Genomic DNA, 81604 nt, shown 5'->3' with positions numbered 1-81604 from the left:
TGCGTTTCCGACTCTATCAGACCGTTTCCGGTTCCGATTTCCTCGGTGCTTTCCAGGTTTTCGCTTTCGCGTTTCCCTTTCCGGCGATTCCGACTCTACCAGACCCTTTCAGGCCCGATTCCCAGTCGAAGTGGGGGTTGTCTTCCCGGCTGTTGGGCCGTTCCGACGAGTGAGACTTTAGCGGAATCCCGGCCCCCGAGCTAATCGGGGTTGCGCTCTCTCGAACGCGGATTCCTCATTTCGCAAACACGCATGAAAACGAGCCGACGACGGATCGTCGATCACTGTGTGCTTGTTGCGGAATGGCTGTCCGGGGACCAACCGAGGTCGGCGCTCACGTCGGACAACTCGGAGAACACTACGGAGCGGGCAGGGGCGTGTCAACTCGGGTACGGGGACCACCCCTGAGGCGTACCCTCGGTCCCATGACTACGCACGCGTGCACCCAGCTGTGGTGGGCCGCCTGACGGCGGCCGTACATACGCGTGTACTCAACGGCCGCCTCCTCGGCGGCCGTTTTTGTGTCTCCTTCCTGGAGCGCCGGCCGGCGGTGGTGGCGGCCTCCACCAGGAGGTAGCGGGATGAAGCGGGTCTTCAGCGGGATCAAGCCGACCGGGCATCTGACGTTGGGCAACTACCTGGGTGCGATGCGGCGCTGGAGCGAGGTCGACCAGCACGAGGCCGACGCGTTGTTCTGTGTCGTCGACCTGCACGCGCTGACCGTGGACCACGATCCGGGGCGGGTGCGCAGGCTGAGTCGGCAGGCGGCCACCCTGCTGCTGGCCGCGGGGCTCGATCCCCGGCTGTGCACCGTCTTCGTACAGAGTCATGTGGATGAGCACGCGCGGCTGTCGTATCTGCTGGAGTGCGTGGCCACGGACGGCGAGATGCGCCGGATGATCCAGTACAAGGAGAAGGCGGCGGCCGAGCGGGCGCGGGGCGGGAGTGTGCGGCTGTCGCTGCTCACGTATCCCGTGCTGATGGCGGCGGACATCCTGGCGTACGGGACCGACGAGGTGCCGGTGGGGGACGACCAGACCCAGCACGTGGAGCTGACGCGGGATGTCGCGGTGCGGTTCAACCAGCGGTACGGGCGGACGTTCGTCGTACCGCGGACCACGCATCCGGAGGTGGCGGCCCGGGTCATGAACCTGCAGGACCCCACGTCGAAGATGGGGAAGTCCGACGACGTGGGGCCGGGGGTCGTCTATCTGCTCGACGAGCCCGAGGCCGTGCGGAAGAAGATCATGCGGGCCGTGACGGACAGCGGGAGCGAGGTCGTCCACGACCGGGAGGCCCGGCCCGGCGTCTCGAATCTGCTGGAGATCCTCGCGGCCTGTGAAGGTGGGAACCCGAAGGACCTGGCCGGTGTATATGAGACGTACGGATCTTTGAAGAAGGACACCGCCGAGGCAGTGGTCGAACTCCTCAGGCCCGTACAGCAGAAGCACAAGGAGTTGTGCGCCGATCCTGCGTACGTGGAAGGGGTGTTGCGTGAGGGTGCGGAGAAGGCCAGGGAGATGGCGCAGCCGAGGGTGGACGCGGCGTACCGGGCGATCGGGCTGCTGCCTGCCGGGTGACTCGTAGCGGTAGAGGAGCCGAGGGGCCGGTGGTGGGACCGGCCCCGGGGTTCCTGCGGGGTGCGGCTAGGACCTGTCCGGTCGATCACGGCGAAGGAAAGCTGCGGTGCCTTGTGGGCGCCGGTGAGCGGGGTGTGGTGCGTGCAACTGCAAGGCGGAGGAGGGCGTCGACGCGGAGCGTCGGCAACCGACGACAACGCCGCAGATGTGCGTGCCACACCCCGCGTCTTCGCCGTGATCGACCGGACAGGTCCTAGCTGTTGCCGGAGGCCAGTGCGCGGCTGCGGTCGCGGGCTGCTTCGAGGGCCGCGATGAGGGCGGCCCGTACACCGTGGTTCTCCAGCTCGCGGATGGCGTTGATCGTGGTGCCCGCGGGGGACGTGACGTTCTCACGGAGCTTCACGGGGTGCTCGCCGCTGTCGCGGAGCATCACGGCGGCGCCGATCGCGGACTGGACGATGAGGTCGTGCGCCTTGTCGCGGGGCAGACCGAGCAGGATGCCGGCGTCCGTCATGGCCTCGACCAGGTAGAAGAAGTACGCCGGGCCCGAGCCGGAGAGGGCGGTGCAGGCGTCCTGCTGGGACTCGGGGACGCGGAGCGTCTTGCCGACGGCGCCGAAGATCTCCTCGGCGTGCGCGAGGTGAGCGGCGGTGGCGTGGCTGCCGGCGGAGATGACGGACATGGCCTCGTCGACGAGGGCGGGGGTGTTCGTCATGACACGGACGACGGGGGTGCGCTGGGCCAGGCGCTCCTCGAAGAAGGAGGTGGGGATGCCCGCGGCGCCGCTGATGACCAGGCGGTCGGCGGGGACGTGCGGGGCGAGTTCGTCGAGGAGGGTGCCCATGTCCTGGGGCTTGACCGTGAGGATCAGCGTGTCCGCCGTCTTGGCGGCCTCCTGGTTGGTGACCGGGGTGACGCCGTGGCGTTCCTGGAGTTCCTGGGCGCGCTCGGGGCGGCGGGCCGTGACCAGGAGGTCGGCGGGGGCCCAGCCGGCTCGGATCATTCCGCTGAGCAGGGCCTCGCCGATCTTGCCGGTGCCGAGCACTGCGACTTTCTGGGTCATGTTCGGTTGCCCTCCGGGGGTGCGTCGTCCGGGGCCCATCCTCGCACCGGGGGCCCGGGTGCGGGCCGCGCCGTCCGCTGGGCGGGACGCGGTCAGGGGGTGCGGCGGCGGAGGGTCGCCGCGCCGAGTGTCAGTACGAGGAGGGCGCAGGCCGCGACGATCAGCGCGTCACGGACGAAGGCGGCGGTGACGTCGGTGTGCTTCAGGACTTCGTTCATGCCGTCGACCGCGTAGGACATGGGGAGGACGTCGGAGATTCCTTCCAGTACGGGGTGCATGTCGGAGCGCGGGGTGAACAGGCCGCAGAGGAGGAGCTGGGGGAAGATCACGGCCGGCATGAACTGGACGGCCTGGAACTCGGAGGACGCGAACGCCGAGACGAAGAGGCCGAGAGCGGTACCGAGCAGCGCGTCGAGGAGGGCGACCAGGAGAAGCAGCCAGGCCGAGCCGGTGACGTCGAGACCGAGGGCCCACACGGCGAGACCGGTGGCGAGGACGGACTGGACGACGGCGACCGCCCCGAAAGCGAGGGCGTAGCCGGCGATGAGGTCGCCTTTGCCGAGGGGCATCGCGAGGAGGCGTTCGAGGGTGCCGGAGGTGCGTTCGCGGAGGGTGGCGATGGAGGTCACCAGGAACATCGTGATGAGGGGGAAGATGCCGAGCAGTGAGGCGCCGATGGAGTCGAAGGTGCGCGGACTGCCGTCGAAGACATAGCGGAGCAGCAGAAGCATCAGGCACGGGATGAGGATCATCAGCGCGATCGTGCGCGGGTCGTGGCGGAGCTGGCGCAGGACCCGGGTCGCGGTGGCGGTGGTGCGGGCGAGGTTGATCGCGCGCGGCTCGGGGAGCGCGGTCGGGCTCGTGCGCGGGGTGGCGGTCGTGGTCATCGGACGGACTCCTTGCGGGGCTGGCCGGGCTGGCGGGGCTGGTTGCCGGCGGCGGCGATCGCTTCGTCGACCAGGTGGAGGAAGGCCTCCTCGACGGTGTCGGTGCCGGTCTGGGTGCGCAGGGCGTCCGGGGTGTCGTCGGCGAGGATCTCGCCCTCGCGCATCAGGAGCAGGCGGTGGCAGCGCTCCGCCTCGTCCATGACGTGGGAGGAGACGAGGAGGGTGGCGCCCCGGTCGGCGGCGATGGTGTGGAAGAGCTGCCACAGGTCGCGGCGGAGTACGGGGTCGAGTCCGACCGTGGGTTCGTCGAGGACGAGGAGTTCCGGGGTGCCGAGGAGGGCCACGGCGAGGGAGACGCGGCTGCGCTGGCCGCCGGAGAGGTTGCCCGCGAGGGCGTCGGCGTGGGAGGCGAGGTCCACGTCGGCGATGGCGTGCTCGACGTTCTCGCGGCGGCGGTCGGCGGCGGCGCGGCCGGGGTCGAGGATCGCGGCGAAGTAGTCCAGGTTCTGGCGGACCGACAGGTCGTCGTAGACGGAGGGGGCTTGGGTGACATAACCGATACGGGAGCGGAGGGCGGCGTGGCCCGCGGGGAGGCCGAGGACGTCCAGGGTGCCGGTGACCTTGGCCTGGGTGCCGGCGATCGACCTCATCAGGGTGGACTTGCCGCACCCTGACGGGCCGAGCAGACCGGTGATGCGGCCGCGGGGGACGTCGAAGTCGAGTCCGCGCAGGACCTGGCGGGGGCCTCGGACGACGGTGAGGCCGGCGGCGTGGACCGCGGGGTGGTCGGGGGGTGGTGGCGTGGGGGCAGGGGTGTCGGACGCGTTATTCATCATGCGATGAATAATGCGCCTGGGTGGGGACCTCGTCAAGCAGCCGGGGCGACGATCAGGACGACCTCGTAGCTCTCCTCCACCTGGCCGCCGGGGAAGGTCCCAAGGACGTGCGCGCGCTCTTCGGTCAGGAAAGCGGCCTTCTCCTCCTCCCTCAGCACCAGGAAGACCGAATGGCTGCTGATGTTGGCCAGGTGGGTGTCCAGGGGGACGGTTCGGCTCCAGCGGATTTCATGGCGGGTGCAGGCGGGGAGGTACGGGGCGCGGGCGAAGACGTCCTCCGTGCGGGCCCGGCGGCCGGAGCCGCGCTTCTCGGCGACGTCACCGCCGATGAACTCCTCCACGCGCCGGTTCTGCTCCGCCTGCCAGGGGATGTCGAGGGCGGGGTTGTTCCACCAGAGGGCCAGTGCGCCGGACGGGCGCAGGACGCGCATGGCTTCGGGGAGGGAGCGGGCGGGGTTCGTCCAGTGCCAGGACTGGGCGTAGGTGACGAAGTCGACGGAGGCGGTGGCCAGGGGCAGGGCGTCGCCGTCACCCCGGACGACGGGGGTGTCGGGGAGGGAGCGGCGGAACTGGGACGCCATGCCGTCGCCCGGTTCGACCGCGATCACGTCGGCGCCGCGGGCTCGTAGGAGGGCGGTGGCTATGCCCGTGCCTGCGCCCACGTCCGCGATGCGGGCGCCCTTGAGCGGGCGGGCGGCTGTCTGCTCGATCGTGTCGAGGACGGTGGGGGGATAGGAGGGGCGGTTCGCTGCGTACTGGGGTGCGGCGGTGTTGAAGGAGAGGGCGTAGTTGGGGGTCATGGGTACATCGTGGGTGGGGTTGTGCGCCGCCGGGTCGGTTCGGTTGTCGGGTGCGGGTTCGGTGGGGGCCGTTCGCGCAGTTCCCCGCGCCCCTGGCAGGCGGGGCTGCGCCCCAGCCCGTTGCCCGTCTGCGGGTTCGGTGGGGGTTGGCCGCGCAGTTCCTCGCGCCCCTGACAGACGGGGCTGCGCCCCAGCCCGACACTCGTCCGCGGGCCCGGTGGGGGTTGGCCGCGCAGTTCCCCGCGCCCCCAAAGAGCGGGGCTGCGCCCCGGCTCGACACTCGTTCGCGCGCCCCTGACCGGGCAGAAGCTGGGGCGTAGCCCCGTTTTTAGGGGCGCGGGGAACTGCGCGAACGGCCCCGCCGGGGTCGCAGGCGGGCGTGGTGCTAGTTGCGGTTGTTGGGGGGTGTTGTTTCGTACTCCGTGCGGTGGAGGGTTTCGCCCGGGGCTTCCGTCAGGGAGCGGAAGAAGTACGCGGCGAGCGTGCCGACGAAGCCGATCGTCAGCAGGCCCCGCAGCGCGGACTGGCTGTCCGGGGCCGGACGTTCCGTATAGCCCGCCCAGGCGTGGCGGAACGCCAGCGCGCTGCAGACGGCGAACATCACCACGACCAGGCCGGTGACGAAGCCGCCCACGGCCGCGATCTCCAGCCCCTCGTACGCGAACCGCAGGACCAGGCAGCTGACCGCGATCGCGACGAGCGAGCCGACGGTCACGGCCGCGCGGCGGAGCGCGTAACCGCCGTCGTGGTCCACCCAGGTCACCCCGAAGAAGCGGATCGGTTCGGGGCGGGGGCCTGCGCGGCCTGCGGAAGTCGTGCCTGGTTTGTCGCTCACGGGTCGATTATCGCCTCGGCCGGCCTGTCGGTGGGTCGGCGGGCCGAGGCGGTACTCGGCGGCGAAGGCGTCAGGCGCAGCGCGATGCCACGTACCCGTCGCTCCCCGTGTGCACGTACGCGTCGGAGACGTACTCCCCGACCTCGATGTTGTCCCAGATCTTCGTCGTCCCGTAGGGGCCGCTGATCGTCTCCCCCGGGCGCTGGCAGAAGATCGGGACCCTGGAGCCCGGCGCCAGCGTGCGGATCAGGCGGTACTGGGTGCCGGGGCCGCTGCGGACGTTCAGGGTGTAGCCGGGTGCGATGGAGTAGAGGGTCTGTGCGGCGACCGCCGCCGCTGCCTCGGCGCTGGCCGACGCGCTCGCGGTCACCGCGGCCCCGTCAGCCACTTCGGCCACCTCAGCCGTTTCGACCGCTTCGGTTTCTCTGACCTCTTCAACAGCCATGTGTGTCTCCCCGTTGGATGTGGTGCATGCGTTGTCTCGAATGTGGTGTCTCGAAACGCTGTCTTTGTTTTGTGCACGCGGAGGCTAGCAAGCCGCGTGGGACTCGCACGAACCATCGACTAGGCTCCGTGCGTCGCGCGTGCGTACGCAATTCACGGGGGTGGACGATGCCGCCAAGACGCATCGCCGGATCGGATGCCGAAGCGGAACTTCCCGAGTACGCAGGGCAGTACCGCCTTGAGTCACGTCTCGGCTCCGGTGGCATGGGCGTGGTCCATCTGGCCCGCTCGACGTCGGGGCTGCGGCTCGCGGTGAAGGTCATCAACGTCGAGTTCGCCAGGGACCCCGAGTTCAGGGGGCGTTTCAAGCAGGAGGTGGCGGCCGCACGGCGGGTCAGCGGTGCGTTCACCGCGCCGGTGGTGGACGCCGACCCCGAGGCGGACCGGCCCTGGATGGCCACCCTGTTCATCCCGGGGCCGACGCTCGCGGAGCATGTGAAGCGGAACGGTTCGCTGTCGTCCGCGCAGTTGCGTCAGGTGATGGCAGGTCTCGCCGAGGCGTTGCGCGACATCCACCGTGCCGGTGTGGTGCACCGCGACCTCAAGCCCAGCAACGTCCTGCTCGCCGAGGACGGCCCCAAGGTCATCGACTTCGGTATCTCGCGGCCGTCGGACAGCGAACTGCGCACGGAGACGGGCAAATTGATCGGCACGCCGCCCTTCATGGCCCCCGAGCAGTTCCGCCGCCCGCGCGAGGTGGGACCGGCCGCCGACATCTTCGCGCTCGGGTCCGTGCTGGTGCACGCCGCGACCGGGCGTGGCCCCTTCGACTCCGACAGCCCCTACGTCGTGGCCTACCAGGTCGTGCATGACGAACCCGATCTGACGGACGTACCCGACGACCTGGCTCCGCTGATCGCCCGCTGCCTCGCCAAGGAACCCGGCGAACGGCCCACACCCGACGAGCTGATGGCCGAGCTGCGGCATGTCTCGTCCCTCTACGACACGCAGCTGTTCATACCGGCGCAGCGCGCGGCGGAGACGGCGGAGCCGTCGGCGGGAGCACCGACGGGATCGGCGGGAGCCGTGGCCGACTCGCGCGACCGTACGACTCACGTGCGCGGCAAGCGGCGTACGCCCCCGGGGTCCGACGGCTATGCCGGATCCCACGACTCGGCATCAGGCGCAGGTGCAGGTGCAGAGATAGGCGCAGATGCAGATGTAGTTGCGGGTGCTGGTGCGGGTGCGGGTGCGGGTTCTTCCTCCGTGCGTTCGCGGCGCCGGGGGCTGCTCAGCGTCGCGCTCGGTGGCGTGGCCGTGCTCGCGGTCGGCGGTGCGCTGCTGGCCGGGCTGCCGGGTGACGACGGTTCCGGACGGCGGCCGGGCTCAGGATCGGGTGGCGCACGCGGGTCCGCCGGTGAGATGTTCCGGCCGTGGGTCACGAAGGTGGGCACGGGCGGGGAGGGCATGGCCAAGTGCACGTACGGCGGTGGAGCCCTGCTCTGTGCCGGTCCCGGTGTGCTCGCCGGCGCCCTCGGCCCGCGCGACGGAAAGGTGCGGTGGACGCGCTCGGCGAAGAGCGGGGAGGACGGTTCGGTCTCCGCGCCCGTCCTGTCCGGGGGCCTGGTGCACACGGTCACCGCGGCCGGCGGGCAGCTGGTCGCACTCGACCCGGACACGGGCAGGACCCGCTGGAAGCTGGACACCTCGGTGTACGGGGGCGGTGCGCGGTACGCGGGCGACACCGTTCTGCTGACCTCGGGCGACGGCACGGTCACCGGCATCGACGGGAGGACCGGGAAGCGGCTCTGGCAGGGCCGCCCGGCCGGCGGGGCCCAGCCGGCTTTCGCGTACTTCGGCGGCGAACTCGCGTACGCGACGACGCTGACGTCGGACGGTACGGGCACGCAGGTGATCGCGGTGGACCCGCGGACCGGGGACGTGCGCTGGCGGCACCGCCTCGACGGGCTGCTCACTCCGGTCGGCACCCGGAAGGGCACTCTCTGGCTCACCGCCGAGAACGCGTCCCAGGAGACCCGGAGCATCGTCGGCTACACGCCGGGCGGTGCGTCCGGCCGTGCATCGGGCAGCGCATCCGGCAGTGCGTCGGACGGGGGCAAGGAGCAGCGGATCGCGCTCGACCTCCCGCTGCCGTCCGCCACGGCCGCCCTGCACGGCGACGCGGTCTATTTACTGGCCGTGGGAGGTGCGCTGGTGGCCGTCGACATCGAGGCCGGCAAGCAGCGCTGGCATCGTGAGACCTCGGTCAGCAGGGCCTCGGCGCCGACCGCCGACGACCGGTACGTGTACGTCAGCGCACCCGACGGCCGGCTGCTCGCGGCCGACGTCCGCACCGGCGAGCTCGTGGGCCAGACGCCCACGCGGCTCGGCGAGGACGGCGAACGGGTCGTGGCCGAGGTGCTGCCGCCCATGGTCGTGGGCGACCGGGTCTACGCGAGCGCGCCCGACGGCAGTGTCTTCGGCGTGGACGCCCGCGAGCCCGCCGGCTGGTGAGTCCCAGGGACGAGGGCCCAGCCCGGTGAACGGCGAACCCGCCCGGTCATGAGGACCGGGCGGGTTCGGGTGCGTCCGGAGACGGAGAACCGGAGACGGCGTCGGACAGGCCCTAGCCGAGCAGCGTGACGTCCCGGACGGCGCCCCTGTCCGCGCTGGTCGCCATCGCGGCGTACGCGCGCAGGGCGGCCGAGACCTTGCGCTCGCGGGCGACCGGGGCGTACACGCCCTTGAGTGCCTCGCGGCGCTCGGCCAACTCCTCGTCGGGGACCAGGAGTTCGATGCTGCGGTTCGGGATGTCGATGCGGATGCGGTCGCCGTCGCGGACGAGGGCGATCGTGCCGCCGGACGCCGCCTCGGGCGAGGCGTGGCCGATGGACAGGCCCGAGGTGCCGCCGGAGAAGCGGCCGTCGGTGATCAGGGCGCAGGTCTTGCCGAGGCCGCGGCCCTTCAGGAACGACGTCGGGTAGAGCATCTCCTGCATGCCGGGGCCGCCCTTGGGGCCCTCGTAGCGGATGACCACGACGTCGCCGTGCGTGATCTCCTTCTTGAGGATCTTGTCGACGGCCTCCTCCTGCGACTCGCAGACGACCGCCGGGCCCTCGAAGGTCCAGATCGACTCGTCCACGCCGGCCGTCTTCACGACACAGCCGTCGACGGCGAGGTTGCCCTTGAGGACCGCGAGGCCGCCGTCCTTGGAGTACGCGTGCTCAGCGGAGCGGATGCAGCCGCCCTCCGCGTCCTCGTCGAGGGCCGCCCAGCGCTCGGACTGGGAGAAGGCCGTGGACGAGCGGACGCCGCCGGGCGCCGCGAACCACAGTTCCAGTGCCTCCGGGGAGGGGGAGCCGCCGCGGACGTCCCAGGTCTTGAGCCAGTCCGCGAGGGACGGGCTGTGCACCGAGTGGACGTCCTCGTTCAGGAGGCCGGCGCGGTGGAGTTCGCCGAGCAGGGCGGGGATGCCGCCGGCCCGGTGCACGTCCTCCATGTAGTACGTGCGGTCCTTCGCCACGTTCGGGGCGACCTTGGCGAGGCACGGCACGCGGCGCGAGACCGCGTTGATCTCGTCCAGGCCGAACGGGACGCCCGCCTCCTCGGCGGCGGCCAGCAGGTGCAGGATCGTGTTGGTGGAGCCGCCCATGGCGATGTCGAGGGCCATGGCGTTCTCGAAGGCGGCGATCGTGGCGACGTTGCGGGGCAGGACCGACTCGTCGTCCTGCTCGTAGTAGCGCCGGGTGACGTCCATGACCGTGCGCGCCGCGTCCTCGTACAGGCCTTTGCGGGCCGTGTGCGTGGCGAGGACCGAGCCGTTGCCGGGGAGGGAGAGGCCGATGGCCTCGGTCAGGCAGTTCATGGAGTTGGCCGTGAACATGCCGGAACACGAACCGCAGGTCGGACAGGCGTTCTCCTCGATACGGAGGATGTCCTCGTCCGAGATCTTGTCGTTCACGGCGTCGGAGATCGCGTCGACCAGGTCGAGCGTGCGGACCGAGCCGTCGACCAGCGTGGCGCGGCCGGACTCCATGGGGCCGCCGGAGACGAAGACCGTCGGGATGTTGAGGCGCAGGGCCGCCATCAGCATGCCGGGCGTGATCTTGTCGCAGTTCGAGATGCAGATCAGGGCGTCGGCGCAGTGGGCCTCCACCATGTACTCCACGCTGTCCGCGATCAGGTCGCGGGAGGGGAGGCTGTAGAGCATGCCTCCGTGGCCCATCGCGATGCCGTCGTCGACGGCGATCGTGTTGAACTCGCGCGGGATGCCTCCGGCGGCGGTGATGGCCTCGCTCACGATGCGGCCGACCGGCTGGAGGTGGGTGTGGCCGGGCACGAACTCCGTGAAGGAGTTGGCGACCGCGATGATCGGCTTGCGGCCGATGTCCGCGCCCGGTACACCGGAGGCGCGCATAAGGGCGCGGGCGCCCGCCATGTTGCGTCCGTGGGTGACTGTGCGGGACCTCAGCTCGGGCATGGCCGGTCGCTCCTTCGGAGAGTGTTGACTGCTGTCGAGCGTACGCCCGGTATCCAGGGTTTGGACGTGGTGTCCGGTATGCGGGATTGTTGTCTCGGGTTTTGAGGGTGGGGCGGCATGTGTGCGGGACTCTGAGCGGATGGGGTGCTTGGGGTCGGGTGCCGGATGTCGGGTGCCGGATGTCAGGTGCCGGGTGCCGGCCGGGGGGCTGGGCGCGCGGTTCCCCGCGCCCCTCGGAGCGGGGCTGCGCCCCTGCTCAGGGGGCTGTCAGATGGGACTGGATCACTGGGGCGACGCGGTTGATGATCTGTTCCGGGTCCGCCGAGGCCAGCGGCTCGACCTTGATCACGTAACGCAGCATCGCGATGCCCACGAGCTGCGCGGCGGCCAGTTCCGCGCGCAGTTCGGCGTCCGGGAGGTCCAGCTGGAGGGCGACGCGGCGCAGCAGCTGGGTGGAGATCAGGCGGCGGAAGACACCGGCCGCGGTCTCGTTGTTCACGGCCGATCGGACGATGGCGAGGAGGGCCTTGCGGGTGGCCGGGTTCTCCCAGACGCCGAAGAAGAAGCGGGCCAGCCGTTCGCCCACGCCGTCGAGGGGACCCTCGCCGACCGAGCCGGGCGCGCTCAGCAGGGGGCCGATGGCGACCTCGATGGACGCCTCGAAAACCTGCTCCTTCGTACCGAAGTAGTGATGTACGAGTGCCGAGTCCACGTCCGCCGCCTTCGCGATGGCACGCATGGAGGTCTTCTCGAAGCCCCGTTCCGCGAACTCCTCGCGGGCCGCCGACAGGATGCGGTCGCGGGCCGCGGGGGTGTCCTGCGAGTCCGTACGGGAGGGGCGTCCCCGGCGGCGCGGGGTGGCGGCGGTCATGTACGCGGGACCCGGACCGCCGAGGCCAGGTGGAGGCGGGTGAAGGCGAGGGCTTCCGCGAGATCGGCCTCGCGCTCGGCGCTCGACATGGCGCGGCGGGTGTTGACCTCGATGACGACGTGGCCGTCGTAGCCGGACAGGGCGAGCCGTTCGAGCAGTTCGGCGCAGGGCTGGGTGCCGCGGCCGGGGACCAGGTGCTCGTCCTTGATGGAGCCGCTGCCGTCGGCGAGGTGGACGTGACCGAGGCGGTCGCTCATGCGGTCGATCATCTGGAGCGCGTCCGTGCGGGCCGTCGCGGTGTGGCTCAGATCGATCGTGAAGTGCCGGTAGTCGTCCTTCGTCACGTCCCAGTCGGGTGCGTACGCGAGCATCTCGCGATCGCGGTAGCGCCAGGGGTACATGTTTTCGACGGCGAATCGTACGTCCGTCTCGTTGGCCATCTGCCAGATTCCGGTGACGAAGTCACGGGAGTACTGGCGCTGCCAGCGGAACGGGGGGTGTACGACCACCGTGCTCGCGCCGAGTTTCTCGGCCGCCGCCCGGGCGCGCTGGAGTTTGATCCACGGGTCGGTGGACCAGACGCGCTGGGTGATGAGCAGGCAGGGGGCGTGTACGGCGAGGATCGGCATCCGGTGGTAGTCGCTGAGGCGGCGCAGGGCTTCGATGTCCTGGCTGACCGGGTCGGTCCACACCATGACCTCTACGCCGTCGTAGCCGAGGCGTGCGGCGATCTCGAAGGCCGTCGCTGTCGACTCCGGATAGACGGAGGCCGTGGACAGGGCGACCTTCGCATCCGGGATGCGCACGACTGGTTCTGCCACGGGGACAGGTTACGGGGTGGGTTCGTCGGGTGTGGCGGGGTGGGGTTGTTTGGCCGGGGGCCGACCCCTCACCGGGGGGGGTGGGCAGGTTCGGTGCGTGGGCTTGGGCTTGGTGGGTGGGTGCGGGTCCGGTGGGGGCTTGTCGCGCCGTTCCCCGCGCCCCTTAGGGGGTGGGGGCGGGGCTGTGTGTCGGGTGAGCGTCGTCGGTGGTTGCTCGCGCCGTTCCTCGCGCCCCTTAGGGGGTGGGGGTGAGGTTGTGTGTTGGCTGGCCGTCGTCGGTGGTTGCTCGCGACGTTCCTCGCGCCCCTTGGGGGGTGGGGGCGGGGTTGTGTGTCGGATGGCCGTCGTCGGTGGTTGGTCGCGACGTTCCTCGTGCCCCTTCGGGGCGGCCTTTTGGGGGCTTGGAGGGTTATTGGGGGGTCATCTGGTCCAGGGTTCGGAGGATTACTCCCTCTCGGAGTGCCCAGGGGCAGATATCTACCGTTTCCACTCCGAAGAGGTCCATCGCGCCCTCCGCCACCACCGCGCCGGCGAGGAGCTGGGCGGCGCGGCCCTCGGAGACTCCGGGGAGTTCCGCGCGTTCGGCGGTCGTCATGGAGGCCAGGCGCGGGACCCAGTCCTCCAGGGAACGGCGCTTGAGCTCGCGCTGGACGTACAGGCCGTCGACCGAGCGGGCGGCACCCGCGAGCCGGGCGAGCTGCTTGAAGGTCTTGGAGGTGGCGACCACGTGGTCCGGGGCACCGAACCGGCTGAACTCCCCGACCGTACGGGCGATCTGGGCCCGCACATGACGGCGCAGGGCCCTTATGTCCGCCGGGTCCGCCGGGTCGGTCGGCAGCCAGCCCGCGGTCAGCCGGCCCGCGCCCAGCGGCAGCGAGGCGGCCGCGTCGGGCTCCTCGTCGATGCCGTACGCGATCTCCAGCGAGCCGCCGCCGATGTCCAGCACGAGCAGTTTCCCGGCCGACCAGCCGAACCAGCGGCGGGCGGCGAGGAAGGTGAGCCGGGCCTCCTCCGCGCCGGTGAGGACCTGGAGCTCCACGCCGGTCTCCTCGCGCACCCGGGCCAGCACCTCGTCGGCGTTGCTGGCCTCACGCACCGCGGAGGTCGCGAACGGCAGCAGATCCTCGACGCCCTTGTCCTCGGCGGCCTCCAGCGCCTCCTGGATGACGGCGATCAGTTTGTCGACGCCCACGGAGTCGATCGCGCCGCTGTCGTCCAGAAGTTGGGCGAGCCGTAGCTCCGCCTTGTGCGAATGCGCGGGCAGCGGGCGCGCGCCGGGGTGTGCATCCACCACCAGCAGGTGCACCGTGTTCGAACCCACGTCCAGGACACCGAGTCTCATGTACGGCACGCTACTGCGCCCGGGCCCCTCGGCCGTCCCCAGAGTGGTCGTGAGCGACTTACTCTGGTCTGGTGCCAAAGACGAAAAAGGCGAAGAGCGACAAATCGGCCAAGGATTCCGCCGCAGGGCCCGCGAAGGACGAGCTTCGGGTGAAGCCGTCCAAGCCCGGAAAGCTTCCGAAAGCTCCGAAGGGCGACGAGAAGGGGCTCGACTTCGCACGTGCGTGGGTGGAGTTCCCGGATCCGGCCGACGACGAGCAGATCTTCCGCTGCGATCTGACATGGCTGACCTCTCGCTGGAACTGCATCTTCGGGAGCGGCTGCCAGGGGATCCAGGCGGGCCGCGCGGACGACGGATGCTGCACGCTGGGTGCCCACTTCTCGGACGAGGACGACGAGAAGCGTGTGGCCGGTCACGTGGCGAGGCTCACGCCGGACATCTGGCAGCACCACGACGTGGGGACCGCGACCGGCTGGGTCTCGCAGGACGAGGACGGGGACCGGCAGACGCGCCCGTACGAGGGGTCCTGCATCTTCCAGAACCGCCCCGGTTTCGCCGGCGGGATGGGCTGTTCGCTGCACATCCTGGCCGTCAAGGAGGGCCGCGAGCCCTTGGAGACCAAGCCGGACGTCTGCTGGCAGCTGCCGGTCCGGCGGACGTACGAGTGGATCGACCGGCCCGACGACACGCGGGTGCTGCAGGTCTCGATCGGCGAGTACGACCGCCGCGGGTGGGGTCCTGGCGGGCACGACCTGCACTGGTGGTGCACGTCGGCGACGTCCGCCCACGGCGCGGGCGACCCGGTCTACGTCTCGTACCGCCCGGAACTGATCGAACTGATGGGCAAGTCGGGCTACGACCAGCTGGTGAACCTCTGCGAGGAACGCCTGGCCTCCCAACTCCCCCTCCTGGCCCCCCACCCGGCGGACCCCGGCGCCCGCTAAGGGCGCGGGGAACTGCGCGACCAGCCACGACGGACCCGCACCCAACTCCCGGACCGGCCCCCCGCCCCCCAGGGGCGCGGGGAACTGCGCGACCGGCCACGACGCTCCCGCGGCCGACCTCCGACCCGCGGGAGCGTGTCAACTCCCCGATGGGCTCGGCTCACCACTGCCACCGGGCCCACCGGACGTCGGCTCACCCCCTCCGGAGGAGCCCGGCGGAGGCTCAGGCTCCGGATCCGACGGCCCCGGCCCACTCGGCGTCGGCTCCGGCCCGGGATCGGACGGCCCCGGATCGGACGGCGAGGGCCCGGACGGCGTCGGCTCGGGTCCGGGCCCGGGATCCGAGGGACCGGGACCAGGTCCAGGATCCGACGGCCCGGGCCCACTCGGCGAAGGCGGATCCGGCCGGGGCCCCGGCCCCGTCGGCCCCGCCGTCCCGTACCCGCCGATCGTGACCACCGCCCCCGCCGGCCCGACCGCCACCCGCGCGCTCCACGCCCCATTGGGCTCCCGCAGATGATCGACGTACACCTTGATCGTCAGGGACTCCCCCGGTTCAAGCGTCCCGGACGACTGGCTCAGGTAGAGCCAGGACGCCCCGGCCTGCGCGGACCAGCGGACCGCCGAATCGCCGGTCGCCGTGAGGGTGATGAGTGTCGTGCCACCGTCGGAACGGGCCGCCACGGAGAGCCCGCTCCGCTGCCCCGGGGCGACGCTGACGACCTCCACGGAGACGTCGGACGAGCCGCTGCGCGGGGTGAAGCGGGCGCCGGGCCGCGTCCTGGCGTTGCCCGCGTTCTCGTAGCCGGACGCCTCGCCGCCGAGTTCCTCGGAGCCCTGCGCCTCGTTCGCGGTGACCGGCCGGCCGTCGGAGCCCTCGCCGATGAGGGGCGCCCCCCGGTAGGCCGCCCACAGGGCGAGCACGGGGGCCGCCACGACGGTGGCGACGACCGTGGTCGTGACGGCACGCGCGCGCAGCCGGTCGCGACGGGCCGCGTGGTCCTTGGGGTCCATCGGAAAACCGCGCCGGTCGAAGCGCGGACCGGCGCCCCGCGCGCGCGGGAGGCGCGTCATCGCCTTGTGGAGGGCCGCGCGCGGGGCTTCGAGCACGGGCAGCGCGGCGGGCGTGACGCTGGTGCCCGGCCAGGAGCCGGGGCCCGCGCGCTCGGCGGTCCGGCGGCAGCGCGGGCAGTCGTCGACGTGCCGGACCAGTTCGCGGCGCAGGGCCGCGCTGAGGACGAGGTGGTTGTCGCCGGTGAGCCGGGTCACGCCCGGACAGGTGCCGGTCTCGACGACGGCCAGGGCCGCGCGCGTGCGCTCGACCTCGCAGGCGCCCGCCGCGAGGAGTTCCCGTGCGGCCACCGGGTCGGTGCCGAGGACGGCGGCGACCTCGTGCGCGGCGAGCTGGTGGCGCACGGCGAGTTCGAGCGCCTCGCGCTGCTCGGGCGTCGTACCGGCGGCCTCCGGCCAGGCCAGCAGGGCGAGTTCGCGACGGCGCCGGTCCTTCTCGGCGTCGGCGAGGAGTTCGGCGGTCCGGTCGCCACCCCGCTCTCCGGCGCGCTCGCCGCCTCGCTCGCCATCCCGTTCACCGACGTGGGCGGCGGCCCGTTCAGCGATGTGGGCGGCGGCTCGGGCGTCGTCGGAGCGGGCCTCCGTATGTGAGCCGCCGGCGCCGCCCTCGGACCGGCCCGACGCATGGGCGCCGGCGCCGTGACGCTTCTGCCTGGCCTCGGCGAGCTTGCGCAGACAGGACCAGCGGGCGAGCGCGTACAGCCAGGCCCTGCGGTCGTCGGGCGTCTCGCGGCCTCGATGGCCGCGGCGCTCGGCGAGGGTGAGGACGTCCCCCAGGGCGGCGGTCGCCGTGTCGTGGTCGCAGAGCACGGACAGGCAGTAGGTGAACAGGCCGTCCAGGTAGGGCTCGTAACGGGTCGGCGGGCACTGCGCCACCGTGCGCGCCGCTGCCCGGTCGCGCGCCTCGCGGTGCGCCCGGTGTGCGCCGGTGGTGCGGGTCGAGGTCTCGGGACTGCTGCTCATCACTCGTGCGACCGTAGGTGCCTTGCGGTGGGCCCTTCTCCCTGCTTGAGCACATTTAATCCATACGGGTGAAACGATCCCTCAAATGAGGGCAGCGGTCCGGTATTCCGTGTCGTGTCCCTGCCGCATCCACACGGAAAAGCGGCCGGTTTGCGCAGGCTGTCCCGTTATCGGTACGGCCCACCGAACAGGCCGTCACGGCTCTGTCAGTGGCGGCGGTTACGGTTCGTGTCATGGCTGCCCGTACGAAGACCGCGAAGGACCGGCCGTCCTACCGCTGCACCGAGTGCGGCTGGCAGACGGCCAAGTGGCTCGGCCGCTGCTCCGAGTGCCAGGCCTGGGGGACGGTCGAGGAGTACGGCGCGCCCGCGGTGCGTACGACGGCTCCCGGCCGCGTCACCACGAACGCGCTGCCCATCGGCCAGGTCGACGGCCGCCAGGCGACCGCCCGCTCGACCGGCGTGCCCGAACTGGACCGCGTGCTCGGCGGCGGACTCGTACCGGGCGCGGTGGTGCTCGTGGCGGGCGAGCCGGGCGTCGGCAAGTCCACCCTGCTGCTGGACGTGGCGGCCAAGGCGGCGAGCGACGAGCACCGCACGCTCTACATCACGGGTGAGGAGTCGGCGAGCCAGGTCCGGCTGCGCGCCGACCGCATCAAGGCGATCGACGACAATCTGTTCCTGGCGGCGGAGACCGACCTGTCGGCGGTCCTCGGCCACCTGGACGCGGTGAAGCCGTCCCTGCTCATCGTCGACTCCGTACAGACGGTGGCCTCTCCGGAGATCGACGGCGCCCCCGGGGGCATGTCCCAGGTCCGCGAGGTGGCCGGGGCCCTGATCCGCGCCTCCAAGGAGCGCGGCATGGCCACCCTCCTCGTCGGCCACGTCACCAAGGACGGCGCCATCGCGGGACCACGTCTTCTGGAACACCTGGTGGACGTCGTCCTGAGCTTCGAGGGCGACCGGCACGCGCGCCTGCGTCTCGTACGAGGCGTCAAGAACCGGTACGGGACCACGGACGAGGTCGGCTGCTTCGAACTGCACGACGAGGGGATCACCGGGCTCACCGACCCCTCCGGTCTCTTCCTCACCCGTCGGGCCGAACCCGTCCCCGGCACCTGCCTGACCGTCACCCTCGAAGGCCGCCGCCCGCTGGTGGCCGAGGTGCAGGCGCTCACCGTCGACACCCAGATCCCCACTCCGCGGCGTACGACATCCGGTCTGGAGACCTCCCGCGTCCAGATGATGCTCGCCGTCCTGGAGCAGCGCGGCCGGATCAGCGCCCTCGGGAAGCGGGACATCTACACCGCGACGGTCGGTGGCGTGAAACTGTCCGAGCCCGCAGCGGACCTCGCGATCGCGCTCGCGCTGGCCAGCGCGGCGAGCGACACCCCGCTCCCGCAGAACCTCGTCGCGATCGGCGAAGTGGGGCTCGCGGGCGAGGTCAGACGGGTCACGGGGGTCCAGCGCAGACTCGCCGAAGCACACCGTCTGGGCTTCACCCACGCCCTTGTTCCGAGCGACCCGGGCAAGATCCCTGCCGGTATGAAGGTCCTGGAAGTCGCCGACATGGGGGACGCGCTCCGGGTCCTCCCGAGGTCGCGTCGGCGAGACGCCCCACGGGACGAGGAAGAGCGCCGGTAGACTTTGCCCAGGTCTCGCCCGTCCGTACGAACCGAGGGCGCCCTCAAAAAGCCTGCGACCGGAGGAGTGCAGTGGCAGCCAACGACCGGGCAGCAGTTCCCGGCAAGTCCGGCGGGAGTTCCGGCACCGATGGCCTGATGCGCACGGCTCTCAGCGCTGTGGCACCCGGCACCGGGCTGCGCGACGGCCTGGAGCGCATCCTCCGCGGCAACACCGGCGGGCTCATCGTGCTCGGCTGGGACAAGACCGTCGAGGCGATGTGCAGCGGCGGATTCGTGCTGGACGTCGAGTTCACCGCGACGCGGCTGCGCGAGCTGTGCAAGCTCGACGGCGGCATCGTGCTGGACAAGGACATCACCAAAATCCTGCGGGCCGGCGTGCAGCTGGTCCCCGACCCGACCATTCCCACCGAGGAGACGGGCACGCGGCACCGCACCGCGGACCGGGTGAGCAAGCAGGTCGGCTTCCCCGTCGTCTCCGTCTCCCAGTCCATGCGCCTGATCGCGCTGTACGTGGACGGGCAGCGGCGGGTCCTGGAGGACTCGGCCGCGATCCTGTCCCGCGCGAACCAGGCGCTGGCCACGCTGGAGCGGTACAAGCTGCGGCTCGACGAGGTCGCGGGCACGCTGTCCGCGCTGGAGATCGAGGACCTGGTCACCGTCCGGGACGTGTCGGCGGTGGCCCAGCGCCTGGAGATGGTGCGCCGGATCGCCACGGAGATCGCCGAGTACGTGGTGGAGCTGGGCACGGACGGGCGGCTGCTCTCCCTCCAGCTGGACGAACTGATCGCCGGGGTCGAACCCGAGCGGGAGCTCGTCGTACGGGACTATGTGCCCGAGCCGACGGCCAAGCGGTCCCGCACCGTGGACGAGGCGCTGTTCGAACTGAACGCGCTGAGCCATGCCGAGCTGCTCGAAATGCCCACCGTGGCGCGGGCGTTGGGGTACACCGGGTCGCCCGAGGCGCTCGACTCCGCGGTGTCGCCCCGCGGGTTCCGGCTGCTGGCGAAGGTGCCGCGGCTGCCCGGCGCGATCATCGACCGGCTGGTCGAGCACTTCGGCGGGCTGCAGAAGCTTCTCGCCGCGAGCGTGGACGATCTGCAGACCGTGGACGGGGTCGGGGAGGCGCGGGCGCGGAGCGTGCGGGAGGGGCTTTCGCGGTTGGCTGAGTCTTCGATCCTCGAACGCTACGTGTAGCCGTCCGGCGGTTTGGCGTAGCCCCCTGGCTGGGCTCGGCTTTCGGGTGCGGCTCGATGGGGGCGTGTCGCGCAGTTCCCCGCGCCCCTGAAAGGCGGGGGCCGGGGTCGGATTTTGGGTGCCGGTTGCGCCGTTCCTCGCGTCCCTGGAGGCGCAAGGCATGGGGGGTGGCGAACTGCGTTGCCGCGCGCCCCGCTGTTTTAGGGGCGCGGGGAACTGCGCGGCACGCCCCCACCGGGCCCGCACTCGAATGTCGAGCCCAGCCGATCCGAGCCGCAGCCGCAGGCGTCCGCGCTAGTCCTTCTTGAGGACGAAAGACGTCTGCGACTTCGGCAGGCCCGCCGGCTTCGCTTCGACCAGGTACGTGCCCGGCGCAGCCGAAAGCGCCGGCGGCGTCGCACACTGCGGCGCACTCGCCTTGCGGTTCCATTCGACCGTGCGGATGACCTGATCGTTCGCCGGGATGCGGAACAGAACACTCGCCGCACCCGTCGGGCAGTCCGCCGAGGACCAGATCTGGTCGTCACCCTTCGCCTGAGTGATCGTCAGCACCGCGCTCTTCGGACCGAGATCGAGCTTGCAGTCGCTGCCCGAGGAATTCTTCGCGATCAGTTCGAAGGTGGGCTTCTCGTCGGGCGTGTACGAGTTGTGGACGCTGCGCAGCGTCAACTTCACCGAACCGGGCGTGCAGTTGGGGATGCTCGACCCGGCCGGAACCGTGTCGCCCGAGCCACCGCCACCCTCACCGTCGTCCGCGCCGCCACCCCCGGAGCCGGAGCCGGAACCCGAACCGGCCCCGCCCGCGCCGGAATCGCCCGACCCGCCGGAGCCCCCGGACCCACCGGAGCCGCCCGAACCCTCGGAACCGCCGTCGCTCGACTCGTCGCGCCCGCCCGGCGCTTGGCTGATCGCGGACTCCGAGTCCGAGGGGCCGGGAGTGATCGACGCGGTGGGGTTCTTGCCGTTGGACCCGTCGGCGTCGTTCTTGCCGCCGCCTCCCCCGTCGGAGGTCACCACCCAGGTGACCAACAGGGCCATCACGGCGAACATGGACGCCAGAATGGCCCTCCGTCGCCAGTAGATGGAGGAGGGAAGCGGCCCGACCGGATTGCGCAGTGATCCCACGGCGCAAACTGTACGAGAGATCGGGGAGTTCACTGGCCTCACCCGCCGTCAACGGCCCCAACTTTTTCCGATCATCAGCCCGGGGGCGGCTTCGAGGCCACTCCGGGGCTGCCCCCGGGGGCAGCTTTCAGGGGCGCGGGGAACGGCGCGACAAGCCCCCACCGACCCGCACCCAACACACGACGCACCCCCGACCAAGCCTCCCCGCACACCCCCGCATGGAAGAATCGCCGTGCCATGACTGCGCCCACGAAACCCACGCCCCCCGCCCAGGCCGACAGCCGCGGGCCCGTCGGCGACGAAACCGCCGGCGACGACCTCCACGCCCCCGTCATCGACTGGTTCGAGGAGCACGCACGCGACCTCCCCTGGCGGCGGCCCGACGCGGGTCCGTGGGGAGTGATGGTCAGCGAGTTCATGCTGCAGCAGACACCGGTGAGCCGCGTGCTCCCGGTGTACGAGCAGTGGATGGCCCGCTGGCCGCGCCCCGCCGATCTCGCCGAGGACGCGCCGGGCGAGGCCGTCCGCGCCTGGGGCCGCCTCGGCTACCCCCGCCGCGCCCTGCGCCTGCACGGCGCCGCGGTCGCCATAACGGAGCGGCACGACGGCGACGTACCCACGGAGCACGCGCAGCTGCTCGCGCTGCCCGGCATCGGCGAGTACACGGCGGCGGCGGTGGCCTCGTTCGCGTACGGGCAGCGGCACGCCGTCCTCGACACGAACGTGCGGCGGGTGTTCGCGCGGGCCGTCACCGGGGTCCAGTACCCGCCGAACGCGACGACCGCCGCCGAGCGCAAGCTCGCCCGCACTCTGCTGCCCGACGACGAGCGCACGGCCGCGCTCTGGGCCGCCGCGTCCATGGAGCTCGGCGCGCTCGTCTGCACGGCGAAGAACGAGACGTGCGTACGCTGCCCGATCGCCGCCCTGTGCGCCTGGCGGCTGGCCGGGAAGCCCGCGCACGACGGACCGCCGCGGCGCGGCCAGACCTACGCGGGTACGGACCGGCAGGTGCGCGGCCGGCTGCTCGCCGTACTGCGCGAGGCGGTCACCCCCGTACCCCAGTCGGCCCTCGACCGTGTCTGGGAGGAGCCGGTGCAGCGGGCCCGCGCCCTGGACGGCCTGGTCTCCGACGGACTGGTCGAACCCCTCGCCGGCGGTCTGTACCGGCTCCCGCAGAGCTGACCCACAGGCTTCACCGAGCTCGGTGACAGAGCCGCGGCGGGCAAAACGCCTCGTACCCGCCCCAGTCGGCATCCCGTCTTACCCAGGCCCTACTTCCGTTACACAACCTATGGACAGCCGAGCGCTCGTCGCATGCTCGCTCGGACAACCCCGTGACAACAGCTCCGTAACTTCAGTGCCGTACCGCGGACCAGCGGTACGGCAGGCAACGGACACCCGGCAGCAACCAGGTCGGAACGGGGACGGAGGCGGTTGAAATGGCGCACGGCGAGGTGCTCGAATTCGAAGAGTACGTACGCACCCGGCAGGACGCGCTGCTGCGCAGCGCACGCCGCCTGGTCCCCGACCCCGTCGACGCCCAGGACCTCCTGCAGACCGCGCTGGTGCGGACCTACGGACGCTGGGACGGCATCGCGGACAAGCGCCTCGCCGACGCCTATCTGCGCCGCGTCATGATCAACACGCGTACGGAGTGGTGGCGGGCCCGCAAGCTGGAGGAGGTCCCCACCGAGCAGCTGCCGGACGCGAGCGTGGACGACTCCACCGAGCAGCACGCGGACCGCGCGCTCCTGATGGACATCATGAAGGTGCTCGCTCCCAAGCAGCGCAGCGTCGTCGTGCTGCGACACTGGGAGCAGATGTCCACGGAGGAGACGGCCGCCGCCCTCGGCATGTCGGCCGGCACGGTCAAGAGCACCCTGCACCGGGCGCTGGCCCGGCTCCGCGAGGAGCTGGAGCGCCGGGCGTCCGACGAGAACAACGAGCTCGGCGTACGCGTGCCGGAGCGTGAGGAGCGGGAGCGTTGCGCGGCCTAGACCCTGAGGCTCCGCGGGCCCGTGAGGTCCGGAAGGCGGTGATCACGGCAGCGGCCGTGCTCGCCGCCCTCGGCCTTTCCGTGTCCGCCTGCGGTACGGGCGGCACCGGCGCCCGGGACGAGGGCCCGGCCCTCTCCGACTCGGCCGCCGGAAGCGCCCGGGACGCGGCCCCCTCCGCCTCGCTCCCGGCCCCGGCCCCGGCCACTCCCGACCGGGTGGACGCGGTCCGTATGGTCAGGGCCGACCCCGGGGTCAGTACGGCCGTCAAGCGCGATCTGAAGCCGTGCGTCGGCGACGAGTACCCGGTCGACGTGTCGTACGGCAACCTCACCGGCGGTTCCGCAGCGGACGTCGTGATCAACGTGATGACCTGCGGGGACGCGGTCGGCGTCGGCTCGTACGTGTACCGCGAGGACGGCGACGGGTACAAGAACGTCTTCCGCGCCGAGGAGCCCCCGGTGTACGCGGAGATCGACCGCGGCGACCTGGTGATCACCCAGCAGGTGTACGAGAAGGACGACTCGGTGACGTATCCGTCCGGCGAGGAAGTGATCACGTACCACTGGACGGCGACCCGGTTCACCGAGCGGGCCAGGACGCACAACGACTACAGCAAGGTGGTGGGCGGCGAGTCCGCGGCCCCCACCGATCAGTAGCCCCGCACCGAGCAATCGCACGACCACGCAACCGTGCCACCGCACAACCGCACAACCGCACAACCGCACAAGCAAGTCGCAATGGACCGACAGACCGAGAAGACGAGAGCACCCGGATGGCAGAGCAGACCCATGTCCTGTTCGTGGAGGACGACGACGTCATCCGCGAGGCCACCCAACTCGCGCTGGAACGCGACGGCTTCGTGGTCACCGCCATGCCCGACGGGCTGTCGGGACTTGAGGCGTTCCGGGCCGACCGGCCCGACATCGCGCTCCTCGACGTGATGGTGCCGGGCCTCGACGGGGTGTCGCTGTGCCGCCGGATCCGCGACGAGTCGACCGTCCCCGTGATCATGCTGTCGGCCCGCGCCGACTCCATCGACGTCGTCCTCGGCCTGGAGGCGGGCGCCGACGACTACGTGACCAAGCCCTTCGACGGGGCCGTGCTGGTCGCGCGCATCCGGGCCGTGCTGCGGCGCTTCGGACACGCGAGCGGGCCGCGCACCGCCGACGGCGGCGACGGTGCGTCGGCCGAGCACGGCGGCGGTGTGCTGACCTTCGGCGCGGGCTCCGGTTCCGGCGAGCTGGAGATCGACACGGAGGGCATGGAGGTACGCAGGGGCGGCGCCCCGGTGTCGCTGACGCCCACCGAGATGCGGCTGCTCCTGGAGTTCTCGTCGTCACCCGGTACGGTCCTGTCGCGCGACAAGCTGCTGGAGCGGGTGTGGGACTACGGCTGGGGCGGGGACACCCGCGTCGTCGACGTCCATGTGCAGCGGCTGCGTACGAAGATCGGCCAGGACCGGATCGAGACGGTCCGCGGCTTCGGCTACAAGTTGAAGGCCTGAGCGGAGCGGACGATGCGGGGGACGAGCGACAACCCGGCCGGCGTGCAGGGCGAGTTCGGCGAGGACGGGTACGGGCACGGGCATGATGGGCGGGGCGTGGACGCGGAAGGGCACAGGCGGGCCGGTGCGGCCGGGCGGCGCGAGAGACTCGGGCGCCTGATGCCGCGTACGGGGATCCGCTGGAAGCTGAGCGCCGCCATCGCGGCGGTCGGAGCACTGGTCGCCGTCGCGCTGAGCCTGGTCGTGCACAACGCCGCCCGGGTCTCCATGCTCGACAACGCGCGCGACCTCGCCGACGAACGCGTCCAGATCGCGCAGCGGAACTACGAGGCCTCCGGGCGGCCGAACTTCCCCGGCGTCCGGATCGACGACCCCGCCCTGCCGAAGGACCTGCTGGCGAAGGCGACGGCCGGGCGGCGGGCGACCTATGTGACGGAGCACTCCGACGGCGTGCCCGACATCTGGGCGGCCGTACCGCTCAAGGACGGCCGCATCCTGTCGCTGCACACGAACTTCACCGACCGCAGCACGACCGTCCTGAAGGACCTCGACGAGGCCCTGCTCATCGGTTCGATCGCGGTCGTCTTCGGCGGCTGCGCGCTCGGCGTCCTCATCGGCGGCCAGCTCTCACGGCGGCTGCGCAAGGCGGCCACGGCGGCCCGGCGGGTCGCGCAGGGCGAACCGGACGTGCGCGTACGGGACTCCATCGGCGGGGTCGTGCGCGACGAGACCGACGACCTCGCGCGGGCCGTGGACGCGATGGCGGACGCGTTGCAGCAGCGCATCGAGGCGGAGCGGCGGGTGACCGCGGACATCGCGCACGAGCTGCGCACCCCGGTGACCGGGCTGCTCACCGCGGCGGAACTCCTGCCGCCGGGACGCCCCACCGAGCTCGTACGGGACCGGGCGCAGGCCATGCGGCAACTGGTCGAGGACGTGCTGGAGGTGGCCCGGCTGGACAGCGCGTCCGAGCGGGCCGAGTTGCAGGACATCCTGCTGGGCGAGTTCGTGACCCGGCGGGTGATCGCGCGGGACCCGGAGATCGTCGTCCGCGTGGTCCACGAGTCGGCGGTGACGACCGACCCGCGCCGCCTGGAACGGGTCCTCATCAACCTGCTGGTCAACGCCGCCAAACACGGCAAGCCGCCCATCGAGGTCACCGTCGAGGGCCGGGTCATCCGGGTCCGCGACCACGGGCCCGGCTTCCCCGACGCGCTCCTGGCCGACGGCCCCAGCCGCTTCCGCACCGGCAGCAGTGACCGGGCGGGGCACGGGCACGGGCTTGGGCTCACGATCGCGGCCGGGCAGGCGCGGGTGCTGGGGGCGCGGCTCACGTTTCGCAACGTGCGGGCGGTGGGGGCGCCTGAGGGGGTGCCGGCGGAGGGGGCGGTGGCGGTGCTCTGGCTCCCGGAACACGCCCCGACGAACACGGGCAGTTACCCCATGCTGCCGGAGTGACCTGCCCGGGGGCTGCCGCCGCCCGTCCCCCTCTTTGTCCTCACACGCCGGACGGGCTGAGAGACGGGGCCGGGTTTCGTCTGCGGCCCGGTGGGGGCCGATCGCGCAGTTCCCCGCGCCCCTTGCGCTGACGCGCTTGTCCTCAAACGCCGGACGGGCTCAGGGTGTCGGCCTTCGGCTGCGGGCCGGTGGGGGCTGGCCGCGCAGTTCCCCGCGCCCCTGAAAATGGGGCTGCGCCCCGATTTTCAGGCCCGCCGCGTGTCTTGGCATCCAGCCTCTGCCCATCCGGCCTTCCCCGCCCATCCAGTCCATCCGGCACCCACCACCCAGCCCCTCCGGCACCCACCCCCCAGCCCCTCCGGCGTTTGAGGAGTGGGGGTTCGGGGGCGGAGCCCCTGAGTACGTGACGGGAACGGGTAGGGGCGGCGGGGGCGAAGGAAAAAGCCCCCAGCCCCGGACACCGTCCGGAACCAGGGGCCGTCAGGCCGGCGTCGAGTCCCCCGGACTCAGACCGTCTCCACAGACTTCTCCCCGCCGGAGGCACCCCCGCCGGCCCCCCGAAGCGGAACCTCCTTCACGAACACGGCCCCCACCAGCGCGACCACCGCAATGACCGCCCCGAGCAGGAACGCGGAATGCGTCCCGGACGCGACAGCGTGCTGGTACGCCTCCCGCGCGGCCACCGGCAGCTTCGCCAGGCTCGCCGCGTCCAGCTGCGCGGACTGCTCGGTCACCTTGGACCCGAGCGCCCCGGCCCGCTCGGCCATCACGTCCTGGACGCGGTGGTTGAAGAGCGCGCCCATGATGGCGACGCCGAAGGACGAGCCGAGCGTGCGGAACAGCGTGGTGCTGGACGACGCGACGCCCATGTCCTTCATCTCGACGCTGTTCTGCGACACGAGCATGGTGATCTGCATCAGACAGCCCATGCCCGCACCGACCACGGCCATGTACACACCGGACGTCAGCCGCGACGTGTCGGTGTCCATGAGCGACAGCAGGTAGAGGCCGACCACCATCAGCGCACTGCCGACGATCGGGAAGGCCTTGTACCGCCCGGTGCTGGTGGTCACCCGTCCGGCGACCATCGAGGTCACGAGCATCGCGCCGAGCATGGGCAGGAGCAGCAGTCCGGAGTTGGTCGCGGACGCGCCCTGCACCGACTGCTGGTACAGCGGCAGGAACAGCACGGCGCCGAACATCACGAACCCGGCGACGAACCCGACGACGGACATCAGCGTGAAGTTGCGGCTGCGGAAGATGTGCAGCGGCATGATCGGCGCGGCGGCCTTGGTCTGCACGAAGAGGAAGCCGATGAGCGCGGCGACCCCGATGCCGATCAGTTCCATGATCCGCGCGGAGCCCCAGGCGTACTCGGTGCCGCCCCAGGTGGTGACGAGCACGATCGAGGTGATGCCCACGGTGAGCAGCGCGGCGCCCAGGTAGTCGATCCGCGCGTCCACCCGCTTCTTGGGCAGATGCAGTACGGCGCTGATGGCGATCAGGGCTATGACGCCGAGCGGCAGGTTGATGTAGAAGGACCAGCGCCAGCCCCAGTTGTCGGTGATGGTGCCGCCGATCAGCGGGCCGCCGATCATGGCGAGGGCCATCACTCCGGCCATCATGCCCTGGTACTTGCCTCGCTCACGCGGCGGAATCAGGTCGCCGATGATCGCCATGACGCCGACCATCAGACCGCCCGCGCCGAGTCCCTGGACCGCGCGGAACCCGATGAGCTGGCCCATGTCCTGGGCCATTCCGCTGAGCGCCGATCCGATCAGGAAGAGCACGATGGACGTCATGAAGACGCCCTTGCGCCCGTACATGTCGCCGAGCTTGCCCCAGATGGGGGTGGAGGCGGCGGTCGCGAGCGTGTAGGCGGTGACGACCCAGGAGAGGTGCTCCAGGCCGCCGAGCTCGCCCACGATGGTCGGCATCGCGGTGCCGATGATCATGTTGTCGAGCATCGCGAGCATCATCGCGATCATCAGCGCCATCAGGACGACGCGTACGCTCCTGGGCTGCTTGCCCTCGTCCGCGCCGCTCACGGCGCCCACGGCGTCCGCCGTCGCTGCCGACGCCTGGGACGCCGCCGCGGACTTCGCCGGCGCGTCCCCCTGTTCGGCCGGCTTCGCCGACCCGGCCGACTTGGCGGGCTTCGCCGCCTTCATCGGTTTGATCGGCCTACGCGGCCTGCGCGGCCTCTCCGACCCGTTCGGAGCCGGAGCGGAAGCCGGAGCCGACCCCGGCACCGCGTCCGCCGGCTCCGCCTCATCCGCTGCTCCGGCCGCTCCGACCGTCCTAGTGTCCGCCACTCTGCCCACTCCCCTGGGTACTGCACTTCATTGCCACTTACTTGCCGACCGGCAAGTTGACTACAATGGGGAAAGTAGACCCGTAACTAGCCGGGCGTCAAGTAAGTTTTTCTTTACCCACGCTGCGGCGTGCGACCAGGACGAGGGGCGGCCACGATGGGCGGCAGCAGGCAGCGGCGGCGCGGAGACACCCGCCAGCGCATCCAGGACGTGGCTGTCGAACTGTTCGCCGAGCAGGGCTACGAGAAGACGTCCCTGCGCGAGATCGCCGAACGGCTGGACGTCACCAAGGCCGCGCTCTACTACCACTTCAAGACCAAGGAAGACATCCTCATCAGCCTCTTCGAGGACCTGACGAGGCCGATGGACGAGATGATCGAGTGGGGCAAGAGCCAGCCCCGCTCCCTGGACACCAAGCAGGAACTCCTGCGCCGGTACAGCCAGGCCCTGACCGACGCGGCCCCCCTCTTCCGCTTCATGCAGGAGAACCAGGCGACGGTCCGCGAGCTGAGCATCGGCGAGTCGTTCAAGGACCGCATGGTCAAGATGCTGGACATCATCAGGGAGCCCGAGGCGCCGCTGACGGACCAGGTCCGCTGCGTGAGCGCGCTGTTCACCATGCACGCCGGGATGTTCGCCCTCAAGGACATGGAAGGCGACCCCGAGGACAAGCGGAAAGCCGTCCTGGAGGTCGCCATCGAACTGGTCACGCGGGCACACTCGGGCCCGCACGACTCCTGAGGTCCGTCAGAGGCTGAGCCCCTTGGAGCGCAGGAAGGCGACCGGGTCGACCGCCGAGCCGTAGTTGGCCGTCGTACGGATCTCGAAGTGCAGGTGCGGCCCGCTGGAGTTGCCGGTGTTGCCGGACAGCGCGATCCGCTGGCCGGTCTTCACGACCTGGCCGGGCTTCACGTCCACACGGGACAGGTGCGCGTACTGCGAGTACGTGCCGTTGCCGTGCTTGATCACGACGGCGTTGCCGTACGCGGGCCCGTCGCCGGCGCCGTTGCCGCCGGTCTTCACGACGGTGCCGCCGTGGGCGGCGACGACCTGGGTGCCGGAGGAGACGGCGAAGTCCTGGCCGGAGTGGGTGGACGACCACAGGTTGCCGGCCTGGGCGAAGCTCGCGGAAAGCTTGTACTTCTTGACGGGGTCGACCCAGGAGGAGGCCGTCTTCGCGGCAGCAGGCTTGGCCGCGGCCTTCTTGGCCTGCGCCTTCTCGGCGGCGGCCTTGCTCTTGGTCTGGGCGGCCTTCGCCTGGGCGGCGGCCTGCTCCTGCACGGAGGCGGCGGCCGCGCTCGACAGGGAGACCGCGCTCGGCTTGGCGTCCGCGACCCCTGCTCCGACGGCGGTCGACACTCCCAGGCCGAGGGCCAGGACGGCCGCCCGGGTACGGAGCTGGGACGTGCCGGGTATGCGGGACGTGATGCGCTGCGACATGGGGACTACCTCCGGGGGGACGGGCAACGACACACCCGGCGCGCTGTCGGTGCGCCGGGCGGGGGTCATCCCTTGGTAACCCGTACTCCCGCGATCCCCCAAAAACCCCTTCTACGACCTCAAGTCGTACTTGACCAGGAAACTTCCGACTCCTTGACAGAAGCACCGCCGAATACGAAAACCTCCCGGTTTTCTGTCGGAAGTCTGATTTACGCCCACTTCAGACCGGCCCTCGCGGCCCCGGCCCCACCCCGCCGCCCGCACCGCCCACCCGTAAGGACCTCGGACCCACCCCCAGGGTCAAAGGTCCTTTTTGTCCACCTCGCACCCGCGACTACCGCCCCTAGTAGGGCGCGAAACGCCTGTGCGTCATGTCACCGGGCGGCCCCGCCCGGCGGCCCCCGGATGTGACGGCGACTACAGCCCCTCCCCCTCAGACCCCCGGTTCGAGCAGCGGCAACGCCCCGAAGGCGTGCTCCCTCCACAGCTCCCGGGAGACCTCCTCCGGGTACGCCGCCACGGTCGGCCGCGTGTCGAAGAGCCGTACCGGCCGCCGATCGACGTCGTACGCCGGCCACCCGGGCCCCTCCCCCGCCGCGAAGCCCGTCCACGCGGCCCGGAACAGCGCCGACAGCTCCTCCGCCGCGTCGGGCGGCGCCTCCCCGAACAGCACCGCGGGCAGCCCGCCGCGCAGGTTCCCGAAGACCAGCGGCACATCGAGCCCGTGGCAGGCCCCGAGCAGCCCGCCCATGCCCGGCGCCTCCCAGACCAGCTCGTAGACGTGGGCACGGCCGCCGCCCGCGAGCTGGGCCTCGGCCAGATGCAGTGTCGGCATCCGGAACAGCCAGTCGGAGTGGACCAGCTCGTACAGCCCCGCCGCGTCGAGCCCCGGAAAGGCCTTCCGGTACACCTCCTCGCCACCCGAGCCACCGGAGCCGCCCTCGCCACCCGAGCCGCCCGTTCCGGGCGAGAACGTCCGCAGTGCCGCCGTCGCCCGGTCCTCCGCCAGCCCCTCGCCGAGCGTTCCGTCGAGTGCCATGAAGAGCCGGTACTCGTCCCGCGTATGCCCGGCCACCAGCTCGACGTCACGCGCGGCTCCGGCCGCGAGCGCCTCCCAGGGCGCGCGGGGCAGCACCTCTCCGTCCACCACGGGCGCCAGCGGGATCGCCGTGTGCGCCAGCACTCCCCACCGGTGCGTGTACCGCTCCATCCGCGCCCCGACCGCGTCCGCGGCCGCGGGCAGCAGCCCGGGAGCGACCGTGGCCAGGTCGTCCACGGTCGGCCGCAGCCCCAGCTCCGCCGCGAACTCCCCGGCGATGTCCTCGGCGAGCGGGGCCGAGAGGAACGGGCCGGGCACGCTCTGTGTGACGGCCCGCCGGAAGAGCCCGGCCGCACGCGGCATCGAGAGCAGCGCGGCGAGCGACCCCGCGCCCGCCGACTCGCCGAAGACCGTGACACGGTCCGGGTCGCCGCCGAAGGCACGGATGTTGTCCCGCACCCATGCGAGCGCGGCGACCTGGTCGAGCAGCCCGCGGTTGGCGGGCGCGCCCTCGATCTGGGCGAACCCCTCGATACCGAGGCGGTAGTTGAGCGTCACCAGCACGACGCCCTCCGCCGCCAGCCGCCCGCCGTCGTACTCGGGCAGGCCCGACATCCCGATGACGTACGCGCCCCCGAGCAGCCACACCATCACCGGCAGTCCGGCGCCGGGGCCGGGATCGGGCGTCCACACGTTCAGGGTCAGCCAGTCGCCGTCGTCGGTGTCCGGGGGCGCGAGCGCGTCCATGCCGAACGCCGCGGACTGCGGGGGCGGTGTCCCGAACGCGGTCGCCTCCCGTACGCCGTCCCAGCCCCGCGGCGGCCGAGGCGCCCCGAACCGCAGTGCGCCGACGGGCGGTTCGGCGAACGGGATCCCCCGGAACACGGCCGTACCCGCCCTCCCGGCCTCGCCCCTCAACACCCCGGCCTGCGTGCGGACTTCGGGTCGGTCGACATCCATGGCGGTTCCCTCCTCGAACGGTTCGGGACACCGCGCATCCTCCCGCCCCGCCCCCTGGAACGGCCACCGCTTTTGTCACGCCAAGATCAGCGGTCCCGAGCCCCACGGACAGGGCCCGCCCGGCGGTTACGCTGACAGCCGCCAACCACCCACCATGCCCTCGGGGGAGCGCCATGGAACCGGCAACCGTAGGCGTGCGGCTGGCGTCCAGCGTGGCCACACCGCTCATCAGGAAACTCTTCGTGACGGAGGGGCCGGGCGCGGGCCTGGTCGACAAGCCCGTACGCATCTCGTCCCGCGTCTCCTTCAGGGGCGAGCAGCGCACGCTGAGCGAGCGGGACGTGGCGCGGCTCGCGGCCGAACTGGTCTCGCAGGCGCTCAAGGACGCTGTGGAACGGCCCGTCCCCGCCGACGAGGAACAGCCCGTGGTCCATGCTCTCGCCGACACCCTGCACGCCCTCGGCGACCTCACCATGACGGACGTACAGGCCGTGGCGCTGGGCCACGCGGGTCTCGCCCTGCATCTGCGCCACACCGCGGGGAGCCCCGACCGGGACCTCGGCTTCGACGCCACGCTGTTCTACGAGCGGCTGCTCGACACGGCCTGTCTGCACGTCCTGCACTTCTTCACCCAGCGCTCGACGTTCGTGGCGAGGACACTCGTCGAGCAGACGCGCAGGCAGGCCGAACTGATCGCGAAGGTGGACGAGCTGATCGCCCGTACGCCGCTGCCCGGCGGGGGCGACGCGGCGTTCGAGCGGCGCTTCCTCGCGTACACGGCGACGAAGCACAGCCAGCTCACCATCTACGGCATCGACCTGGTGAACTCGCCCGACCGCTGGCCGCTGGACGCCGCCTATCTCACCCTCCAGGCCCTGCGCCCGGCCCCCGGCGACGAGGCCGGCGCGCCCGGTCTCCCGCTGTCCGCCGAAGAGGTGCTGGCCGAGCAGGACCTGGTGCTGCTGCGGGGCGTGGCCGGGTCGGGCAAGACGACGCTGGTGCAGTGGCTCGCCGTGACGGCCGCACGGGGCGAGCGCGGCGACCGGGTCCCCTTCGTCCTGCCGCTGCGCACGCTCGTCCGCCGCCCCGACGGGCTGCCCGCACCCGCCGACTTCCTCGCCGCCGCCCGCGTGCCCTTCCACGGCGCGGCGCCGGACGGCTGGCCCGACCGGGTGCTGGCGGCGGGCCGCGGGCTGCTGCTCGTCGACGGCATCGACGAGATCCCGGAACCCGACCGTGAGCGCACCCGCCGCTGGCTGCGCGACCTGCTCGACGCCTATCCCGGCAACCAGTGGCTGGTCACCTCCCGCCCCTCGGCCGTACGCGAGAACTGGCTCGCCGCGGACGGCTTCACGGAACTCGCGCTCTCCCCGATGAGCCGCGCCGACGTCACGGCGTTCGTCGAGCGCTGGCACACCGCGGCCCGCGCCGACGCCCCGGACTCCGACCGCGACACCGAACGCCTCGCCGCGTACGAGACCTCGCTCCTCGACGCCGTCCGCACCAAACCCGACCTCGGCCGGCTCGCCACCAACCCCCTGATGTGCGCCCTGATCTGCGCCCTGCACCGGGACCGGCGCGGCTATCTGCCGCACGGACGACAGGAGTTGTACGACGCCGCCCTCTCGATGCTCCTCGCGCGCCGTGACCAGGAGCGGGACATGCTCCCGCACGACACCGTCCGGCTCACCGAACTGCCCCAGATCCAGCTCCTCCAGCGCCTGGCCTACTGGCTGATCCGCAACGGCCGGCTGGAGATGGACCGCGAACGGGCCGAGCGTCTCATCGCGGACGCCCTGCCCGCCCTGCCCGCCGTCGCGAGCCAGGGGGACGCCCCCACGATCTACCGCCACCTGCTCCTGCGCAGCGGACTGCTCCGCGAACCCTCGCTGGACACCGTCGAGTTCGTCCACCGCACCTTCCAGGACTACCTCGGCGCGAAGGCCGCGGTGGAGGACGGCGACTTCGGGCTCCTCGTCCGCAACGCCGCCGACCACCAGTGGTCGGACGTGATCCGCATGGCCGTCGCCCACGCCCGGCCCCGCGAACGCGCCGACTTCCTGACCCAGTTGCTGGCCGCCGCCGGACAGGCCGGGCCCGCCGGGGGCACCCGCATCCGGCTGCTCGCCCTGGCCGGCCTGGAGCACGCCACGGAACTGGACCCGAAGGTCCGGGCCGCCGTGGAGGGGCAGGCGGCCACACTCATCCCGCCGCGTACGGCGGAGGAGGCCCGCGAGCTGGCCGCGGTGGGCCCGCTCGTGCTGGAACTCCTGCCCGGCCCCAAGGGGCTGTCCGAGGCGGAGGCCAGGGCGGTCGTCGTCACCGCGTCCCTCATCGGCACCGACGCGGCCGTCCCGGTCCTGGCCCGCTTCCGCACCCACCCGTCCCTGTCGGTCCGCTCCCAACTGACATGGACGTGGCACCGCTTCGACGCGGAGCGGTACGCGGCGGACGTCATCGCACACCTGCCGGAGGAGGACCTGTACTTCACGGCGCACTCGGCGGGGCATCTGCGGGCTCTTCGTTCCTTCGGAGGGCGTCCGCGTGTCCAGGTCATCGGCGACATCGAGGCGGCGGAGCTGACGGCCTGCCTCGGGGCGGACACCACACGGCTGCTCGTGATCCGGGACAACAGCCGGCTCCCCGGCCTCACCGCCCTCGCCCCGCTGCGCCGGCTGCTGCGCCTGGACATCAGCCGCAGCGTCCACGTCGACGACCTCACCCCGCTCGCCGGTCTGCCGCTGGAACAACTGTCGCTGGATCACATGCCGGGCCTGGAAAAGCCGGAAGCGCTGGCACCGCTTTCGGCCTCGGCCACTCTGCGCGAACTCGACACGGGCGTACCGCTCCAGGGCGAATCGCTCGATGTCGCACTCCCCCGGCTTCCGCTGACCTCATTGCGATTCACCAAGAACGCCCTCCATTTCACCGGACTGCGCGGCCTGCGGCGTATGCGCTCGTTGAAGGCGCTGGCTTTCGGGACCCTCGTCGAACCTCTCACTCCCGAGGACCACGAAGAGGTCGCGCAGCTGCCCGGACTTGAGGAATTGAGCATCAAGTGGGCCACCCTTCCATGGGGTGAAAGTCCTGTTCTGCCCGGCATCAAGCGGCTCCATCTCCGGAAATTCACCGGATTCGAAGACCTTTCGGCAGTTCCGGCTCTGTTTCCCGGTCTGACCTCTGTCGCATTCGTCCTCACCCCGGAAGCGACGGCAGTGCCCGAACACACCCTTCGGCTCTTCCCGGGCATCCACACCGTCACCAAGACGTACACCGTCCTGTAGACCCCGGGCCTATCCCAACCCCAGCTCGGCGCCCTACAGTTACCGCCCAGTAATCTCGTGGCCCCCCTCCGGCCCCACACGCCCGTGAGCATGCACCACGAGCCATGTCCCGCAGCGCTCCCATGCGAGAGGAACCCCCCACCCATGACCGGAAGCAGCCTGCAGCGTCTGATCGGCGTGACCGTCGCCGCCACGGCCGTCACCGCGGCCCTGATGAGCCCGGCCGCCGCCGCCACCCCGGCCGCGACGGCCACCACCGCGGTGACCGCCTCGGCCGCCGCCGACGTCGACCACGCCACCTGGCAGAACGACTGCCGGGCCGTCATGGCCGAGGCGCTGCCGTATCTGAAGGAACGTATCGCCGGTGCGGCGGCGGGCGAGAAGCAGGCCATCGTCTTCGACATCGACAACACCACGCTGGAGACCGACTTCGGCTTCAGCTATCCCTCGCCGGCCAACGCGCCCGTCCTCGACGTGGCCAGGTACGCGCAGGACCACGGCGTCGCCCTGTTCTTCGTCACGGCCCGCCCGGACATCATCAAGTCGGTGACGGACTACAACCTCAAGCACGTCGGCTACCAGGTCTCCGGCCTGTACGTACGCAGCTTCATCGACCTCTTCAAGGACGTGGCCGCCTACAAGACCGCGCAGCGCAAGGCGGTCGAGGCCAAGGGCTACACGATCATCGCGAACATCGGCAACAGCGCCACCGACCTGTCGGGCGGGCACGCCGAGAAGACGTACAAGCTGCCGGACTACGACGGCCAGCTGTCCTGACGGACGGGACACGGCGCGGCCGGGGCCCGGGGCGTCCCGGACACGCCGATGGGGCCGGTGCTCGAAAGCACCGGCCCCATCGGGCGTTCTCAGACGGACCCGGGGGTCACGCCTCCTTGCTCAGGTTGGGGCCTGCCCCACCGGCCGCCTGCTCGATCGGCGGAACGTCCGGCAACGCGGACTTCTCCTCGCCGCGGAAGGTGAAGGTCTGGTTCTCACCCTCGCCCTCGGTGTCCACGACCACGATGTGACCGGGGCGCAGCTCGCCGAAGAGGATCTTCTCCGACAGGGTGTCCTCGACCTCGCGCTGGATCGTGCGACGCAGCGGACGCGCGCCCAGCACCGGGTCGTAACCCTTCTTGGACAGCAGCTCCTTGGCGGACTGGGAGAGCTCGATGCCCATGTCCCGGTCCTTGAGGCGCTCGTCGACCTTGCCGATCATCAGGTCGACGATCGTGAGGATGTCGTCCTGGGTGAGCTGCGGGAAGACGACCACGTCGTCGACGCGGTTGAGGAACTCGGGCCGGAAGTGCTGCTTGAGCTCGTCCGAGACCTTGTTCTTCATGCGCTCGTAGTTGGTCTTCTTGTCGCCCGAGGCCGCGAAGCCCAGGTTGAAGCCCTTGGAGATGTCCCGGGTGCCGAGGTTGGTCGTCATGATGATGACCGTGTTCTTGAAGTCCACGACCCGGCCCTGGGAGTCGGTCAGCCGACCGTCCTCCAGGATCTGCAGCAGCGAGTTGAAGATGTCCGGGTGGGCCTTCTCGACCTCGTCGAAGAGGACCACGGAGAACGGCTTGCGGCGGACCTTCTCGGTCAGCTGCCCGCCCTCCTCGTAGCCCACGTAACCGGGAGGCGAACCGAAGAGACGCGAGACCGTGTGCTTCTCGCTGAACTCCGACATGTCGAGGGAGATCAGCGCGTCCTCGTCACCGAAGAGGAACTCCGCGAGTGCCTTGGACAGCTCGGTCTTACCGACACCGGACGGGCCGGCGAAGATGAACGAGCCACCGGGGCGCTTGGGGTCCTTCAGACCGGCGCGCGTACGGCGGATCGCCTTCGACAGCGCCTTGACGGCGTCGACCTGGCCGATGACCCGCTTGTGGAGCTCGTCCTCCATGCGCAGCAGACGCGAGGACTCCTCCTCGGTCAGCTTGAAGACCGGGATGCCGGTGGCGGTCGCGAGGACCTCGGCGATCAGCTCGCCGTCGACCTCCGCGACGACGTCCATGTCGCCGGCCTTCCACTCCTTCTCGCGCTTGGCCTTGGCGGCCAGGAGCTGCTTCTCCTTGTCGCGCAGCGAGGCGGCCTTCTCGAAGTCCTGCGAGTCGATCGCGGACTCCTTGTCGCGGCGGACGCCGGCGATCTTCTCGTCGAACTCGCGGAGGTCCGGCGGCGCGGTCATCCGGCGGATGCGCATCCGGGAACCGGCCTCGTCGATCAGGTCGATCGCCTTGTCCGGCAGGAAGCGGTCCGAGATGTACCGGTCGGCGAGCGTCGCCGCCTGCACCAGGGCCTCGTCCGTGATGGACACGCGGTGGTGCGCCTCGTAGCGGTCCCGCAGGCCCTTGAGGATCTCGATGGTGTGCGGCAGCGACGGCTCCGCGACCTGGATGGGCTGGAAGCGGCGCTCGAGCGCGGCGTCCTTCTCCAGGTGCTTGCGGTACTCGTCGAGCGTCGTGGCACCGATGGTCTGCAGCTCACCACGGGCCAGCATCGGCTTCAGGATGCTCGCGGCGTCGATGGCGCCCTCGGCGGCACCCGCACCGACCAGCGTGTGCAGCTCGTCGATGAACAGGATGATGTCGCCGCGGGTGCGGATCTCCTTGAGGACCTTCTTCAGGCGCTCCTCGAAGTCACCGCGGTAGCGGGAGCCGGCGACCAGCGCGCCGAGGTCCAGGGTGTAGAGGTGCTTGTCCTTGAGGGTCTCGGGCACCTCGCCCTTGACGATGGCCTGCGCGAGGCCTTCGACGACGGCGGTCTTGCCGACGCCGGGCTCGCCGATGAGCACCGGGTTGTTCTTCGTACGGCGGGACAGCACCTGCATGACCCGCTCGATCTCCTTCTCGCGCCCGATGACCGGGTCGAGCTTGGACTCACGAGCGGCCTGGGTGAGGTTCCGGCCGAACTGGTCGAGGACCAGGGACGTCGAGGGCGTGCCCTCGGCAGGACCGCCACTGGCGCCGGCGGTCTCCTTGCCCTGGTAACCGGAGAGCAGCTGGATGACCTGCTGCCGCACCCGGTTGAGGTCGGCACCCAGCTTGACCAGGACCTGGGCGGCGACGCCCTCGCCCTCACGGATCAGGCCGAGCAGGATGTGCTCCGTGCCGATGTAGTTGTGACCCAGCTGAAGGGCCTCGCGGAGCGAGAGCTCCAGGACCTTCTTGGCACGAGGGGTGAAGGGAATGTGACCGGACGGAGCCTGCTGGCCCTGCCCGATGATCTCCTCCACCTGCTGACGGACCGCCTCAAGTGAAATCCCGAGGCTCTCCAGGGCCTTAGCGGCGACACCCTCACCCTCGTGGATCAGGCCCAGGAGGATGTGCTCGGTGCCGATGTAGTTGTGGTTGAGCATCCGGGCTTCTTCCTGAGCCAGGACGACAACCCGCCGCGCGCGGTCGGTGAACCTCTCGAACATCGTTAATCGCTCCTCAGAGCGGTCAGGCAGTAAGGGGACGCTCCCCTCCCTGTCCTTCCGCAGCTTAGTCCCGCAAGCGGGGACCGCTCATTCCAACTGCCGACACCGTCCTTGGCCTCCTGACCCCGAACGCCGACATCTGCTCCAACCCGATGGTGCGAGACGATGTTCCCGCAGGCCAGACAGATACCCCCACCATCAGTACGCCGATGGCGAACGCGAGATGCCCGATCCATGCGTGTCGCCCCTCCCACTAGGGATGTCTTACCCGTACGCACCGACACTCCATGCCGAGTGCACCGGTTCCCTCCGCTACGGGCGAACACCCTTGCGTCGCCGACCGCCTCCGAGCGCCCGCTTTCCGGGCACCCTTCGCACATGCCGGACCACCCAGCGTAACCCGGGCGCTCCCGTGGCGGTTGGCCTTGCATGGTCTCCACGGTCCCCTTTCCCCGTCGTCCGCCCGACGCGGTCCGTCCGGACGACACGGTCCGGCACTGGTACGAGAACGAACTGGGGTGGGCGACGGTGCCCGGCACCCCGCTCGACCTGCTGACGGGGCTGCGCTTCGACGTCCTGGAAGCGCCGGCGGAGGCGGGGTACGCGGCGCTGCGGCATCTGGCGCCGGACTCTCCGGTGGCCGTACGGGCGGACCGGATGCGGCTGTTCGTCGCCGCGGGGAGCGCGGAGGAACTGCCGGGACTCCTGGACTGGCTGGAGTGGGGCTCTCTCGCGCTGGACCTCGGTGCGACCGGCTCGGGCGGGCGCGTGGAGGCGCCTCTGCCGCCGGGCCCGGCCCGCGGCGCGCACGGCGTCCCCGGCGAGGCCGGTGCCGGTGCTGGTACCAGTGCTGGTGCTGCTGCTCGTGGGGCGGCCGGGCCAGGCGGGGCGGATCAGGGCCGGGCCGCCGGCTCGCAGGGGGCCGCCGTGTGGCTGCGGCCCCCTGAGCCTGGCTGCGAGGTGGAGTCGTCGCTGCCGACGCTGTCGGCGCTTGGCGGGGGCGGTGGGGGCGCCCCCGATCTCGTACGACTCGTGGAGACGATGGCCTCGGAGTGCCATCGCATCCGGCTGCGCCGTGGCTGTGCTCAGCCGTTGGCCTTCTCGTAGGCCTCGCGAATGGACGCCGGAACGCGGCCACGGTCATTGACCTCGTAACCGTTCTCCTTCGCCCAGGCACGGATCTGCGCGGTGTCCTGGCTGCCGCCCGAAGCGGCGCGCGCCTTTCCACGGCCACCCGAAGCACGGCCTCCGGTACGACGGCCGCCCTTGACGTACGGCTCAAGAAGTCCACGGAGCTTGTCCGCATTGGCAGTCGTGAGATCGATCTCGTACGTCTTGCCGTCCAACGCGAACGTCACGGTCTCGTCCGCCTCGCCGCCGTCGAGGTCATCGACAAGAAGGACCTGAACCTTCTGTGCCACCGGATTTCCTTTCATCGATATCTTCAGGGCCGAGGATCCACGGCAGCCGCCGCAGTTTCGTGTCCCCTGTTATATGCACTACTGCAGTACGTCGGAAAGCAAACCGCTTTTGATGGAAAAACACAAACCCCTGGGAGAGACCGACGAGACCCGCGAAGACCGGAAACATGCGCGTTTCGGACATAGAGGCACCGGGCAAGGGCCGACGGGCCGGGAGCGGAGGTATGTCCGGAGTATTACGCGGAGGCGATCACAGATGCAGAAGCATCCGGCTGTTGCCCAAGGTGTTCGGTTTCACTCGTTCGAGCCCCAGGAACTCGGCCACGCCCTCGTCATAGGAACGCAACAGCTCGGCGTAGACATCGGTGTCAACAGGCGTCTCACCGATCTCGACGAAGCCGTGCTTCGCGAAGAAGTCGACTTCGAAGGTCAGGCAGAATACGCGGCGAACACCGAGCCAGCGGGCGGTCTCCAGCAACTTCCCCAGCAACTGATGACCCACGCCGGCGCCCTTCATCACGGGGTTCACCGCGAGAGTGCGCACTTCCGCGAGGTCTTCCCACATGACGTGGAGAGCGCCGCAGCCCACGACCTCCGAACTCGGACCGGTACCGCGTTCCGCGACCCAGAACTCCTGGATGTCCTCGTAAAGCGTGACCGTCGCTTTGTCGAGCAGGATGCGCCCGCGGACGTACGAGTCGAGGAGGCCGCGAACCGCCGGGACATCGCTGGTCCTGGCCCGGCGGACAGTGAGGGCATTAGTGCTGACTTCGGGCTGCTCTGCTGGCATGAACCGGACGCTATCCCCCGGTCGCGCCCTCTGCGGCGGCGGGGTTCTCGGTGACCGGGTTCTCGGCGGCCGGGTTCTGCGCCACGGTGTTCTCCGCCGCCGTGTTCTCCGTGGCCGTGTTCTCCGCGGCGGGCGTTTCCGGCCCTTGGACGATACGCACGGCATCGCGCAGTGCTTCGCGCTGTTGTGGGGACATCATGCCGAAGAAGGCGACGAGAGCGGCGGCCGGGTTGTCGCTCTGCGTCCAGGCGTCGTTCATGAGTGCGGCAGAGTAGGCGGCACGGGTGGAGACCGCCTCATATCGATAGGCCCGGCCTTCCGCCTCACGGCGCACCCAGCCCTTCTGATGGAGATTGTCCAAAACGGTCATCACCGTGGTGTAGGCGATGGACCGCTCCTGCTGAAGGTCTTCCAGGACTTCTCGTACGGTCACCGGGCGGTTCCACTTCCACACCCGCGTCATGACCGAGTCTTCGAGTTCTCCCAATGGGCGAGGCACAGCCAGAACAATAGGGGGAGATGTCACCGATCACGTGGTGGACGTGGCGTCGACCGACAAACAGCAACAAAAAGGGCGTACGACTCGAAAAACATATGAGTCGTACGCCGTGCCGTGAGCGGTGTGTGTGTGCCGGGAGCCGCGCTCAGACCTCGGTGTCGCGGTGGGTCTGACGGGCGTGCTCCGCGCGGGCGAGGACCGCGTCGACGACCGCGTCCTCCTTGGCCTTGTTGGCACCGCCCTGGGTCTTCACGATCGTCACGATCAGACCGGTGAAGAACACGGCCATCACTACCGGGGGCACGAGCGCGGAGACGTATTCCATGCCGTCCAGAGTAGCCAGAGTCCCGGGCCGGGCGGGGCTCGGGGTCACGGACCCGCCCCGGACGTGCCCTAGACGGCGGCGAGCTGCCGCGGAGGGGTGTCGGGGCCCGGAGGCGGAGTCGACGGTTTGCGCCTCGGGGGGAAGACCTCGCCCGGGGTCGGGATGGGGCGGTCCCGGCGCGGCGGTTCCTGGGCGGGCCGCTCGGCGGGCTTCCCGCCGGGGATCGCCGTCAGCCGCGTACGGGTGCCGGTGCTGATGCCGGTGCCCGTGCCCGTGCGTGAGGCCGGTACCGAGCGGCGGGCCAGACGGGTGCGCACGTCCTGCTCCACGAGCGCCTCGCAGCGGTCGAGGAGGGCTGCCGCCACGGGGTTGCCGCGCAGGGCGCGCAGGGCGGCCATGTCGTCGGGGACCGGACGGTGGCCGGCGCCGAGGGCCTCCTCCATGAGCGTCAGATAGCCGGCCGCCGTCCCCGGCAGGGCGGCGCGGTAGCGGGCGAGGTCGGCCAGCAGGAAGGTGCGCAGACGGGCACCCTCGCGGGTCGCCTCGTCGACGCTCTCCGCCAGGCGAAGGCAGTCCTGGACGTCCTGGGCCGAGGATGGGCCGGGGTGAAGGGCGAGAGCGAGCGCACGTCGGAGCACACTCAGCTCCTCCGTACCGAACGCCATGCCGCCGCGGGATCCGTGAGGCGTGGGCATGATCACGACGATACGCGCTAATCAGACAAAACCCGCAGATAGCTAACGCTGTGGCGTGGCTCCGCCCCGGGGGCCGCCGGGGGCAGGTGGATGCCTACGGACCGACTGCGCAGTTCCCCGCGCCCCTGGGTGGGTGGGGGCGGAGGTGAGTGGGTGGGTGCGGGTCCGATGCACTTGGCCGCGCCGTTCCCCGCGCCCCTAGGGGGTGCCGCCGGGGGCGGGTGGGTGTCTGCGGGTCCGTTGTGGCTGGTCGCGCAGTTCCTCGCGCCCCTGGGGAGGTGGGGGCGCGGGTGAAGCGGTGGGTGCGGGTCTGTTGTGGTCGGCCCCATGGGACGGACCGCTGACGACGCACGTCCCCCGCCCCCACCACCTAGGGGCGCGGGGAACTGCGCGACCAGCCACAACGGACCCGCAGACACCCCACGGACGGCCACCCCCACCCACCCAGGGGCGCGGGGAACTGCGCGGCCAGCCACAGCGAGCCCGCACCCACCACACGTACGCGGACCCCCACTCACCCCAGGGGCGCGGGGAACGGCGCACGCATCCACCAACGGTCACCTACACACACGCACCCCCAGCGGAGCGTCTACGTGCGGGAGACGTTTCGTTCGTAGACCAGTCGCAGACCGATCAGCGTCAGCCACGGCTCGTGTTCGTCGATCACCGACGCCTCACCGAGCACCATCGGCGCGAGCCCACCCGTCGCGATGACGGTGACATCGTCCGGGTCCTCCGCGAGTTCGCGGGCCATGCGGTGGACGACACCGTCGACCTGCCCGGCGAAGCCGTAGATGATGCCGGACTGCATGGCCTCGACGGTGTTCTTGCCGATGACGGTGCGCGGCCTGGCGATCTCGATCTTGCGGAGCTGCGCGCCCCGGACGCCGAGCGCCTCGACGGAGATCTCGATGCCGGGCGCGATGACACCGCCGGCGTACTCTCCGCGCGCGGACACCGCGTCGAACGTCGTCGCCGTTCCGAAGTCGACGACGATGGCCGGCCCGCCGTACAGCTCGACCGCCGCGACCGCGTTGATGATGCGGTCGGCGCCGACCTCCTTGGGGTTGTCCATCAGGATCGGGACGCCCGTCTTGATGCCCGGTTCGACGAGGACGGCGGGTACGTCGCCGTAGTAGCGGCGGGTCACCTCGCGCAGCTCGTGCAGGACCGAGGGGACGGTCGAGCAGATCGCGATGCCGTCGATGCCGTCGCCCAGTTCGTCGCCGAGGAGCGGGTGCATGCCCATCAGGCCCTGGAGGAGGACGGCCAGTTCGTCCGCGGTACGGCGCGCGTCCGTGGAGATGCGCCAGTGCTCGACGATGTCCTCGCCGTCGAACAGCCCGAGGACGGTGTGCGTGTTGCCGACGTCGATGGTGAGCAGCATGCCTACTCAGCCTCGCTCAAGGGCGCCTCGGGGGCGTCGCGCAGGTCGAGGCCGATGTCCAGGATGGGCGAGGAGTGCGTGAGGGCGCCCACCGCGAGGAAGTCGACGCCCGTACGCGCGTACGCGGCGGCGGTGTCCAGGGTGAGGCGGCCCGAGGCCTCCAGGAGCGCGCGCCCGCCCACGAGGGCCACGGCCTCCTCGCACTCGGTGGGCGTGAAGTTGTCCAGGAGGATGAGGTCGGCGCCCGCGTCCAGGACCTCGCGCAGCTGGTCCACGGTGTCGACCTCGACCTCGATCGGCAGCTCGGGGAAGGTCTCCCGGACGGCCTTGAAGGCCTGGGCGACGCCGCCCGCGGCGACCACGTGGTTGTCCTTGACGAGCGCCGCGTCCGAGAGGGACATGCGGTGGTTGACTCCGCCGCCGCTGCGGACCGCGAACTTCTCCAGGGAGCGCAGCCCGGGCGTCGTCTTGCGGGTGTCCCGTACGCGCGCGCCGGTGCCCTCCAGGACGTCCGCCCACGCGCGCGTGGCCGTCGCGATGCCGGAGAGGCGGCACAGGAGGTTCAGCGCGCTGCGTTCGGCCGTCAGCAGGTCGCGGGTGCGGGTCGTGACGCTCAGGAGCCGCTGGCCGGCCTCGACGCGGTCGCCGTCGTGGACGTGCCGCTCGACCTCGAACTCGTCGGTGCACACGACGGAGACGACCGCCTCGGCGATCCGCAGACCCGCCACGACTCCGGCCTCGCGGGCGATGAAGTCGGCGGTGGAGACGGCCTCCTCGGGGATGGTCGCGACGGTGGTCACGTCCACGCCGTGGTCGAGGTCCTCCTCGATGGCCAGATGCGCGATGTCCTCAACCTCTACGGGGTCGAGCCCGGCGTCGGCGAGGAGCTGCGCGAGGGCGGGGTCGAGCCCGCACTCGGCGTACTCCGCGTCGTCGGCGCTGTACTCGCCGCAGCCGCAGCCGTCGCCGCAGCCACCGCCGTCGAGGAGGGGAAGGTCCGGGGTGCTCACTTCTGTCACTGCTCCTGGGGGCTGGGCGTGGGGGTTCCCCCGGTGCGCGCGAGGTCGCGGGCCCGGGGAAGTGTCGGGGGGAAGTCTGCGGTGTCGGTGGTGCGTACCGCGAGCGTCCTGTCGGGATTGAGCCGTACGACGATGTGGCGGCGCCAGTTGTCGTCGTCCCGTTCGCCCCGGTCCTCGCGCCAGTGGCAGCCGCGGGTCTCCTCGCGGAGGCGGGCGGCGGCCACCAGGACGCGGGCCACGCACAGGAGGTTGGTGGCCTCCCAGGTGTCGACGCCCGGTTCGGCGGTCTTGCCGTTCTCGTCGAGGGCGTCGCGGGCGTCGGCGTGCAGTTGCTGGAGGCGGTCGGCGGCGGTCTCCAGGGAGCCTGCCGAGCGCAGGACGCCGGCGCCGTCGGTCATGATCCGCTGGATCGCGAACCGGGCCTCGGCGGCGAGCAGCGGGTGGTCGGGCCTCTCCGGCCGGGCGCCGGCCGAGGGCACGCGCGCGTGGGGGCGGTCCTCGTCCTGCCGGCCCTCTCCCGGAGGGGTCCCGTCCTGCCGGCCCTCCCCGGGAGGGTTCTCGTCGTGGCCGTCCGCGATGTCCGCCGCGATGCGCTCGGCGTAGACGAGGCCTTCCAGGAGGGAGTTGGAGGCGAGCCGGTTGGCGCCGTGGACGCCGGTGCAGGCGACCTCGCCGCACGCGTACAGGCCGGGCACCGTCGTACGGCCCCGGGAGTCGGTGCGCACGCCTCCGGAGGCGTAGTGCGCGGCCGGGGCGACCGGGATCGGCCCGGTGACGGGGTCGATGCCGTGGGCGCGGCAGGCGGCCAGGATCGTCGGGAAGCGGTGCTCCCACATGTGCGCCCCGAAGTGCCGGGCGTCCAGGTACATGTGCTCGGCGTCCTGCTCCTGCATGCGCCGGGTGATGCCCTTGGCGACGATGTCCCGGGGCGCCAGTTCGGCCAGTTCGTGCTGCCCCAGCATGAAGCGCTCGCCGTGCGCGTCGACGAGGTGGGCGCCCTCGCCGCGGACCGCCTCGGACACGAGCGGCTGCTGGCCCTCCGCGTCCGCGCCCAGGAACAGCACGGTGGGGTGGAACTGCACGAATTCGAGGTCGGAGACCTCGGCGCCCGCCCGCAGGGCCAGCGCCACGCCGTCGCCGGTGGACACCGACGGGTTGGTGGTCGCCGAGAAGACCTGGCCCATGCCGCCGGTCGCGAGGACCACCGCGGGCGCGTGGACGGCTCCCACGCCGTCGTGCTGGCCCTCTCCCATGACGTGCAGGGTCACGCCCGCCGTACGTCCGCCGTCGTCCGTGAGGAGGTCCAGGACGAGCGCGTTCTCGACCGTGCGCAGTCCGCGCGCGCGGACCGCCTCGACGAGGGCCCGGGAGATCTCGGCGCCGGTCGCGTCGCCGCCCGCGTGGGCGATACGGCGGCGGTGGTGGCCGCCCTCGCGGGTCAGTTCCAGATCGCCCGCTTCGGACTCGTCGAAGTGGGCGCCGGTCTCGATCAGCCGGCGTACGGCGTCGGGGCCCTCGGTGACGAGGATGCGCACGGCGTCCTCGTCGCACAGGCCGGCGCCGGCCACCAGGGTGTCGTCGAGGTGCTGCTCGGGGGTGTCGCCCTCTCCCAGGGCCGCGGCTATGCCGCCCTGGGCCCAGCGGGTGGAGCCGTCGTCGAGGCGGGCCTTGGTGACGACGACGGTCCGCAGACCGGCGGCGTCGCAGCGCAGCGCGGTGGTGAGTCCGGCGACTCCGGAGCCGACGACCACGACGTCGGCGGTGAGGGACCAGCCTGGTGCGGGCGCGTGCAGACGTATGCCTGTGCTGGTCACGAGGCGGCTCCGAAGGTCAGAGGAATGTTGTCGATCAGCCGGGTCGCCCCGACCCGGGCGGCGACGGCGAGGACCGCCTCACCGGTGTGGCCGTCCGGGATCTCGGTGAAGTCGGACGGATCGACCAGCGCCAGGTAGTCCAGGGCGAGCGGCGGGCTGAGCCGGGCCGCGTCGTCGAGGACCAGCCGGGCGGCGGCGCGGACCGCGGCGGGGCCTCCCGGGGCCGCCTTGGCGACGGCGTGCGTGTCGGCGGCGGCGCGGGACTCGCCGATGGCGCTGAGGGCCTCGGCACGCGCGTGCGTGGCGGGCACCTCGCGGGCCCTCGCGCACAGGGCCTCCTGGGCGGCATGCCGGTCGCTGCCCGCGAACAGCGCCTGGGAGAGGGCGAGCGCGGTACGGCGCTCACCGGCCGACAGGTAGCGGTTGCGGCTGGACAGGGCGAGACCGTCCGCCTCGCGCACCGTCGGGACGCCGACGATCTCCATGCCGAAGTTCAAGTCGCGCACCATGCGGCGGATCAGGGCGAGCTGCTGGGCGTCCTTCTGCCCGAACAGCGCCACGTCGGGCGCGGTGAGGTGCAGCATCTTGGCGACGACGGTGAGCATGCCGTCGAAGTGCCCGGGCCGTGTCGCGCCCTCCAGGCGCTCCCCCATCGGTCCCGCGCTGATCCGGACCTGGGGTTCGCCGCCCGGGTAGACCTCGTCCACGGAAGGGGCGAACACGACGTCAGCGCCCGCCTGTTCGGCGATCTTGATGTCGGCGTCCAGGGTGCGCGGGTAGCGGTCGAGGTCCTCGCCCGCGCCGAACTGCAGGGGGTTCACGAAGACGGTGACGACGACCTCGCCGTCGCCGCCCGCGAGCTCCCTGGCGGTGCGGATCAGGGTGGCGTGGCCCTCGTGCAGGGCGCCCATCGTCATGGCGACGGCGCGGCGGCCCGTGCGTACGCGCGCGTGGAGCTCGTCGGCGGTGCTCAGCAGGACAGCGGTCATCGGGCTGCTCCGTTCCCGGCGGCCGGCCCCGTGCCTGCCCCGGTGTCCGAGTTCCCGGCGCCCGGGCTTTCGGCGCCCGAGTCTGCACCTGAACCCGCGCGCGTCATCGGACGTCTCCTTCGGGGACGTCCGGTCCGTCGGGGCCGTCGGCGAGTACGCCCAGGAGGTCCTCGGCGAGTTCCGGCTTGAGCAGGCCGTGGGCGAGGGCCCGGTCGGCCGTCGCGCGGGCCATCGCGAGGTAGCCGGCGACGGTCTGCGGGGCGTGCGCGCGCAGCTCGGTGATGTGCGCGGCGACCGTGCCCGCGTCGCCGCGCGCCACCGGTCCGGTGAGGGCCGCGTCGCCCGACCTGAGGGCGTTGTCCAGTGCGGCGCCCAGCAGCGGGCCCAGCATCCGGTCCGGGGCGTCGACGCCGGCCGTGCGCAGCAGGTCCATGGACTCGGCGACCAGGGTCACCAGGTGGTTGGCGCCGAGCGCGAGGGCCGCGTGGTAGAGCGGCCGGGACTCCTCGGCGATCCACTCGGGCTCGCCGCCCATCTCGATGACCAGGGCCTCGGCGGCCAGTCGCAGTTCCTCGGGGGCGGTGACCCCGAAGGAGCATCCGGCGAGCCGCTGTACGTCCACGGGGGTGCCGCTGAACGTCATCGCGGGGTGCAGGGCGAGCGGCAGTGCCCCGGCGCGCAGGGCGGGGTCGAGGATCCTGGACCCGTAGCGTCCCGAGGTGTGCACGAGGAGCTGGCCCGGCCGGATGGAACCGGTGTCGACGAGCCCTTCGACCAGGCCCGGCAGGGCGTCGTCGGGGACCGTCAGCAGGACCAGGTCGGCCCGCTCCAGGACCTCCTCGGGTGTCACCAGCGGCACGTCGGGCAGCAGTTGCGCGGCGCGGCGCCGGGAGGCGTCGGAGACCCCGGAAACGGCCACCGGGCGGTGCCCGGCGAGCTGCAGCGACGCGGCCAGCGCGGGGCCCACCCGCCCGGCGCCGACGACGCCGACGGTGAGGCGCGCGGGGCGGTCCTTGGGGTCTGCCTGGGGGAATGTACTCACTCGACGGCGGCCTTCCGTTCCAGTCCGCTCGGGGTACCGGACGCTTTCTCGTCATGTTAACGCGATCGGTCCGAGGCCGTTTTTCTGTCCACAGGTTCTTGTCCACAGCCTGTGGGAAATCCACAGGCCGCGACGGGAAGGCCATCGTTGAATTCGCGTGCTCCTCGTCCCGGCGTCCTGCATCATCCGGAGCATGAGCGATGCGGCACAGGGGTCGGAAGTGGCGGAGCAGACGCCCGAACAGCGGCGGGAGCGGCGCAGGGTCGCCTGGCGAGGGGCCCGGCGGGCGCTGTGGCGGCCCGGTTTCCGCGCCACGGTCGGTGAGCTGCTGACCTGGCTGACGGACGCGGCGCCGGACGTGTACGACCTGGACCTGCCGGTGGACATGTACGGCAACGGGATCGTCGAGACCCTGGAGGAGCGGGTCGCCGCCCTGCTCGGCAAGGAGGCCGCCGCCTTCTTCCCGTCGGGGACCATGGCCCAGCAGGTGGCGCTGCGCTGCTGGGCGGGCCGTACGGGCAACGCGACGGTGGCGATGCATCCCCTGTCCCACCCGGAGGTCCACGAGAGGCATTCCCTCAGCACCCTCAGCGGCCTGCGGACCGTGCATCCCACGGGCGAGCCGCGGATGCCCTCCGCCGGCGAGGTGCGCGACCTGGACGAGCCCTTCGGAGCGCTGTTCCTCGAACTGCCTCTCCGGGAGGCCGGTTTCCTGCTGCCCTCCTGGGAGGAGCTGGTCGCCGTCACGGACGCGGCACGCGAACGCGACGCCGTGGTGCACTTCGACGGGGCCCGCCTGTGGGAGTGCACCAGCCACTTCGGCCGCTCCACGGCCGAGATCGCGGACCTCGCGGACAGCGTCTACGTGTCCTTCTACAAGTCGCTGGGCGGCTTCGGCGGCGCCGCGCTCGCGGGCCCGAGGACGCTCGTCGACGAGGCGAAGGCCTGGCGCCACCGGTACGGCGGCCAGATCCTCCAGCAGTTCCCCACCGCCCTGTCCGCGCTGATCGGCCTGGAGCGGGAACTGCCCCGGCTCCCGGAGTACGTGGCCCACGCGCGCGTGGTCGCCGCGGCGCTGCGGGAGGGGTTCGCCGCGGCGGGGCTCCCCTGGGCGCGGGTCCACCCGGAGGAGCCGCACACCCACCAGTTCCAGGTGTGGCTACCTCACGAGGCCGACGACCTGACCGACGCCGGGACGCTGCAGGCGGAGGAGACGGGCGTGTCGCTCTTCCCGCAGGTCTGGGACCGGCGCGGGCCCGGCCTCGCGTACACCGAGGTCACGGTGGGCGCGCCGGGCCTGGAGTGGACGGCGGACGACGTACGGGCCGCCGTCAGGGAGTTCGCGGCGCGCATTCCCCGCTGATCACCGGGCCGGCCGGCCCGGTCGTGCCGGCTTTCCCACTCGGGCGGGCCTTCCCGGTCGGGCGGGAGAGCAGGCGCGTCCAGGCGGCCCGTACCCGTGCCCGGGACCGCCCCCGGGCGGGGCGGCCCGCCAGGACCGCGCGGAACCGCCGGTGGTCGGGCAGTTCGCGCATGACCTGCCAGTCGTGGGCGCCGGGCGCGGGCGGGGTCGGGTCGCCGTGCTGCCGGGCGCGATAGGTGTCCAGTAGGTACTGCTGCGTGATGCTCATGGCGGATCGCCTTCTCGGGACGGGTACGGACGTCTGCCAGGGCCGGTTCCGGCATCGCTTGCGACATCGGTTCCGGCTCCGGGCGTTCTCCGTGGGCCCCGCGGTGCCCCGGTGGACCCAGCGTGCGCCGGGTCCGCCCCCGCCGTCCCGTGGATTGACGGCGCTCGTCAATCGGGGGCCGCGTTGTCGGTGGCGGGGTGCACCATGAGGTCATGAGCGTGACCATCGACATCTCCGGGCTGCGCAGGGAGCGGGTGGCCGTCGTGCCCTCGCCCCTGGCCGAGTTGTGCATGGCACTGCACGCGCTGGCCGAGCCGGGCCACCACCCCGGCCTCCAGGGCTGGGCGACCGGTGTGACCGCCCGCCTCGATCCGCATCTGGCCGACCGGATGTGCGAGGCCGACTTCCTGTGGCGGACGACGTTCTCGGACCTGTTCCTGCCGTACGCGGGAGCGACGGGCGGCAGCACGCTCCCCGGCGCCACCCTCGCCGAGGAACTGGACCTGCTCGACAAGCTCACGGACGAACAGTTCGTGGACGCGGCCCTGGAGTTCACCTGCGCGCTCCCGTACGACATGCAGGGCGCCGGCGCCCTGGCCGACCCCGTGTCCCGGCGGCGGGCCCTGGAGCTGGCCGCCGCGCGCGGGCCACGGCCGGCGGACTTCACCGAGCGGCTGCTGGCCGACCCGCCGCGGATCCGGGCCTGGCTGCGGCAGTTCCTCGAAGACTGCGACGAGGCCTTCTTCGCCGACACCTGGTCCCGGCTGCGCCACCAGCTCGCGGCGGACGCCCGCCGCAAGACGGACCTGCTCGGCCGCCTGGGTCTTGGCGAGGCCCTGGCGTCCGTGTCGGCCGCGGTGACGCTCGACGAGGGCGCCGGCCGGATCGTCGTGGACAAGCTGGGCCACGGCCGTACGTCGATCCGGGCGGGCAGTCTCCTGCTGGTGCCGACGAGCCTGGGCTGGCCGCATCTCATGGTGCTGCACCGGTACGGGTGGCAGCCGGTGATCCACTATCCGGTGGGCTCACCGGAGCTGACGGTCCCGACCTCCGTCGAGCAGCTGACGCTGCGGATGACGGCCCTGTCCCATCCGATGCGGATGCGGCTGTGCCGGAGCCTGGCCCGCAGCGCGTTCACCACGAGCGAGCTGGCGCAGACGCACGGGATGACTGCGCCGGAGATATCGCGGCATCTGAGCGTGCTGAAGAAGGCGGGGCTGCTGACCACGCGCCGGCGCGGGCGGTACGTCCTGCACCAGCTGGACGTCACGATGGTGGCGCGCCTGGGCAGCGACTTCCTGGAGGGCATCCTCCGCTGACCGCTCCGCGGGGGCTGCCGATTGTCGTCGGCTGCGGGTTCGGTGGGGGCTGGCCGCGCAGTTCCCCGCGCCCCTCAAAAGCGGGGCTACGCCCCTGCTTTTGCCCCTTTAGGGGCGCGGGGAACTGCGCGACCAGCCACACACGACCGTCAGCCGACAAGAGACACCGGCCACCCCGTGCCCTCAGGGGCGCGCGGAACTGCGCGGCCCGCCCCCACCGGCCCGCAGCCGAAGACTGGGCCCGTGCCGGAGCGCGGAGCGCTCAGCCCTGCCCGCCCGCACGTACAAGGCCCGTCTCGTACGCAAGGACCACGACCTGGACCCGGTCGCGCAGGCCCAGCTTCGTGAGGATGCGGCCCACGTGCGTCTTGACCGTCGCCTCGGAGAGGACGAGCCGGGCAGCGATCTCACCGTTGGACAGTCCCTGGGCGACGAGGATCATGACCTCGCGCTCCCGCCCGGTCAGCCGCTCCAGCTCCTTGTGCTGGGGATCCTTGCCCGCGCTCGGCAGCAGCGGCGCGAAGCGGTCCAGCAGCCGCCTGGTCGTCGAGGGCGCGACCACCGCGTCACCGCTGTGCACGGAGCGGATCGCGGCGAGGAGCTCACCGGGCGGCACGTCCTTGAGCATGAAGCCGGAGGCACCCGCCTTCAGCCCCGAGAAGGCGTACTCGTCGAGGTCGAAGGTGGTCAGGATCAGCACCTTCGGCGGGTTCGGGTCCGAGCAGATGCGCCGGGTCGTCTCCACCCCGTCCAGCTTCGGCATGCGGACGTCCATCAGGACCACGTCGACATCCCTGCCGCGCAGCGCCTGCAAGGCCTCCACACCGTCGCCCGCCTCCGCCACGACCTCCATGTCCGGCTGGGCGTCGAGCACCATCCGGAACCCGGTGCGCAGCAGCGCCTGGTCGTCGACGAGCATCACGCGGATCGGCATGGGGAGGTCCTCCGGTCGGTTCGAATGCGCGTACGCGTCTTCGCATGCGTGCACGTGTCAGTGAGCGGGCTTGAGCGGAAGCAGGGCGCTGATGCGGAAACCCCCGCCGGGACGGGGCCCGGCGTCCAGGGTGCCGCCGACCATGCCGATGCGCTCGCGCATACCGATCAGTCCGTGGCCCTGGCCGTCCACCCCGCCCTCCTCGTACAGCTCGTGCGGGGCGCCCTTGCCGTCGTCCTCGACGAGCAGGCCGAGGCCGTCGTCGAAGTAGACCAGGCGCACACTCGCTCCCGCGTTCGGCCCCCCGTGCTTACGGGTGTTGGTGAGTGCCTCCTGCACGATGCGGTACGCGGTCAGCTCGACGCCGCTGGGCAGCGGACGCGGCGTGCCCTCGATCTTGAAGTCGACGGGGAGGCCGGAGCCCCGGCACTGCTCGATCAGGTCGTCGAGCTGTTCCACGTCGGGCTGCGGCACGTACTCGCCGGACTCCTGGTGCTCGCCGGTGCGCAGCACGCCGAGGAGGCGGCGCATCTCGGCGAGGGCCTGCCGTCCCGTCCCGGAGATGATCTCCAGGGCCTTCTTGGCCTGGTCGGGGGCGGAGTCCAGTACGTACGCCGCGCCGTCGGCCTGGACCACCATCACGGAGACGTTGTGCGCGACGACGTCGTGCAGCTCGCGGGCGATCCGGGCACGCTCGGCGGCGACCGCGACCTTGGCCTGCGCCTCGCGCTCCTTCTCCAGGCGCGCGGCCCGCTCCTCCAGCTGCGCGAAGTAGGCGCGGCGGGTCCGCAGGGAGTCGCCGAGGACCCAGGCGAGGGCGAAGGGAACCGTCTGGAAGATCACTATCGCCACCTGCCCGGCGGCGCTCTGGTGCTCCTCCGGCCAGCGCAGCTGCGCCAGCGGGGCCGCGAGCAGGCCGGCCGTCAGGGCGAGCCGGGACGCCCAGCGGGTGCCGTTCGAGGCGACCGTGTAGGTGATCACCAGCAGCGCGAAGTCGGCCGGCGCCAACGGCATGTCGAGGACCAGCTGCGCCCCGCCCATGGAGACGGCGAGGATCAGCATCGACTCGGGCAGCCGCCTGCGCAGCGCGATCACCAGGCAGAGCAGCAGGGTGATCGGAAGGGTGACGGCCAGATGGTCGGTCCCGGAGTCGGAATTCTCCTGCCCGGCCGTTCCGCTCGCGACCGAGATCCCGAGCAGGACGACGGCCCAGAAGCCGTCGACCCATGTCGGGTGCCTTCGGAGAAAATCATAGAGGCGCTGCACGTAACCCAGCGTAGGGAAGCGTGCTGTGTGCAGGGGTCAACCGGAGGGTCGATCCGTAACCGGTGCTTGTACTCCCCAAGGTGGAGGCCGCCTTGAACTTGCCGCTTAGCCTGGCGAGGTGACGGCCGGGGAAACAGGGGTGGGCGCAGTGGAGCGTGAGGCGGCGGGCGGGACGCGCGGGTGGCGCCCGGCGACCGAGGAAGCGCTGTACGGGCCCCGCGGTTTCTATCGCAGGCCGGAGGGTCCCGCGGGTCATTTCCGCACCTCGGTGCACGCGTCACCGCTGTTCGCGGGGGCCGTGGCCCGGCTGCTGCTGCTCGTCGACGAGGCGCTGGCCCGTCCCGCCGAACTCGCCTTCGTCGACCTGGGCGCGGGCCGCGGTGAACTGGTGGATGCCGTCCTGAAGGCGCTCCCCGCCGAAGTGGCCTCCCGCGCGCGTGGGTACGCGGTGGAGCGCGCCGCCCGTCCCGCCGGACTCGACCACCGGATCGGGTGGCTCCCGGAGCCCCCGCCGGGCGTCACGGGCCTCCTGTTCGCCAACGAGTGGCTCGACAACGTGCCGGTGGACGTGGTCGAGGTGGACGCGCACAGGGTGCCCCGCGTCGTCCTCGTGGACGCGGCCGGGACGGAGTCCCTCGGGGAGCCGGTGGGGGGCGCGGACGCGCGCTGGCTGGAGAAGTGGTGGCCGCTCACGGGCACTCCCGGCGACCCGCTCCCCGCGGAGGGGCTGCGGGCCGAGATCGGTCTCCCCAGGGACACCGCCTGGGCGTCCGCCGTGGCCGCTCTGGGCCGCGGTCTGGCCGTCGCCGTCGACTACGGGCACGCCGCGGGCGCACGGCCGCCCTTCGGGACGCTGACGGGCTTCAGGGAGGGCCGGGAGACGGCACCCGTGCCGGACGGCTCCTGCGACATCACCGCCCATGTGGCGCTGGACGCCTGCGCCCTGCCCGGCGGCCGGCTGCTGAGCCAGCGGGACGCGCTGCGGACGCTGGGCGTGAGCGGCGGACGGCCGTCCCTGACCCTGGCCTCCACGGACCCGGCGGCCTACGTACGGGCCCTCGCGGGCGCGGGCGAGGCGGCCGAACTGACCGCCCGGGGCGGCCTGGGCGACTTCGGCTGGCTGACCCAGCCGGTCGGCATCCCGAACCCGCTCCCGGCCTCGCCGCAAGGCCCCCTCCCGGAGACGAAACAGCCCTCTCCGTAGAGCCCCGCCCGTCGACAGGCCCTACTTGTGGCCGACGAGCCCCGCCGCTCCCGGACGAGCCCTACTTGTCGATGTCCCCCACCACGAAGAACAGCGACCCCAAAATCGCCACCATGTCCGCGACCAGCGTGCCCGGCAGCAGCTCGGTGAGCGCCTGGATGTTGTTGTACGACGCCGAACGCAGCTTCAGCCGGTACGGGGTCTTCTCGCCCTTGCTGACGAGGTAGTAGCCGTTGATGCCGAGGGGGTTCTCGGTCCAGGCGTACGTGTGGCCCTCGGGGGCCTTCAGGACCTTGGGGAGCCGCTGGTTGATCGGGCCGGGCGGCAGCTCCGCGAGCCGGTCCAGACAGGCGTCCGCGAGGTCGAGCGCGTTGTGGGTCTGCTCCAGAAGGCACTCGAAACGGGCCAGACAGTCGCCCTCCTGGCGCGTGACGACCTTCAGGGTGTCCTGGAGTTCCCCGTACGCGAGGTACGGCTCGTCCCGGCGCAGGTCGAAGTCGACACCGGAGGCGCGTGCGATCGGCCCGCTCACTCCGTAGGCGTGCACCGCCTCGGGCGAGAGCACTCCGACACCGCGCGTACGCCCCCGGAAGATCTCGTTGCCGAGCACCAGGCCGTCGAAGCGGTCCATCCGGGAGCGCACCCCGGAAACGGCCTCCCGCGCGCGCGTGGCCCAGCCGGCCGGCAGGTCCTCCTTGAGGCCGCCCACCCGGTTGAACATGTAGTGCATGCGCCCGCCGGAGACCTCCTCCATGACGTGCTGCAGTTCCTCGCGCTCGGTGAACGCGTAGAAGATCGGGGTGATCCCGCCCAGTTCCAGGGGGTACGACCCGAGGAACATCAGGTGGTTCAGGACCCGGTTCAGCTCGGCGAGGAGCGTGCGGGTCCACACCGCGCGCGGGGGCACCTCCATGCCGAGCATCCGCTCCACACCGAGGACGACGCCCAGCTCGTTCGAGAACGCGGAGAGCCAGTCGTGGCGGTTGGCCAGCATGATGATCTGCCGGTAGTCGCGCGCCTCGAAGAGCTTCTCCGCGCCGCGGTGCATATAGCCGATCACCGGCTCCGCGTGCTGGATCCGCTCCCCGTCCAGGACGAGCTTCAGCCGGAGTACGCCGTGGGTGGACGGATGCTGGGGCCCGATGTTGAGCACCATGTCGGTGCTCTCCGCGGCGCCGCCGATGCCGACCATGGTCTCCGTCGTAGGAGTCATGCGGACAGTCTGTCGTACGTACGCTTGCTGCATGGAGACGGGGACCTCGGAAAACGCGGGGCAGACAGCGGGACGGCCGCCCGGGCGGGCAGCGGGGCGGCCGGCGGACGAGCCGGTGTGGATCGCGCTGCCGCCGGGGCTGCTGAGGATGCGACGGCTGTTGCTGGTGGTGTGGCTGGGGCTGCTGACCCTCGCCACGGGCCTGCTGCTCGGTCTGTTCGCCGGTCCCGCCTGGGCGGCGTTCGCGCTGCTGCCCCTGGCCGCGCTGCTGTGGGGCTGGCCGATGCTGGGGCGCAACTGGCGTTCCTGGCGCTATGCCGAGCGCGCGGACGACTTGCTGATCAGCCGCGGCGTCCTCTGGCACGAGGAGACCGTCGTGCCGTACGGGCGCATGCAGCTGGTCGAGGTGACCTCGGGTCCCGTGGAGCGGCACTTCGGGCTGGCGAGCGTGCAGCTGCACACGGCCGCCGCGGCGACGGACGCCCGTATCCCCGGGCTCGTACCGGCGGAGGCGGAACGGCTGCGCGACCGGCTCACCGAGCTGGGCGAGGCCCGATCGGCGGGGCTGTGACGACGTCGCCGGACGCCCCCAGGGACGTACAGGACATACGGACCGGGACCGCGACCGGAACCGGGAACGGGGCCGGAGCCGGGAACGGGGCCGAGGCCGTGTCCGGGACCGCGCCGGCGGGGGAATCCGTGCCGCGCGAGCGGCGGCTGCATCCCGTGACGCCGCTGCGGCGCGCGTGGGCGCCGGTCGCCGTGATCGCCGGATGGGCCGTGCACGACCCCGACGGGGCGCAGCGGCAGCTGATGCGGCTCACGACGACCGTCCTGCTGGCCGCCCTCGCCGCCGCCGTCCTGGGAGCCGCCCTCTACGGCTTCCTGAGCTGGTGGTTCACGCACTTCTCGGTGACCGACACCGAGCTGCGCATCCGTACGGGCCTGGTGTTCCGGCGTACCGCGCACATCCGGCTCGAACGGATCCAGGCCGTCGACGTCACCCAGCCGCTGCTCGCCCGTGTGGCCGGTGTCGCCAAGCTCAAACTCGACGTCGTAGGGACCGACAAGAAGGACGAGCTGGCCTATCTGGGCCAGGAGGAGGCCCGGATACTACGGGCCGAACTGCTCGCCCGGGCCGCCGGTTTCGCCCCCGAGAGCGTGCACGAGGTGGGCGAGGCGCCGGTACGGCAGCTGCTGCACGTACCGGCCAAGGTGCTCGCCGTCTCGCTCGTCCTGACCGGGGCAACCTGGGGGACGCTGGCCGCCGCACTCGTCGTACCGCCGCTGCTGTGGTTCGCCACCCACAGCGTGTGGACGGTGCTCGCGACGGCACTGCCGCTGCTCGGCGCGGCGGGCGCGAGCAGCGTGGGCCGCTTCGTCTCCGAGTACGACTGGACCGTGGGCGAGTCCCCGGACGGGCTCCGCATCGACCACGGGCTGCTCGACCGTACGCACGAGACCGTGCCGCCCGGGCGCGTCCAGACCATCCACATCGTCGAGCCGCTCCTGTGGCGGCGGCGCGGCTGGGTCCGGATCGAGCTGGACGTGGCGGGCTCGTCCAACTCCGTCCTCGTACCGGTCGCCCCGCGCGAGGTCGCGGAATCGGTCATCGCGCGCGTGCTGCCCGGCGTGACCGTGCCGGGCACCCTCGAACGGCCCCCGCGCCGGGCCGGCCGGTGCCTGCCGTTCTGGTGGCGGGGGTACGGGATCGCCGTCACCGACACCGTCTTCGTGGCCCGGCACGGGCTGCTCCGCCGCAGCATCTCGCTCGTACCGCACGCGAAGGTGCAGAGCGTGCGCCTCGAACAAGGGCCGTGGCAGCGCCGTCAGGGGCTCGCCGACGTCCGGGTGGACACCGGGGCCAACAAGACCGTGACGGCCCGGCTGCGGGACGCCACGGAGGCCGCGGAGCTGCTGTACGCGCAGGCGGACCGTGCGCTGACCGGCCGGCGCGAGGCCAGGCCGGACCGCTGGATGGCCTGATGGCCTGATGGCCGGACATGGGTGAGGGCAGTGGCTGTTCGCCACTGCCCTCACCCATGTCGCCGTTCCTGGGTCCCGAGGTCGGGACCTCTCCTAGGAGACCGCGCTCCGCAGTTCCGTCAGGTCGATGCGTTCCGTCTCGTCGTGCGCGGTCAGGTCGATGACCTGGCCGACACCGCGCGACTCCTCGCTGACGGGCTTGAAGCCGGACTCGCCCTCGGCCTTGTGGAGCGCGAGCGCCTCCTGCCCGATCACGTCGGCGAGGTCCTCGTTCTGCACGGCCTGCAGCGTCTCCGCGCCCTTCTGCGTACCGAAGAAGTCGAAGCCGCCCTCGACGGAGGGGCGCCGCACGGGCGTGGCCGGTGCGACCGCCACGGCCGTGGGCACGGTGAAGTGTCCGGCGGGGCGCGGGGGCCGCGCGGCGGGCGTCAGCGCGGCGGCGCTCGTCGGCGACGGACCGGCCTCGGCCGCGGGCGGCTGCTGTACGCGGGCCACCTCCGACGGGGTGGGACGCGCGAGGGCGCCGCCCGGCGAGGACTCCGGGGCCGGCGCGTGCGTGGTGTCCGGCGCGGGCCGGGACGCGGTGCGGGTCGCAGTGGACTGCAGGGACGTCACGCCGACGGCGCCGGACCTGGCGCGGGGCCGGGCGGTCCCGGCGGGCTGCGCGGTCTCGGCGGGCTGTGCGGTCTCGGCGGGCTGTGCGTGGGCCCGTACGGTCTCGGTCGCGGTGGCCTGTACGGGCCTCGGGGCGGACGCGGCGGCCGTGCGCTCATGCCCGCCGACCGCCTCGGGCTTCCCCAGCGCCTCGCCCTCCTGCCGGGTGTCGCCCTTCGGCGCCCCCGTCATGGCGCCGCCCGCGGCGGAAGCGGCGGCGGCCTTCGGGGAACCACCCGGCCTGGGCGCGCCCTTGCCGGGGCCGCCCGGCGACGGCGAACCCTTCCGGGCACCGCCCTTCGCGGGAGTCCGCTTGGCCGGGCCGCCCTTGGGGGGCGTGGTCGGCGCGGGACCGTCGGTGTCGGGGTCCTCCGGGGCGGGGTCGTCGACGGTCGCGGTGTTCGCGACGGCGTCGGCCTGCGCCGAACCGGCTTCGGCATCGGTCCCGGTTTCAGCTTCCGCTTCGGTCCCGGTTTCAGCCTTGGCTTCTGCGTCGGCGGCTATGGACGCGTCCGCCGGCGAGTCGGCCCGCACCGGGCCGGACTCCTCCGAGACGGCCTCGACGGCGGTCTCGTCCGCGGACTCGGCCGTGGAGGACTGGTTTGTGGAGGGCTTGGCCGTGGACCCGTCGTCGTCCGAGGTGTCCGAAGCCTTCGAAGTCTTCGAGTCGGCCTTCGAGGCATCCGCGTCGTCCGACTGAGCCGCCTCGCCGACCGCGGCGCCCTTGCGGGCCCCCAGGAGCCGGTCCAGCGCCGAGTTGGCCTTCACGTAGAGGACCGAGGCCGCGGAGGACGCCGCCAGGGCCGCCTGGACCGTCGCCGTCGTCGCCTCGGGCAGCGCGGCCTCGGGAGCCGCGTCGGCGGATCCCTCGGGAGCCGTCTCCTCGGCCGTCGGGTCCGTGACGGGTTCCTCCGGGGCCGGCGCGGCCTCTATCTCCAGGAGCCGGCGGCCCTCCAGGGCGGTGGCCCGCTCGGTCTCCGCCGTGGCGTACCGCCTCAGCAGCGCGGCGTGCTCGTTGCGCAGTCCGGCCAGCTCGGCACGCTTGGCGCGCAGCCGCTGTTCCAGCTTCGTACGGAGTTCGCGCGACTCGTCGAGATCGCTCTCCAGTTCGGCGACCCGCTCCTCGTGACGCCACTCGTCGCTCGCGCGCCCGCGTGCGAGGTCCGCGACGCGCCTGCCCGCCGAGGCGTCCCAGCGGCGCATGACGATCGCACCCATGACGGCCGTCAGCGCGGCGCCCGCGGCCAGCCCTCGGAGCACCATCGGTTCGGAGAACAGCCATGGCCCCACGGCGCAGACGACGGATACGCCTGCGATCGCCGAGGGGGGCAACAGCCGGTGCAGAGGTGGGGAATGGCGGTGACGTCCTCGTGGCATGGCCAGAAACTTACCGCGCGTAGGCGAATGATGGTGCCCCGCAGAGCAAAACGCAGCCACACCGAAACCTTCTCACCGCCCCTTCACCGGACAATCCCCGCACCGGCCCCTCCCGGAAACCGACTTGGGCCCGCCACCAGCAGCCGCACGGGTCCCACGCCGTCCGTCCGCGGTCCGCCTATTCGGCGCGGACTCCCCCATGGCCGCCGGGCCACTTCTCGATCAAGCTCCTCGCATTCGCCACCGGGCCGAGATCACCGGCCTTGCCACGGGACTTCCCGAGATCGGCAGAAATCCTCGGGCCGGTGAATTCAGCGGACTTCGCCGCGTATTCGCGTACGACCGCCGCCGGAAGCCCTCGACCGGCGTTCGTTCGGCGGTCGCTCGACGATCACGGCCGCGCAGCTATCCCTCAGCCGTCGCTCGGCGATCCCTCAGCGGTCGCTCAGCCGGCCGCTGAGCCACTGGAGGGTCGCCGGGATCTCGCGCCGCCAGGTGTTGAAGTTGTGGCCGCCGCTGTCGAGGATGATCGACGAGATCCGGGTGGGCTTCCTCGCCTCGACCAGGTCGATGAACCGCAGCGTCTCCCGGTAGTTGCTCTCGCCCTGTCTGCTGCTGCTGACGAGCAGCGAGGTGTCGGGCGCGGGCCGGTGCTTCAGGTACCAGACCAGATCGGCGCTGTCGCGCAGCTCCTGGTCCCCGTGGAAGAGATCGCCCGTCGTGGGGTCGGACGGCGGCCGGTAGTACGGGGACAGGCCCGCCCCCGCGGCGTACGTCCCCGGGTGGTGGATCGCCAGTTTCAGCGCGCAGTAGCCGCCCGTCGAGTCCCCGACGATGCCCCAGCTGCCGGGTTTTCCGCCCACCCTGTAGTGATGTGACACGGCGTCGGGGAGGTCCTGGGCGAAGAACGTCTCGGCCTGCGGCCCGCCGGGCACGTCCACGCACTCGGTGTCGCGCGGCGGCGCCACGGTCGGCCGCATCATGACCAGGATCATCGGCTGCATGCGGCCGTCCTTGGCCAGCGCGTGGGCGGTCTGCGGATAGTGCAGGCCCTTGACGAGCGCCTCCGCGGTGCCGGGATAGCCGGTGAGCACGACGGCGGCCGGGAACGTACGGGTGCGGTACCGCGGCTGGAAGTACTCCGGCGGCAGATAGACGTACGCGGGACTGGCGATGTGCGTGCGCCTGCCCACCAGTTCGACCTTCTGGAGCTGGCCGCCGATCTGCGGCCGCGCCCCGCCGGACACGTTGACCTGCCGGGTGCCGACCACCTGGAGCGGCCCGGCCGTGTCCCCGGGGTCGTGGTCGACCACGACGCCCTGTCCGGACTCCCGGCCGAGGAGGTCGGCCCAGCTCGCGTAGAAGCCGAAGGCCTGGTTGGCGCCGAGGCCGACCGACGCGAAGACCGCGACCTGAGTGGCCGTCAGCACGGCGACACGGCCCGACACGGCACGCCAGTCGCGGCGCGCGAGCAGCGGCCAGCACCACACCGTGCCGACGAACAGCAGCACGGCGACGAGGACCACCAGTGCCAGCACCTTGTTGCTCGTGAGTCCCATGAGCTGTTCCTGCCTGCGCTTTCCGACCGGTGGCCGCACCGCTACCTTCACGGTGCCTTGCCCCGGTCTTTCCTTTCCCTTTGGAGCGGTTTTCCGGAAGGGAGTGAACCTGGCTCCTCAAGACGCCGTCCTAGAGGGCGCAATGTCGCCGGATGCCGGATTGGCACCGGATTCAAGGTCTCTCGCAGAACCACGGGATGCGATGTCTGTCAGGATAGATGGGGAAAAGTCGGGCGAGGTTCCGGAACGAACGGACCGGCCGCGGGGCGCACTCGGCCGTCCGGGCGGCGCACCGCGCGATGCGCGCCGTGTTCTGCACGTCCCGCGCCGCGTCCTGCACGGTCCGCGCCCCGAGGCCGTCCCCGCCTGGGTCGCCCGGGCCTGCACGCTCGTGGGCGTCCTGGACATCGCCGCGGGTGTCTTCCCGCGCTTCCGCCACAGCCGGATGCACACGCTCGCGGAGGTACTGCCGGGCGCGCTCGGCCCGTTCGCCGCCGCGCTGTCGCTCAGTACGGGTGTGCTGCTGCTCCTCCTGGCCCACGGACTGCGCCGGCGCAAACGGCGGGCGTGGCGGGCCGCGGTGGTCCTGCTCCCGGCGGGCGCCCTCGCCCAGTTCACGTACCGTCACTCGCTCGTCGGCGTGGTCATCTCGCTGGCGCTGCTGGTCCCGCTGCTGCGGCACCGGGACGAGTTCACGGCGCTGCCCGACCCGCGCAGCCGCTGGCGGGCGCTCGCCAACTTCGTCCTGATGGGCGCCGGTTCGCTCGTGCTGGGCCTGGTCGTCGTCAGCGCCCACCCGCACCGCATGATCGGCGACCCGAGCCTCGCGGACCGTATCGAGCACGTGCTGTACGGCCTGTTCGGCCTGGAGGGGCCCCTCGACTACACGGGCACCACGTCCTGGACGGTGGCCTTCTCGCTCGGCGCGCTGGGCCTGCTGACCGCCGTGACCACGATCTATCTGGCCTTCCGTCCCGAACACCCGGCCGCGCGCCTCACCGAGGACGACGAGGTACGCCTGCGCGCCCTCCTGGACAAGCACGGCGGGCGCGACTCGCTCGGCCACTTCGCGCTCCGCCGCGACAAGGCAGTCGTCTTCTCCCCCAGCGGCAAGGCGGCCGTGACCTACCGCGTCGTCTCCGGGGTGATGCTCGCCAGCGGCGACCCGATCGGCGACGTCGAGGCCTGGCCCGGCGCCATCGAGCGCTTCATGGACGAGGCGACGGCCCACTCCTGGACGCCGGCCGTCATGGGCTGCTCCGAGACCGGCGGCGAGGTCTGGACCCGCGAGACCGGCCTCGACGCCCTCGAACTGGGCGACGAGGCGGTGGTGGAGGTCGCGGATTTCTCCCTGGCCGGGCGCGCGATGCGGAACGTGCGCCAGATGGTGAAGCGCATCGAGCGGGCTGGCTACGAGACCCGGGTACGGCGCATCCGTGACCTGGGCGAGGGCGAGCTGGACCGCATCCGCAGGGCCGCGGAGGACTGGCGCGGCACGGACACCGAGCGCGGCTTCTCCATGGCGCTCGGCCGCATCGGCGACCCGGCGGACGGCGACTGTCTCATCGCGACGGCACACAAGGCGGACGGCGGGCACGGCCCGTACGGCGACCTGAAGGCCGTACTCCACTTCGTCCCCTGGGGCGTGGACGGGGTCTCCCTGGACCTCATGCGCCGGGACCGCTCGGCGGACCCCGGCATGAACGAACTGCTCATCGTGGCGGCCCTCCAGGCCGCGCCCCGCCTGGGCATCACCCGGGTCTCGCTGAACTTCGCGATGTTCCGCGCGGCCCTGGCCCGCGGCGAGAAGATCGGCGCGGGCCCGGTCCTGCGGGTCTGGCGCGGTCTGCTGGTGTTCCTGTCCCGCTGGTTCCAGATCGAGTCGCTCTACAAGTTCAACGCCAAGTTCCGCCCCGGCTGGGAGCCCCGCTTCGTCGTCTACCGCACCTCCCGCGACCTCCCCCGCATCGGCCTCGCCGCCCTGCAGGCCGAGGGCTTCGTGAGCCTCGCCCTCCCGCGCGTCCTGCGCGGCCGCCCGAAGGCACCCCGCCCGTGCGCCCACGCACTGACGGAACACGACGTACGGGCGGCCTGAGCGCCCCGGCCCCCGTCGAGCCCCGGCCGCCCCGCGACGCCCACCCCCGTGCCGCGCGGCGGCCGGTCCTGGCAGGTCCACGGCAGTGAGGGGTGACCCGCCCCCGTGGGCCTAGGCTGGACGGTATGAGCAAGATGAGTGGGCGAGGGCAAGTGTCAGGGCTCCCGGCGTGGGACCGCTGTGCGGTCATGGGCGTCGTGAACGTGACCCCCGATTCCTTCTCGGACGGCGGACGCTTCTTCGACACGACCGCCGCCGTCAAGCACGGCCTCGACCTGGTCACGGAGGGCGCGGACCTGGTCGACGTGGGCGGCGAGTCCACCCGCCCCGGCGCCGCCCGCGTCGACGAGGCGGAGGAGCTCAAACGCGTCATACCGGTCGTCCGCGGCCTCGCCTCCGAGGGCGTCACGGTCTCCGTGGACACCATGCGCGCCTCCGTGGCCGAGCGCTCGCTCGCGGCGGGCGCCGCCCTCGTCAACGACGTCAGCGGCGGCCTCGCCGACCTGGCGATGATCCCCGCCGTCGCCGCCGCGGGCGCCCCCTTCGTGGTCATGCACTGGCGCGGCTTCCTCCAGGGCAGCACCGTCCGGGGGTCGTACGAGGACGTCGTCTCCGAAGTCGTCGACGAGCTCCACGCACGCGTGGAGGCCGTTCTGGCGGGCGGCATCGCCCCGGACCGCATCGTCGTCGACCCGGGCCTCGGCTTCTCCAAGGAGGCCGGGCACGACCTCGTCCTCCTCGCCCACCTCGACCGTCTCCGGGAGATCGGCCACCCCTTGCTGGTGGCGGCGTCCCGCAAGCGGTTCCTCGGCCGCGTACTGGCGGGCCCGGAGGGTGCCCCGCCGCCCGCCCGGGAGCGGGACGCGGCCACCGCCGCGGTCTCCGCGCTCGCCGCCCAGCAGGGCGCGTGGGCCGTCCGCGTCCACGAGGTACGGGCCACCGCCGACGCCGTCCGCGTCGCCCGGGCCGTGGAGGGCGCCCGCACCGCGGAGGGTGAGCGGACCGCCCGGGGAGCCGCGACCGTCGAGGGAGCCCGGTGAGCGCCCCGCACACGGACGTCGAACAGGTCGAACTCGCCAACACGGCCTTCTACGAGACGCTGGAACAGGGCGACTTCGAGGAACTGTCCTCGCTCTGGCTGACGCCCTCCGACCTGGGCCAGGACGAGGAGTACCACGACCCCGCGCAGGCCGGTGAGGTCTCCTGCGTCCACCCCGGCTGGCCGGTCCTCAACGGCCGCGGCGAGGTCCTGCGCTCGTACGCGCTGATCATGGCGAACACCGAGTACATCCAGTTCTTCCTGACCGACGTGCATGTCTCGGTCACCGGTGACACCGCGCTGGTGACCTGCACGGAGAACATCCTCAGCGGCGGCCCCCCGCCCGAGGACAGCGACGAACTCGGGCCGCTCGTGGGCCAGCTCGTCGTCGCGACGAACGTGTTCCGCCGCACCTCGGACGGCTGGAAGCTCTGGTCGCACCACGCCTCCCCCGTCCTCGCCGAGACCGACGAGGACGAGCCGGACGACCCGACGTCCTGAGAACGGCTGCGGCCCGCCGCAGCGCCGAGGCGGGCCGGGCGGGCGATCACCGTCGTAGTACGTTGGTGATCGTGGCGCCGGCCCCGGGGCGCCGGTCCGCGGCCCGGCCGACCGGCCGTGTCAGTGCCCGCGGGTAGATTTTTTCGAGGCCGGTGTACCGCCCCCGCACAGGGGGAATGTGACCGGTCCCCGCCGACGATTGCAGGAGTGATTCGCGTGGATCGTGTCGCGCTGCGCGGCCTCAGGGCCCGTGGTCACCACGGCGTCTTCCCCAAGGAACGCGAAGAGGGCCAGACCTTCATCGTGGACCTCGTCCTGGGCCTGGACACCCGGCCCGCCGCGGCCGACGACGACCTCACGAAGACCGTGCACTACGGCATCGTGGCGGAGGAGGTCGTGGCCGTCGTCCAGGGCGACGCGGTGAACCTCATCGAGACCCTCGCCGAGCAGATCGCCACCACCTGTCTGAAGCACGACGGGGTCCAGGAGGTCGAGGTGTGCGTCCACAAGCCGGACGCCCCGATCACGGTCCCCTTCGACGACGTGACCGTCACCATCATCCGGAGCCGTGCATGACAGCGTTCACCGAGGGCCAGAGCGACCCGACCGTCCAGCCGGTGCCCGCCTCCGTGGTCGAACAGGTGGACGCCGCCGACTCGACCCTGCACAACCCCAGGCGGGCCGTGATCTCCCTGGGCTCGAACCTCGGCAACCGCCTGGAGACCCTCCAGGGAGCCATCGACGCCCTGGAGGACACCCCCGGCGTCCGCGTCAAGGCCGTCTCCCCGGTGTACGAGACCGAGCCGTGGGGCGTGGAGACGGACAGCCAGCCGTCGTACTTCAACGCGGTGATCGTCCTCAAGACGACTCTTCCCCCGTCCTCGCTCCTGGAGCGGGCCCACGCGGTGGAGGAGGCCTTCCACCGGGTACGGGACGAGCACTGGGGCCCCCGCACGATCGACGTCGACATCGTGGCGTACGCGGACGTCGTCTCCGACGATCCGACCCTGACCCTCCCCCACCCGCGCGCCCACGAGCGGGCCTTCGTCCTGGCCCCCTGGCACGACGTGGAGCCCGAGGCCCAGCTGCCCGGCCGCGGCCCCGTGGCACAGCTGCTCGCCGCGGTCACCCGGGACGGTGTCGCGCCCCGGGCCGACCTGGAACTCCAGCTGCCCGAGTAGTCGTTAAGGTCAAGACGCTTCAGGACACGCCATCGTGAGAGGGACTGAGTGAAAGAGCTGCGCATCAGGACGCTGGCCGCGGTGTTCCTCGTCGCCGGGGTACTGTCCTGGGCAGGTGCCCGCCTGTGGAACTCGGTGGGCACGCTGCCCCGGGTCCCCCTGGCGGCCCCCATCGTCCTGGCTCTGATCGCCGTGGTCCTGCTGGCCACGGCGCTCTCCCTGCGGTCCCGGCTGAAGGCCCAGCGCGAGCGGGTGGCCGGCGCCAAGGGCGTCGACCCCCTGATGGCCGCCCGCGCGGTCGTCTTCGGCCAGGCCAGCGCGCTGGTCGCGGCCCTCGTCGCCGGGATGTACGGCGGCACGGGCGCGTTCCTGCTGGAGTCGCTGGACATCCCCGCCCGCCGCGACCAGGCGATCTACGCCGGCTTCTCGGTCCTGGCGGGCCTGGCCGTCATAGCGGCCGCCTTCTTCCTGGAACGAGTCTGCAAACTCCCGGAAGACGACGACACGAACGGCAACACGGCCCCGGCCTGACAGCCCGCCCCCGAGGGGCGCGGGGAACGGCGCAATCTTTGTCTTTAGCCTTCAGGGGCGCGGGGAACGGCGCAGTCTTTTGCCTTCAGGGGCGCGCTCAAAGACGGGGCGCAGCCCCTCTTGAGGGGCGCGGGGAACTGCGCGGCCGGCCACGACGGACCCGCACGTTCCTCCAAGCCGCTGCCGCTCCCACCCCGCAGGAGCGATCCGCTCAACGAGCCATGATGAGACTCATCGCCTCGTTACGCGTAGCCGCATCCCGCAACTGCCCCCGAACCGCGGACGTTATCGTCTTGGCCCCCGGCTTACGAATCCCCCGCATCGACATGCACATGTGCTCGCACTCCACCACCACGATCACCCCACGCGGCTCAAGGATCTCCATCAGCGAGTCGGCGATCTGCGTGGTGAGCCGTTCCTGCACCTGCGGCCGCCGCGCGTACACGTCCACGAGCCGGGCGAGCTTCGACAGGCCCGTGATCTTCCCGGACGTGCTCGGGATGTAGCCCACGTGCGCCACACCCCGGAACGGCACCAGATGGTGCTCACAGGTCGAGAACACCTCGATGTCCTTCACGAGGACCATCTCGTCGTGGCCCAGGTCGAACGTCGTCGTCAGGACGTCCTCGGCCCGCTGCCGCAGCCCCGCGAAGATCTCCTGGTACGCCCGGGCGACCCGCCCCGGCGTCTCCCGCAGCCCTTCGCGGTCCGGATCCTCGCCGACCGCGATCAGCAGTTCTCGTACGGCGTTCTCGGCGCGCTTCTCGTCGAAGTCGCCGATCACACCCTCGCCGTCCAGCCTCACGGGGTCGGTCATCTCGTGCCTCGTTCCTGTGCCTCTCACACGCGCGAACCACGCGTATCGCCATCGGGCATACGAAGATGCCGCGCCCCCCAGGCTAGAACCTGGGGGGCGCGGCATGCATTCCGGGCCTGGTGAGGGCGCCGGGAGCCAGGGTGCTGTCAGCTCTCGGTGCGGTCCTCGGGGGCCGTCTCGGTCACCGGGTGGGCCTCGGCGGACGTGTTGGCCTTCGAGGTGGTGATCGCGGGGGCCGAGCCGTTCGTCCCGTTCGTCAGTGACAGCTCCCGGGGGGAGAGCACCGGCGGGCGGGTGGACGGGGTGCGGCGGGAGGAGCCGGTCCACGCGGGGCGGGCCGGACGCTTGATGAGCGGGGTGAAGACCTCGGCGATCTGCTCCTTGCTCAGCGTCTCCTTCTCCAGCAGCTGGAGCACCAGCGCGTCGAGCACGTCGCGGTTCTCGACCAGGATCTCCCAGGCCTCGTTGTGCGCGTTCTCGATGAGCTTCTTGACCTCTTCGTCGACGAGCGCGGCGACCTCTTCCGAGTAGTCGCGCGGGTGCGACATCTCCCGGCCCAGGAAGGGCTCGGTGTTGTCGCCGCCGAACTTGATGGCGCCGAGGCGCTCGGTCATGCCGTACTGCGTGACCATCGCGCGGGCCGTTGCCGTGGCCTTCTCGATGTCGTTCGCGGCACCCGTGGTCGGGTCGTGGAAGACGAGCTCCTCGGCCGCGCGCCCGCCCAGCATGTATGCCAGCTGGTCGAGCATCTCGTTGCGGGTCGTGGAGTACTTGTCCTCGTCCGGCAGGACCATCGTGTAGCCGAGAGCACGGCCCCTGGAGAGGATCGTGATCTTGTGCACCGGGTCGGAGTTCGGTGAGGCCGCCGCGACCAGGGCGTGTCCGCCCTCGTGGTAGGCGGTGATCTTCTTCTCCTTGTCCGACATGATCCGGGTCCGCTTCTGCGGGCCCGCGACCACACGGTCGATCGCCTCGTCGAGCATGTGGTTGTCGATCAGCTTCTGGTTGCTGCGCGCGGTGAGCAGCGCAGCTTCGTTCAGCACGTTCGACAGGTCCGCGCCCGTGAAGCCCGGCGTACGGCGCGCGACGGCCGACAGGTCGACGTCCGGCGCGACCGGCTTGCCCTTCTGGTGGACCTTGAGGATCTCCAGACGGCCCAGCATGTCCGGGCGGTCGACCGCGATCTGGCGGTCGAAGCGGCCGGGGCGCAGCAGGGCCGGGTCGAGGATGTCCGGGCGGTTCGTCGCGGCGATGAGGATCACGCCGCCCTTGACGTCGAAGCCGTCCATCTCGACGAGCAGCTGGTTCAGCGTCTGCTCGCGCTCGTCGTGGCCACCGCCGAGGCCGGCGCCGCGATGGCGGCCGACCGCGTCGATCTCGTCCACGAAGACGATCGCCGGGGCGTTCGCCTTGGCCTGCTCGAACAGGTCACGCACACGCGAGGCACCGACACCGACGAACATCTCGACGAAGTCGGAACCGGAGATCGAGTAGAAGGGGACGCCCGCCTCGCCCGCGACGGCACGCGCGAGCAGCGTCTTGCCCGTACCGGGAGGCCCGTACAGCAGGACGCCCTTGGGGATCTTGGCGCCGACGGCCTGGAACTTCGCCGGCTCCTGGAGGAACTCCTTGATCTCGTGGAGTTCCTCGACCGCCTCGTCCGAGCCCGCCACGTCGGCGAACGTCGTCTTCGGGGTGTCCTTGGTGATGAGCTTCGCCTTGGACTTCCCGAACTGCATGACGCGGGAGCCGCCGCCCTGCATCTGATTCATCAGGAACAGGAAGACGACGACGATGAGGACGAAGGGAAGCAGGGACAGCAGGATGCCGACGAAAGCGTTCTGCTTGGTCGGCGAGACCGTGTAGCCGTCCGGGATCTGCTTGTTCTGGAACTTGTCCTGGAGGGTCGTGGCCAGGTTCACACCCTGGTCGCCGATGTAGCTCGCCTGGATCTTCGAGCTGCCCTCGATCTTTTCGCCGTCCTTGAGCTCGGCCTTGATGACCTGCTCGTCGCCGGTTGTGATCTTGGCTTGTTTGACCTTGTTGTCACTGATCGCCTGGACGACCTGGCCGGTGTCCACCGTCTTGTAGCCGCCGGACGAGCCGACGACCTGCATCAACACGACCACGGCAAGGACGGCCAGCACGATCCACATGACCGGCCCACGGAAGTATCGCTTCACGTCCATCCATACGGAGCGGTGCCGCCCCGTCCCTCCTGCCATAGTGAGTTTGATAAGACTGTTCTTCGGACGGTACCCCAGCATTGCCACCGGAAGCTGCTCGGTCCGGCTGACAAGCCCCGTCTACGTATGCTCCAACGGCGCGAAACCCTCTGGGGTTCCCGGCCGTACTGCAGGGGCTGGGCCCCGTCAGGGGGCGTCACCCGTCCAGGGTGCCTCAGCCGCCGTAGACATGAGGCGCGAGCGTACCGACGAACGGGAGGTTCCGGTACTTCTCCGCGTAGTCGAGGCCGTACCCGATGACGAATTCGTTCGGGATGTCGAAGCCGACCCACTCCACGTCGATCGCGACCTTCGCGGCCTCGGGCTTGCGCAGCAGCGTGCACACCTTGAGGGACGCGGGCTCGCGGGAGCCGAGGTTGGAGATCAGCCAGGACAGCGTCAGACCGGAGTCGATGATGTCCTCGACGATCAGGACGTGCTTGCCCTTGATGTCGGTGTCGAGGTCCTTGAGGATCCGCACCACTCCGGAGGACTGGGTGCCCGCGCCGTACGAGGAGACGGCCATCCAGTCCATGGTGACGGGGGTGGACAGGGCCCGGGCCAGGTCCGCCATGACCATCACGGCGCCCTTGAGGACACCGACGATCAGCAGGTCCTTGCCCGCGTACTCCGCGTCGATCTTCGCGGCCAGCTCGACCAGCTTCGCGTCGATCTCTTCCTTGGTGATGAGCACCGACTGGAGGTCGGTGCCCAGGTCTTTCGCGTCCACCCGCATCACTTTCGGTCGTCCCACCGGCTGCTTCCCGGTCCCTCGGCGAAGAGGGACCGCTCCCCGAAGGGGTTGCCCTCCGGGGGAGTCGCCACCCGAAGGGCGACTCTTTTTCAGCCTTGCCGAATCACCAGTCTGCCACCCTGCCGCTGGGCGACGACCTTGCCCGGGAGGTTGATGGCTCCCTGGCCGCGCCAGCCGGTGATCAGCCGGTCGATCTCCTCGATGTGCCGGGCGAACAGCGAACCGGCGGGCGCCCCGGCCTCGATGGCGGCCCGGCGCAGGATGCGGCGGCGCACGGCGGGCGGCAGGGCGTAGAGCTTGGCGCACTCCAGGAGGCCCGTCGCGTCGCGTACGGAGGCCTCGGCCCGGCCGGCCCACGCGTCGAGCGCGTCGGCGTCGTCACGGGACAGCTGGGCCGTACGGGCGAGTGCTTCGACGACGCCCTTGCCGAGCGCCTTCTCCAGGGCGGGCAGCCCCTCGTGGCGCAGCCGGGAGCGGGTGTACGCCGGATCGGCGTTGTGCGGGTCGTCCCAGACGGGCAGCGACTGGACCATGCAGGCCTTGCGGGCAGTCTGCCGGTCCAGGTGCAGGAAGGGACGGCGGTAGCGGCGGTCGGCGCCCGGTCCTCCGGAGACGGCGGCCATGCCGGACAGGGAGCGCGTCCCGGAGCCGCGGGCGAGGCCCAGCAGGACGGTTTCGGCCTGGTCGTCGCGCGTGTGGCCGAGGAGGACGGCGGTGGCGCCGTGCCGCTCGGCGGTGGCGTCCAGAGCGGCGTACCGCGCGTCGCGGGCGGCGGCTTCGGGGCCGCCCTCCCGGCCTACGGTGACCGCGACGGACTCGGCGGGGGCCAGTCCGAGTTCGGTGAGCCGCAGGACGACCTCGTCGGCGCGCAGGTCGGACCCGGACTGCAGGCCGTGGTCGACGGTGACGCCGCCGGCGCGGACGCCGAGCTTGGGAGCCTCGAAGGCGAGGGCGGAGGCGAGCGCCATGGAGTCGGCGCCGCCGGAGCACGCGACCAGTACGAGCGGCGCGCGCGAGGGCGCGTCGGGGGTCTGGCCGGGGGCGCGTGCGGGGGCGTGATCGGTGAGGACGTCATGGAGTACGCGGCGGACCGCCAGGCGTATCGCCGCGACCGCAGGATGGGGACCCATGTCCGGTTCCCTTCATGAAATTGTCGGGGGGTGAGCCCGGGTTCGGTCACTCAGAGTGTGTCGATGGTGACAGAACCGGGCCGTTCCCCGAGCATTGCACGCCTACCCATGCCTCACGGTCCCTCGGACGGGTGATTGGAGGGGCGTTCACCTGCCGTCGGCCGAATTCAATTCACGACTCTGCCTTACGGTGCACCCGCGCGACCCAGTCCGCGGGTTTGGCGATCTCCGACTTGGTGGGAAGTGTGTTCGGCGAGGTCCACACACGGTTGAAGCCGTCCATGCCCACCTCGTCCACGACCGCGCGGACGAACCGCTCGCCGTCCCGGTACTGGCGCAGCTTCGCGTCCAGGCCCAGCAGCTTGCGCAGGGCGAGGTCCAGGCGGGAGGCGCCGCGGGCGCGCCGCTGCTGGAACTTCTCGCGGATCTCGGCGACGGACGGGACCACGGCGGGGCCGACGCCGTCCATCACGAAGTCGGCGTGCCCCTCCAGGAGTGACATCACCGCGGTGAGGCGGCCGAGGATCTCGCGCTGGGCGGGGGTCTGCACGATCTCGACGATGGAACGGGCCTCGTCGCCCTCCTCGCCCTCGGGGCGGCTGCCGGAGAGGGACTGGGCGGCTTCGCGGACGCGTTCCAGGACGGTCATGGGGTCGACCTCGGTCTCTCCCAAGAAAGACTGGATTTCACCCTCAAGGTGGTCGCGCAGCCAGGGCACGGCCGTGAACTGCGTGCGGTGGGTCTCCTCGTGGAGGCAGACCCAGAGCCTGAAGTCGTGGGGCTGGACGTCGAGTTCGCGCTCCACGTGCACGATGTTCGGCGCCACCAGGAGGAGCCTGCCGCCGCCGTTCTGCCCGGCGGGCAGTTCCCGGGTGGCCGGGGCGAACGTCTCGTATTGGCCCAGGACCCTGGAGGACAGGAAGGACAGCAGCATGCCCAGCTCGACGCCGGTGACCTTGCCGCCGACGGCGCCGAGGACGGCTCCGCCCGGGCCGCTGCCGCGACGTTCCTGCATCTTGTCGAGCAGCGGTTTGAGGATCTCGCGGAACCCGGCGACGTTCGCCCGGACCCAGCCCGGGCGGTCGACGACCAGAACCGGGGTGTCGTGGAGGTCGTCCCCGCCCATCCGCGTGAAGCCGCGGACGTGCTCCTCCGACGCCTTTGCATGCCGGCGCAGCTCGGCGACGACGGCCCTGGCCTCGTCGCGGCTCACCTCTGGGCCCGGCCGTACCAGCCGGGTCGCGGTCGCCACCGCGAGATTCCAGTCGACCATCTCGGCACCACGGATGCTCGTCATGCTGCCAACCGTACGTGAGCGCTGCCGCTGGGGGCAGGGGTGGGCCGTGGGGTGCGCCTTGTCGGACCATGCGGGTCCGTCGCAGCCTGGCACTCGGTTCCGCGCGCCCCTTCGAACCCCTGGTCGCTCGCCCGCGGGCCGGTGGGGGCTGAGCGCGCAGTTCCCCGCGCCCCTCGAGGGGCGGGGCTGCAGGGCGGCCTGTCGCTTTTCAGGGGCGCGGGGAACTGCGCGGCCGGCCCCCACCGGCCCGCAGGCAAGCGGACGACGCGGCGCCCCCGAGGCGCGGTGCGGAGCTAACGAGCTCGTGCACGGTAGGCCGTGCACGAGCTCGTTAGTTGCAGCCGCACGTCGCCAGGGTCGAGGCCAGGGCGTCCAGGCCCTGCTGGGTGGTTGCCGCGTCCGTGGGCGGGTCGGACTCGGTGAGGAACGCGAAGGCCAGGAGGCGGCCATCGGTGTCCACGACCGTGCCCGCGAGGGTGTGCACGCCTGTCAGGGTGCCGGTCTTGGCCCGTACGAGGCCGGTGCCGGGCTGGCCCGCGTACCGCTTGCTGAGGGTGCCGGTGAAGCCCGCGACGGGCAGGCCCGTGAGGACCGGTCGCAGTTCCGGGCGGTCCGGGTCGGCGGCCTCGGCCAGCAGGGCCGTGAGCAGGTCCGCGGTGAGTTTGTCCGCGCGGTCCAGACCGCTGCCGTCCGCGAACTTCGCCCCCTTGAGCGGCAGTCCGAGCTTCTTCAGCTGTTCGTGGGTCGCCGCGCCGCCGCCCTTGAAGCTCGCCGGTTCGTCCGCGGCGAGGGCGGTCTGGCGGGCGAGTGCCTCGGCGATGTCGTTGTCGCTGCTGGTCAGCATGCGTTCGACGAGTGCGGACAGGGGCGGCGACTTGACCGTGGCGAGGGTCTTGGCACGGGCCGACGCCTTGGAGGTGCCGGGGACCGTGGTCTTGATGCCCCGTTCGTGCAGGAGGTCGGCGAACTTCTTGGCCGCGTCGGCCGCCGGGTCGTCGCTGCGGTCCGCGGGCCCGCTGGAGGAGTCGTCGAGGCGGCCCTCGTCGGCCATCAGGGCGGTGACCGGGGCGAGGTTGGTGTTGCCCGCGCCGATGGGGTGCACGGCGGAGCCCGCGTACAGCGAGGTGTCGTACGAGAGCGTCACCTCACCCGCCTTGCCGCCCTTGCCGCCCTTGTCGGTCTTGGCCTTGCGGGACTTGAGGGCGCGGGCCGTGTCGTCGGCGAGGTCGCGCAGGCTCGCGTTGCCGTTCGCGTCCTTGCGGGCGGTCAGCGTGGGATCGCCGCCGCCGACGAGGACGACCTCCTCGGTGCCGGGTTCCAGGACCGCCCGGGTCGCGATGCGGTGGTCGGGACCGGCCGCGGTGAGCGCCGCGACGGCCGTGGCGATCTTCGTGGTGGAGGCCGGGGTCAGCGCGGTGTCCGCGCCCTTGCCGTACAGCCGCTTGCCGGTGGCCATGTCGACGACGACGCCCGCGCGGCTCGAACCGAGCGAGGGGTTGTCGAGCAGCGGCCCCAGGACGCCTCCCAGGGCCTTCTCCGTGGGCGACGGCACGGAACCGACGGAGCCGCCGACGCCGGCGAGCACGGACACGGCGCTCGGCGCGGGCGCCGGCTCCTTGCCGGACGTACCGGGCACCGATCCGTGATCTGCGCCACCTGCGCGCTCCCACGATGCGGCCCGGTCGCGCTCCGCCGTACGCTGACCGGTGGAGTCCCAGGGCCCGGCCGCGGTGACCACGGTGGCCGCCACGACGAGTCCGAGGGCGGCGGCACCCGTCGTGAACTGCACGGCGGACGGCCGCCTGACCAGCGGTTTCATGACTCCTGTCGCCCGGGCGAGCGGTGGTTTCACAGCTTCCGCCGCCCGTACGAGCGGTGGCTTCACGGCTTCCGCCGCCCGTACGAGTTGCGGTCCCACGGATCGCGCGACCCGCACCACATGCGGTCTCGCGGCCCGCCAAGCCCTCAGCTCTGGCACGACCACCAGCCCCTTTCGCGATCACACACCTGCGTGAGGGACACTTAACCACCAGAACTATGTGTTGATCATGGAGGAGCCACCGGTGGAGTTCGACGTCACGATCGAGATTCCGAAGGGTTCACGGAACAAGTACGAGGTGGACCACGAGACCGGTCGGATCCGTCTGGACCGTCGCCTCTTCACCTCGACCAGCTACCCGGCCGACTACGGCTTCGTCGAGAACACCCTCGGCGAGGACGGCGACCCGCTGGACGCGCTGGTCATCCTGGACGAGCCGACCTTCCCCGGTTGCCTCATCCAGTGCCGCACGATCGGCATGTTCCGTATGACGGACGAGGCCGGCGGCGACGACAAGCTGCTGTGCGTCCCCGCGCACGACCCGCGCGTGGAGCACCTGCGGGACATCCACCACGTGTCGGAGTTCGACCGTCTGGAGATCCAGCACTTCTTCGAGGTCTACAAGGACCTGGAGCCGGGCAAGTCCGTCGAGGGTGCCAACTGGGTCGGCCGCACGGACGCCGAGGCCGAGATCGAGCGTTCGTACAAGCGTGCCAAGGACGCGGGCGGTCACTGATCCCCCTCTGTCCTGCGGGCCGCGCGACCCCGACCGGGTTGCGCGGCCCGTTGGTGTATCAGTGCGCATACTGGGGCGTACTGGACGTGCGAACCAGGAGTAGTGCGTGACGGAATCGGACGCCGAGGACCGCAAGCCGCAGTCGGACGAGGCCCGCAGCGCCTTCGTCGCGCCGAGCGGTGTGGTGACACAGGCCCCGCCGGTCGAGGAGGAGTCCTCGACGACGTCCGAGTTCGCGCTGCCCAAGGGCTACGGCGTTCCGCAGACACCCGCCGCCGATCCCCCCGAGGGGTCGGCGTTCAGCATGCCGAGGACGTACAGCTCCAGGGACGCGCCGCCCGCCTTCACTCCCCCGGCGGGCATACCGCGGGTCGACCTCATCAAGGACGCCCCCTGGCAGGACCGGATGCGCACGATGCTGCGCATGCCGGTCGCCGACCGGCCCGTGCCCGAGACCGTGCAGAAGACGGAGGACGAGGGCCCGGCCGTGCCGCGCGTCCTCGACCTGACCCTGCGTGTCGGTGAGCTGCTGCTCGCGGGCGGGGAGGGCGCCGAGGACGTGGACGCGGCGATGTTCGCCGTCTGCCGCTCCTACGGCCTCGACCGCTGCGAGCCGAACGTCACCTTCACCCTGCTGTCGATCTCGTACCAGCCGTCGCTGGTCGACGACCCGGTGACCGCGTCGCGGACCGTGCGGCGCCGGGGCACCGACTACACGCGGCTCGCGGCCGTGTACCAGCTCGTCGACGACATCAGCGACGACGAGACCGAGGTCTCCCTCGAGGAGGCCTACCGGCGGCTCGCCGAGATCCGCCGCAACCGGCACCCGTACAGCGGCTGGGTGCTGACCCTCGCCACCGGACTGCTGGCGGGCGCGGCCTCCGTGCTCGTCGGTGGTGACGTCATCGTGTTCGTCGCGGCGGTCGTCGGCGCGATGCTGGGCGACCGGCTGGCGTGGCTGTGCGCCGGGCGCGGGCTGCCGGAGTTCTACCAGTTCACGGTGGCCGCGATGCCGGCCGCCGCGCTGGGAGCGGCGCTCACGATCGCGCACGTCGACGTACGGGCGTCCGCGGTGATCACCGGTGGGCTGTTCGCGCTGCTGCCCGGACGGGCGCTCGTCGCGGGCGTGCAGGACGGGCTGACCGGCTACTACATCACCGCGTCGGCCCGGCTCCTGGAAGTCATGTACTTCTACGTCGGCATCGTCATCGGCGTCCTGGTGATCCTGTACTTCGGCGTGACGCTGGGCGCCCAGCTCAACCCGGACGCGGCCCTGCTGTCCACCAACCGGCCGCTGTGGCAGATCGGCGCGTCGATGCTCCTGACGCTCGCCTTCGCCGTGCTCCTCCAGCAGGAACGGTCGACCGTGCTGATCGTGACCCTCAACGGCGGGGTCGCGTGGAGCGTGTACGGCGCGATGCACTACGCGGGCGAGATCTCACCGGTCGCCTCGACGGCGGTGGCCGCCGGTCTGGTGGGGCTCTTCGGGCAGCTCATGTCGCGCTACCGGTTCGCCTCCGCGCTGCCGTACACGACCGCCGCGATCGGGCCGCTGCTGCCCGGTTCCGCGACGTACTTCGGGCTGCTCGCCATCGCCCAGAACGACGTCGACCAAGGTCTCGTGCAGCTCTCCAAGGCGGCCGCGCTCGCGATGGCCATCGCCATCGGGATGAACCTGGGGTCCGAGATCTCGCGGTTGTTCCTGCGGTTGCCGGGGGCTGCCGCCGGTGCGCGGCGGGCTGCGAAGCGGACCCGAGGGTTCTAGGTGGGATGCCCTGTGCTGCCGTTCGGCCGACGGCCGCAATGTCGGCTGTCGGCCGTCTGTGGCTGAGCGCGCAGTTCCCCGCGCCCCTGAGGGGCGCGGGCTGCTGGGGGCGCTGATCAGTTGCGGCCGTAGTCCTGGCCGTACGGGTACTGCTGCCGGCCTTGCTGGTACGGCTGGCCCTGCTGGTACTGCTGCTGGTCCTCGGGGTACTGCTGGTCGTTCTGCCCGTAGCCCTGCGGGTACTGCTGCCGGCCGTAGTTCTGGTCCTGGCCGTAATTCTGGTCCTGGCCGTACGGCTGCTGCTGGTAGTAGTCCTGGTTCTGGTTGCCGTACTGGTCGTACTGCTGCTGGCCCTGGTCCCCGTAGCCCTGGTCCTGGCCGTGCCGGGGGTCGTACTGCTGGTCGTAGCCGTTCTGGTGGGGCTGCGGGATCTGGCGGAGCTGGGCCGTGCGGTCGTCCATCACGGGGGGCGCCTGCTGGGCGTGGCCGGCCTGGGGCTCGTCCTGCGAGCCGTTCGCCGCGTTCTTCTTGGACTTACCGCGGGCGCGCAGGAACTCGATGATGATCGGGACCACCGAGATGAAGACGATCAGGAGCAGGATCGGCTCGATGTTCTTGTGGACGAACTCGATGCTGCCGAGCCAGGAACCGAGCGCCGTGACACCCGCGCCCCACAGGACGCCGCCGAGCACGTTGAAGATCAGGAACGAGCGGTACTTCATGCCGCTGACGCCGGCGATGATCGGCGTGAACGTACGCACGATGGGCACGAAGCGGGCCAGCACCAGCGACTTCGGGCCGTACTTCTCGAAGAACTCGTGCGCCTTGGCGACGTTCTCCTGCTTGAAGAGGCGGGAGTCCGGCCGGGTGAAGAGCGACGGGCCGACCTTCTTGCCGAACATGTAGCCGGCCTGGTCGCCGAGGATCGCGGCGAGACAGATCAGCGCGATGGCGCCCCACAGCGGGAAGTCCAGGGTGCCGGCGGTGATCAGCATGCCCGCCGTGAACAGCAGCGAGTCACCCGGCAGGAAGAAGCCGATGAGCAGGCCCGACTCGGCGAAGACGATCAGGAGCAGGCCCCAGATACCGAACGAGTCCAGCAGGTAGTCCGGATCCAACCAGCTTGGGCCAAGGGCAAGCGTCGTCACGTTTCCGGGCTCCTGAGGGTGGTGGATGCGGCGGCGGGCGAAGGTGTGGCCGACCAAAGTTATCAACGCGCCACGATGTGACCAGGTTCCACCGGCTCCTACAGGATGCACTGTGCCCCGACTGGGACAAAGCTGTGAGCCATGGGTATCGAAGAATACGGCGGCGGTCAGGGCCCCCAGCCCGACGTGCTGGTCGTGACGACGAACGACGTACCCGGCTACCGGGTCGAGCAGGTCATCGGCGAGGTCTTCGGGCTGACCGTCCGCTCCAGGCATCTGGGCAGCCAGATCGGCGCGGGGCTGAAGTCGATGATCGGCGGCGAGCTGAAGGGCCTCACCAAGACCTTGGTGGAGACCCGCAACCAGGCCATGGAACGGCTCGTCGAGCAGGCAAGGGCACGGGGCGCCAACGGCGTGCTGATGTTCCGCTTCGACGTGACGGACGCGCAGGACGTGGGCACGGAAGTGTGCGCGTACGGCACGGCCGTGGTGATGGTCAAGGAGTAGCGCGTCCCTTCGGAAAGGGGCCGGTAAGGGGCGTCCGCCATTGCGGACGCCCCTTACCGGGCCGCTGTTCCCGTGCGGGGCCCTACGCCTCGTGCCGCGCCGCGTTCGCCGTGATCGCGTCCCTGAGGTGCTCGGCGAGCCCCGGGCGCATGGAGTCGTAGAACTCCTTGAACCGTTCGTCGGACACGTACATCTCGCCGAGCCCGCGATGTATGTCGTACGTGCACTCGTAGAACCAGCGGGTGATGTGCTGCCGGTGCTCCTCGGCCATGTCCATGGCCGGCTCCCCCGTGGCGGGTTCGCCGGACGCCATGAGGGTGTCGTAGCGCCCGCCCCAGGAGGCGACCTCGGCCTGCATGCGCTTCCAGTCGTCCTTGCCGTAGCGGGCGGCGCGACGCTGCGACTCGGCGTACGCCTCCGTGCCGCCCCAGCGGCTCTCGGCCTCCTCTGCGTGCTCCTCGGGGTCCTTGCCGCCGAAGACCTCGAATTTCTCCTCGGGTGTGAGGTTGATGCCCATCGTGCGTGCCTCCATGGCGTGCTCCACGGCCGCGGCCATCTTCTGCAGCTTCTCGATCCGGGCGGTCAGCAGGCTGTGCCGCCGGCGCAGTTCCGCGCGCGGGTCCGCCGCCGGATCGTCGAGCAGGGCCGCGACCTCGTCGAGCGGAAACCCCAGCTCCCGGTAGAACAGGATCTGCTGCAGCCGGTCGAGGTCGGCGTCGCTGTAACGCCGGTGGCCCGCGTGGCTGCGACCGCTCGGCACGAGCAGTCCGATCTCGTCGTAGTGGTGCAGCGTCCGCACCGTCACTCCGGCGAGACCGGCGACCTGTCCCACGGGGTGGCTCATGGCCTCCGCCTCCTGCCTTTCGGCCTTTTCCCCGGCCTTTTCGTCGGCCTCTTCTTCGGCCTTTTCGGTACGCGGTCCAGGCTGACGCCTCACGTCACGTGAGGTGCAAGCAGGAAAACCACCCCGCGCGATGTCGGCTTTACCCGCTTTTGGCGAGGAGGTGGCCCACCATGGAGCCCTGGACCTTCTCGACCCCCTGGGCCCCGCCCAGACGACCGGAGGCATCATGGCGCTCCACAAAGGCCCCGCGAAGTCCGACGAGCACCCCTCGACCGTCAACCCCTTCTACGGGGAGGCGAATCCGGTCGGCGGCATGACCGAGGCACCGCCCCAGCACCGGCTGCCGGACGGACCGCTGACGCCCTCCACCGCCTATCAGCTGGTGCGCGACGAGCTGATGCTGGACGGCAACTCCCGGCTCAACCTGGCGACCTTCGTCACCACCTGGATGGAGCCACAGGCCGACATACTGCTCGGTGAGTGCCGCGACAAGAACATGATCGACAAGGATGAGTACCCGCGCACGGCCGAGCTGGAGCGCCGGTGCGTGGCGATGCTCGCCGAGCTGTGGAACGCGCCGGATCCGGCCACCGCCGTCGGGTGTTCGACGACCGGGTCGAGCGAGGCGTGCATGCTCGCCGGCATGGCGCTCAAGCGCCGCTGGGCCAAGCGCAACGCGGACCGGTACCCGGGAGCCCGCCCGAACCTCGTCATGGGCGTCAACGTGCAGGTCTGCTGGGACAAGTTCTGCAACTTCTGGGAGGTCGAGGCCCGCCAGGTGCCCATGGAGGGCGACCGCTTCCACCTCGACCCGCGGGCCGCCGCCGAGCTGTGCGACGAGAACACCATCGGGGTCGTCGGCGTCCTCGGCTCCACCTTCGACGGGTCGTACGAGCCGATCGCCGAACTCTGCGCCGTACTGGACGAGTTGCAGGAGCGCACGGGTCTGGACATCCCCGTCCATGTGGACGGCGCGTCCGGCGCGATGGTGGCGCCCTTCGTGGACGAGGACCTGGTCTGGGACTTCCGGCTGCCGCGGGTCTCCTCCATCAACACCTCGGGGCACAAGTACGGGCTGGTCTACCCGGGTGTCGGCTGGGCGCTGTGGCGCTCGCCCGCCGAGCTGCCGGAGGAGCTGGTCTTCCGGGTGAACTACCTGGGCGGCGACATGCCGACCTTCGCGCTCAACTTCTCCCGGCCCGGCGCCCAGGTGGTGGCGCAGTACTACACGTTCCTGCGGCTGGGCCGGGAGGGCTACCGGGCCGTCCAGCAGACGACCCGGGACGTCGCCATGGGGCTCGCGGAACGGATCGGGGCCCTCGACGAGTTCCGGCTCCTCACCCGGGGCGATCAGCTGCCGGTGTTCGCGTTCACCACGGCCCCGGACGTCACGGCGTTCGACGTCTTCGACGTGTCCCGGCGCATGCGGGAGCGGGGCTGGCTGCTGCCCGCGTACACCTTCCCCGCCCACCGTGAGGACCTCTCCGTGCTGAGGGTGGTGTGCCGCAACGGCTTCTCCTCCGACCTCGCCCAGCTGTTCCTGGAGGACCTGGCCCGCCTCCTGCCCGAACTGCGCTGCCAGTCGCGGCCCCTGACGAGGGACAAGGAGGCGGCGACCGGCTTCCACCACTGAGGCACTGAGGCGCAGCGGCGGGGGGGGGGGGGGGGCCCCCCCGCCCCCCCCCCCCCCGCGGCCCCCCCCCCCCCCCCCCCCCCCCCGGGCGCCCCGGGTCGTCAGGGGGTGTCGGTCGGCGGGGTGTCCTCCGGGTCGTCCGTGCGTG

The 81604-nt window shown here is 71.4% G+C and carries 68 protein-coding genes and 1 pseudogene; 29 read left to right on the top strand and 40 right to left on the bottom strand.

The annotated features are described in order from the left end of the window. Positions 1 to 581 precede the first annotated feature (581 nt). Positions 582 to 1580 carry a tryptophan--tRNA ligase gene (gene trpS, locus ACZ60E_RS41630; protein ID WP_469447403.1) on the top strand — a complete coding sequence of 333 codons (999 nt, stop codon included), beginning with the start codon at positions 582 to 584 and terminating at the stop codon, positions 1578 to 1580. A 253-nt stretch (positions 1581 to 1833) separates the two neighbouring features. Here the strand turns inward: trpS and proC are convergent, their stop codons facing one another. The 6 genes from proC to ACZ60E_RS41600 all read right to left on the bottom strand — a co-directional run bounded on the left by proC (position 1834) and on the right by ACZ60E_RS41600 (position 6446). Then, the gene (proC, locus tag ACZ60E_RS41625; RefSeq protein ID WP_210881848.1) at positions 1834 to 2643 is read right to left on the bottom strand and encodes a pyrroline-5-carboxylate reductase; all 810 of its coding nucleotides are present in this window, start codon (positions 2641 to 2643) and stop codon (positions 1834 to 1836) included. 92 nt (positions 2644 to 2735) lie between these two features. Continuing rightward, the gene (locus ACZ60E_RS41620; protein WP_469447401.1) at positions 2736 to 3530 is read right to left on the bottom strand and encodes an ABC transporter permease; all 795 of its coding nucleotides are present in this window, start codon (positions 3528 to 3530) and stop codon (positions 2736 to 2738) included. After that, on the bottom strand, positions 3527 to 4366 hold the full coding sequence (locus tag ACZ60E_RS41615) for an ABC transporter ATP-binding protein (protein ID WP_469447400.1): 840 nt from the start codon (positions 4364 to 4366) through the stop codon (positions 3527 to 3529). The genes ACZ60E_RS41620 and ACZ60E_RS41615 overlap by 4 nt, the downstream gene beginning before the upstream one ends. Before the next feature lie 32 nt (positions 4367 to 4398). Continuing rightward, on the bottom strand, positions 4399 to 5166 hold the full coding sequence (locus tag ACZ60E_RS41610) for a class I SAM-dependent methyltransferase (protein ID WP_469447398.1): 768 nt from the start codon (positions 5164 to 5166) through the stop codon (positions 4399 to 4401). Between the two features lie 385 nt (positions 5167 to 5551). Further along, positions 5552 to 6001 (bottom strand): EamA/RhaT family transporter, encoded by a 450-nt coding sequence (locus ACZ60E_RS41605; protein ID WP_469447396.1) that lies wholly within the window; start codon positions 5999 to 6001, stop codon positions 5552 to 5554. A gap of 70 nt (positions 6002 to 6071) precedes the next feature. Then, positions 6072 to 6446, bottom strand: coding sequence for an SH3 domain-containing protein (locus ACZ60E_RS41600; RefSeq protein ID WP_469447394.1), 375 nt, complete (start codon positions 6444 to 6446; stop codon positions 6072 to 6074). A 167-nt stretch (positions 6447 to 6613) separates the two neighbouring features. Between ACZ60E_RS41600 and ACZ60E_RS41595 the strand changes: the two genes are divergently transcribed. After that, positions 6614 to 8959 carry a serine/threonine-protein kinase gene (locus ACZ60E_RS41595; RefSeq protein ID WP_469447392.1) on the top strand — a complete coding sequence of 782 codons (2346 nt, stop codon included), beginning with the start codon at positions 6614 to 6616 and terminating at the stop codon, positions 8957 to 8959. Positions 8960 to 9071: 112 nt separating this feature from the next. Here the strand turns inward: ACZ60E_RS41595 and ilvD are convergent, their stop codons facing one another. From ilvD to ACZ60E_RS41575, 4 genes are all read right to left on the bottom strand, one after another. After that, positions 9072 to 10925: a dihydroxy-acid dehydratase gene (gene ilvD / locus ACZ60E_RS41590; protein ID WP_384801744.1), complete on the bottom strand. Its 1854-nt coding sequence runs from the start codon at positions 10923 to 10925 to the stop codon at positions 9072 to 9074. 256 nt (positions 10926 to 11181) lie between these two features. Further along, positions 11182 to 11796 carry a TetR/AcrR family transcriptional regulator gene (locus ACZ60E_RS41585; protein ID WP_384801741.1) on the bottom strand — a complete coding sequence of 205 codons (615 nt, stop codon included), beginning with the start codon at positions 11794 to 11796 and terminating at the stop codon, positions 11182 to 11184. Next, positions 11793 to 12617 (bottom strand): sugar phosphate isomerase/epimerase family protein, encoded by an 825-nt coding sequence (locus ACZ60E_RS41580; RefSeq protein ID WP_384801738.1) that lies wholly within the window; start codon positions 12615 to 12617, stop codon positions 11793 to 11795. The genes ACZ60E_RS41585 and ACZ60E_RS41580 overlap by 4 nt, the downstream gene beginning before the upstream one ends. Before the next feature lie 409 nt (positions 12618 to 13026). Next, positions 13027 to 13959: a Ppx/GppA family phosphatase gene (locus ACZ60E_RS41575; RefSeq protein ID WP_384801735.1), complete on the bottom strand. Its 933-nt coding sequence runs from the start codon at positions 13957 to 13959 to the stop codon at positions 13027 to 13029. 71 nt (positions 13960 to 14030) lie between these two features. Here ACZ60E_RS41575 and ACZ60E_RS41570 point away from each other — a divergent pair, with 71 nt between their 5' ends. Beyond that, the gene (locus ACZ60E_RS41570; protein ID WP_469447389.1) at positions 14031 to 14903 is read left to right on the top strand and encodes a DUF3109 family protein; all 873 of its coding nucleotides are present in this window, start codon (positions 14031 to 14033) and stop codon (positions 14901 to 14903) included. Between the two features lie 138 nt (positions 14904 to 15041). On the opposite strand, the gene ACZ60E_RS41565 is transcribed toward ACZ60E_RS41570, so the two are convergent. Then, a complete protein-coding gene (locus ACZ60E_RS41565) occupies positions 15042 to 16937 on the bottom strand; it encodes a BACON domain-containing protein (protein ID WP_469447388.1) in 1896 nt (631 codons plus the stop codon). Positions 16938 to 17170: 233 nt separating this feature from the next. On the opposite strand from ACZ60E_RS41565, the gene radA reads away from it, so the two are divergent. Both radA and disA read left to right on the top strand, forming a co-directional pair. Further along, complete coding sequence (gene radA, locus ACZ60E_RS41560; RefSeq protein ID WP_384801726.1) at positions 17171 to 18580, top strand: DNA repair protein RadA; 1410 nt, start codon at positions 17171 to 17173, stop codon at positions 18578 to 18580. A 71-nt stretch (positions 18581 to 18651) separates the two neighbouring features. Beyond that, positions 18652 to 19776, top strand: a complete 1125-nt coding sequence (disA, locus tag ACZ60E_RS41555) for a DNA integrity scanning diadenylate cyclase DisA (protein ID WP_107022362.1) — start codon at positions 18652 to 18654, stop codon at positions 19774 to 19776. Between the two features lie 294 nt (positions 19777 to 20070). On the opposite strand, the gene ACZ60E_RS41550 is transcribed toward disA, so the two are convergent. Then, positions 20071 to 20901 carry a hypothetical protein gene (locus ACZ60E_RS41550; protein ID WP_385835617.1) on the bottom strand — a complete coding sequence of 277 codons (831 nt, stop codon included), beginning with the start codon at positions 20899 to 20901 and terminating at the stop codon, positions 20071 to 20073. Positions 20902 to 21138: 237 nt separating this feature from the next. On the opposite strand from ACZ60E_RS41550, the gene ACZ60E_RS41545 reads away from it, so the two are divergent. From ACZ60E_RS41545 to cseC, 5 genes are all read left to right on the top strand, one after another. Beyond that, a complete protein-coding gene (locus tag ACZ60E_RS41545) occupies positions 21139 to 22083 on the top strand; it encodes an HhH-GPD family protein (protein WP_385835618.1) in 945 nt (314 codons plus the stop codon). A gap of 257 nt (positions 22084 to 22340) precedes the next feature. After that, entirely contained in the window at positions 22341 to 22898 is a 558-nt protein-coding gene (locus ACZ60E_RS41540) for a SigE family RNA polymerase sigma factor (protein WP_384801717.1), read from the top strand. Then, complete coding sequence (locus ACZ60E_RS41535) at positions 22886 to 23554, top strand: hypothetical protein (RefSeq protein ID WP_384801715.1); 669 nt, start codon at positions 22886 to 22888, stop codon at positions 23552 to 23554. Before ACZ60E_RS41540 ends, ACZ60E_RS41535 begins: the two co-directional genes overlap by 13 nt. 116 nt (positions 23555 to 23670) lie before the next feature. Continuing rightward, a complete protein-coding gene (gene cseB, locus ACZ60E_RS41530; RefSeq protein WP_384801712.1) occupies positions 23671 to 24402 on the top strand; it encodes a two-component system response regulator CseB in 732 nt (243 codons plus the stop codon). A gap of 159 nt (positions 24403 to 24561) precedes the next feature. Next, positions 24562 to 25860 carry a two-component system sensor histidine kinase CseC gene (gene cseC / locus ACZ60E_RS41525; protein WP_384801797.1) on the top strand — a complete coding sequence of 433 codons (1299 nt, stop codon included), beginning with the start codon at positions 24562 to 24564 and terminating at the stop codon, positions 25858 to 25860. 506 nt (positions 25861 to 26366) lie between these two features. Here cseC and ACZ60E_RS41520 read toward each other — a convergent pair. Continuing rightward, positions 26367 to 28031 (bottom strand): MDR family MFS transporter, encoded by a 1665-nt coding sequence (locus ACZ60E_RS41520; RefSeq protein WP_469447383.1) that lies wholly within the window; start codon positions 28029 to 28031, stop codon positions 26367 to 26369. 300 nt (positions 28032 to 28331) lie between these two features. On the opposite strand from ACZ60E_RS41520, the gene ACZ60E_RS41515 reads away from it, so the two are divergent. Continuing rightward, the gene (locus tag ACZ60E_RS41515) at positions 28332 to 28916 is read left to right on the top strand and encodes a TetR/AcrR family transcriptional regulator (protein ID WP_384801706.1); all 585 of its coding nucleotides are present in this window, start codon (positions 28332 to 28334) and stop codon (positions 28914 to 28916) included. A gap of 6 nt (positions 28917 to 28922) precedes the next feature. Here the strand turns inward: ACZ60E_RS41515 and ACZ60E_RS41510 are convergent, their stop codons facing one another. Both ACZ60E_RS41510 and ACZ60E_RS41505 read right to left on the bottom strand, forming a co-directional pair. Then, entirely contained in the window at positions 28923 to 29615 is a 693-nt protein-coding gene (locus tag ACZ60E_RS41510; protein ID WP_469447382.1) for a M23 family metallopeptidase, read from the bottom strand. Positions 29616 to 30048: 433 nt separating this feature from the next. Further along, the gene (locus ACZ60E_RS41505; RefSeq protein ID WP_469447380.1) at positions 30049 to 31614 is read right to left on the bottom strand and encodes a carboxylesterase/lipase family protein; all 1566 of its coding nucleotides are present in this window, start codon (positions 31612 to 31614) and stop codon (positions 30049 to 30051) included. A gap of 173 nt (positions 31615 to 31787) precedes the next feature. On the opposite strand from ACZ60E_RS41505, the gene ACZ60E_RS41500 reads away from it, so the two are divergent. After that, positions 31788 to 34898 (top strand): NACHT domain-containing protein, encoded by a 3111-nt coding sequence (locus ACZ60E_RS41500; protein WP_469447378.1) that lies wholly within the window; start codon positions 31788 to 31790, stop codon positions 34896 to 34898. 144 nt (positions 34899 to 35042) lie between these two features. Beyond that, a complete protein-coding gene (locus ACZ60E_RS41495) occupies positions 35043 to 35675 on the top strand; it encodes an HAD family acid phosphatase (RefSeq protein ID WP_453792512.1) in 633 nt (210 codons plus the stop codon). A gap of 106 nt (positions 35676 to 35781) precedes the next feature. On the opposite strand, the gene ACZ60E_RS41490 is transcribed toward ACZ60E_RS41495, so the two are convergent. Continuing rightward, complete coding sequence (locus ACZ60E_RS41490) at positions 35782 to 38310, bottom strand: ATP-dependent Clp protease ATP-binding subunit (protein WP_107022352.1); 2529 nt, start codon at positions 38308 to 38310, stop codon at positions 35782 to 35784. A gap of 429 nt (positions 38311 to 38739) precedes the next feature. Between ACZ60E_RS41490 and ACZ60E_RS41485 the strand changes: the two genes are divergently transcribed. Continuing rightward, positions 38740 to 39417, top strand: a complete 678-nt coding sequence (locus tag ACZ60E_RS41485; protein ID WP_469447375.1) for an SCO3374 family protein — start codon at positions 38740 to 38742, stop codon at positions 39415 to 39417. On the opposite strand, the gene ACZ60E_RS41480 is transcribed toward ACZ60E_RS41485, so the two are convergent. The 10 genes from ACZ60E_RS41480 to ACZ60E_RS41435 form a co-directional block, all read right to left on the bottom strand. After that, entirely contained in the window at positions 39396 to 39731 is a 336-nt protein-coding gene (locus tag ACZ60E_RS41480; protein ID WP_030573823.1) for a histone-like nucleoid-structuring protein Lsr2, read from the bottom strand. The genes ACZ60E_RS41485 and ACZ60E_RS41480 overlap by 22 nt on opposite strands. Positions 39732 to 39981: 250 nt before the next feature. Further along, on the bottom strand, positions 39982 to 40521 hold the full coding sequence (locus ACZ60E_RS41475) for an amino-acid N-acetyltransferase (protein ID WP_189773262.1): 540 nt from the start codon (positions 40519 to 40521) through the stop codon (positions 39982 to 39984). A 10-nt stretch (positions 40522 to 40531) separates the two neighbouring features. After that, positions 40532 to 40984 (bottom strand): BlaI/MecI/CopY family transcriptional regulator, encoded by a 453-nt coding sequence (locus ACZ60E_RS41470; protein WP_469447408.1) that lies wholly within the window; start codon positions 40982 to 40984, stop codon positions 40532 to 40534. Between the two features lie 181 nt (positions 40985 to 41165). Beyond that, complete coding sequence (locus tag ACZ60E_RS41465) at positions 41166 to 41345, bottom strand: hypothetical protein (protein WP_384801689.1); 180 nt, start codon at positions 41343 to 41345, stop codon at positions 41166 to 41168. A 68-nt stretch (positions 41346 to 41413) separates the two neighbouring features. Further along, a complete protein-coding gene (locus tag ACZ60E_RS41460; protein WP_469447407.1) occupies positions 41414 to 42010 on the bottom strand; it encodes a hypothetical protein in 597 nt (198 codons plus the stop codon). A gap of 619 nt (positions 42011 to 42629) precedes the next feature. Then, positions 42630 to 43427, bottom strand: a complete 798-nt coding sequence (locus ACZ60E_RS41455) for a type III pantothenate kinase (RefSeq protein WP_107022346.1) — start codon at positions 43425 to 43427, stop codon at positions 42630 to 42632. Positions 43428 to 43429: 2 nt separating this feature from the next. Next, on the bottom strand, positions 43430 to 44437 hold the full coding sequence (nadC, locus tag ACZ60E_RS41450; RefSeq protein ID WP_384801686.1) for a carboxylating nicotinate-nucleotide diphosphorylase: 1008 nt from the start codon (positions 44435 to 44437) through the stop codon (positions 43430 to 43432). Positions 44438 to 44442: 5 nt separating this feature from the next. After that, positions 44443 to 46260, bottom strand: coding sequence for an L-aspartate oxidase (locus ACZ60E_RS41445; RefSeq protein ID WP_469447372.1), 1818 nt, complete (start codon positions 46258 to 46260; stop codon positions 44443 to 44445). Next, the gene (panC, locus tag ACZ60E_RS41440; RefSeq protein WP_469447370.1) at positions 46257 to 47249 is read right to left on the bottom strand and encodes a pantoate--beta-alanine ligase; all 993 of its coding nucleotides are present in this window, start codon (positions 47247 to 47249) and stop codon (positions 46257 to 46259) included. Before panC ends, ACZ60E_RS41445 begins: the two co-directional genes overlap by 4 nt. Positions 47250 to 47352: 103 nt before the next feature. Then, positions 47353 to 48291, bottom strand: coding sequence for a Rossmann-like and DUF2520 domain-containing protein (locus ACZ60E_RS41435; protein WP_469447368.1), 939 nt, complete (start codon positions 48289 to 48291; stop codon positions 47353 to 47355). A gap of 193 nt (positions 48292 to 48484) precedes the next feature. Here ACZ60E_RS41435 and ACZ60E_RS41430 point away from each other — a divergent pair, with 193 nt between their 5' ends. After that, positions 48485 to 49654 (top strand): threonine aldolase family protein, encoded by a 1170-nt coding sequence (locus ACZ60E_RS41430; RefSeq protein WP_469447367.1) that lies wholly within the window; start codon positions 48485 to 48487, stop codon positions 49652 to 49654. Between the two features lie 55 nt (positions 49655 to 49709). Here ACZ60E_RS41430 and ACZ60E_RS41425 read toward each other — a convergent pair. Beyond that, positions 49710 to 49922 (bottom strand): annotated as a pseudogene (locus ACZ60E_RS41425) (hypothetical protein); the annotation flags it as partial. 212 nt (positions 49923 to 50134) lie between these two features. Between ACZ60E_RS41425 and ACZ60E_RS41420 the strand changes: the two are divergent. Then, complete coding sequence (locus ACZ60E_RS41420) at positions 50135 to 51241, top strand: DUF5937 family protein (protein ID WP_469447366.1); 1107 nt, start codon at positions 50135 to 50137, stop codon at positions 51239 to 51241. 262 nt (positions 51242 to 51503) lie between these two features. Here ACZ60E_RS41420 and ACZ60E_RS41415 read toward each other — a convergent pair whose 3' ends face one another. Together ACZ60E_RS41415 and ACZ60E_RS41410 are read right to left on the bottom strand one after the other, a co-directional pair. Continuing rightward, on the bottom strand, positions 51504 to 52175 hold the full coding sequence (locus ACZ60E_RS41415; protein WP_189773250.1) for a response regulator transcription factor: 672 nt from the start codon (positions 52173 to 52175) through the stop codon (positions 51504 to 51506). 57 nt (positions 52176 to 52232) lie between these two features. Next, the gene (locus ACZ60E_RS41410) at positions 52233 to 53441 is read right to left on the bottom strand and encodes a sensor histidine kinase (protein WP_366785711.1); all 1209 of its coding nucleotides are present in this window, start codon (positions 53439 to 53441) and stop codon (positions 52233 to 52235) included. Positions 53442 to 53589: 148 nt separating this feature from the next. On the opposite strand from ACZ60E_RS41410, the gene ACZ60E_RS41405 reads away from it, so the two are divergent. After that, positions 53590 to 54645, top strand: a complete 1056-nt coding sequence (locus ACZ60E_RS41405; RefSeq protein WP_469447405.1) for an SAM-dependent methyltransferase — start codon at positions 53590 to 53592, stop codon at positions 54643 to 54645. 61 nt (positions 54646 to 54706) lie between these two features. Here ACZ60E_RS41405 and ACZ60E_RS41400 read toward each other — a convergent pair whose 3' ends face one another. Further along, the gene (locus tag ACZ60E_RS41400; protein WP_210881812.1) at positions 54707 to 55858 is read right to left on the bottom strand and encodes an NADH-quinone oxidoreductase subunit D; all 1152 of its coding nucleotides are present in this window, start codon (positions 55856 to 55858) and stop codon (positions 54707 to 54709) included. 31 nt (positions 55859 to 55889) lie between these two features. Between ACZ60E_RS41400 and ACZ60E_RS41395 the strand changes: the two genes are divergently transcribed. Beyond that, positions 55890 to 56429: a PH domain-containing protein gene (locus tag ACZ60E_RS41395; RefSeq protein WP_469447364.1), complete on the top strand. Its 540-nt coding sequence runs from the start codon at positions 55890 to 55892 to the stop codon at positions 56427 to 56429. A 98-nt stretch (positions 56430 to 56527) separates the two neighbouring features. Further along, the gene (locus ACZ60E_RS41390; protein ID WP_469447361.1) at positions 56528 to 57844 is read left to right on the top strand and encodes a PH domain-containing protein; all 1317 of its coding nucleotides are present in this window, start codon (positions 56528 to 56530) and stop codon (positions 57842 to 57844) included. Positions 57845 to 57937: 93 nt separating this feature from the next. On the opposite strand, the gene ACZ60E_RS41385 is transcribed toward ACZ60E_RS41390, so the two are convergent. Both ACZ60E_RS41385 and ACZ60E_RS41380 read right to left on the bottom strand, forming a co-directional pair. Continuing rightward, entirely contained in the window at positions 57938 to 59875 is a 1938-nt protein-coding gene (locus ACZ60E_RS41385; protein ID WP_469447359.1) for a hypothetical protein, read from the bottom strand. A 434-nt stretch (positions 59876 to 60309) separates the two neighbouring features. Further along, the gene (locus ACZ60E_RS41380; protein ID WP_469447357.1) at positions 60310 to 61434 is read right to left on the bottom strand and encodes an alpha/beta hydrolase; all 1125 of its coding nucleotides are present in this window, start codon (positions 61432 to 61434) and stop codon (positions 60310 to 60312) included. Positions 61435 to 61636: 202 nt separating this feature from the next. Here ACZ60E_RS41380 and ACZ60E_RS41375 point away from each other — a divergent pair, with 202 nt between their 5' ends. The 6 genes from ACZ60E_RS41375 (at position 61637) to ACZ60E_RS41350 (ending at position 66781) form a co-directional block, all read left to right on the top strand. Beyond that, positions 61637 to 63529: a phosphatidylglycerol lysyltransferase domain-containing protein gene (locus ACZ60E_RS41375; protein ID WP_469447355.1), complete on the top strand. Its 1893-nt coding sequence runs from the start codon at positions 61637 to 61639 to the stop codon at positions 63527 to 63529. A gap of 125 nt (positions 63530 to 63654) precedes the next feature. Beyond that, a complete protein-coding gene (folP, locus tag ACZ60E_RS41370) occupies positions 63655 to 64569 on the top strand; it encodes a dihydropteroate synthase (RefSeq protein WP_469447353.1) in 915 nt (304 codons plus the stop codon). Continuing rightward, a complete protein-coding gene (locus tag ACZ60E_RS41365) occupies positions 64566 to 65069 on the top strand; it encodes a nuclear transport factor 2 family protein (protein WP_469447352.1) in 504 nt (167 codons plus the stop codon). The genes folP and ACZ60E_RS41365 overlap by 4 nt, the downstream gene beginning before the upstream one ends. 216 nt (positions 65070 to 65285) lie before the next feature. Then, on the top strand, positions 65286 to 65645 hold the full coding sequence (folB, locus tag ACZ60E_RS41360; RefSeq protein WP_384801642.1) for a dihydroneopterin aldolase: 360 nt from the start codon (positions 65286 to 65288) through the stop codon (positions 65643 to 65645). Next, positions 65642 to 66250 (top strand): 2-amino-4-hydroxy-6-hydroxymethyldihydropteridine diphosphokinase, encoded by a 609-nt coding sequence (gene folK / locus ACZ60E_RS41355; protein ID WP_384801639.1) that lies wholly within the window; start codon positions 65642 to 65644, stop codon positions 66248 to 66250. Before folB ends, folK begins: the two co-directional genes overlap by 4 nt. A 48-nt stretch (positions 66251 to 66298) precedes the next feature. Further along, positions 66299 to 66781: a DUF3180 domain-containing protein gene (locus tag ACZ60E_RS41350; protein ID WP_366785715.1), complete on the top strand. Its 483-nt coding sequence runs from the start codon at positions 66299 to 66301 to the stop codon at positions 66779 to 66781. A gap of 211 nt (positions 66782 to 66992) precedes the next feature. Here the strand turns inward: ACZ60E_RS41350 and folE are convergent, their stop codons facing one another. The 6 genes from folE to dacB all read right to left on the bottom strand — a co-directional run bounded on the left by folE (position 66993) and on the right by dacB (position 74988). Beyond that, the gene (gene folE / locus ACZ60E_RS41345; RefSeq protein WP_107022328.1) at positions 66993 to 67598 is read right to left on the bottom strand and encodes a GTP cyclohydrolase I FolE; all 606 of its coding nucleotides are present in this window, start codon (positions 67596 to 67598) and stop codon (positions 66993 to 66995) included. A 146-nt stretch (positions 67599 to 67744) separates the two neighbouring features. After that, positions 67745 to 69787 (bottom strand): ATP-dependent zinc metalloprotease FtsH, encoded by a 2043-nt coding sequence (ftsH, locus tag ACZ60E_RS41340; RefSeq protein WP_384801789.1) that lies wholly within the window; start codon positions 69785 to 69787, stop codon positions 67745 to 67747. Positions 69788 to 69998: 211 nt separating this feature from the next. Then, a complete protein-coding gene (hpt, locus tag ACZ60E_RS41335; protein WP_189773346.1) occupies positions 69999 to 70559 on the bottom strand; it encodes a hypoxanthine phosphoribosyltransferase in 561 nt (186 codons plus the stop codon). A 107-nt stretch (positions 70560 to 70666) separates the two neighbouring features. Continuing rightward, complete coding sequence (tilS, locus tag ACZ60E_RS41330; RefSeq protein ID WP_384801635.1) at positions 70667 to 71707, bottom strand: tRNA lysidine(34) synthetase TilS; 1041 nt, start codon at positions 71705 to 71707, stop codon at positions 70667 to 70669. 172 nt (positions 71708 to 71879) lie between these two features. Next, positions 71880 to 73004 carry a zinc-dependent metalloprotease gene (locus ACZ60E_RS41325; protein WP_384801632.1) on the bottom strand — a complete coding sequence of 375 codons (1125 nt, stop codon included), beginning with the start codon at positions 73002 to 73004 and terminating at the stop codon, positions 71880 to 71882. Positions 73005 to 73335: 331 nt separating this feature from the next. Further along, a complete protein-coding gene (dacB, locus tag ACZ60E_RS41320; RefSeq protein ID WP_469447347.1) occupies positions 73336 to 74988 on the bottom strand; it encodes a D-alanyl-D-alanine carboxypeptidase/D-alanyl-D-alanine endopeptidase in 1653 nt (550 codons plus the stop codon). Positions 74989 to 75067: 79 nt separating this feature from the next. Between dacB and ACZ60E_RS41315 the strand changes: the two genes are divergently transcribed. After that, entirely contained in the window at positions 75068 to 75559 is a 492-nt protein-coding gene (locus ACZ60E_RS41315) for an inorganic diphosphatase (RefSeq protein ID WP_107018199.1), read from the top strand. Between the two features lie 106 nt (positions 75560 to 75665). Further along, positions 75666 to 77324, top strand: a complete 1659-nt coding sequence (locus ACZ60E_RS41310; protein WP_469447345.1) for a threonine/serine exporter family protein — start codon at positions 75666 to 75668, stop codon at positions 77322 to 77324. A 116-nt stretch (positions 77325 to 77440) separates the two neighbouring features. On the opposite strand, the gene ACZ60E_RS41305 is transcribed toward ACZ60E_RS41310, so the two are convergent. Further along, entirely contained in the window at positions 77441 to 78472 is a 1032-nt protein-coding gene (locus ACZ60E_RS41305; RefSeq protein WP_469447343.1) for a DedA family protein, read from the bottom strand. A gap of 141 nt (positions 78473 to 78613) precedes the next feature. On the opposite strand from ACZ60E_RS41305, the gene ACZ60E_RS41300 reads away from it, so the two are divergent. Next, positions 78614 to 78979, top strand: a complete 366-nt coding sequence (locus ACZ60E_RS41300) for a YbjQ family protein (protein WP_189773216.1) — start codon at positions 78614 to 78616, stop codon at positions 78977 to 78979. A gap of 82 nt (positions 78980 to 79061) precedes the next feature. On the opposite strand, the gene ACZ60E_RS41295 is transcribed toward ACZ60E_RS41300, so the two are convergent. Beyond that, positions 79062 to 79823 carry a MerR family transcriptional regulator gene (locus ACZ60E_RS41295; RefSeq protein ID WP_469447341.1) on the bottom strand — a complete coding sequence of 254 codons (762 nt, stop codon included), beginning with the start codon at positions 79821 to 79823 and terminating at the stop codon, positions 79062 to 79064. Between the two features lie 226 nt (positions 79824 to 80049). Between ACZ60E_RS41295 and ACZ60E_RS41290 the strand changes: the two genes are divergently transcribed. Beyond that, positions 80050 to 81456: a glutamate decarboxylase gene (locus ACZ60E_RS41290; RefSeq protein ID WP_384801785.1), complete on the top strand. Its 1407-nt coding sequence runs from the start codon at positions 80050 to 80052 to the stop codon at positions 81454 to 81456. Positions 81457 to 81604: the final 148 nt, after the last annotated feature.

It is taken from the genome of Streptomyces sp. NPDC102514, assembly GCF_055584525.1.
The sequence above is the reverse complement of the archived record's forward strand: the minus strand, read 5'-3'. Positions and strand labels throughout refer to the sequence as shown.

Excerpts from the sequence above, each read along its gene's own strand:
- ftsH (WP_384801789.1), bottom strand. The coding sequence starts at position 69,787 with ATGGACGTGAAGCGATACTTCCGTGGGCCGGTCATGTGGATCGTGCTG.
- ACZ60E_RS41495 (WP_453792512.1), top strand. The coding sequence starts at position 35,043 with ATGACCGGAAGCAGCCTGCAGCGTCTGATCGGCGTGACCGTCGCCGCC.
- ACZ60E_RS41540 (WP_384801717.1), top strand. The coding sequence starts at position 22,341 with ATGGCGCACGGCGAGGTGCTCGAATTCGAAGAGTACGTACGCACCCGG.
- ACZ60E_RS41490 (WP_107022352.1), bottom strand. The coding sequence starts at position 38,310 with ATGTTCGAGAGGTTCACCGACCGCGCGCGGCGGGTTGTCGTCCTGGCT.
- ACZ60E_RS41455 (WP_107022346.1), bottom strand. The coding sequence starts at position 43,427 with ATGCTGCTCACCATCGACGTCGGCAACACGCACACCGTCCTCGGGCTG.
- tilS (WP_384801635.1), bottom strand. The coding sequence starts at position 71,707 with ATGGGTCCCCATCCTGCGGTCGCGGCGATACGCCTGGCGGTCCGCCGC.
- ACZ60E_RS41295 (WP_469447341.1), bottom strand. The coding sequence starts at position 79,823 with ATGAGCCACCCCGTGGGACAGGTCGCCGGTCTCGCCGGAGTGACGGTG.
- ACZ60E_RS41420 (WP_469447366.1), top strand. The coding sequence starts at position 50,135 with ATGAGCGTGACCATCGACATCTCCGGGCTGCGCAGGGAGCGGGTGGCC.
- ACZ60E_RS41430 (WP_469447367.1), top strand. The coding sequence starts at position 48,485 with ATGAGCGATGCGGCACAGGGGTCGGAAGTGGCGGAGCAGACGCCCGAA.
- folE (WP_107022328.1), bottom strand. The coding sequence starts at position 67,598 with ATGACCGACCCCGTGAGGCTGGACGGCGAGGGTGTGATCGGCGACTTC.
- ACZ60E_RS41575 (WP_384801735.1), bottom strand. The coding sequence starts at position 13,959 with ATGAGACTCGGTGTCCTGGACGTGGGTTCGAACACGGTGCACCTGCTG.
- ACZ60E_RS41485 (WP_469447375.1), top strand. The coding sequence starts at position 38,740 with ATGGTCTCCACGGTCCCCTTTCCCCGTCGTCCGCCCGACGCGGTCCGT.
- ACZ60E_RS41465 (WP_384801689.1), bottom strand. The coding sequence starts at position 41,345 with ATGGAATACGTCTCCGCGCTCGTGCCCCCGGTAGTGATGGCCGTGTTC.
- ACZ60E_RS41595 (WP_469447392.1), top strand. The coding sequence starts at position 6,614 with ATGCCGCCAAGACGCATCGCCGGATCGGATGCCGAAGCGGAACTTCCC.
- ACZ60E_RS41395 (WP_469447364.1), top strand. The coding sequence starts at position 55,890 with ATGGAGACGGGGACCTCGGAAAACGCGGGGCAGACAGCGGGACGGCCG.
- ACZ60E_RS41400 (WP_210881812.1), bottom strand. The coding sequence starts at position 55,858 with ATGACTCCTACGACGGAGACCATGGTCGGCATCGGCGGCGCCGCGGAG.
- ilvD (WP_384801744.1), bottom strand. The coding sequence starts at position 10,925 with ATGCCCGAGCTGAGGTCCCGCACAGTCACCCACGGACGCAACATGGCG.
- ACZ60E_RS41380 (WP_469447357.1), bottom strand. The coding sequence starts at position 61,434 with ATGGGACTCACGAGCAACAAGGTGCTGGCACTGGTGGTCCTCGTCGCC.
- ACZ60E_RS41620 (WP_469447401.1), bottom strand. The coding sequence starts at position 3,530 with ATGACCACGACCGCCACCCCGCGCACGAGCCCGACCGCGCTCCCCGAG.
- ACZ60E_RS41505 (WP_469447380.1), bottom strand. The coding sequence starts at position 31,614 with ATGGATGTCGACCGACCCGAAGTCCGCACGCAGGCCGGGGTGTTGAGG.
- ACZ60E_RS41415 (WP_189773250.1), bottom strand. The coding sequence starts at position 52,175 with ATGCCGATCCGCGTGATGCTCGTCGACGACCAGGCGCTGCTGCGCACC.
- ACZ60E_RS41500 (WP_469447378.1), top strand. The coding sequence starts at position 31,788 with ATGGAACCGGCAACCGTAGGCGTGCGGCTGGCGTCCAGCGTGGCCACA.
- ACZ60E_RS41520 (WP_469447383.1), bottom strand. The coding sequence starts at position 28,031 with ATGAAGGCGGCGAAGCCCGCCAAGTCGGCCGGGTCGGCGAAGCCGGCC.
- ACZ60E_RS41585 (WP_384801741.1), bottom strand. The coding sequence starts at position 11,796 with ATGACCGCCGCCACCCCGCGCCGCCGGGGACGCCCCTCCCGTACGGAC.
- panC (WP_469447370.1), bottom strand. The coding sequence starts at position 47,249 with ATGACCGCTGTCCTGCTGAGCACCGCCGACGAGCTCCACGCGCGCGTA.
- ACZ60E_RS41300 (WP_189773216.1), top strand. The coding sequence starts at position 78,614 with ATGGGTATCGAAGAATACGGCGGCGGTCAGGGCCCCCAGCCCGACGTG.
- ACZ60E_RS41385 (WP_469447359.1), bottom strand. The coding sequence starts at position 59,875 with ATGCCACGAGGACGTCACCGCCATTCCCCACCTCTGCACCGGCTGTTG.
- cseC (WP_384801797.1), top strand. The coding sequence starts at position 24,562 with ATGCCGCGTACGGGGATCCGCTGGAAGCTGAGCGCCGCCATCGCGGCG.
- ACZ60E_RS41565 (WP_469447388.1), bottom strand. The coding sequence starts at position 16,937 with ATGAGCAGCAGTCCCGAGACCTCGACCCGCACCACCGGCGCACACCGG.
- folK (WP_384801639.1), top strand. The coding sequence starts at position 65,642 with ATGACAGCGTTCACCGAGGGCCAGAGCGACCCGACCGTCCAGCCGGTG.
- hpt (WP_189773346.1), bottom strand. The coding sequence starts at position 70,559 with ATGCGGGTGGACGCGAAAGACCTGGGCACCGACCTCCAGTCGGTGCTC.
- ACZ60E_RS41460 (WP_469447407.1), bottom strand. The coding sequence starts at position 42,010 with ATGGCGTTCGGTACGGAGGAGCTGAGTGTGCTCCGACGTGCGCTCGCT.
- ACZ60E_RS41475 (WP_189773262.1), bottom strand. The coding sequence starts at position 40,521 with ATGCCAGCAGAGCAGCCCGAAGTCAGCACTAATGCCCTCACTGTCCGC.
- ACZ60E_RS41600 (WP_469447394.1), bottom strand. The coding sequence starts at position 6,446 with ATGGCTGTTGAAGAGGTCAGAGAAACCGAAGCGGTCGAAACGGCTGAG.
- ACZ60E_RS41510 (WP_469447382.1), bottom strand. The coding sequence starts at position 29,615 with ATGTCGCAGCGCATCACGTCCCGCATACCCGGCACGTCCCAGCTCCGT.
- folP (WP_469447353.1), top strand. The coding sequence starts at position 63,655 with ATGAGCAAGATGAGTGGGCGAGGGCAAGTGTCAGGGCTCCCGGCGTGG.
- ACZ60E_RS41545 (WP_385835618.1), top strand. The coding sequence starts at position 21,139 with ATGACTGCGCCCACGAAACCCACGCCCCCCGCCCAGGCCGACAGCCGC.
- ACZ60E_RS41610 (WP_469447398.1), bottom strand. The coding sequence starts at position 5,166 with ATGACCCCCAACTACGCCCTCTCCTTCAACACCGCCGCACCCCAGTAC.
- ACZ60E_RS41515 (WP_384801706.1), top strand. The coding sequence starts at position 28,332 with ATGGGCGGCAGCAGGCAGCGGCGGCGCGGAGACACCCGCCAGCGCATC.
- ACZ60E_RS41375 (WP_469447355.1), top strand. The coding sequence starts at position 61,637 with ATGTCTGTCAGGATAGATGGGGAAAAGTCGGGCGAGGTTCCGGAACGA.
- proC (WP_210881848.1), bottom strand. The coding sequence starts at position 2,643 with ATGACCCAGAAAGTCGCAGTGCTCGGCACCGGCAAGATCGGCGAGGCC.
- ACZ60E_RS41290 (WP_384801785.1), top strand. The coding sequence starts at position 80,050 with ATGGCGCTCCACAAAGGCCCCGCGAAGTCCGACGAGCACCCCTCGACC.
- cseB (WP_384801712.1), top strand. The coding sequence starts at position 23,671 with ATGGCAGAGCAGACCCATGTCCTGTTCGTGGAGGACGACGACGTCATC.
- ACZ60E_RS41470 (WP_469447408.1), bottom strand. The coding sequence starts at position 40,984 with ATGACGCGGGTGTGGAAGTGGAACCGCCCGGTGACCGTACGAGAAGTC.
- trpS (WP_469447403.1), top strand. The coding sequence starts at position 582 with ATGAAGCGGGTCTTCAGCGGGATCAAGCCGACCGGGCATCTGACGTTG.
- ACZ60E_RS41325 (WP_384801632.1), bottom strand. The coding sequence starts at position 73,004 with ATGACGAGCATCCGTGGTGCCGAGATGGTCGACTGGAATCTCGCGGTG.
- radA (WP_384801726.1), top strand. The coding sequence starts at position 17,171 with ATGGCTGCCCGTACGAAGACCGCGAAGGACCGGCCGTCCTACCGCTGC.
- ACZ60E_RS41615 (WP_469447400.1), bottom strand. The coding sequence starts at position 4,366 with ATGATGAATAACGCGTCCGACACCCCTGCCCCCACGCCACCACCCCCC.